Genomic DNA, 115343 nt, shown 5'->3' on the forward strand with positions numbered 1-115343 from the left:
TGGGGATCAGGGGGGGGGGGTTGGGGGGGTTGGGGGGGGGGGTCCTTATTTTTTTGGGGGGGGCCCGCCCCCCGGGCTGGGGGGCCGCGGGGGGGGGGGCCCCCCCACTTCTCGACACCCTCGGTGTGGGTCGGTCCGACTATCACCGAATTGACCGTAACGCCCGTCCCCGCAGCAGCTTTCGCAAATCCACGGGTCACTGCGAGTAGGGCGGTCTTCGTCATTCCGTAATGGATCATCTCCTCGGGAATGACGACCGCGGAATCGCTGCAGATGTTCTGAATTCGACCCCACCCCGCGTCGGTCATTGCCGGCAGATACGTGCGGATGAGCCGAATTGCCGAGAGTACGTTCACCTCGAAATAACGTCGCCATTCGTCGTCGTCGATGTCGAGAGCGGGTTTGGCTCCGAAGATTCCGAGGTTGTTCACCAGAATGTCGACCACCGGAACCTTTGCGACCAGCGTCTCTACCCCTTCGGCCGTCGCGAGATCAGCTGCCACGACGATCACTCGTGCACCGGGTACCTCGGTGAGCAGTTGTTCTTCGGCCGAATCGAGCGCGGATGCGCTGCGTCCGTTGAGTACGACGCGCGCACCGGCACGGGCCAATTCGGTGGCAATCGCCAGTCCGATGCCTTGGCTGGAGCCGGAGATCAATGCGGTGCGGCCGTCGAGATCGATGTTCATGAAGCCTCCCAGTGTTGTGGAACGACTCCAGTGTGCGCCTCCCGAACGGATGAATGTGGCATTCAGCTTCCCCAAGAAGCTGAATGCCACATTCATCCAAAAGAGGCGGGGGACTACTACGAATACGTGTAGAAACCCTTACCGGTTTTGCGGCCCAGCATGCCGGCGTCCACCATGCGCTGCAGCAGCGGCGGCGGGGCGTAGTGCGGCTCGCGGAACTCCGCGTACAGCGACTCGGCCACCGCGAGGGTGACGTCGAGGCCGACGGTGTCGGTCAGACGCAACGGGCCCATGGGGTGTGCGCAACCGTTGACCATGCCCTCGTCGATGTCCTCCGCGCTGGCGAAGCCGGACTCGAGCATGCGGATGGCCGAAACCATGTACGGGATGAGCAAGGCATTGACGATGAATCCGGCGCGATCGCCTGCGCGGATCGTCTTCTTGCCCAGCGTGTTTCCGGCGTAGTCCGTCACCGCTGCAACGGTTTCTTCGCTGGTGAGCAGGCTGACGACGATCTCCACCAACGGCAGCACCGGCACGGGGTTGAAGAAGTGCACTCCGACGACCTTGTCGGGACGCTTCGTCGCGTTGGCCATCTTGATGACCGGGATCGACGAGGTGTTGGTCGCCAGGATTCCCTCGGGTTTGACGATGGAATCGAGCTTGCCGAACAGATCCAGCTTCAGCGATTCGATCTCGGGTGCCGCTTCCACCACGAGGTCACGGTCTGCGAAGTCGTTGATGTCCAGAGTCAACGTGATTGCAGCACGGGACTTCTCGGCCGCGTCGGCTTCGATGCGGCCGGACTTGACGGCGCGGGCGAAGGACTTGTCGAGGCGGGCTTCGGCTGCGTCGGCGGTGGCCTGGCTCGTTTCCAGAATCAGCACCGAACTGCCGGAACGAGCACACATCTCGGCGATGCCGGCTCCCATGGTGCCGCCGCCGATGACACCTACGAGGTTGATGTCGCTCATTTGAGCAGCGCCCGCGACATGACGACACGCTGAATCTGGTTGGTGCCCTCGTAGATCTGGGTGATCTTGGCGTCGCGCATCATGCGCTCGACCGGGAAGTCGGTGGTGTAGCCGGCACCGCCGAAGAGCTGCACGGCGTCGGTGGTCACCTCCATGGCCACGTCGGAAGCGAAGCACTTCGCTGCCGCGGAGATGAATCCCAGGTTCTTCTCACCGCGCTCGGCGCGAGCCGCGGAGCTGTAGACCATCAGACGAGCGGCTTCGACCTTCATCGCCATGTCGGCGAGCATGAACTGCACGGCCTGGAAGCTCGAGATCGCGTTGCCGAACTGCTTGCGGTCCTTGGTGTATGCGATGGCTGCGTCGAGGGCACCCTGTGCCAGGCCGACGGCCTGTGCGCCGATGGTGGGGCGGGTGTGGTCGAGCGTTTCCAGCGCAGTCTTGAAGCCGGTACCGGGATCGCCGATGATGCGATCGCCGGGGATCTTGCAGTTCTCGAAGTACAGCTCGGTGGTGGGCGAGCCCTTGATGCCGAGCTTCTTCTCTTTCGGGCCGATACTGAAGCCCTCGTCGTCGATGTGCACGATGAACGACGAGATGCCGTTGGCACCCTTGTCGGGATCGGTCACGGCCATGACCGTGTACCACTCGGACTTGCCACCGTTGGTGATCCAACACTTGGCACCGTTGAGGATCCAGTCGTCACCGTCTGCTTTGGCGCGGGTTCGCATGGCGGCCGCGTCGGATCCTGCTTCGCGCTCGGACAGGGCGTACGACGCCATCGCGCCACCGGCCAGGGACGGCAGGACCTGCTTCTTGAGTTCCTCGGAACCCTTGAGGATCAGACCCATCGTGCCGAGCTTGTTGACCGCGGGGATCAGCGAGGACGAGCCGCAGACGCGTGCGACCTCTTCGATGACGATGCAGGCAGCGACAGAATCGGCACCCTGGCCGTCGTATTCCTCGGGAACGTGGATGGCGTTGAAGCCCGAGGCATTCAGCGCTTTGAGTGCTTCCTCGGGGAAGCGGGAGTCCTCGTCGACCTCTTTGGCGTACGGAGCGATCTCCTTCTCCGAGAGCGCCCGAATGGCCGCGCGCAGTTCGTCGTGCTCTTCGGGCGATTGATACAGATCGAAGTCGGGATTTCCGGCCATGTCGGCCACGCTCCTCGGTGTGTCGGGGTAGCACTGCCCACGCGGGGGCACTCAGTGCCAAGGATGCGCCCAGTGTACGACTGCACGTCGCATGATTCAAGACCGGATGTGCATCAGACGGCACTGAGTGCCACGTTGCGGCGTCGAGCTCACGTTGTTGTGTGATCTGCCAACGCGTCGACGACTTTGCTGACCGATGTGCCCCGAGGGAAGGACGCAACGACGATCTCGCCGACGAACTGTGCGCGCACTTGCGCCAACGCAGACCGAAGATCGCCGACGGAGGTGGGCAGGCCGTCGCGGATCATCCGCCGCAGGATGTAGTTGTGCGTCGCGGTCACCGAGGCGGAGAACTGCAGGATCTCCAAGTGGGAATGATCGGGCAGCACTCGCTGTAGGTGTTCGACGAAGAGTCGGTCGTAGCGGAACACGGTGACGATTTCTCGGTCGCGCAGTGCGGGGATCTTGTGGACCACCTGGTAGCGCAGCCGCGACATGTCCTGCCACTCGGAAAACCGCTCGTACACCAACTGCGCGGCATCGCATACTGCCCGCCAGGGATCGCCCTCGTTCGATTCGAGGAACGCGCCGGCCTGCTCGAGCAGTATTTCGTGATCGGCGAAGACGACGTCTTCCTTGGCGCGGAACTGACGAAAGAATGTCCGACGCGAGATTCCAGCGGCACCGGCGATGTCGTCCACCGTCGTCGACTCGTAGCCCTTGACGGAGAACAGGTCGAGGGCCGCGGTGGCCACGGTGAGCCTGAAGTCGGTGGATTCTTCGGGGTCTCCGCGCATGGGAGTGAACGTAGTCGAGTTTCGGGACAGGCAGGGAGGTCGTCCAGTTCCGTCTGTTGATTGCTAGTGTTCGCAAGTAGCCTGCTGCGCGGTGGCGGGTGCCAGGGGAGGACTTCATGGCCACGGATTCGAGCCGGCCGCTCTACAGAATGAAAGCCGACTTCTTCAAGACGTTGGCGCATCCCGCCCGTATTCGGGTGCTGGAATTGCTGAGCGAGCGCGAGCATGCCGTGTCCGAGATGCTTCCGGAAATCGGCATCGAGCCGGCCAATCTGTCCCAGCAGTTGTCCATCCTGCGGCGCGCCGGTCTCATCGAAGGCACTCGGGAAGGCCTGTCGGTGTCCTACACGTTGACGTCGCCGAAGGTGGCGGACCTGTTGGTCGTTGCGCGGGAAATACTCACGGGAGTGGTGGCCAACCAGGCCGAGCTGCTGGAAGGCGAGTCCGGAGCGCGCACCTGACCCGACGGCCTCGGATGGTCTGGCTCACGTCGCTGTTCACCTGATTCATTACTTGCTAAACTTAGCAATCAGATGGATCAGGATCGATGAGTTCTCAGAGAGCGTCACATGTCCGAACCGACGAAACCCGACCGTAAGACCGACGCCTCGAGGGCTGTCACAGCGCTCCTGCCCAGATGGAGCGAGTGGAAACCCGCCTTCCGCGCGCCCGGTGCGGATCTGCTCGCCGGTCTGATCGTGGCCCTTGTCGCGTTGCCGCTTGCGCTCGGCTTCGGCGTCAGTACCGGGCTGGGTGCAGCGGCCGGCCTGACCACGGCGATCATCGCGGGAGTCGTCGCCGCGGTGTTCGGCGGATCACGGTTCCAGGTGTCCGGTCCGACCGGTGCCATGACGGTGGTGCTCGTGCCGATCGTCGCCGAATACGGGCCGACCGGAGTGCTCGCCGTCGGGCTGATGGCCGGGGTCATCCTGCTCGCGCTCGCCGCTGCCGGCGTCGGTCGAGCCGTCCGGTACATGCCGGCACCCGTCATCGAAGGGTTCACTGCAGGCATCGCCGTCGTCATTGCGCTGCAACAGGTTCCGTCGGCCCTGGGTATCACCGACGCCGAGGGTGAGAAGGTGTGGCAATCCGCGTTCGACGCGGTGCGCTCGTTCGTCTCGCACGCGAGCGTTCTGACACCCACCGTGGCCGTCACGGTCGCGATCGTCATGCTCGTCGGTGGCCGCCTGGCTCCGAAAGTCCCGTTCTCTTTGGTTGCGGTCGCCGGAGCAACGGTGATCACCCAACTGTTCGACCTCGACATCGCCCGCATCGGCACCATTCCGTCGTCGTTGTCCGCCCCAAGCCTGAGCTTCTTCCACCTCGGTGACGTGACGGCGTTGTTGGCACCGGCATTCGCCGTCGCTGCGCTGGCGGCCCTGGAATCACTGCTGTCCGCGACCGCGGCGGACTCGATGGGCGTCGGCGCGCGGCACAACCCCGACCGTGAACTGTTCGGGCAAGGGCTGGCGAACATCGCCGCGCCGTTGTTCGGCGGGATCCCCGCCACCGGTGCCATCGCCCGCACTGCCGTCAACGTTCGATCCGGAGCACGCACCAGGCTCGCCGCGCTCACCCATGCCGTGATCCTCGCCGCGATCATGTACTCCGCCGCGGGCTTGGTGGCCGACATTCCACTCGCAGCCCTCGCCGGGGTGCTCCTGGCGACGACGGTACGCATGGTCGAAACGGCGTCCATCCGGGCAATTTCCCGCGCCGGTCGTGGAGATACCGTGGTGATGGTGTCGACCTTTCTCGTCACGGTCGTCTTCGACCTGGTGACGGCGGTGGCGGTCGGTGTCGGGTTCGCTGCGGTGCTGGCCCTGCGCGCCGTCGCGCGATCGGCCACGGTCGAGCAGGTTCCCCTGGATGCTCTCGACGCGGTCTCGAATGAAGAAGAAGACTTGCTGCGCGAGCACATCGTCGCCTACCGGATCGACGGCGCTCTGTTCTTCGGAGCCGCGCACAGCTTTCTGCTCGAGCTCGCCGACGTGTCGGACGTGAAAGTGGTGATCCTGCGCATGTCACGAGTGACCACCATCGATGCCACCGGAGCCATCGTCCTCAAGGACACGATCACCGCGCTCGAACACCGACACATCACCGTCCTCGTCTCCGCAGCCAAACCCGAACATGTGCGGCCGATGACGGCGCTGGGTGTGTTCACCACCAAGGACGACGAGGCGCGCCGTGTTTTCGAGACCACGCCGCAGGCCATCGCCTATGCGCGCACCGTCGTGACCGAGGCGGTCCAACCCCGCGGGTAGGGTCCAAGTCACACTTGCGTAGGAAAGGACCGGCTCATCGTGGCTCTCGTTGCAGGAATCGACTCCTCCACCCAATCGTGCAAAGTCTTCGTTCGCGATGCCGAATCGGGAGAGTTGGTGCGCCAGGGACGAGCCGCCCATCCCGACGGCACCGAGATCGACCCGCAGCGCTGGAAAGACGCGCTCGACGAGGCAGTCGCAGCAGCAGGCGGACTCGACGATGTGGACGCGGTGTCGGTCGGTGCGCAGCAGCACGGCATGGTCTGTCTCGACGAGCCAGGAGCAGTGGTCCGTAAAGCCCTGCTGTGGAACGACACTCGGTCGGCGCAGGCCGCGTCGGACTTGGTGTCCGAGCTGGGGAAGGAGACCGGCGTCGACGGAGGGCAGGCCTGGGCCGACGCCGTCGGAGTGGTCCCCCTGGCCTCGATCACCGTCGCCAAGTTGCGATGGCTTGCCGACCACGAGCCGGAGAACGCCGATCGCACTGCGGCTGTGTGTCTTCCGCACGATTGGCTCAGCTGGCAGCTCGGCGGCGCATCCGGGCTGGGTTCCCTGGCCACCGATCGAGGCGACGCCAGTGGCACCGGGTACTTTTCGGCGGCGTCCGGCGAGTATCGAACAGATCTGTTGCAGTTGGGTTTTCGTGATCGCAATCCGTTGTTGCCGCGAGTGGCCGCGCCGAACGAGGCCATCGGCCGCACGCAGGCCGGGGCGCTGATCGGGCCCGGGACCGGGGACAACGCCGCGGCCGCGCTGGCTCTCGATGCGCAGCCCGGTGACGTGATCGTGTCGGTGGGAACCTCCGGCGTCGTATCGGCGGTGACATCGGCTGCGGCAGCGGACGGTTCGGGTCTCGTCGCTGGATTCGCCGACGCCACCGGCCGGCAGTTGCCGTTGGTGTGCACCCTCAACGCGGCCCGGGTGCTCGATGCGACTGCGCGTCTACTGGGCGTCGACCATGACGAACTGTCTCGATTGGCGCTGTCGACGGTAAGCGAAGGCCTGGTGTTGGTACCCTACCTCGAGGGTGAGCGCACCCCCAACCGTCCCGATGCGTCCGGTGCGATTCACGGCCTGCGACTGAACAATTCGACGCCGGGCCACCTGGCGCGCGCGGCCGTCGAAGGGTTGCTGTGCGGTTTGGCCGACGGCATCGATCACCTGCGGGCACAGGGGGTGGAGACGAAACGGGTGCTTCTCATCGGCGGCGGCGCGAAATCTGCTGCGTTACGAGAGTTGGCCCCGGCGATCCTCGGCGTACCGGTGATCGTGCCCGAGCCGGGTGAATATGTCGCCGACGGTGCCGCGCGCCAGGCCGCGTGGACTCTCGCGGGGACCAGCGAGCCGCCGAAGTGGGCTCAGGGTCGGTCGCAGACGTACGAGGCCGACCCGACCCCGGCGGTCCGTGAGCGGTACGCCGAGGTGCGGGATCTGACCGAGGGCACCACCGCCATGTGAGTGGAACTTCGTAGCAGGGGTCGAAGTTCCGCGCACATGCGGCGAAGCCGCTCTAGGGAATCAGGCGCGCATCGCGGTAGCGCTGCATCACCGAGGCGATGGCGTCCGGGGTCGATCGGAAGCCCAGGAACCCGGCCTTCTTCGACTTGTTCATGTCGGTCAGGCATTCCATGTCGCGGCCGAGGTCACCGTCGGTGTGCCACCACGACGCGAGACGTGAGACGTCGCTTTCGACCAGATCGTGCTTCTCGGCGATGCGCTTCCACGTTGCGGCCGCGTCGGACATGCGGGGTTCGAGTGGTCGAGGCTCGCTGTCGTAGCCCTCGGGCTCGACGCCGAACATGTCGGCGAACTGCGGCCACAGCCAGCGCCAGCGGAAGACGTCACCGTTGGCGATGTTGAAGGCTTCGTTGTGTGCGTTGTCATCGGTTGCGGCCCAGAGCATCTGCTCGGCGAGCAGGTCCGCGTCGGTGAGGTCGGTGAGCCCGTTCCATTGCGTTTCGGAGCCGGGGAACACGAACTTCTCGCCGAGTTCCTTGCAGATCGACGCGTAGACGGACAGCGTCAGCATCATGTTCATCGCATTGCCGACCGCGAAGCCGGAGATGGTGTGGGCGCGGTGCACGCTCCAGCCGAATCCGAACTTCTCCGCACCGGCGAACAGTTCGTCTTCCTGGGCGTAGTAGAAGTTCGGGGTGTCGAGGCGGTCCTCGGTTTCGTGGAACGGCGTCTCGGCCATCACTGCCTCGCCGTAGGCATCGAAAGGTCCGAGGTAGTGCTTGAGGCCGGTCATCAGGGCGACGTGCTTCACCGAATCGAGGGGGCCGAGGACGTTGAGCACGTTGCGTAGCGTCGCCGAATTGACCTCGATGTTCTCCTGCTCCGAGTCCTTCTTCATCCAGGCGGTGAAGAACACGACCTCGGGGCGGACTTCGTTCAGAGCGTCTTCCAGCGAGTTCGGGTCGAGCAGATCGGCGGCCACGGGGATGACACCGTCGACGGGGACACTTCCGCTGCGGCTCAGTCCGTAGGTGGTCCAGCCGGCATCGAGTGCGGCGCGGCACAGGGCCTGCCCGGAGATACCGGTGGCACCGACGATCAGCGCGCGCGTGTTGTTCGTAGTCATTCGCACCGACTACCCACTGGAGCCGATGCGACACGTGACGCGTCGAGCCTCACAACAGAGAAAGAACCTGCTGGGTGACGAGCACGAGCGCGCCGACGGCGGAAACGGTGATCGCGACGATGCGCAGGCGTCGACGGTCGAGAACTCGATTGACCACCCGTGACAGCAGGAAGCCGAGAATCGTCGCCGGGGCCAGGAACACGAACAGCGTGGCCGTATGGGCATCCACAGCGCCGGCCACCGCCAGTACCGCCAGCGAGATGAGCGAGCCGACGAGAAAGAAGCAGCTCATGGTGCTGCGCAGCTCGGCACCGGTGTTGCGTTGCCACACCAGCGCCATCGGGGGTCCGCCGATGGAGGTCGCGGTTCCCAGAATTCCCGACGCGGCCCCGGCTACCACCAGATTGCGTCTGTGCGGCAACGGGACCCAGCCGAACGACGTCAGTGCGACGCCGCCCAACACCACCAGCGCCAGCAGAATCGCGAGTCCGCGTTCGGGCAACAGGACGAGCAGAAGTGCACCCACCATGGAACCGGGTAGGCGACCGGCGAGCGCCCACCCCGCACCCGAGAGGTCGAGGGCCGTGCGATCACGAAACAGCACAAGCACACTGACGACAACGGCGAGCATGATCAGCGTTGCCGGGATGAGGCCGGGGTCGACGATGGCGACGATCGGCGCGGCGAGCATGCCCATGCCGAATCCGATGGACGCCTGCATCGCCGATGCGAAGAAGATGGCCAGGGCGACGACGACGAATCCGGTGACGCTCAGGTGTGTCGCCATCACGTCCCGGCAGCGACGAGGCCGAGATTGCCTGCGACGAGTGGGTAGTGGCATTCGGCGATGTGATCGGCCTCGTCGGCGTCGAGCGCCACCGGGGGTGCTTCACTGGCGCACAGTTCGGTCGCTTTCCAGCAGCGCGTGCGGAACCGGCATCCCGACGGTGGATTCAGCGGTGACGGTACCTCACCCTTCAACAGGATCTTCGTTCCCCGGGTCGACGCGTCGAGTGTGGGTGCCGCCGACATCAATGCCGCGGTGTACGGATGGGCGGGACGCTCGAATACTGCTTCGGTGGCACCGGATTCGACGATACGGCCCAGGTACATCACCGCGACGCGATCGGCGACGTGGCGGACGACCGACAGATCGTGTGAGATGAACACGTAGGAGATGCCGAGTTGCTTCTGCAGGTCGTTGAGCAGGTTGAGGACCTGAGCCTGAACCGAGAGATCGAGTGCCGAGACCGGTTCGTCGCAGATGATCACGTCGGGGTTCAGCGCCAGGGCCCGCGCGATGCCGAGGCGTTGGCGTTGACCGCCGGAAAACTCTTGTGGGAATCGGTTCTCGTCACTCGGCCGAAGTCCCACCAGATGCAGCAGCTCACGCACGCGTGCGGAGCGATCGCGGCGAGTCTTGTAGAGGCTCTTGTGGGTTCGCCAGGGCTCGCCGATGATGTCCCCGGCCGTCATCCGCGAGTTCAGTGAACCGTACGGGTCCTGAAACACCATCTGTACTCGTCGACGCCACGCGAGGAGTTCCTTGCCGCGCAGAGCGAATGGATCGATGCCGTCGAAGGCGACGGTGCCCGAGTCGGGTCGTTCGAGCATCATCAGGGTGCGTGCGAGAGTGGACTTGCCGCAGCCGGATTCGCCCACGAGTCCGAGGGTCTCACCGCGCCGCAGATCCAGGTCGATGGCGTCGAGGGCGCGGAGCTTGCCTCGGCCGACGTCGAAGGTCTTGTTCAGGCCGCGGACGGTCAACAGTTGCTCAGACATGGCTGGATACCTCGTTCGGGAAGTGGCATGCCGACATCCGGCCGGTGCCGACGGATTCGAGCGGAGGGCGAGTACTGATGCAGATGTCGCGGGCGATCGGGCAGCGGGCCTGATACACGCATCCGTCGGGGATGGAATGGAGGTCCGGTGGGGTGCCGCCGATCGACTTCAGATCCTCACCGCGGACGGCGTGTACGGGTACCGAGTCGAGCAGCCCCTTGGTGTACGGGTGTCGCGGTGCGCCGAATACCTCGGACACCGGCCCGGTCTCGACGACGTTTCCCGCGTACATGATCGCGACCTGGTCGGCCTCCTCGGCCACGAGGGCGAGGTCGTGGGTGATGAGTACGACGGCCATATCGTGCTCGGTGCGGAGTTCTTTGAGCAGAGCCATGATCTGAGCCTGCACCGTCACGTCGAGGGCGGTGGTCGGTTCGTCGGCGAGCAGTACCGACGGACTCAGTGCCACGGCCATCGCGATCAGCAGGCGCTGACGCATGCCACCGGAGAACTGGTGCGGGTAGGAATCGGCGCGTGATTCGGGCTCGGGGATACCCACTCGGGCCATCAGCGCGATGGCCTCCGCCCGTGCTTGCTTGCCGGACATGCCGCGATGGATCCGAAACGGCTCGGCCAGTTGGGTTCCCACGGTGTAGACGGGATTGAGGGCGGTGAGCGCGTCCTGGAACACGATGGCCAGTTCGGTGGCCGCGATGGTTCGTCGAACCTTGGTCTTGGCGGTGACCAAGTCGACGTCGCCCATTTCCACCGAGCCGCCGGTGATGTCTGCGATCGGCTCGAGCAACCCGACGATGGCCTGTGCCGTCATCGACTTGCCGCAGCCCGATTCACCCAGCAGAGCAAGGGTTTCACCGCGGCGGGCGCTGAAGGTGACGTTGTCGACGGCGCGAATGACACCCGACGGCGTCCGCAGATCGACGGTCAGTCCGCGCACGTCCAGGGCGACGCTGCCGGAGTCGGGTCGCAGCGTTGCGGTTGCCGGTGCGCTCATGAGACGACCTTTCGTGCGGAGATCAGGCGAGACCGCTTGGAGCGGGGGACATTGAGTCGCCACCGCTGTGCCGGATCGGTGGCGATGCGGGCCCAGGCGGCGAGGACAGTGGCCGAGACGGTCGTCAACACGATAGCCAGGCCGGGGAAGAACGAGAGCCACCACGCAGTCTGCAGATAGGTGCGGCCCTGCGAAACCATCAGGCCCCAGGAGACATCCGGTGGCTGAATGCCTATGCCCAGGAAGCTCAACGACGACTCGGCGAGAATGACGAAGCAGAAGTCCAGAGTCGCAACGGTGAGCAGCGTCGGCAACAGAATCGGGGCAACATGCCGCCGGATCACCGACCCGCTCTTCGCACCGAACGTGCGTGCGGCGTCGACGAACAGCCGACTCTGCAACTCGGCCGACTCGGCGCGGGCGGTACGCAGGTAGATCGGGATACGCGTGACGGTCAGAACCAGAACGATGTTCGCGGCACTGGGGGAGAAGACGTAGAGCACCACCACGGCCATCAGCAACGACGGGAAGCTGAGGATGACATCGGCGACACGCATCGCTGCGGTCTCGCGCCATCCGCGGTGGAAACCGGCCCACATGCCGATGAACGAGCCGATGACCGCCGAGAGGATCACGGCTGGAATGGCCACCGAGAGTGTGGTTCTGCTCGCCACGACCAGTCGGGCGAACATGCTGCGCCCCAGTGGATCGGTACCGAGAATGTTCATCCAACCGGTGTCGAGGGTGAACGGTGGGAGGTTGGAGCGGTCCAGATCCTGATCGGTCGCGGAGTCGCCGACCAACATCGGGCCGAAGATCGCGGTGAGGAAGACCAGCACCAGGATCGCGGCGGCGACGGTGGCCACCCTGTCTCGCAGGAGCAGCTTCCACAGCGGAGCCGATGCCTTGCGGGCTTCCATCGGAACCGCAGGTGGAACATCCTCGGGCTCGGACGTTTTCGGTGCTTCGAAGTCGAGTGACATCAGTTTCTCCTAGACCTTCACCTTGTCGCGAACCCGGGCGTCGAGCAGTGCGTAGCAGGCGTCGATGACGATGTTGAGGATGAAGATGCTCACCGCCGTCAACAGAACAGCCGCCTGTAGGACGGCGAAATCGCGCTGCAGGATGGCGTCGATCATCAGCTTTCCGATGCCCGGCCAGCCGAAGATCGCCTCGACGACCACCGCGCCGTTGACGAGGCCGACCATCAGGTCGCCGGCCACGGTCAGGGCCGGTGCCGCGGCGTTGCGCAGCGCATGGTGTGTGACGACGCGGAGATCGCCCGCCCCCTTACTGCGGGCAAGTCGGACGTACGGTGCCGACAGGGCCGAAACCATGGCGCCGCGCACCACCTGAGTCAGCACACCGAGGGGGCGAATGAGCAGCGTGGCGATGGGGAGTACCCAGGAGAGCATTCCGCTGTCCACACCCGAGGTGGGCAACCACCCGAACAGGATGGCGAACACGTAGACGCCCATGATTGCGAACCAGAAGTCGGGGATGCTGGCGGCCGTCATCGACAGCAAGCTGGAGATGCGGTCGGCCAGCGAGTTGGGCCGGTATGCGGCCCAGCATCCGATGATCACGGCGCCGAGGATCGCGAGGAACATCGTCGCGAATGCCAGTTGCAGGGTGGCTGGGAAGGCCCGTAGAGCCATCGCCGCCGCGTCCTCGCCGGTGCGCAGCGACTGACCGAAGTCGAGCTGGACGACGCCTTTGAAGTAGTCCACCAGCTGGGTCAGGACCGGTTGGTCGAAGCCGTTGGTGGCGCGGAAGGCCTCGCGTTGGGCCGCGGTCGCGGACTCGGGTAGGTAGAGGCTGGTCGGGTCGCCGGTGAGACGGGCGAGGAAGAACACGCCAAGCAGGACGACGAACAGCGGGATCAGGCTGGTGTATATCCGTCGGCGCAGAAATCTGAACATGTCAGGGCCTCTCGGTATCGGCGCGGGTCATCGCGGCGAGGTGCATTTCGTCGACCGTGGCCGAGTTCGGGGCGTAGTCGACGGAGTCGGCCTTGGCGAGCACCCCGTTCATGTGTGCGATGAAGGCCATCTGCATGACCTCCTTCGGCTCGTCGGCAAATACTTGTGCGTAGGCATCCTGACGTTCGATGCCGGTCTTCGCCCCCGCCTCGGCTACGCGTGCATCGAATTCGGGAGTGCCACCGGCACTTTGGAATCCATCGCTGCGCAGGTACTGGTCGGCGGTGAACGCGGCGTCACCGGCCTGGTTTCCGTGCTGAATGACGAGCAGATACGGCCCGACCTTCGGGAACGGTCGCTCCTGGTACTCGGCTGTTCCTGCGGAGTCGGTCATCTCGATCGAGACGTTCATTCCGATCTTCGACAAGGCGTTCTGAATGACTTCCAGGGTCTCGTTCACTTTGGGGAACTGGCCTGTGCGTCCGATCATTCTGATCGGGGTGTCCACGGGAACTCCGTCGGCGCGGGCCTCGTCGAGGAGAGCTCTGGCCTTGTCGGGATCGTAGGGCCAGGGTGTCAGCTCGTCGTTGTAGCCGATGACGCCTTCCGAAATAAGCTGCGCAGCAGGCTCTCCGAGTCCACGGAACAGGGCCTTGACGATGCCGTCGCGGTTGACGGAGTAATTGATGGCCTGCCGAACACGGATGTCGTCGAGCGGGGTCTCTTCGAGTTGTATTCGCACGGCCGTGGTTTCGTTGTTCGGGTAGGCGACACCCAGCTCTCCGGCACCGTCCTCGGGTCCGAGTGACGTTGCGAGCTCGGCCTCACCGTTGAGGACCATGGAGGCCCGGACGCTTCCCTCACTTCGCCACTGGTAGTCGGCGCGTGCGTAGTCCGGTGCGTCGCCCCAGTAGGTCTCGTTTCTGACGAGGGACAGCTTTTGTCCGGCGTTCCAGTAGTCGATGACGTACGGTCCCGTGCCGATCGGCTGGCGGACTCGTTCGGTCATGCTGGTGGTCCGCGGCACCATCTCGATGAACGACACCCGGAGCGGGAGGATGGGGTCGGCCTCCGGCGCGGCGACGGTCAGAGTCAGTGGATCGACGACAGTCACCGTCAGGTCGGCGTCGCCGAAAACGTAGCCCTCCACATTGCAGGCGAGATCGGAGTTGACGGTCCGTTCGATCGAGTGGGCGGCGTCTGCTGCCTCGAACGGGCTGCCGTCGCTGAACGTGACGCCGGGGTGGAGCCGGAACGTCCATTCTCGGTCGGAGTTCTGTACCCAGGATTCGGCCAGCTTGGGTTCGAGCGCGCCGGTGCTCGGATTTCGTTCGGCGAGTGGCTCGGTGATGTTCGAGCGCGTCACGACGCCGATGGCCGTCATCGACACATCGCATGCCTCGAGTGTCGGCGGTTCCTCCTGAAGGACGATTCGGAGCGTGTCCGCGTTGCCGGCGTCGCCGTTGTTGGAATTGGCGACGGTGCATCCGCTGGCGACAAGTGAAAGTGACAGTGCGCCAACAGCTATTGCGGCGACGCGATGGGTCCGTCCCTGCTGCACGGAGAGTGCAGGGCTCATGATGGCCTCCAGTGGGAAAAGGATCCGCGTCTGCGAGTCGCAGCCGAATCTGTGACGGTAGACACACGGTAGGAGTGCGCGAAGTCCACCGTCAACCGGACATTTCCGGCTTTGTGGCAGTTCTGTGGGTCACATCGGCAGTCATTCCCTGCTTTGGATCACATAGGCAGTGGACTGACCAGGCCGGATGGCACGTCTGGTAAGGGCAGCCTGTGCCGATACGGCGTGGTCCATGCCGTTTGGGTATCGGTCCATGTTATTTACGTGTTGGACAGGTATTCCGGAAGCGGAATACCGTACAGGAAAAGCGCACGCTCCACCATCTCGCGAGGAGAACAATGGTTACCGTCAGCTCAACGAAACCGACTGCATCCAAGGAGGATTCGCGCCGAGCCGGTCGGGTACTCCGAGTCGGACCGCTCAAGCCTTCGCTGATGGACACCTTGAATTCAGACTACGACGCATTGGTCCTCCCCGACGGCGAGGACCGCGACGACTTTCTGACCGCACACGGTGACTCGATCACCGCGGTCGTCACCTCCGGTCGGACCGGCGTCGACGCCCCGCTGATGAAGCGGCTGCCGCAGCTGGGAGCAGTCGTCCACTTCGGCGTCGGGTACGACACCACCGACGTGGCGGCGGCGGACGAACGCGGCATCGCCGTCAGCAACACTCCGGATGTGTTGACCGACTGCGTCGCAGATCTGGCCGTCGGATTGGTGATCGACACCGTGCGCGGGCTCTCGTCCGCCGAGCGATTCGTTCGGGCGGGCCGCTGGCCGGCCGAGGGCAACAGTCCACTGACGCGTCAGGTCACCGGCAAGCGCGTCGGTATCATCGGCCTCGGCCGCATCGGTTCGGCAATTGCCGAACGGCTCAACGGTTTTCGATGCACCATCTCGTACCACAATCGCAACGAGATCGACGGCTCCCCGTACACGTACGCAGCCAGTCCTCAGGTGCTCGCCGGCAGCGTCGATGTGCTGATCGTCGCCGCGTCCGGTGGTTCGGGAACCGCCCATCTCGTGGACCGCTCGGTGCTCGAAGCGCTGGGGCCGCAGGGATACCTGATCAACGTGGCGCGCGGAAGCGTCGTCGACGAGGGGGCACTCATCGAGCTGCTCGCGGCGGGGCAGCTCGCCGGAGCCGGTCTGGACGTGTTCGCACACGAACCGAACGTGCCCGACGCCCTGCTGGCCATGGACAACGTGGTCTTGCTGCCGCACGTGGGCAGCGGAACGGTGGAGACCCGCGCCGCAATGGAAGCGCTCACGCTCGAAAACCTCGATCGATTCCTGGCCGACGGCACCCTCGTCACGCCGGTGACCCGATGACCGTCATTGTCGGCTACTCGCCGACCACCGAAGGAAAAAGCGCGCTGCCCTTCGCGTTTCGTGAGGCGCTCATGCGCGGAACCGATCTGATCATCGTCGCCGAGGACACCAGCGCGTCCGACGCCGAGTTCGGTGCCACTGTCGAATCGGCCCGAGACGAGGTGTCTGCCGTCGGTGTGACGACCAAGGTCCACGACAACGAGCCCGGCCGCTCACACGCCGACAACCTGATCGACCTGTCGTTCGATGAGCAGGTCCAGCTCGTGGTGATCGGCATCAGACGCCGATCGCCCGTCGGAAAACTGTTCATGGGCAGCATCTCTCAGCGCGTACTGCTGGAGGCCCACTGCCCGGTGACGGCCGTCAAGCCGCCGGTGGGATCGCCGCGCTGAGTAGGCTTCATCGGCGAGTCCTGCCGTGTCGAATCAACACCGCGATGCCAAGTCCGATCAGGGTCAGGATCAGTGGTGCGACTATCGCCATGTTCGAGCCGATCGCAGTGAACAGGACGAACGCTGCAAGGGCCGCGAGGAAGTACACAGCAGCGAAACGTGGTGTCCAGAAAACGGAATGCACGCGATCCTCCTGGGTCGGAACCTGGATGCGGCAGCCGGCGATCTTCCCGGCGGGCGCACCGGTAAATCATAAGGGTAAGTAACGACTGTCCGCTATCCATGTCACGTAGACGGGTGATCGTTGGCCGGGGACGACGTCGCGGTCGAAGTGGGCCGTCAGCGCGCTCAGGCAGACAGCAGCCGGTAGAAGCCCGCGGGTCTCGGTCCGGAGTCGCGGCTGGCTACATCTGGCAATCGCAGACCGCGACCTCACCAGCGACGCATCATGACCACTCACGCGTCGGCAGAACGTCGGACATGAAGCGGTGCAGTGCCGGGTTGTCGTTGTCCACGCGCCAGGCGGCGTCGAGTTCGACGGGCCGTTCCTTGACGGTCCGAACCGGGCGGAACACAACGCCTTCCGGACGCATGGTCGACGCGGACTCCGGCACCAACGCCAATCCGATGCCGGAGCGCACGAGCACCAGCATGGTGTGCACCTGGGTCACGTACTGCACATATCGCGGGGAGACCCCGACGATCGTGAAGGTGCTGATCAGCAATTCGTGGAAGTATCGAGCGTCGACGGGCGAATACATGATGGTCGGCTGCTCGTCGAAGTCCTCCACCGACAGTTCGTCCTTCTCGGCAAGAGGGTGGTCGTGGGGCATGGCTGCAATCAACGACTCGTGCAGCACCGGCCGCGATGCGATTCCCGGTCGCTTGAGCGGGGGTCTGGCCAACCCGAGATCGATATCGCCGACGGCCAAGGACTCCATCTGCACGGCCGAGACCATCTCGCGCAGAACGAGCTTCACATCCGGGAGCTTCTCGCGCGCGGCATCGAGCAACTGTGGCAGCACCGCATGCGCCGATGCGCCTGTGAATCCGACGACCACGGTCCCCAAGTCTCCGGTGGGAACGCGTCGCACAGTGAGTAGTGCGCCTTCGGCAAGGTCGAGGATGCGTCGGGCCTCGGGAAGGAAGGCCAATCCCGCGGCCGTCAGGGTCACCGATCGGCTCGTGCGGTCGATCAGCTGAACACCGACTTCGCTCTCGAGCTGTTGAATCTGCCTGCTCAGTGGCGGCTGCGTCATGTGCAGCCGCTCGGCAGCGCGGCCGAAGTGCAGCTCCTCGGCGACGGCGATGAAGCAGGACAATCTGTTGAGCGAGAACATCGATTCATTCCTTGCATCGCGGAGTGAAATTCGTTGTGCCTTTGTGTATCAATCTAGCGCACTGCTCGACGCCCCGATGATTGGTAACCTTCCCTCCGGTAAGAGTAGAGTTGCCGAGGAAGTGGACGCTGTACCTGTCGCAGTCCCTCGTACTCATCGAACGGAGTTGTCGTGTCTCGAGCTGCCCAGGTGCCTGTCACCGCCGTCGAAGATGTCTCGGTGTTGGGTGCGTTGCGCTCGCCGAGGCGACTCGAGACCGAAGTACTCGCAGGCCTGGTCGTGGCGCTGGCGTTGATTCCTGAAGCCATTTCGTTCTCGATCATCGCCGGGGTCGATCCGCGCGTCGGGCTGTTCGCGTCGTTCACCATGGCCGTCACCATCTCCATCGTCGGTGGCCGACCCGCGATGATCTCCGCGGCCACCGGAGCGATTGCCCTGGTAGTGGCCCCGTTGGCGCGGGAATACGGCCTCGACTACCTCATCGCGGCGGTGATTCTCGGCGGAGTCCTTCAGATCCTGCTCAGCGTGCTCGGCGTCGCCAAACTGATGCGGTTCATCCCGCGCAGCGTGATGATCGGTTTCGTCAACTCTCTCGCCATCCTCATCTTCAGCTCGCAGGTGCCGTACCTGATCGGTGTCCCGTGGCTGGTCTACCCGATGGTCGCCGTGGGTCTGGTCATCATGTTCTTTCTGCCCAAGCTCACCACCGTCGTGCCGGCTCCGTTGATCGCCATCGTGCTACTCACTGGCGTCACACTCGTGTTCGCACTCGCGGTTCCGGATGTGGGCGACGAAGGGGAGCTGCCGTCCTCGCTGCCGTCGTTCCTGATCCCGAATGTGCCGCTCACGTTCGACACACTGTCGATCATTGCGCCGTTCGCGCTGGCCATCGCGTTGGTGGGCCTGCTCGAATCCCTGATGACGGCCAAGCTCGTCGACGACATCACCGATTCGCATTCCAACAAGACTCGCGAGGGGTGGGGCCAGGGTGTGGCCAACCTCGTCACCGGGTTCACCGGCGGCATGGGCGGTTGCGCGATGATCGGCCAGACCATGATCAACGTCAAGGTCTCCGGTGCACGCACGCGGATCTCGACGTTCCTCGCTGGAGTCTTCCTGTTGATCCTCGTGGTCGGACTCGGCGACATCGTCGCGCTGATTCCGATGGCCGCGCTCGTCGCTGTCATGATCATGGTCTCCATCGGAACCTTCGACTGGCACAGCATCAACCCGAAGACGTTGCGGCGCATGCCCAAGAGCGAAACCCTCGTGATGGTCGCGACCGTGGCAGTCACCGTGATCACCCACAACCTCGCGTACGGCGTCGTCGTCGGCGTGGTCACCGCGATGGTGCTGTTCGCCAGGCGGGTTGCACACCTGACCGAGGTGATCGACGTGGCTCATCCCGACGAGGACACTCGCGTCTACGCGGTGAAGGGCGAACTGTTCTTCGCGTCGAGCAACGACCTGATCTATCAGTTCGACTACGTGGGAGATCCGAAGAACATCGTCATCGACATGTCCGAGTCGCACATCTGGGACGCATCGACAGTGGCGACCCTCGACGCCATCACCACCAAGTATGCGGCGAAGGGAAAGACGGTGGAGATAGTCGGCTTGAACGCGCCGTCGACCGAGCGGCACGATCGTCTCAGTGGAAACCTGGGCGGCGAGCACTGACTAGGGTGGTTGGTCGGGCGAAGAGAGGCGGCACATGGCAGACGACGGCATACACATGCAGATCGGGCAGGTAGCTCAGAAAACCGAGCTGTCCATCCGCACCGTTCGTCACTACGACGACGTAGGCCTGGTCACGCCCTCTGCCCGTTCCGCAGGCGGATTTCGGCTGTACACCGAGACCGACGTCGAACGCCTGCTCGTCATTCGCCGGATGAAGCCACTCGACTTCACGTTGGCCGAGATGAAGCAGCTATTGGAATCTCTCGACATTCTGGGCGACGAGGACGCGGCCGACGATGCTCGATCGTCGGCCGCGGCTTTCGTTCGCGAGTGCCACACCAAGGCCGAGGACAGCTGCCGCACGTTGCGTCGGCAGCTCGCCTACGCCGAGGAGCTGACCGAGGTGCTGTCGACTCGCGGGGCAGCGGCTCAGCTCTAGCCGTCGACGACAACCGGGACGATGAGGGGCTGACGGCCCAGGGTCTGCTTGGCCCACCGGGCCGATTCCTGCACGATGCGCTTCTCGATGTTTTCGCGAGAAGCAACCTTGACGTCGCTCTCGCGGGTCAGAGTCTTGCCGATCGCCTTGGCCAACGAGTCGAAAGCGTTGGCCTCGTGCGCGAATCCGCGTCCGATGAAGTCGACGTCGTCGACCAGCAGGCCGGTGTCGGGATCCACGATCGCAATGACGGTCAGCACGCCCTCGTTCGCGAGCAGGCGACGTTCGGCCAGCGAGTCCTCGGTAACCCCACCGACGGCACTGCCGTCGACGTAGATCAGTTCGATGGGGACGCTTCCGGTGATCTGCGCGACGCCGTCGAACAGGTCGATGACGCTTCCGTTCTCGGCGATCAGTACGCGATCGCGAGGAACGCCTGTCTTGATCGCGAGATCGGCGTTGGCGCGCAGGTGTCGCGATTCCCCGTGTACAGGAAGCACATTGGCGGGTTCGAGGATGTTGTAGCAGTAGACCAACTCGCCGGCGCTGGCGTGACCGGACACGTGCACCTTCGCATTTCCCTTGTGCACCACGCGCGCCCCCTTGTCGACGAGACCGTTGATCACGCGGTAGATCGCGTTCTCGTTTCCGGGGATCAGGCTGCTGGCCATCAGTACGGTGTCGCCGTCGCCGACCTTGATCTGATGCTCACCCGAGGCCATCCGTGACAGCGCGGCGAGGGGCTCGCCCTGCGATCCGGTGCAGATCAGCGTGATCTTGTTCGCGGGAAGCCGATTGAGCTTCGGCAGGTCCACGACGAGCCCGTCGGGTACATCGAGGTAGCTCAGATCAGTCGCAATTTTCATGTTGCGCACCATCGATCGCCCCACGAAAGCGACCTTGCGGCCTTGCGCATGCGCGGCGTCGAGGACCTGTTGGATTCGGTGTACGTGACTGGCGAAGCTCGAGACGATCACTCGTCCCGATGTTTCGCGGAATACCTTCTCGATGGCCGGGACCAGATCGCGTTCCGAGACCATGAACCCGGGAACCTCGGCGTTGGTCGAGTCGACGAGGAGTAGATCGAGCCCCTCCTCGCCGAGGCGCGCGAATCCGCGGAGGTCGGTGATCCGACCGTCCAGCGGGAACTGGTCCATCTTGAAGTCGCCGGTGTGCAGCACCAGGCCGGCGTCCGTGCGAATGGCGATGGCGAGACCGTCGGGGATCGAGTGGTTGACGGCGAGGAACTCGAGCTCGAACGGGCCTTCCTGACGGGTTTGCCCCGCCTCGACCTCGATCAGCGTGGTCGAGACCTTGAACTCCTCGAATTTGGCAGCCAGGAAGTGCAGTGTCAGCCTCGACGAGATGACGGGGATGTCGCCGCGCTCGCGCAGCAGATAGGGGACGCCGCCGATGTGATCCTCGTGTCCGTGGGTGAGGACGATCGCGACCACGTCGTCGAGACGATCGCGGATGCAACTCCAGTCCGGCAGGATGACGTCGACGCCGGGCTGGTGCTCCTCGGGAAACAGCACACCACAGTCGACGATGAGCAGTTTTCCGTCGAACTCGAACACGGTCATGTTCCGGCCGATCTCGCCGAGACCGCCGGTCGCGATCACGCGAAGGTGCCCTGCCGAAAGCGCGGAAGAGGATCGCTTTCTCGGTGCGGCGGGGGATCTGCGGTTGCGTGGTGATCTAGACATGCCACTTACGCTACGGGGGGCCTCCGACCTGGCCTCGACCCCGGTCCGAAGATTGCCGCATTGTTCCCTGTCGGGGGCGCGATGCCCTGCGTCGGCGCATCGATCGTCGGGCTGCCGGTCAGGTCAGCGACGTGCCCGATACCGCAGGTGAAGCACCCGGTCGCCCCGAGTGCCGCGCGCACCCAGGACAACTCATCAGGTCGGTAGGACGAACAGGAGCCAGGAGGCGACAGGGGCGAACACGATCATGGACATCCCCCAGATGAGGAGCCCTCGGAAAGTTCTGTCTCGCCCGTGCTCTTCGGTATTCGCAATGATCAGGGCTCCCCCGGTGGAGAACGGGCTTGAATCCACAGCTGAGGCGGCAATGCACAGCGCGACCACGAACCCGAGTGTGCTGACGTCGCCCGCCAGTACGAGAGGAGCCGCGAGGGGAACCAGTACGACGAACATTGCGTTGGTGGATGCGAAGGCGGATACCACTCCAGCGACGAAAAGTATGGTCAGGGCCGCAACGAGCGGCGCACCGATCGTTGCGACCGACGCTGCAATGTTGTCTACGACGCCGGCGCTCTGAAGCACCGAGATGTAGGTGACGATGCCTCCGATGAGAAGAATGACTCCCCAGCCGATCTGCTCGAAAGCTCGTTTCGAGTCCTGCGGATACAGGGCTGCCAACACGACCGCCGCCGTCAGAGCGAGAAACCCGACGTCGAGGGTGAATCCCAGGGCCAACGCAACGATTCCGACGAGGAGGGTCACGGTGAGAACATTTTTTGTGGTCCAGGTGACAGTTTTGACGGCGAGGGCGGTCCCGGATGTCGGACTCCCGCTGGTGTCGTCGTCCGGCGAGTCCACCAAGTGCTTGCCGCGACGGAGGAGCTCGGTCCCACCGAGCATGAAGAATGCTGCGAGATTCAGGACGAGGTTTGCAGCGAATGTGAAGAAGAAGATCGGAGCCGGGTCGAGGCTGATGCCGCTCTGTCCGAAGACTTCGTCGACGATGTTGAAGTAGACCGAAATCGGAGAGAAGCCTCCGGCGTTGGTTCCGTTGAGCACACTGAGGCCGACCAATAGAGGGCTGATCTTGTACCGATAGGCAAAGGCGAGTCCGACCGGGATCAAAATGGCGTTGGTGGCGGCACTGAGAGCTCCGGCACCGGTGATGATTGCCGCCAGAACGAAAAAGACCCAGGGAATCATCGCGACTCTGCCGCGGACGAGGTGTACCGCGCTTCCGACTATGGCGTCCACAGTTCCGTTCGCGCGTGCGATTCCGAACAAATATGTGACGCCCAGCAGCGTCACGAAGAGGCTGCCTGGGAATCCTTTGGCAATGTCGCCGACCTCGAGGTCGAAATAGCCGACGCCGAGAGCGAAAGCGGCAACCAGGGCCACGGCTCCCATGTTCAACGAGCGCCACATCGCGATCGCAAAGATTGCGACGAGGCCGGCGACAGCGATCAATTCGGGTGTGTTCATCGAAGTTCCAATCGGTAACGGAAGGCGGCGGCTACGCCGTGGGAAACGCGGTGTTCGACAACGTCGCCTGCGTGTGTGCGGGCCGTTCTCTCGATACGTACGAGTGCCTCGTCGGGTTGGCAGCCGAGCTCGGCTGCTATCTCGGGATCTGTGGCTCCGAACGAGAGATCCTCGGTCGCCGAACCGACGATGACACCGGAGTGCTGTTCGTATGCGGGGTATAGCAGAGGGCCGATGCCGGCGATATCGATGTCGGCGATCGCATCGAACCGAGGGAGGGGAAGCCAGATGTCCTCCACCAGAAACGGTGTCGCGTCGTGCTCGCGTATTCGGTGAAGATGTACGACGTCCCCGTCGTGGTTCAACGCGCGAGCTATGTCGTCCGATGCGGCATGTCTGACTCGCTCGAGAATTCGTGCATCCGGTACTCGGTTGCCGTCACCGCGGGCGCGAAAGAATCTGAAGAACGCATTGTCGAAGGTCGGGCGACGCACGAAAGTGCCGCGTCCTTGCCGTCGGTCGAGTAAACCGTCGGCGACGAAGTCGCCGAGAACTCGCCGCATCGTTCCAACGGAGACGTCGTACGCCGTGGCGAGCTCCGCTTCCGACGGCAATGCCACGTCCGGGCCCCACTCGTTTGCGACGATTCGCCTGTTCAGGTCGTCCCTGAGCCGCGCGTGCAGGGGCAGCCTGCTGTCCGCATTCTGTGTCATGACTCACACTCTGGCAGATATTTCTATAAACATCTAGTCCTTTACAGGTTTAGGTTCTTCTCGTATGTTCGCTCGTATGCGACCTCAACATCTGCCGCCTCTGGTCGACACTCATGCGCATGCCTTTCGCCGAGGTCTGGCGCTGTCGACCACGCGGCGATACGCACCCGACTACGACGCGACCGTCGAGGAGTACCTGCTCGAGCTCGACGCCAACGGGGTCGATCGCGGAGTTCTGATACAGCCCAGTTTCTTGGGATCCGACAACTCGTACCTCCTCGAATGCCTTGCGCAGAATCCAGACAGACTTCGAGGGGTTGTCGTTGTCGACGACTCTGAACAGGAGTTGGATTTCGATCAGCTTCACGAACAAGGTGTGCGTGGTGTCCGGCTGAACTTGATCGGGGCCGCCGTTCCCGAACTGGAGCGACCGTCATGGCAGGGCTTGGGTAGGAGAATGGAGCAGTTGGGCTGGCACCTGGAGGTGCAAGCCAGAGGAGGACAGTGGGCCGATCTCGCGCCACGGCTCGCGTCGTGGCCGTCGCACGTCGTCGTCGACCATCTTGGGCTCCCGAGTTCAGGAGATTCACGCGCAACCGCCCTGGTGGCCGAAGTTGGCCGCCTTGCGCACGTATGGACGAAAATGTCGGCGCCGTACCGAAGTGAAGACGCAGATGCGGCCGTCAGGAGATATCTCGAGACACGAGGAACCGAGAATCTGTTGTTCGGCACCGACTGGCCCTTCACCAAGCACGAAGATGGTCGCCGAATGAGTACTCAGGTCTCGTGGGCGAAAAACCTACTCGGCGATGACGCATTTGCCGACGCGCTGCCGAGGAATGCGCAGTGCCTGTTTGCCTGGAGCTGAGGGCAACGTCGTCGAGGGGTCTGCCACCATTGCGGAATCACGTGTCATCACTTTAAAGTGATGACGCGCATCATCGGATTGCGTCTCGTGCGGGAGGAGCTCGTCAGAATGCATATTCACACCGTGGTGATCATCGGCAGCGGCTTCGGTGGCCAGTGCGCAGCGAAGGCATTGCTCGATCGTGGCATCGACGACCTCGTCATTCTCGAGCGACGCCCGTTTCTCGGTGGCACGTGGAAGCAGAACCGCTACCCGGGCGCAGCCGTCGACGTGCAGAGTCCGCTGTACTCGATCGCGTCGGAGCCCTTCGAATGGTCGCGTATGTTCGCCGAACGCGAGGAGCTCGAGCGGTACACCGACCACGTGCTCGAATCGAACGGCCTGCCGTCTCGCACGCATGTCGATACCGACGTCCAGAAGATCGAATGGTCGGGAGACCACTGGACCATCACCACCTCGCGTGGCGACTACGCGGCGAAATTTGTCGTCAACGCGTCGGGACCACTCAGTACACCCGTCATACCGCCGTTCCCCGGCCGAGAGAAGTTCCAGGGCACCCAGTTCCACACCAACGACTGGCACACCGAGTACGACCACGCGGGTAAGCGGGTCGCCATCGTCGGCAGTGGTGCCAGTGCCGCGCAGGTGATCCCCGCGATCCAACCCGACGTGGCGCAGCTGCACGTCTTCCAGCGCACCCCGCACTGGGTGATGCCACGCCACGATCGCGAATTCACGCCGTTGCAGCGCAGGCTGCTGAAGTTGGAACCGATCCGCAGGCTGGTGCGCGCGGGCATCTACTGGAGTCTCGAAACTCGCATTCTCGGCTTCAAGTATTCACGGACGATGTTGAAGGCGGTGGCGCAGCGAACGGCTCTGAAGCACATCGAGTCTCAGGTTCCGGATTCCGAGCTTCGAGCGAAGGTCACCCCGGACTACGTCATCGGGTGCAAGCGAGTACTGCTGTCCAACACGCTCTATCCCGCGCTGGGGCAGGCGAACGTCACCCTGCACGACAAGAATGACGGCATCGCCGAAGTCACCGAAAACGGGATCGTCACGACCACAGGCGAACACGTCGATGTCGATCTGCTGGTGTGGTCCACCGGATACGACGCCACCGACGGCGTCATCTCGTACCCGGTGATCGGACGCGACGGCCGGGCCCTGTCCGACGTCTGGAATCCCTACCCGCGCGCCTACCTCGGCACCACAATTCCCGGTTTCCCGAACCTGTTCGTCGTCACCGGACCGAACACCGGAATCGGGCACACCTCCGCGATCTTCCTCATCGAGGCGCAGATGGAGTACATCGTGCGGGCCGTCGACGCCGTCCGGCAGGCGGGTGCAACGGCCATCGAGGTCACTGCCGCCGCCGAGCAGGAGTACACCGACACGATTCACAGCGAGATGGAGGGCACCGTCTGGAAAGACGGCGGCTGCCACAGCTGGTATCAATCCAAATCCGGGCACGTCGTCGCCATGTTCCCCGGCTTCAGCTTCACATTCCGCCGGTGGGCCAAGCGTTTTCGGCCGGAAGCCCATCACATCCACCGGTCATCCACCGAGGTGACTTCGAAGGACGAGGTATCGGCATGAAGGATCATTCGGGTCGGGTCGTCCTGATCACCGGGGCCGCCGGAGGAATCGGTGCCGCGGTTGCAACGGCGCTGCATCGTGGCGGTGCCTCGGTCGTTCTGGTGGACACGGAGTCGTCGGATCTCGACTCCGTGACTCGAAAGCTGGGCAGCGAGCGGGTCCTGGTTGCCCGCGCCGACGTGACCGAGCGGGAGCAGTTGGACGCCGCGGTGGCCGCCGCGGTCTCCACGTTCGGACGGCTCGACGTCGTCTTTGCGAATGCGGGAATATCCAGTGGAGCAACGGCATCGACCGTTCGTTCTGCCGAGGATGGGGTCTTCGAGAGAGTTATCGGGGTCAACCTCACGGGCGTGTGGAACACCGTGCGGGCCGCGCTGCCGTCCATCGTGGAGTCCGGTGGCTACGTACTGTTGACCTCCTCGACCTACGCGTACCTCAACGGTTTGGCGAACGCGCCGTACGCGGCATCGAAGGCGGCCGTGGAACAACTCGGCCGGGCGCTACGGCTGGAACTGGCAGGCACCGGTGCCACGGCCGGGGTGCTGTATCCGGGCTGGATCGCTACGCCGATTGTCGAGGTGGCGTTCGGCGGCGACGAGATCGCAACAGCGCTTGTAGCCAAAGGATTTCCGTCGCCGCTGCGCCGTCCGATCGCACCGGACAAGCTCGCGCGAGGTGTGGTGCGGGGCATCGAGCGACGAGCGCCGCGAATTCAGGTGCCGGGCCGGTGGATTCCTATGTCGCTCCTGCGCGGCGTGATCAATCCGGTGTACGACGCCATTCTCGAGCGAGATGCCGAAGTACGCAGACTCACCGCGCAACTCGATGCCCGCCGTCTGTGACAGAGGTCGAGAGCGCGGGCCGGTCCTACGGCGGCGAGAGCGCAATTGATCGGGACGATCGCAGGCGTAGGCAGCTGTTGGACGCAGGTCTGCGGGTGTTCGGCAGCGTCGGCTACCGAGCCGCGACCGTCCGCGGACTGTGCCGCGAGGCGAAGGTGGCCGACCGGCACTTCTACCGGCACTTCGACAAGACCGAGGACTTGCTGCTCGCGGTCTACGGCGAATGCATTGCCCGTCTGACGAATTCGGCCGTGGAAGCCATGGCCGAGGTAGACCCGCACAGTGATGTCGGAGCCGTCGCCAGGCAGGTTCTCGATTCCTTCTTCCAGGTCATCGAAGATCCGCACCTGGCCCGAGTGGTGTGGATGGAGGTGCTCGGTGTCAGTCCTCGCGTCGAGCAGACGTATCTGACGGTGATGCAGCAATTCGGTGCTCTGTTGCTCGGCTACCTCCGCACGTTCGCCGGCGACGTCCCGTCGGGACCGGACCTCGACGTCGACCTGCTCGCCACCGCTGCGATCGGCGGCATCAGCCACACCGCCATGACCTGGTATCTCAGCGGCTACGCTGCAGAGCGCCGAGCCGTCGTCGCCACCATCGCGACCATGCTCGCCAACATCGTCGCGCCGCTGCAGGCGTAGCAGTCGATCACCAGCGCGGGCAGGTGTTTTCGAAGCTCGGGTCTATGCTCTGCATGTATCCGGTGTCGTCGCGGTCGCGGATTCCGCAATCGAGGTACTGCTGATGCAGTGCCGCGAGCGCGTCCTCGTCGATCTCGACGCCCAGGCCCGGCCCGGTCGGAACGGCCACCGCACCGTCGACGAAGTTGAGCACCCCTGGCACGACGACGTCCTCGCTCTTCCACGGCCAGTGCGTGTCGCAGGCGTAGGTCAGGTTCGGTGTCGCTCCGGCGAGATGCACCATGGCGGCCAGGCTGATTCCGAGGTGGCTGTTCGAGTGCATCGACAGTCCCAGCTCGAAGGTCTCGCAGATTCCGGCGAGCAACCTCGATCGCTGCAGACCACCCCAGTAGTGATGGTCGGACAACACCACCTGCACCGAGTCCTTCACCACCGCGGGCTTCAGATGATCGAAGGCGACGACACACATGTTGGTCGCCAGTGGCATCTTCGCCTCGCGCGCAACCTCGGCCATACCGTCGAGCCCCGGTGTCGGATCCTCGAGATACTCCACGATCCCGTCGAGCTCGGCGGCGACCCGAATGGACGTGTCGACAGTCCACGCGGCGTTGGGGTCCAGCCGCAACGGCAGGTCCGGGAATGCCTCACGGAGCGCCTTGATTCCGGCTATCTCCTCGTCGGGTGGAAAGACGCCGCCTTTGACCTTGATGGCCTCGAAGCCGTACTCGTCGATCATCTTTCGGGCCTGCCGTACCAAACCGGCGGGATCGATTGCCTCGCCCCACTCGTCCGGCCGGCCGCCGGGATGTGCTACCCACTTGTAGAACAGATACGCACTGAACGGAACCGAGTCCCGAACCTTCCCGCCGAGCAGGTCCGACACCGGTCGACCCAGTACCTTGCCCTGCACGTCCAGGCACGCGATCTCGAACGGTGAGAACACGCGGTCGGTGGTGCTGGCCGTGGTGATCATTCCGGCCACTCCGTCGCCGCCGGTGATCGAGAGGGTGCCGAGCACGGCGTCGATGGCCTCGCGAATCATGTTGAGCGCGAACACGTCCAGGCCGGCGATGGCTGTGGCCGCAACGTCGAGACGAGCCAGATGCGCGGTGTCGGCGTAGGTTTCACCGAGTCCGACGACGCCGGCATCGGTGTCCAGCTGAATGATCGCGCGCAGTGCGTAGGGCTGGTGGACGCCGACGGTGTTGAGCAGCGGAGGGTCGACGAACGCGATGGGAGTGATCCGAGCGCCGGTGATCAGGACCGGATCTCGCATCAGTGCACCGCGAGCTCGTCGGCCAGCACGGCCCGACCCGCGGCGACGATTGCGGTCAGTTCCTCGAGGTGCGGCGCGCTGATGTCCACCAGCGGCGGGCGCACAGGACCGGCCTCGATGCCCTCCATCGTCACGCCTGCCTTGATGAGCGAGACGGCGTAGCCGGGAACCTTGTCGCGTAGGCGCACCAGGGGGTGGAAGAACTCGCGAAGCAGTGCGGCCGTGAGCTTGTCGTTGCCGCTGTCGAGCGAACGGTAGAACGCCAGGGCCAGCTCGGGCGCGAAGGCGAACGTCGCCGAGGAGTACAGCGTGACACCGATGGCCCGGTACGCCTGCTGCGAGACCTCCGCCGTAGGCAGACCGTTGAAGAACTGAAAGGGCTTGCCCGACGGTTCCAGGGCGTCCAGTACCGCACGGACGATACGGCCGACCTGATCGAGATCTCCTGTGCCGTCCTTGAATCCGACGACGGTGGGCAGCTGCGCAACCTCGACTGCCGAGTCCTCGGTGAAGCGGGCGTTGCCGCGGTTGTAGACGATCAACGGCAGATCCGATGCACCGGCAACGGCCTTGGTGTAGTTGACCAGACCGGCCTGCGGCATCGTCACCAGGTAGGGCGGGAGCAGGAGGATGCCGTCGGCTCCGTTGGTCTTCGCGCTCGCAGCGAATGCCTTTGCCTGGGCGACGGATCCGCCTGCACCGGCGTACACCGGCACGCGGCCCGCGACGACGTCGACCGCGGTGCGCACGATCTTGCCGAACTCCTCGCTTTCGAGAGCATGGAATTCGCCGGTACCGCAGGCGATGAACACACCGCCCGGTCCGGCGTCGACACCCTTCGCGATGTGGGCGGCCAATAGGTCGTAATCGACCTCACCGGCGGCGGTGAACGGGGTGACAGGGAAGAACAGGACTCCGTCGAGCATGGGGGTCTCCTTGTTGAACTAGGTGTGGGCGAATCAGTCTTGGGTGAGTCGGCCGTCGACACGACGGAAGATCCCGTCGGGATTTCCGTCGGCAATTGCGCTGGGCAGCAATGATGTCGGCACGTCCTGGTACGAAACAGGACGCAGGAAGCGCTCGATTGCGAGCGATCCGACCGAGGTGGTGCGGGAATTCGAGGTGGCGGGGAAGGGGCCGCCGTGGACCATCGCGTGGCCGACCTCGACGCCGGTGGGCCATCCGTCGAACAGAATGCGGCCGGCCTTGAGCTCGAGAACCGACAGGAGTTTGCCTGCGTCGGCATGATCGGACTCGTCGGCGTGAACCGTGGCGGTGAGCTGACCTTCCAGCAGTGCGGCAACGTCGCGCACCTGCTGAGCGTCGGTGCAGCGAACGATGAGACTCGATGCGCCGAACACCTCGGCCTGCGCTGCATCGGAGGTGAGGAATGTATCGGCATCGGTCTCGAACAACGCTGCGCGGCAGGCGTTCGGGGCGTCGGAATCCGATCCTCGCGCAACCATGGTCACCGCGTCGGACAGGGTCGTGACGCCGTCGGCGTAGCTGGACGCGATGTTCGGGGTCAGCATCGTGGTGGGGGTCGACTCCTGTACCGCGGTGGTCGCCGCCTCGGTGAAGGACTGCAGGCCTGGGCCGTCGACGGCGATGACGAGACCGGGGTTGGTGCAGAACTGGCCCGAGCCCATCGTCAGCGATGCGACGAAGGCGTGGCCGAGTTCGGCTCCGCGGGAGGCGAGTGCGCCGTCCATGACGAACACGGGGTTGATGGAACTCATCTCCGCATATACCGGGATCGGCTCACGACGACCGGCTGCGGCGGCGACGAGAGCCGTTCCACCCGAACGCGATCCGGTGAATCCGACGGCCTTGATGCGAGGGTCGGTCACCAGGGCGGTACCGAGTCCGCGACCCGAGCCGAACAGTAGAGAGAATGTGCCCGAGGGCATTCCGGTGGCCGCGACGGCGTCGGCGATGGCACGGCCGACCAATTCGGACGTTCCCGGGTGGGCGTCGTGCGCCTTGACGACTACGGGGCAACCGGCAGCGAGAGCGGAGGCGGTGTCGCCGCCGGCGACGGAGAATGCGAGCGGGAAGTTGCTGGCTCCGAACACCGCAACCGGGCCCAGAGGAATCTGCCGCTGGCGGATGTCGGCGCGAGGGAGAGGTGTGCGCTCGGGCTGCGCCGGATCGATGCGGGCACCGTTCCAACTACCCTCGCGCAGAACCGAAGCGAACAATCGGAGCTGGCCGGTGGTGCGGCCGACCTCGCCGGTGATACGTGCCAGCGGAAGGCCCGACTCGGCGACGGTGCGTTCGATGAGGGTGTCGCCGAGAGCGGCGATGTTGTCGGCGATGGTCTCGAGGAACTGAGCTCGGGTCTCCGAGGAAGTGGCGCGGTAGTCGGCGAATGCTTCTGCCGCTGCAGCACAGGCCTTCTCGACATCGGTGTTGTCGCCGTGCCCGTAGGCGGGTTCGAGATTCGCGCCGGTGCTGGGGTCGATTCCGTGAATGTGCGTGCCGGCACCGAAAACCGGGACGCCGGCGATGATCATCCGGCCGGTGAGGTTGGTGGACTGTGTCGTCGACGCTGTCATGGGGTGACTCCTAGGGCTGTATTGCGATACGTGCACTGACGCCAGGGCGTGATCTGGCTCATAGGTCACCACGCTAGAAGGCTGATCGATACATGTCCAAGTCTAAAAAAGTCGCATTTGATGCAGTCTCGGTATCGATCTCGCTGCCAGGCGCGATGGGGACGTACTGCGATTGCCGATACCTCTACTGCATCGGTCGATGCGTAGATGGTCTTGGACATGCATCGACCGCGCGACCTACTGTCCCATGTGAGCCGAGTCACCAGAAGTAAGTGAGAAAGGTCGGACATGAGCGTCCACACCAGCACGCCCGTCGTCGCCGAGATGCGCGTCATTCCCATCGCGGGGCACGACGACATGTTGCTGAACCTCAGCGGAGCCCACGCCCCGTACTTCACCCGCAATCTGGTGGTGCTGACCGACTCGGACGGGCGAACCGGCGTCGGTGAAGTGCCGGGAGGCGAGGCGATTCGGCAGACGCTGGAGGATGCGCGCGTGCTCGTCGAGGGCCAGGGCATCGGCCGATACAACGCAGTTCTGGCCGACATGCGTCGCGCGTTCGCAGATCGTGATGCCGGTGGCCGCGGCGCGCAGACGTTCGATCTGCGGATCGCCATCCATGCGGTGACCGCAGTGGAATCGGCGCTGCTGGATCTGTTGGGTCAGCACCTCGGCGTCAGCGTCGCCGCGCTGCTGGGCGACGGCCAGCAGCGCGAGAAGGTTCAGGCTCTGGGCTACCTGTTCTTCGTCGCCGATCGGACCGAGACCGACCTCGCGTATCGCAGTGCAGCCGACGAGGCCGCCGGAGCCGACGACTGGATGCGCATCAGGCACGAGGAGGCAATGGATCCCGAGGCAATCGTGCGCCTCGCCGAGGCTGCGCAGGCGCGCTACGGATTCCAGGACTTCAAACTCAAGGGCGGGGCGCTGCCTGCCGCCGAAGAGGCCGCCGCAGTACGCGCACTGGCCGAGCGATTCCCGGAGGCCCGAATAACGTTGGATCCCAACGGTGGTTGGCTGCTGAAGGACGCGATCGAGACGTGTCGTGGACTGCGCGACGTGTTGGCCTACGCCGAAGACCCGGTCGGGCCCGAGGGCGGTTTCTCCGGACGTGAGGTGATGACGGAGTTCAAGCGTGCCACCGGACTGCAGACCGCGACCAACATGATCGCCACCGACTGGCGCGAGATGGGTCACACCATTCGGTCCGGTGCGGTGGACATCCCACTCGCCGACCCGCATTTCTGGACGATGGCCGGGTCCGTACGCGTCGCGCAGCTGTGCGACGCGTGGGGCCTGACATGGGGATCGCACTCCAACAACCACTTCGACGTATCTCTGGCCATGTTCACCCACGTGGCCGCGGCTGCTCCTGGGACGATCACTGCCATCGACACTCACTGGATCTGGCAGGACGGTCAGCGAGTGACCAAGGAGCCTTTCGAGATCGAAGACGGCTACTTGACCGTGCCCGATAAGCCGGGCCTCGGCGTAGAACTCGATTTCGAGCAGATAGACGCGGCACACGAGCTGTATCAGAAGGAGGGGCTCGGTGCCCGGGACGACGCCATCGGAATGCAGTACCTGATCGAAGGATGGACGTTCGACAGCAAGCGGCCGGCCCTGGTTCGATGAGTTCTGGTGCGCTGATGAAGATCGTCGTCGGCGATCGTAATGTTCTCCCGCACCGTGAGCAGTTCGAGGCGGGCTTGCCTGCCGAGGCTCAGGTGATCTGGTGTGTTCCGTTCGACGAGAGTCGGGTCATCGAAGAACTTGCCGACGCCGACGTGTACGTCGGCGGCAAGTTCAGTGCGGCCATGGGTGCCGCAGCGCCGAAATTACGTATGGTGCACGTCGCGGGTGCCGGAACGGACAACGTCGATCGCTCCGGATTGGGCCCCGATGTACAGGTGTGCACCACTTTTCATCACGAGCAGTCGATTGCCGAGTATGTGGTGGCGGCGACGGTGATGCTGCGACGGAAGTTTCTGCAACAGGATCGGGCGCTGCGTGAGGGGCGGTTCGCGACCGCCGTCTACGACCCGACCATCGCGCAACCGTTGTCGCTGAGCGGTGCCCGCATCGGATTCGTCGGCTTCGGGCACATCGGCAGGCGAACGTGGCAGCTGTTCAGGGCGTACGGCGCGGTGGGTGCAGCGGTCACGGGGAGCGGTCATGCACCGGACGAGGGTCTGGAGTGGGTCTCGGGTACAGACGATCTGGGCATGTTGGTCGATTTCGCGGATGTTCTCGTGGTCTCCGCACCGCTGAACGAGCACACGCGCGGCATGATCGGTGCCGAGGAGCTGAGCAGGCTCGGCAGCGACGGGGTACTCGTCAACGTCGGTCGGGGGCCCTTGGTTCAGGAGCAACCGCTGTTCGACGCGTTGTCTCGCAACGAGATTGCCGCGGCCGCGATCGACGTCTGGTACCGCTACCCCGGGCCGGACGGCGTGGGAGAACCGAGTGTGCTGCCGTTTCGCGATCTCGACAATGTGCTGATGACGCCACACTCGTCGGGCGTCACGCATCATACGTTCGTGGGCCGGGTCGCGGATATCGCGTCGAATATCGATGCACTTGTTGCATCGATGAACCGTTGAATTGTGTTGGACGGGCATTGAATCTCGAAATAGGCTGTGAAGCAACATCATCGACAATCAAAAGGAGATAGAGATGACGACGTACATCGTCAAGCCCGCGAGCGGTCTCAGCGCACCTGATGCGGCAGTTCGGGCTCTCGCGTCCGGCGACGCGACCATCGACAGTATCGCCGAGGTGACGTTGTCGTCGATTGTGCTGCCGCTGAAGAACCCGATCAGCGACGCCAAGGTTCTGACCGGTCGGCAGAAGGCGATGACCGAGGTGGTCTTCCTGTTCGTCGAGATCCGCACCGAACAGGGCCATGAGGGAATAGGGTTCAGCTATTCCAAGAGGGCAGGCGGTCCCGCCCAGTTTGCGCATGCCCAGGAGATCGCCCCAGTTCTCATCGGCGAGGACCCCAATGACATCGGCAAGATCTGGACGAAACTGGTGTGGGCCGGAGCCTCGGTGGGGCGCAGTGGTGTTGCTACGCAGGCGATTGCTGCGATCGACATCGCGCTGTGGGATCTCAAAGCCAAGAGGGCAGGTTTGCCGCTGGCCAAGCTGATCGGCTCGTCACGCGATTCGGTGCAGACGTACAATACCTCCGGTGGTTTTCTGCACACTCCCATCGAGGAGGTCATGGAGAACGCCGCCATTTCACTGGCCAACGGCATCGGGGGCATCAAACTCAAGGTGGGACAGCCGGATTGGCGTACCGATATCGCCCGCGTCACCGCAGTCCGCGAGTTTCTCGGTGACGACGTCCCGTTGATGGTCGATGCCAATCAGCAGTGGGATCGGCCGACGGCGCAGCGCATGGGCCGAATTCTGGAGCAGTTCGACCTCGTGTGGATCGAAGAGCCGCTCGACGCCTACGACGCCGAGGGGCATGCGCAGCTCGCTCGCAGCCTCGATACCTCCATCGCGACGGGGGAGATGCTGGCCAGCGTCGGTGAGCACGTGCGCCTCATCGAGGCCGGCTCGGTCGACATCCTGCAGCCAGACGCTCCCCGCATCGGCGGGATCACGCAATTCCTGAAGTTGGCCACGTTGGCCGAGCACCACAATCTGCAGCTCGCCCCGCACTTCGCCATGGAGATCCATCTGCACCTCGCGGCGGTGTATCCACTGCAGACGTGGGTGGAGCACTTCGACTGGTTGGACCCGCTGTTCGACGAGCACCTCGAAACACGGGACGGACGGATGCACCTGTCCGCTCGCCCGGGGCTCGGATTCACGCTGAGCGAGCAGGGTCGCGCGTGGACGGTGGCGACGACGGTGGTGCGCTAGCTGGTATCAGCCCCAGTCACATGGGAATGATGCGGCGCATGAGCGATCTGGCTGCGGCGACGACGAGTTGCCGATTGTGCGTGTGCACGAACTCGAATCGTCGATCCGCGTCGGCGCAGTCTGTATCGCCCAGATCGCGGGCGATGAGCGCCGAGAAATAGTGCTGACCGACCGCGGTGATCGTCCACTCTCGGGTGAACTCCTCCGTGGGGTCGAGATCTGCTCCCCGCACACCCGGCGCAGGTTCCCCTCCCAGACCGACGCCCACGGCCGCGACAAATGCGTGCTTGGTGGCCAGCATGGCGTACTGCTCGGCGACAGGCGGGCTGAACCATCGGGAATGCTGGAAGGTGGACATGAGGGCCAGCGAATCGTTGGTATCGCGGGCGTGGTCCTCGATCTGGCGGGAGATGGCGCGGATGAAGGCTTTGGTTCCGATCGACGGAGCAACGAGCTCGAACAGATCCGATGGCAGGTTCGGCACCAGACCGGAGTTCGCAACGGGCTCGCTCAGAATCGACAGCGCACCCGGTGCGGTCCGCACCGACTCGGGCAGCGGACCGGGCCTTCCGAACAGCCATCCCTGGCCCAGTACCGCCCCGAGTGAGTGGGCGCGGGCGAGGTGTTCGTCGTTCTCGATGCCCTCCGCCAGAACAGTCGCCCCGGTCGCCTCGGAATGCGCTCGTACCGCGGCGATCACGCGTGCCTGCGCTCGATTCGGATCTCGCTGGACCAACGAACGGTCGAGCTTGATGATGTCCGGCGCGACGAACTCGAGCATGGTCACCGTGTCCGGATGCACGCTGATGTCGTCGAGAGCGATGCGGCATCCTGCCCGCCGACCGTCGGCAACCACGGCCAACAACACTGCGGGATCGGCCAGCAGCGACCTCTCTGTCAACTCGAGCACCACGGAGAATCGGCCTTGGGCTGCTGCGAACGCGCGCTTGGCGGCGTCGGTCGGTCCGGTCGCGGTGTGGGGTTCTACGTTGACGAACAAACACAGTTCCTGTGCCATCCCCGCAGCGAGTGCTGCGTCGACCGCCCCCGTGCGACACGCCCAATCGAGATCGTCCACCACACCCAGGTCTGCCGCCGTCGAGAACACGGAATCCAGGTCCAGTTGGGGCCACTCGGGCCACCGCGCCAGAGCCTCGTACCCGAGGACGGTGCCGGTGCCGAGTTCGATCACCGGTTGGAACACCGGGCGGACAGCGTTCACATCGGCGAGGGCAGAGGTAATCGCCTCGTGCGAGGAGCGCTCGCGCACAGCGTCGTCCGGCATGAAGGTGTCTTTCTTCGCGACAATAAGTTCTCAGCTCATTTCCGACGTTACCTGCCTGGTCGGCGTTCGGTAGACGTAGGACATGCATCTGGGTGCGCGTCAGCGAACACCCTCGGCCCGCAGTTCTCGTGCCCAGGCGACAGCGTGTTCGGTGAGCACCCCGGCGATGCGTTCCAGTTCGCCGGGGTAGGAGGCCACCTCGGCGGGCATCGAGACGCTCAGCGCATCGGTGGCAGGGATTCGGTAGGGCACGACGGTCGCGATGCACACGACGCCGACAGTGCCCTGCTCCTGCTCGAGCGACCAGCCGCGCCTGCGCACCTGAGCCAGTTCGGCGATGAGGGCATCGCGATCGACGATGGTGTTCTCGGTGTACCGCTCGAGCTTCTTCGGAAGTAACTTCGTCACCTCGTCGGTCGTCAGCTCGGCGAGCAGTGCCTGCCCGAGGGCGGTGACGTGGCATGGCAGTTTTCGTCCGACGCGGTGCATCCGTCGCACCTCGAGCTTGGAGCCGCGGCTGGCGAGGTAGATGACGCAGTCCTCGTCGCGTCGGGCGAAGTGGACGGTGTGCCGCACGTCCGACCGCAGTGTTTCGAGCACTGCCGCAGCTCGGCCGACGACCGAGTCCTTGTCGAGGTAGGACGTGCCGGTGAGCAGGGCGTGGGTGCCGATTCCGTACCGCGAGCCGGACTCGTCGGCCTCGATCCAGCGCAGGTCCTTGAGCGTCCGGAGCAGGGCGTGCAGACTCGACCGTGGATACCCGCAGGCCTCCTGGAGTTCGCCGAGACTCATGCGTGTGGGGGACGCGGCCAGGGTCTCGAGGATGTGGATCGTTCGTTCGGCCGACTTCACCGGCTGACTATCCGGCGCAGCTGTGGCCGTGACATCGTTCACCATGGAGACAGTGTCCCTCATGATGAACGATGTTTCATACGCGGACACAGATATTGTCGTCGGCCACTAGTACTCGGCGATCAGATTGTTCGAGATGTACTCGAGATCGATGTCCTCGCCCAGGCCAGGACGGGTCGGCATCTGCACCATCCCGTGCGCGTCGATCGGGTCGACGGTGGACTTCAGGTGCGGCGGCACCCAGTCGTAATCCACCAGCGGATGCAGGAGGCCGCGCTCGTACCACTGGATGTTCGGAGCGCCGCCGACGAGCGCGAGATTGGGAGCGCCGTTGCCGTGGATCTCGCACTCGAGACCGAAGCCGTCGGCCATGTGCACCGTCTTCAGTGCAGGCGTGATGCCGCCGCCGTTCATCGCGCCGACGCGCAGGATGTCGCACGCGTCGTCGGCGATCCAGTCCGCCCGCGAACGATGCCGACCGGGAGTGGTCTCCGGGCCGATCACCGGAGTGTCGATCTGATTCGCCAGCCATTTGTACGAGCGCATCGAGAACTCGTCCATCGGCTCCTCGAACCAGTCGAACTTCAGTGCGTCCAATTCGCGGCCCAGCTTGAGGGCGTCGGTACGTGAATACCAGTGATAGCCGTCGAGCATCAACGAGAACCCGGGTCCGACGGCATCTCGCACCGCAGCGCACGCCTCGATGTCCCGCGCGAGGCTCGGCGCCCCTTCGAGCGGCGGCATCCAGGTGTGCAATTTGATTCCCTGGTAGCCCCGATTCTTCAGCGCCACAGCGAAATCCGCGTACTCCTGCGGGCTCGACAGGCCGCCCTCGATGGTGTCTCCACACATGGTGCTCGCGTAGGCCTTGACCTCGCTGCGGGCCCCGCCGAGCAGCTTCCACACCGGGGTGTCGAACCGGTTGCCCGCGAGATCCCACAGTGCCTGATCGAGGTAGCTGCAGGTGTGCTCGGGGAGTTCGACGGCTCTGGTGCGCTGTCGGATCGCGAACTTGCGGTCCATCTCCTCGCGGTGCAACGGGTCGGTCCCGATCAGGACCGGCCGGAAGTGTTGCTCCACTTGGTCTTCGCGCAGGTAGTTTGTCTTGCCCAGGACGTAGCCGCTTACGCCGTCGGAATCGGTGATGCGCAACAGTGCCTGAGTGGTGGGTATCGACGGACCGGGGTGTCGATGCCCGTAGGAATCGACGGCGGTGCGGGCCTCGGTCTTGAAGACCTGGACGGCAACCTCGGTGATGACGCTGGACATGGCGGTGAATCCCCTATTTACCCTGTCGGGCATCGTATTTGGCCTTGGAGCGGTCGAGCTTCTCGGCGAAGTCGTCGGCAAAGTCCTGAGCGCTGAGCTGCCCGATGAGCACCTTCTGCCACTGGCCCAGCATCTGAACCTGCACGATCTTGCCGAAATCCGGAAGGTAGTCCGGTGGGGTGACCAGCACCGTCTCCGGATCGTCGAGGGCGGCCTGAGCAGCTTGCACCGACGGCATCGCCTGGAAGGCGGGAGCGGAGCGAGCGGCGGCGTTGACCGGGATCTGACCCACGTTCTCGTTCCAGTAGGCCTGCGATTCCGACGAGGTCATGAACTCGAGGAACTTCCAGGCCGCAGCCTGATGCTTGCTGCTCTTGAACACCGTGTAGGACGGGAACGGGTCCGTCATCACTGTACGGACGCCATTGTCTGCGCGGGGCAGTGCAACGGCACCGACGTTGTCGCCGAGCGCCTTACGGTGATTACTCAACGATCCGAGGTTGTGCTGCATCATCGCCACCGAGCCGCCGCCGAAGCTGGCGACCATCTGCGGGAAACCGTTGTTGACGTCGGCGGTGGGGGTGTCCACGTCGTACAGGGCGGCGAAACGTTCTATTGCCTGCACCATCTCGGGCCGGTTGACGGTGGATTCGCTGCCGTCGAAGAAGTTGTCGATGCCGGTGGTGGCGAACATGTGCTGCAGCAACGGGTAGATCGAACCGGCTCCGCCTCGGATGGTGAACCCGTAGCGGCCCTCGGACTTGTCGGTCAGTTCGTCTGCGGCGTCGTAGAATTCGTCCCACGTCTCCGGGGGCTCGATGCCGGCCTCGTCGAACCAGTCGGCCCGGTACCACAGCGTTGCGTTGTTGCTGGTGAACGGCAGACCGTACAGGTTCTCACCGCCACCGGACTCCATCGCCGACTCGATGATCTTCTGGTCGTACTGGTCCTTCTGCGGCGAGGCCGCCATGAAATCGTCGAGGGGAATGACCGCGTTCTGCGCGACCAGCGGTGCGAGGTACGCGGTGGAGACGATGCCCAGATCGGGAGCCGACCCACCGGCGAGAGCCGTCTGATATTTCTGCTGAGCGCTGTCCGACGGCAGGCCGACATAGTCGATGTCGATGCCGGGGTTGACTTCCTCGAAGCGTCGAATCAGTTCCTCGTACAACGGGGTTCGATCCGGTCCGGCATTGTTGTCCCAGAAGGTGAGGGTGCCGCTGTTCGGATCTCCGAGTGCACCGTCGGGCAGTGAGGTCTCGGAACTGCAGGATGCCAGCACGAGCGTCGCGACCGCGCCGACGAGGGTGGTGCGCAGCAGGGTGCGTCGATTCATGTCGATTCTCTTTCCGTACGTCATGATCAGCCCTTGACCGCGCCGGCGCTGAGGCCCTGGACGAGGTACTTCTGGATGACGGCGAACACAGCGACCACCGGTACCGCGGCGATCAGACCGCCGGCCGCGAGGACGCCGAAGTCGACGTTGTAGGAACCGATCGTGTAGCTCAATCCGACTGGGAGGGTGAACTTGTCCTGGCTGCTGATGAACATCAGGCCGAACAGGAAGTTGTTCCAACTGCCGATGAACGCGAAGGAACCGACGGCGATCAGGCCGGGGCGCAGCAGCGGCAGCATGATCATGCGGAAGGCCTTCAGGCGTGAGCAGCCGTCGACCATCGCGGCCTCCTCGAGCTCGACGGGAATCTGAGAGATGAAGCCGGCCATCAGCATTGCCGCCAGCGGCAGTTGGAAAACAGTGTCGGCGACGATGAGGCCGAACAGGTTGTTCACCAGTCCCATCTCGCGGAACACCTGGAACAGCGGGATGAGCAGCATCGCACCGGGCACGAATTGGCTGCACAGCAGGGCCATCACCAGGGGTATCTTGGCGCGGAACTTGAAGCGTGCCAACGCATAGCCGGTCGCCAGCGCGACGAACGTGGTGAGCACGAGAGACAGGCCGGCCACGATGAGGCTGTTCTTGAAGAAGAAGCTGAAACCGAGGGTGTTCCAGACCGTGTCGAAATGGTCGAGCGTAATGGGCCAGGGGAGCATCGAATTGGAACCGGCGGGCCGGAATGCGAAGACGATCATCCAATAGAACGGGACGAGGGTGAAGAGCAGGTAGACGGCCAACGGAAGGCCGACGCTGAACACGCGGGGCTTGGTGCGATGCACGCGCACCTTCTCGGTGTGGTCCTGCGGCGGAGTGGTCACGACGGGACGGTCTGCGGTAGTGGTCATGTGCGTCAGGCCTTATCGCTGTTGAATTTGCTGAGGCGCAAGTAGAGGATCGAGCAGAACAGCAGGATGACGAAGGCCACGGTGGTCAGAGCCGATCCGTATCCGAAGTCCTGCGCGGTGGTGGCGAGCTGAGAGACGTAGAGCGGCAACGTCGTCGTGACGTCGGCCGGTCCGCCTGCGGTGAGGGTGTACAGAAGATCGACGTTGTTGAACTCCCAAACCCCGCGCAGCAGGGTCGACAGGATGATCACGGCCTTCAGGTGCGGCAGTGTCACGAATCGGAAGCGCTGCCAGCGGTTCGCACCGTCCACGTTCGCTGCCTCGTACAGGTCCTTGGGCGCACTCTGCAGTTCGGCGAGGATCAGAATGGCGAAGAACGGCACACCGCGCCAGAGCTCGGCGACGCTGGTGGCCCAGAATGCAGTGTCCGGATCTGCGATCGGCGCGGCGGTGCCGTCGCCGATGCCCATGTCGCCGAGTAGTTTGAACAACCCGGTCGACGGGTTGTAGATCAGCAGCCAGATTCCGGTGGTGAGCACGCCGGAGACGGCCCAGGGAGAGAACACCAGGGCTCGGGCCAGGCCCCGCCCACGGAAGACCTCGTTGACCAGCAGGGCGAGTCCGAGGCCGAGAATCAGCTGGAACACGACCTGAACGCCGACCCACTTGGCCGTGACGAGCAGGCTGTTCCAGAACAGGTCGTCGGCGAACATCAGTTCGAAGTTCTCGAGGCCGGCGAAGCCGTTGTCCCACGGCGTCGTCGGGTTGTAGAACTGCAGGCTGTAGTAGAAGACGCTGCCGACCGGGTAGAAGATGAACACGGCGAGCAGGATGACGACCGGTGCGATCAGGATGTACGGGGCCGAGATGCGGCGCTTGCGTTTCGGCCGGGCGGGAGGGACGGCCGAGCTCTGCGCACGGGTGCCTCCCGACCGGGGTGGTGTGGTGGTGACCATGGGGGACGCTCCGAAGCGTTCGGGGCCGGATCGAGGAGCCGGCGAGTGGGTCTGGCGGGTTCTTCCGGCCCTGAGGAGCCGGGCTGTGGAAAGTCTGTGCGGTTCACATATCTGAACTGTCATCTTCTATGTGAATTTCTGGACCAACTATGACGGCAGTCACAAGCGCTGTCAAGCATGACCGGTCACACGTGCAGGCTCAACCAACTCGCTGCGGAGTCCTGCATCGCCGTCGTGAAGCGGTGTAGCTCCGGAAACCATTGGGTCAAAAGGTTTTTCGAGCTTCCGTAGTCGCGACGCAATGATGCTTCGGCGCCGCGCATGCCCGCCGTGCCGAAATGCGAGTCCTGCTCGGCGAATTGGACCAGCAGTGGAGTCGGGGCGGCCGAGCCCGCGATCTCCGGCCAGTCGCAGACCGCGGGCAAGCCCGGGGTGATCATCAACCAGCTGGTGTCGTCCGCACGACCGTCGGCGATGTCGGTGTACGTGCTCATCGAGGCGGTGATCACCCCGGCTCGCAGTCGGTCGCTGCAGGCCAGTAGATGTGCGACGCGGGCTCCGCCGCCGGAGAATCCGGCGGTGGCGATGCGATCGGGGTTCACCTCGGCGCAGGCGCGCAGCACGTGCAGCGCTGTCAGATCTTCGGTCAGTATCTGACCTGCCAGCGAGCTACTCTGCAGTGCAGCCACTTTCGCCAGACCGTGCTCGTGCTCGCGGGCGGCCGCCTCGTATCGCTGCAGTCCTTCCAGGTGCGCACCGGCCCGGCGAGCCCGGTCGGGGAGCTGCTCCCACGGCACTCGGCGCGAGCCCCACGGGAACACGTCGTGGACCAGTACTGCGAAACCTGCCGCCACCAGGCGGGAGGCCGGTGCGCTTCCGCCGTAGCCGTGCTCGCGGAGCGCGGCGATGCCGGGAGCGATGCCGTCGGGACCGTCGGCCACCTTCTCCTTGCCGTAGAACTTCACACCGTCGTGGCCGTGCATGAGCAGGATCGCGGGCAGTGGGTGCACTGCTTCCTGGGGCGTCAGCAGCCACGCAGACGTGTCGTTCCAGGTCAGTTCCACTCCGCGGACGCCGTCACGTGTCCACCTGCGACCGCGAGTCACCTGCCGGGGCAGTGTGGTTTCGGCGACTCCGAGGGCCTTCCCGATTGCCGCGCGACGGGCGAATCGTGGACAGCCGGGCTCGAATTGTGTTCCCATGTGTGAACTCAGTTCTCTCTATCGAACAAATCAGCCATCGAAGGATGACCCCTATGACCGTCGACCGCATCGTCGCGCACGCCTATCCCTGGGACGTACTCGGTGATCCACACTTCGTCGAGCGCGCCCGCAGGCTCGGGGTGCGCGAGATCTCGCTCGCCGCGACCTATCACTCCACCAGGGCGGCAACTCCGCTGCACCCGCAGCACAAGGTGGTCGACGCACACCATGCAGCGCTGTACCGGCCGGTGCGTCCCGAGGCCTGGGCCGGGCACACGATCACCGCCAGAACGGCCGACTGGGCCGGTGCCGAGGACGCATTCGGCGAGGCGGCGGCCATCCTGCTCGACGCCGGATTCCTGGTGAACGCCTGGATCGTGCTGACGCACAGCACAATTCTCGGCCACGCCCATCCCGACGCGAACGTCGTCAACTGTTTCGGAGACGCCTATCGCTATGCCCTCGCACCAGGGCATCCCGACATCGTTCGGTACTGCGCCACGCTCGCCGCCGAGGCGATACGAGGCGTCGAGGTGCACGGCGTGTCCATCGAGGCCTGCGGACAGCTCGGTTTCGCGCATGTCGGACCACACGAGAAGACGGACGGCGCGTTCCCTGGAATCGGCGACACGCTGATGTCGATCAGCTGCACGCAGCGCGAGCTCGATGCGTGGAGCCGCCGAGGCGTCGACTCGGCGAAGGTGACGCAGAAGCTGCGCGACGGCGTCGACGCCCTGTCGGCCGGAACCTTGCCTGCAGGTGCGGCGATCACGGACGTCTTGGACGCGGAGGAGATCGACGCGGTGGTGGGGGTCCGTCACGCCGACGCCGATCACCTTCGTGCCGAAGTGCTCGCGGCCGTGCGCGCGGAGGCACCCTCGGCGCGCGTGACGTTGCACGGCCATCCCGATCCGTGGAAGACGGGCCCCTCGCCTGCGCTGACCGCTGCCGCACCGGCCGATGTCGACGCGGTACTCGTGTCGGCGTGGCCTGCGACGGCCGAGACCGTGTCGGTGGTCGAGGCCACCCGCGCTGCCGTCGGCGACGGGGTGGATGTGGGTGCCTATGTATCGGTACTGCCCCCGAAGAAGCTCGACGAGGTGGCCGCGCATGTGGCTGCGACGGTCGACGCCGGGGCGAACGAGCTGCACCTCTATCACCTCGGTCTCGTCAATCGACCCCAGCTCGATGCGTTGGGGTCGATCGTCACAACGTATTCGTAGGGGTCTGCAACGGCTGCTCCACTCGACCGGCCCCGGCGCGGAATCCCGCAGTCGGGGTGGTCGAGTGGAGCAGAACGTGCATCACCGCATCCGTTGGCCGAGCGGGTGATCACAGAACGCGCCGCCGACTCGCTGCAGGATCGGGTCGGAGAACGTCCACTCGTGTTCGGCCAGGAACTGCTCGGCGAACTGTTCCGCGTCGTCGCGAGGCACATATCCGATCTCCGCACCCTCGTTGCCGGACCACCACGCGCGCGAGTTCTTCGAGATGCCCCACACGGTGTGAAAACCTTTGGCGCTGTCCGACAGTGACGCCTCGATCAGTCGGGCAGTGTCGGCGGGCGACATCCAGGTGGCAAGGCCGCGGTAGTTCGGCGGGGCGTCGAAGCTCGAGCCGATACGTAGATTGACGACGTCGATGCCGAAGCGGTCGTGGTACATCCGACCCAGCGCTTCGACCGCCGCCTTGCTCCACCCGTAGAAGCCGTCGGGTCGTGGAGCAGCGTCCCCCGGAAGCGGTGCGCCGCCCGCCTCGTCGTGCGTCCAGAAGCCGACTGCGTGATTGCTCGACGCCACCACAACGCGGGTGACTCCGTGTGTCACCGCGGCATCGAACACGGCCTGAGTGCCGTCGACGTTGACCGACAGGATGTTGGCCCACGAGTCCTCCGTGCTCAATCCGCCGAGGTGCAGAATCGCGTCGACACCGTCCACCGCAGCGGCCACGGCGGCTCGATCGGTGACCGATCCCTGCACGAATTCCTCGGTAGCAGAATCGATGTCGGTGATCTCGGCGATATCGAACAGTCGCAGCGTGCGGCCGGGAGCCGCCAGTAGCGGCCGGAGCATCGCACCCATGTTGCCTGCGGCTCCGGTGATGAGCACTCGTGAAACGGTGTCGGTCATTCTTCTCGAACTCCTTCGATGGAAACCTTGTAATGGGCATCACAGTAGTACATACTTCTAGATGAAGTCAGCATTCTGGCATCCATTCATATACGTGAACCCCACTCGGATCGTCCGGCACGTTCCTGCCGGTGAAGGGACCACCATCATGGCCACCGTTGCATTTCAGGGCGTCACCAAACTCTTTCCCGGCGGCGACAAAGCTGCCGTCGACCAGCTCGATCTCGACATCCAGGACGGTGAATTCCTCGTCCTCGTCGGCCCGTCCGGCTGCGGAAAGTCGACGTCGCTGCGGATGCTCGCCGGTCTGGAAGAAGTCGACAGGGGAGCCATCACCATCGGCGGCAAGGACGTCACCGACCATCAGCCCAAGGATCGCGACATCGCGATGGTCTTCCAGAACTACGCCCTGTATCCGCACATGACGGTCGGCGAAAACATGGGATTCGGCCTGCGTATCGCGGGTGAGGACAAGGCCGAGATCAAGCGTCGCGTCGAGGACGCTGCCAAGATTCTCGACCTCACCAAGTTCCTCGACCGCAAACCCAAGGCGCTCTCCGGTGGTCAGCGTCAGCGAGTTGCCATGGGCCGCGCCATCGTTCGCAAGCCCCAGGTGTTCCTGATGGACGAGCCGCTGTCCAACCTCGACGCCAAGCTCCGGGTACAGACCCGCGCGCAGATCTCCGCGCTGCAGCGTCGACTTGCCACGACGACCGTGTACGTCACCCACGATCAGGTCGAGGCCATGACCATGGGCGATCGCGTGGCCGTGCTCAAAGACGGTGTGCTGCAACAGTGCGACTCGCCGAGGCGCATGTACGAACACCCGAACAACGTGTTCGTCGCCGGCTTCATCGGATCGCCTGCAATGAATCTGCTCGAGCTGCCCCTCGTAGACGGCGGCGTCCGCTTCGGGGGCGAAGTGGTTCCGGTTCCCCGCTCCGCCATTGCCGGAATCGGCGAGAACACTGTGACACTCGGCGTCCGGCCCGAGGACCTGCAGATCACCACGGGGGCAGGCCTCGAAGTGACCATCGACGTCGTCGAAGAACTCGGAGCCGACGCCTACGTCTACGGCCAGGCCGACATCAACGGCACTCGTCAGCCCATCGTCGTCCGCGCCGACGGCCGCATCCCACCGGAACGAGGATCGAAGATCACGCTCTCCTACGCCGCCGAGCGCACTCACCTGTTCTCCACGGTGACCGGCGAGCGTCTGGTCGACTAGTGGAGCGCTGACGCGCATGTGCACGGAACTTCGTAGCCTGCTACGAAGTCTCACTCACATGGCGCGAAGCGCAGCGTACTGTCTGCCGAGTGACAGACGCTCACCAGGCATCGCGATTGTCCGCGATCTTCAGACCGACGCCGCTCCGGGTCATGGCGGCAGGTTTTGCACTTGCCATGGTCGTCGGTGCGGGCGTACTGATGATTCCGGCGGCCACCATGCCCGGGTACGACACCGATGTTCTGCAGGCGTTGTTCACGTCGACATCGGCCGTCAGCTTGACGGGCCTGATCGTGGTGGACACACCGGTGTACTGGTCGGGTTTTGGGCAGGGCGTCATTCTCGGCCTGATCCAGATCGGCGGATTCGGGATCATGACGATCGCGTCGTTGGTCGGATTGGTCCTGGCCGATCGAATCGGGCTGCGCGGCAGGCTCAATGCGGCCGCCGAGGTTCGCACATCCGGGCTGGGCGACGTTCGAAGCGTCGTCGTGGGCGTGTTCCGCACCAGTTTGATCATCGAGGGTGTCGTCGCCCTGTGTTTGGCTGCGCGCTTCCTCGTCGGATACGACGAGCCACCCGGTCGCGCACTCTGGCTGGGCGTCTTCCATGCCGTGTCGGCGTTCAACAACGCAGGATTCGCCCTCTTCAGCGACAACATGATCGGGTTCGCCACCGATCCGTGGATCTGCATCCCACTGTTGGTTGCGGTCGTATTGGGCGGCATCGGATTTCCGGTTCTCTTCGAGATCGCCCGTCATGTCCGATCGCGCGCCCGCGGCGTCAGGTCCAGCAAGCGGTGGTCGCTGCACACTCGCATGACGCTGTCCGTCACCGGTATTCTGTTGATCCTCGGACCGACTGCGGTGTTGCTCTTCGAGTGGTCGCGGACCCTGGGCGGATTCGGCTTCTGGGACAAGATGCTCGTTGCGACGTTCCAGGGCATCATGCCGCGCACCGCAGGATTCAACAGTGTCGACTATGCGGACGTGGACAACGCGACCCTGCTGATCACCGACGTACTGATGTTCATCGGTGGTGGCAGCGGCGGCACGGCCGGTGGCATCAAGGTCACGACGTTCGCATTGCTGCTGTTCGTCATAGTGGCCGAGATCCGCGGTGACCGTGAGGTGACGGTGTTCGGTCGTCGAATCGATGCGCGTGTGCAGCGTCAGGCGTTGACCGTCGCTCTCATCGGCGTCGCGTTGGTGCTGGCCCCGGTCGTGGCGTTGCTGGCTGGCACCAACTTCGACCTCGATGTGCTTCTCTTCGAGGTCGTCTCGGCATTCGCCACGGTGGGGCTGTCCACCGGCATCACCGCACAGCTGCCCGCCTGGGGCCAGCTGATTCTGATCGTCCTGATGTACCTGGGCCGCATCGGTTCCATCACGCTGGTCAGTGCCCTTGCCGCCCGCGACCGCGGTCGGCGTTACACGCTCCCCACGGAAAGGCCGTTCATTGGCTAGGAAACCGTCCTCCGATGTCGTCGTCGTCCTCGGTCTCGGCCGCTTCGGCAAGTCGCTGGCACTGGAACTGATGGACCAGGGAGTCGAGGTTCTGGGCATCGACACCGACGAGGCTGTGGTGCAACGTGTCTCGGATCGGCTGACTCACGCGGCCGTGGCCGATACCACCGACGAGGAGTCGCTGCGGCAACTGTCGGTGCACGAATACGACCGCGCCGTCGTGGGCATCGGATCCGATCTGGAGGCGAGCCTGCTGACTGCGTCCGCGCTGATCAACCTGTCCGTGTCCAACATCTGGGCCAAGGCGATCAGCAATGCGCACGCCAAGATCCTCACCCAGATCGGCGTCCACCACGTGGTGAGGCCTGAGCACGACATGGGTAAGCGGGTCGCTCACCTGGTGCGCGGCCGGATGATGGACTACATCGAGTTCGACGACGGTTTCGCCATGATCAAGACTTCTCCGCCCGCCTCCATCATCGGAAAGAAGCTGGGCGAGAGCGGGGTCCGCGCCAAACACCGTGTCACCGTCGTCGCGGTCAAACGCCGAGGCGAAGGATTCACCTACGCCACAGCAGACACGGTGATCGGCGCAGACGACACCGTCATCGTCTCGGGTCAGGTCCGAGACGCCGAACGGTTCAGTGAGTCGACCTGAGTGACTCGAGGGTTGCGCGCGCGCCGTTCTCATGCAGCGATGCAAGCTGTTCGGTGTATTCGGCCACGAATCGCTCGTTGTCGATGAGGTCTCCGAACACCGCGCGATTGGCGATGAACGCCGTAAGATCCTCGCGCTGACTCTGCGCGATCGGCACCAGTGAATCCTTCAGTTGGTCGACGATCTCGATCGGCTCGCCGGTTTCGTCGACGGCCTCGGCGTAGCGCGCCCAACTCGCGACGACAGCGGTGGACCGGACGATCTCGCCGCCGGTCTCGAGGTTCTTGCGAATCACGGGCAAGAGCCACTTGGGAATTCGGTCCGAGGACTCGGCACACAGGCGGGCGACGGTATCGCGGATTTCGGGGTTGGAGAACCGTTCGATCAGCGTCCGCTTGTAGTCGGCCAGGTCGATGCCGGGAACGGGTTGCAGCGTCGGGGTTGCCTCCTCGTCCATGTACGCGAGCAGGAATTCCGCGAACAGAGTGTCCTGGCAGACCTCGTGCACGAGGCGATAGCCGCTGAGGTAGCCGAAGTACGCCAGTGCCTGGTGACTGGCATTGAGCAGGCGAAGCTTCATCAGCTCGTACGGGGTGACGTCCTCGACCACCTGGACTCCGACGTTCTCGAACGGTGGTCGACCGAGCGTGAACGAATCCTCCAAGGCCCACTGCGTGAACGGTTCTGCCGCGACCGGCCATGCGTCCTCGATGAGGTAGCGATCCGACAGTTCCTGCATCACTTCGGGAGTGGTCACCGGGGTGATGCGGTCGACCATGGAGTTCGGGAACGTGGCCTCGGACTCGATCCAGTCGGCGAGCTCCGAATCCTTCAACCGGGCGAACGCGATGAACGTGGACTTCGCGATGTGGCCGTTACCCTCGATGTTGTCGCAGGACATGATCGTGAACGGCTTCATGCCACGATCCTTCCGACGCGCCAAGGCCTCGACGACGAGCCCGAAAGTCGTTGCGGGGACTGCGCCGTAGACGAGATCGGCTGCGATCGCCGGATTGTCGGCGTCGAACTCCCCGGTGTTCGCGGAAAAGTTGTAACCACCCTCGGTGATGGTGAGCGAGACTATCTTCACCGCCTCTGAGGCCATCTTCTCGATGACCGCCTCGGGATCCTCGGGAGCGAACAGGTATTCCACGATCGACCCGATGACTCGCGTCTCCCAGGTTCCGTCGGAGTGCTTGAGGGCGAGGGTGTAGAGGCAGTCCTGTTCGGCCATCACCTCTTTCATCTTCCGATCGTGCGGAAGCACGCCCACGCCGCAGATCCCCCAGTCCGACGCCTCGCCGCGCTCGAGTAGGCGATCGACGTACATGGCCTGGTGGGCGCGATGGAACCCGCCGACCCCGAAATGCACGATCCCCGTGGTGACCGCACCGCGGTCGTAGCTCGGTACCGAGACGTCGGCATGGATCTCCGACAGAGTATTCGACCGAAGCTTCATGCGTTCTCTCCATCTTCTCGAAAACCTGGTATCACAACAGCTTTGATGCTTCCGGGCTGCTTGTCCGCGTTCAATGCATCCTCGACGCCATCGAGTCCGAATCGCGCCGTCACCATCGCGTCCAGATCCACCATGCCCGACGCCACCAAGGCGCGTGCGATCGGCCATGTGTTGGCGTAGCGAAAGACGCCGGTGAGCAGCAACTCTCGGTTCTGGATGAGCGAGATCGGCAGTGGGTAGTCTGACCCGCCCATGCCGACGAGGACGACGGTACCTGCGGGTCGGACCGCGTGGATGCCGTCGACCACGGCTCGGGCCGCACCGGATGCGTCGATGAAAGCGTCGACCGTCAGTGCGCGCACGTCCTCGGCGGCGGGGTCGAGCACGCGAGTCGCGCCGAACCTCTCTGCGTTGGCGCGGCGGGACGCGTCGATGTCGGTGACGATCACCTCGGTGGCTCCGAATGCGCGCGCGACCTGCGCAGTGACGAGTCCGACGGGACCCGCTCCCGCGATGAGCACGCTCGATCCCGCGGAGATCCGGGCCTTCTGGGCCGAGGCGATGCCGACGGACAGGGGCTCGAAGAGGGCTGCGGCCTCGTCGGAAATGTTCTCGGGGACGTCGTGGGCGAAGGTCGATTGGATCAACACGTACTCCGCGAGCGCACCGTCGATGGGCGGAGTCGCGAAGAACTCCATGGCCGGGCACAGGTTGTAGCGGCCGGCGCGGGACTGGCTGCTGGTGGGATCGGGTCGCTGCGGCTCGATGGATACCCGCTGCCCGACGCGGGTGTCGGAGACGTCGGAGCCCACAGCCACGATCACGCCCGCAGCCTCGTGTCCGAGTACGAGGGGGCCGTCGACCACGAAGTCGCCGATGCGACCCTCGCGGTAGTAATGCGCATCGGACCCGCAGACTCCGACGGCGCTGACCTGGACCAGTACCTCGTCGCGGGCCGGGGTGGGCACCGGCCGGTCTTCCATTCGTATCTCGTGCACGCCGGTGAGCACGCTGGCCTGCATGGACTGTGGCACGGGCCGCTGGATACGAGAGGGTGTTGTGTAGATCACACCTTAATGTTAGCTTAGTGAGCAGATGAACACGAGCTGAGCATCTGCTCACAACTTGGGGAGGTGCAATGGACGGATCGACGTCCGATCCCGCGGGGGCGAAGTCTTCGCGGTCCGGAGAGGATCTGCGTCTGGCTCTGCGCGCCGCCACCATGTACCACCTCGAAGGTGCGACGCAGGCCGAGATCGCCGTGAAACTGGGCGTCTCGCGCCCGACTGCAGGGCGGCTGGTCGCACGGGCCCGTTCCCAAGGGCTCGTGACGATCGAGATCAACGTCCCCGACGATTTGCAGGGCACCGTGCACGCCGACATCGAACGTGAACTCGAAGCCCGATACGGGCTGACCGAGGTACTCGTCGTCTCGGACGTCATCGACGGCACGGATGCCGGCTACGGGTCGCTCGGTCGCGCCGCGGCGACGTTGCTCTCGCGTCGCCTCAAGGAACAGGATGTTCTGGGCTTCACCTGGGGACCCGAGACGGTGTCGGTCGCGAGCTCTTTGAAGACTCGATCCACCAAATGTGCTGCGGTGGTGCAACTCGACGGTTCCATCACCTCGGCGGACTACCAGACCGGTGTCGAGTACACACTCGGACGGTGCGCTGCGTACCTGCAGGCGACACCCATCAGGCTCAATGCACCGCTGTATGCCGATCAGGCGACTGTCGTTGCATTGGAGCAGGATTCCGTGATCTCTCGCGCCCTCAAGTCCGGGACCGATGCCGATGTGATGATGTACGGCATCGGTCCCGTTTCCACGTCCACCACGTTGTTCGAGGGCAGCTTCATCGACCTCGAAGTGCTCGACGAACTGCGCCGACTCGGCGCGGTCGGTGAGATCGGCGGCCGGTTCTACGACGCCGACGGCCAGGACACCGGGGGATCGCTCCCCGGCCGAACCGTGTCGGTGGGACTCGACGCCATCAGGGCCTGCGATCGGGCCGTGCTCGTCACCGGCGGAAAACGAAAACACGAAGCGCTGCTCGGTGCGCTGCGCGGTGGGCTGGCATCGATCTTGGTCACCGACATCGAAAGTGCGCGTTGGCTTGTGGATCGATCCACATCAGCGTCGGATGGAAAGGTATCTCAGTGAAAGTTCTACCGAAAGCGGTTGTCGCGACCTCACTCGCGACGACCTTGGTGCTGTCCGGATGTGCCGGTGCCGGCTCGTTCGGTGGTGACGGTGACGGGACGACGATCACCGTCGCGATCGTCTCGAATTCGCAGATGTCCGACGCCATTTCGCTTGCTCCGGAGTTCGAGGCGGAGAACCCGGGCATCAATCTGAAGTTCGTGTCACTGTCGGAGAACGAGGCCCGTGCCAAGATCACGGCCTCGGTCGCGACCGGCGGCGGCGAATTCGACGTGGTGATGATCAGTAACTTCGAGACACCGCAGTGGGCCGAGAACGGTTGGCTGACCAACCTTTCCGAGTATGCCGACGCTACGCCGGGGTACGACGAGGACGATTTCATTCCGACGTTGAAAGAGTCACTGTCGTACGAGGGCAGCATGTACTCGGTTCCGTTCTACGGCGAGTCCTCGTTCCTGATGTACCGCAAGGATCTGATGGACGCCGCAGGCATCACGATGCCGGAGGAGCCGACATGGCAGCAGGTGGCCGATGCCGCCGCTGCACTCGACAGCCCCGGTCTCTCCGGAATCTGCCTACGCGGCAAGCCCGGCTGGGGTGAGGTGCTCGCGCCGCTCAACACGGTCATCAACGCGTTCGGCGGCCGCTGGTACGACGAGAACTGGAACGCTCAGCTCAGCAGTCCCGAGGTACGCGAAGCCGTGCAGTTCTACGTCGACACCGTGCGTGAACACGGTCAGGCCGGCGCGGCCACCAGTGGCTTCAGTGAGTGCGGAACGCAACTCTCGCAGGGCAACACGGCAATGTGGTACGACGCCACCTCGGCTGTCTCGGTACTCGAGGACCCGTCGTCGAGCAACGTCGTCGGGCAGATCGGTTATGCCAAGGCCCCGTCGGCGGCCAAGGGCGACAACGGTTGGCTGTACTCCTGGGCCCTGGGCATTCCCCAGACCAGCGAGGCCCCCGACGAGGCGTGGAAGTTCGTCTCGTGGATGACCAGCAAGGAGTACCTGAACAAGGTCGGTAGCGAACTCGGTTGGGAGCGTGTGCCTCCCGGAAGTCGTCTCTCGACCTACGAGATTCCCGAGTACGCGGAGGCGTCCGCCGCCTACGGTCAGCTGACTCTCGACTCCATCGACGGTGCCGACCCGAACAACCCCACCGTGGACCCGGTTCCGTACACCGGAGTCCAATTCCTGACCATTCCGGAGTTCCAGGACCTCGGTACCCGTGTCAGCCAACAGATCAGCGCCGCGATCGCCGGACAGATCAGCGTCGACGACGCGCTCGACCAAGCGCAGCAATACGCCGAAGTGGTCGGCAGGACGTATCAGGAGGACCAGGGATGACCACCACCGAAGAACGGACGGCTCCGGCCGAACCGGAGAAGTTCGTACCGCGACCGAGAACGATCTCCAAGGCCGAGGGGTGGCGTCGACGCGGACCGCTGTTGCCGGCGTTGGTGTTCGCCATCATCGTCACCCAGATTCCGTTCCTGTTCACGCTGTACTACTCGACGCAGTCCTGGAATCTCGTTCGTCCGGGTTCGCGTGAGTTCAATGGCCTGAACAACTACATCGACGTTTTCCGCGACAGTCAGTTCCGCGAGGTCGCGATGAACACCGTGATCATGATCGTCGGAACGGTGATCATCTCGGTGGTCCTGGGTCTGGCGCTCGCGCTGCTGCTCGATCGAAAGTTCATCGGTCGCAGCCTGATCCGTACGTTGTTGATCACCCCGTTCCTCGTCACCCCGGTGGCCGGTGCGCTGATCTGGAAGACGACGATGTTCGATCCCGTCTTCGGTCTGATCAACTTCGCGCTGAGTCCGTTCGGAGTCGGTGAGATCGACTGGGTCTCCCGGTTCCCGCTGGCCGCGGTCATGACGAACCTGGTGTGGCAGTGGACGCCGTTCATGATGCTGCTGATCCTCGCCGGGCTGCAGTCCATGCCCAAGGACATCGCCGAGGCCGCACGCGTCGACGGGGCAGGCCCGTTCAAACTCTTCCGCGAGTTGACCTTGCCGCACCTGCGCCGGTTCATCGAACTGGGCACCGTCCTCGGTGCGATCTACCTCGTCAACACCTTCGACGCCGTCTACATGATGACCTCCGGTGGACCGGGAGTCGCGTCGGCCAACCTGCCGTTCTACATCTACCAACGTGCCTTCCTCGGCTTCGACATCGGTCAGGCCGCGGCCATGGGCGTCGTCACCGTGGTGGCAACCATCGTCCTCAGCACTCTGGCGCTGAGATTGATCTTCAAGAGCTTCAGCGCAAACGAGGAGGCGGCGTGATGAGCACGGCAACCACGAGCAAGAAGAAGGCCGTCGCGCAGACCTCCGACGGCCAGGAGATTCGCAAGAAGAGCAAGTGGGGCCCGGGCACGGTCTGGTCGTTCGTCGCCTGGGTGGCCGGTATCGCCTTCTTCTTCCCGGTGCTCTGGATGGTGATCACGGGCTTCAAGCAGGAGGCCGACGCCTACTCCAATCCGCCGAAGCTGATCTTCACCCCCACCCTCGATCAGTACCGAGGTGTCCTCGAAAGTGGTATCGGTACGACCCTGCTGAACTCGGCGTTCGCGACGGTAGTCTCGACGATTCTCGTTCTGCTACTGGGTGTTCCGGCGGCCTTCGCGCTGTCACTGCGGCCGGTCAAGAAGACCCAGGACGTGCTGTTCTTCTTCATCTCCACCAAGATGCTGCCGGTCGTGGCCGTTATCGTTCCGCTGTACGTCATCGTCGGTGACATCGGCATGCTCGACAACATCTGGGCATTGGTGATCCTCTACACCGCGATGAATCTTCCGATCGCCGTATGGATGATGCGCTCGTTCTTCATGGAGGTGCCGGCGGAACTGCTCGAAGCCGCCAGTATGGACGGTGCGTCGCTGTGGACGTCGGTCCGCGAGGTGATCCTGCCGCTCGTCTCTCCCGGCATCGCGGCGACGTCGTTGATCTGCGTTATCTTCTCGTGGAACGAGTTCTTCTTCGCCGTCAACCTCACTGCCGTTCAGGCCCAGACGATTCCGGTGTACCTCGTCGGATTCATCACCGGCCAGGGCCTGTACTGGGCCCAGCTGTCCGCCGCTGCGACGTTCGCAGCACTCCCCGTCGTCCTTGCCGGATGGTTCGCGCAGAACAAGCTCGTGCGCGGTCTGTCCTTCGGCGCCATCAAATAGGAGAAAGTCTCATGGCTGCAATCACGTACAAGAAGGCATCCTGCGTCTACGAAGGTGCCGATTCGCTCGCCGTCGATTCCCTCGACCTCGACATCAAGGACGGCGAGTTCGTCGTCCTGGTCGGACCGTCCGGCTCCGGCAAGTCCACCGCCCTTCGTATGCTCGCCGGTCTGGAGGAGATCGACGGTGGCGCAATCGAAATCGGCGGTAAGAACATGGTGGGCGTTCCGTCCAAGGACCGCGATATCGCCATGGTCTTCCAGAACTACGCGCTCTACCCCAACAAGACCGTCGGGGAGAACATGGGCTTCGCGCTCAAGATGCGCGGAGTGAGCCTCGAGAAGCGTCAGGCACGCGTTGCGGAAGCGGCCCGTCTGCTCGATCTCACCGAGTACCTCGACCGCAAGCCCGGCAAGCTCTCGGGCGGCCAGCGTCAGCGAGTTGCCATGGGTCGCGCCATCGTTCGTGAGCCGCAGGTGTTCTGCATGGACGAGCCGCTGTCCAACCTCGACGCCAAACTACGGGTGCAGACACGTACTCAGATCGCGGCGTTGCAGCGCAGGCTCGGCACCACGACGGTCTACGTCACCCACGATCAGGTCGAGGCCATGACGATGGGCGATCGTGTCGCCGTCCTGCGCGGCGGCAAACTGCAGCAGTTCGCTTCTCCCACAGACCTCTACGACCATCCCGTGAATGCGTTCGTCGCCGGATTCATCGGCTCACCTGCAATGAACCTGATGACGGTCCCCATCGGATCCGGTGGCGTCCAGATCGGTAAGTTCCTGCTTCCGCTCGAGCGCGACGAGCTGACCAAGCTCGCGAGCCTGGGTATCGACGAGGTCACCATCGGACTGCGGCCCGAGAACCTCGGCATCGTCCACGGCGGTGGCGAGGGCTTCGAGGGCAAGGTCGATCTCATCGAGGAGCTGGGCAGCGAGTCCTACGTCTACGCACACCTCGACGACCCCAAGGTCAAGGGACTCGACGGGGGATCGGTGTCGTTGGTTGCGCGTTCGGCAGTGCGTGCTCCGGCGAAGATCGGCGAGAGCATCGGCCTGACGCGCCTCGACGGTGCAATCCACCTCTTCCACCCGGAAACAGGGGAGCGCATCTAGCGCGGTCGGTACTCGGTTCTTCGGGCGAGGATCAGTGCCGTCAGAAGCGCGGCACCCCAGAGCAGGAAGATGCCGTCGAAGAACAGGTGTCCGTACTTGACGCGTCGATTCTCGTCCGAGGCGATCAAGCCGATCACTGCACCGACGAACGACGCTCCGCCCCAGAGGATCAGCAGCACAGAGCCGGGCCAGGATATGCCGAGGATCAACGACGGCACCCTGGTCCGGTTCTGTGCAGCCAAGCGTGGTCGGTTCATGTATGCGAGGGCCGGAAGAATTGCCGCTGCGAGTTTGACCAGCGTGAGCACCAGCAGTGCCGTTCGCGCTGTTTCGGGTTCGCTGTCGACCCACTCCGTGGCGAAGGAACCGACGGTATCGAGCATCCACCGTCCACCTGCGGCCCAATAGCCGGAAAATGCTGCGTGAACTATCCCCAGTGCACATGCTTTTCCGAAGTACCTGACGGCCATGATGAGCAAGGGTAACGGATAGTGCACCCCCGTTCAGGGGTAGCGGGAGTTCGGGGGATTCCCTAGCGTTGTGGTGATGGGAATCACACGCGCAGGAGGAAACATGGTCGAATCGGCACACACGGCATTCAGGAACGCACGCGATCTACTACTCGACGCCTACGGCGAGTACGACCGCGCAGTAGCAACTTTCGAATGGCCGTCGTTCGGTGAGACGTTCAACTGGGCGATCGATTGGTTCGATGCGTTCGCGCGAGGCAACGACGGCACAGCGCTGTGGATAGTCGAGGAGGACGGCAGCGAGGCCAAGTACAGCTTCGACGACATCGCGCGTCGCTCCGACCAGGTTGCCAGGTGGCTCGAGCACCAGGGAATCGGACGCGGCGACTCGGTGATCCTGATGCTCGGCAACCAGGTGGAGCTGTGGGAAGCGATGCTCGCGGTGATGAAACTGGGCGCGGTGTTGATGCCGACCACCACTGCCATCGGACCCGCAGACCTGACCGACCGCGTGGTACGCGGCAATGCGCGCGCAGTGATCGTGAACCCCTCGGACACCGGCAAATTCGACGAGGTCCCCGGTGACTACCTGCGTATCTCCACCTCCGCCTGTGATGGTTGGGTCGACTATGCCGAGGCGCATGGCGTCGAGGCCGTACCGTTCGAGTCCGTGACGGCTCCCACCGACCGTCTGCTGATGTACTTCACCTCCGGCACCACCAGCAAGCCCAAGCTCGTCGAGCACACTCAGATCTCCTACCCCGTAGGGCATCTGAGCACCATGTACTTCCTCGGGCTGCGTCCGGGCGACGTGCACCTGAACATCAGCTCCCCGGGGTGGGCCAAGCATGCGTGGAGTTGCTTCTTCGCGCCGTGGATCGCCGAGGCGACGATCTTCATCTACAACTACGGCAAATTCGACGCGACAGCACTGCTCGCGCAGATCCGCCGCGCCGAGGTGACGACGTTCTGCGCACCACCGACTGTGTGGCGCATGCTGATTCAAGCGGATCTCGCCGGTGGCGGTGGTTCGCTTCGCGAGGCCATCGGAGCAGGTGAACCGCTCAACCCCGAGGTGATCTCGCGAGTTCAGCAGGAGTGGGGCCTCAATATCCGCGACGGGTTCGGCCAGACGGAAACCACTGCACTGGTGGCGAACACGCCCGGTGCGGTACTGAAGTCCGGCTCCATGGGGAGACCGCTGCCGGGCGTCCCGGTGGTGATCGTCGACCCCACCACCGGTGAACTCGCCGACGAGGGCGAGATATGCCTCGACCTGGCCCAGAATCCGTTCAACCTGATGACCGGCTACCTCGGCGACGCCGAACGCAACGCCGCAGTCATGGCCGACGGCTACTACCACACCGGCGACGTCGCATCGCGGGACTCCGAGGGCTACATCACCTACGTCGGCCGCACCGACGACGTGTTCAAGGCCTCGGATTACAAGATCTCCCCGTTCGAGCTCGAAAGCGTACTCATCGAACACCCCGCCGTTGCCGAGGCGGCGGTGGTGCCTGCCCCCGACGAGACGCGACTGGCCGTTCCCAAGGCATACGTGGCATTGGCGTCGGGTTGGGAACCCAACGAGGACACAGCATTCGAGATCTTGAAGTACGCACGCGAGCACCTGGCACCGTTCCTTCGCGTTCGGCGTATCGAGTTCTTCGAGCTACCGAAAACGATCTCCGGCAAGATCCGCCGCGTGGAACTGCGCGCTCGCGAGGACGCAGCCGTCGGACCACTGGCGACGGAGTGGCGTGACGACCAGTTTCCTGCCCTGAAGAGGTGACGTGAGCGCCCACTATTCGCTGTGGGAGGCGGGATTCCGATTCTCGAGGCGAATTGTGGACGCTCAGGTCACCTGTCCCAGAACCGTTCGAGAAGCCCGAGAACCTCCTCGGAGGCCGCCATCGTTGTCGCGTGGTCGAATCCGCGGATGACATGCAACTCGGAGTTCGGCACCAGCGCTGCGGCAGCTCGGGTGTCGTCGAGCCTGGTACCGTCCTGACTGCCGACGTAGAACAGCGACGGCTGGGTGAACCGCTGCAACGCCTCGTCCGGTAGGCCGGGATCGGTGTCGGACGCTCGAATGTACGCGGCCATCGCCTGGGCGTCGTTGGCGGAGAACACCGCTCGGGTACCAGCATCGATCGGAAACATGCGGTGGGTGCTCCATGTCTCGAGAAAGCCGTCCATGCCGCGCCTCTCCAACACGTCCGCGCACCCGGGGAAGAAGAGCCGATCGAACGCGCCGGCCTGAGCGCCGTGACTACCGCCGCCGACGGCCAGTGATCGCACTCGCTCGGGCCTCGCCGCGGTCAACGCCAAGCCCGCCCGGGCCCCGAACGAATACCCCAGATAGTCGACGGTGTCGACACCCACCGCATCGAGCACTGCAGTCAGATCGCCGACGATAGTGCTCATCGCATAGGCGTCGGGAGTATGGGGCTTCTCGCTGCGGCCGTGCCCGCGACTGTCGATCAGAATCAACCGCCGACTGCCGCGCAGCGCCTTCACATAGCCGAACGTCCGCCAGATCGTATGCGTGAGAAAACTGCCGTGCACGATCAACAACGGCGGCCCGGACCCCACCACCGTGTACGCGATCTGGGTTCCATCGTCTGCATTCGAGGCGTACTCCACCCCGCGATTCTGAACTGCCGAGTCCACTCAACGTGACATTGACCCCCCAACGGTGCTCACGGGTCGTTCCGCAGGCTCCACTCCGGGCCACTGAACGTCACATCGACTCCTCCCCGGCGGGCGCTTCTGCGCTGGGCTGGACACCGAGGTCGATGGTGCGGGTGGGGGCGATGGCGTCGAGGAACGGTCGATCGTGGCTGGCGATGATCAGCGAACCCTCGAATTTCCCGAGCGCGTCGATGAGGTGTTGTCGGCTGGTGATGTCGAGGTTGTTGGTGGGCTCGTCGAGCATCAGTAGTTTCGGGGCAGGCTCTGCCAGCAGAATTCGCGCAAGTGCGGCCCGCAGTCGCTCTCCACCGGAGAGGCTCGCGACGATGGAGTCGGCGTCGGATCCGCGGAACAGGAAGCGGGCGAGTTGGCTCCGGATCTGTTCGGCGGTGGCGTGTGGGGCGACGTCGGATACGTTCTCGGCGACGGTGCGGGATTCGTCGAAGACGTCGAGTCGCTGCGGCAGATACTGCCACGGCACCTGTGCTCCGGCAGCATTCAGACTGCGCAACAAGGTGGTTTTGCCACTCCCGTTCGGTCCGATCAGTGCGATGCGCTCAGGGCCCGCGATGTGCACGTCCTCGTGCGCCAGAACCACCTGCCCCGCATGGACTTTCGTTGCCGGCAAGTCGACGCGTATCTCGCGGTCGTCGCGCAGGAGATCCTCGGCGGCCGACAGTGATGATCGGGCGTCGTCGACGCGGTCGCTGTGGGTCCCGCGGAGTTTGCCGGCCGATTCCTGGGCAGCCCGCTTGCGTCGGCCCGCGAGGATCGGAGGCACGCGCTTCTGCTCTTCCATCTTGTTGCCGAAGCGCAGGCGTCGGTCGAGTTTGATTCGGGTGTCGATCAATTCGCGTTCCTGCTTGCGGACGTCGTTCTTGGCATCGCGGACCGTCGCCCGTGCCGCCTCCTGTTCCGCGTCGACGACCGAGCGATAGTGCTGATAGTTGCCACCGAACATGCGCAACCGCGAGACTCCGCTGCGCTCGGCCCGCACCTCGGCGATGGAGTCGACGCGTTCGAGCAGCTCGAGATCGTGAGTACACACGATCAGCACACCCGCGTAGCCGTCGACCGCCGTGTACAAGCGTTCTCGCGCAACGTGATCGAGGTTGTTGGTCGGCTCGTCGAGCAGCAGTACGTCGGGTTGGGCGAGCAGTTGTGCGGTGAGAGCCAGCAGTATCGTCTCGCCGCCCGACAGGGTGCCGACTCGGCGATCCAGATCTTCGAGGGAGCCGACGATGCTGCCGAGGCCGAGCTTGTCCAGCAATGCCAGAGCGCGCTCCTCGACGTCCCACGCCGACCCGACGATCGCGAAGTCGTCCTCGGTGGAGGAGCCGGATTCTATGCTGTGCAATGCTTTCCGCACCGAATCGATGGCCAGCACCCGATCCAGGGGTAGATCGGGGTCCAGTGCGACGTCCTGGCGCAGGTACCCCAAGACGCCCGGCATCGAGATGGAACCTCGTTGCGGCGTCAATTCCCCGGCGAGCAATCGCAGGAGTGTCGACTTCCCCGCGCCGTTTGAACCGATGAGACCTGTTGTGCCGCTGAGGAAGATGGCTGAAATGGCGTCGAACACGGGGTCGCCGTCCGGCCACGTGAAGGTCAGGTTCGAGACAGACAGTGATGACGAATGAGGCATGGTTGCTCCCAAGGTGTGCGTGCGATGGATCTGCAGGCGTCTAGAACCTTTGGAAGAGCAATGGCCTCTCCGAATCTGTGGGCAACAATGCGAACGCCACGCTAGCCCCGAACCCGACGTACACGCAAGCGAATTACACCGACGGGCCCTTCTTGCGTAGCTCGTCGACCGTCGTCATGGCGCCCCGCAGTTCGTCCAGCCACTCCTGGGTGTGTTCGCCGACCAGCTTCACGGCCCAGGCCAGAGCGTCGGCCCTGGAGCGAGCGACGCCGGCGTCGACGAGGGTGTCCAGGACGCGACGCTCGGGCTGGCGCAGGCGTGTCATGACCGGTGCCGCGAGGTGGGTGAACAGGACCACGTCGGATCCGGTTCTCACTCCCCAGGCGACCTTTCGTCCGTATCGCTTCTCGGCCTCGTCGGCGATCTGCATGCGGTCGCCGCGGGTCGTTTCCCGGAATCGCGCGATGCGGCCCTCGTTGGCGGCGGGTGAACTGTCCTGCTCTGCAGTCAATGTCCCGACGACGACGATCTCCTCTCGGTCGACCTCGACCGACGCGGCACCGTCGAACCAGGTGTCCGGGAGTCGGCCACCGAACCAATCGGCTGCGTCGGTGGCGTCCGGAATGTCTGCGTGCTGCCAGCCGCCGGGGCGACCGAACGAGCGTCCATTGGGTTTCATGTGGGCTCCCGAGGTAGTGTTGTAAGACTGATTACATAATTACACCTCATCTCTAGATCGCGCCACCGGTGTTTCGCGGACGCACTGGGGCATGATCGATTCCGTGCTCACTTCGACAAGACCGACGACTCTGGCCGCAATCGTGTCCGTACTGGCATTGGTGCTCGCCGCCTGTGGTCAGAGTGGGCCCGATCAGCCGCAGACTGTCGCCGAGCAGTTCGCGGCCGCGGTCAACAGCGCGAATATCGATCAGGCAGCCGCGTTGACCACCGATCCGGCCGGCGCGGCGGCGGCGCTCACCGCGCTGTACGACGGGCTTTCGGCCGGCGGAACGGTGACGGCCACTCCCGATTTCGAGGCCGCCGACGCCAACGAGGATGCAGGCACGTTCACGTTGAATGCCGGCTGGCGCTTCTCGACGACCACCGACGGCACCGCCGAACCCGACGGCGAGCCGAAGGAATGGAACTACACGACCTCTGCGACAGCGGCGGAGACCGAGCAGGGCTGGAAGATCACCTGGGATCCAGCGATGTTGGTGCCGGGCCTGACGGCCGACTCGTCGGTGCGTTTCACTCCGACCGACGCGCTCGTCGCGCCGCGCATCTTCGACGGCAACGGCGTCGAGCTGATGTCGCAGCAGGTGGTCACCCTCGTCAACGTCGATGCGACGGCCGACCCCGTGGCTGTCGCGAACCTCGTCGGATCCGTGGTCCCGGGTGTCACGGCCGAGTACGTCACATCGACTGTCGCTGCAGCGCAGGGTAACTCGGCAACCATCGTGTTGCTTCGTCAGGCGGACATCGACCCCATCGGTGCTCAGCTCGCGACCGTCCCCGGAGTCACCCTGGCTCCGCAGACGCGGTTGCTCGCCGCCGACCGAAACCTCGTTTCGCCGGTCCTCAACGACCTCACGACGCTGTGGGAGCAGGAGCAGGCGGCCAATCGTGGATGGGCTGTGCAGGCCGTTGCAGCGGACGGCACCATCACCCCGCTTGCCGGACGCGATGCCGGAACCGGAGACGATATTGCGACCACCCTGGATTCGGCACTGCAGCTGAAAGCCGAGAATGCCCTCGCGTCGCTGCCACAGCAGGCGGCCATCGTTGCGCTTCGGCCGTCGACGGGGGCGGTTCTCGCCGTGGCGCAGAATGCCGCCGCGGATGCCGAGGGCCCGATCGCCCTCACCGGTCTGTACCCGCCGGGGTCGACGTTCAAGACGGTGACCACCTCGGCTGCACTGCAGTCCGGTGCCGTCACCCCCGATACCGTGCTGCCGTGCCCGGCGACGGAGAACATCGAGGGCAGGCAGATCCCGAACGACGACAACTTCGATCTCGGCGACGTGCCGCTGCACACCGCCTTCGCCAAGTCCTGCAACACGACGATGGGCCGCCTCGGCGTGGCACTCCCGCCGAACGGACTGACCGACGCGGCCGCGCAGTACGGCCTCGGCGTCGACTACGTCACCCCCGGTCTGACGACCGTCACCGGTTCGGTGCCGTCGGCAGACACCCCGGCGCAGCGGGTCGAATCCGCCATCGGTCAGGGACAGGTGACCGCGTCGCCGTTCGGAATGGCGCTGGTCGCGTCGTCGATCGCGAACAACGGATTGCTCCCACCGACGGTGGTCCCCGGTGAGTCCGGAGTGGGAGACATGCAGCTGGCAGCGGTGAATCCCCAGGTCACCGAGCAGATCAAGACCATGATGCGCGAGACGATCACCGGTGGCACCGCGACGTCGCTGAACGACATCCCCGGGTTGCTCGGCAAGACCGGCACCGCCGAATTCGGTGCCAACAACGAAGGAGCTCACGGCTGGTTCGTCGGTATTTCCGGCGATCTCGCGTTCGCGGTCTTCGTGAACGACGCGGGTAGTTCGACGCCTGCCGTCGAGGCTGCGGGTCGTTTTCTGCGGTAGTCCAGGCCGAAACCGACCGGGGCGTATCCCAATCGTGACCGGCTCGTATGAATCCCGTGCTTGTTACTCGTGTGACTACAGTGAATATTGTGACTCATGAGTTCTATGAGTCGTGCCCGTCGTGGCCCGCGCAAGGTCCGCGGTCGCTACCTCGTAGCCGTTGCAGCTTCGGCGACGTTGACGGTCTCGGCAGTGTTCTGGATGGTCGATCGCCCGCCGAGCGAGGCCGAGGTACTGGTCTCGAAGTTCGTCGATGCCCTGGACAATCGAGACGTTGCTGCCGCTGCCGCGATGACGACCTACCCGAATGCCGCGACGGCTGCGCTGAACCAGATGTTCGACGGCTTGTCGGCCGAGGGCACGTCCACCGGCGACTTCGATCTGACCCAGTACATGGACCTCTCGGACGAGAGTGGCTTCTTCACTCTCGCGTCGGCGTGGAATTTCGGTGAGGGAAAGGACTGGAAGTACAGCGCTCAGGGCTCGACCAAGAAGCTCAGCGTGGGCTGGCGCATCGCGTGGGATCCGGCCACCCTCGTCCCCGACCTCACCTCGGGAGGATCGGTTCGATACACCCGAACCGACGCCGCCCCGCCGCGGATCTTCGACGCCGCGAACAACGTGCTGATGAGCGAGCGAACCATCAACGCCATCTCCCTCGACCCGGCGCAGATGAGCGATCCGGCGGCGTCCACCGCGCAACTCGCGGACGTCATCGACGTCGTCGCACCGCTCATCACCTCCGAATCGCTGCTGGCAGAGCTGAATTCGTCCGGCGGTGCACCGATCACCGCAGTGACCTTGCGCGACGACGATTTCGCCGTCCTCGAAGACGACCTGCGCGCCGTGCCGGGAGTGGTGGTTTCTCCGCAACCCAAGCTGATCGTCGACGACCGTCGGATCACCTCACCCGTGCTCGACTCGTTGCGAAGTGCATGGCAGGAAGGACGCGACGCCACCGCGGGCTGGGCCGTCGACACCTACACCGTCGACGGAACCGGCGAACGCCGTGTCGGCTTCCAGGGGCCGGGTGGACCGGATCTGCATGCGACGCTCGATCCGCGCGTTCAACTCGCAGCAGAGAATGCGGTTGTGATAGCGGGGTCGTCGGCGTCGATCGTCGCCCTGTCCACCTCGACCGGTGCGATTCTCGCTGCGGCACAGAACAGTTACGCGAACGAGCAGGGCGACGTCGTGTTCGGGGGCTCCTACCCGGCCGGCACCGCGTCGGATCTGGTCCGGGCCGTGCAGTCCGATCGCGGTGACGACAGCGCCGAAGATGCAGCTGCCAGGTTGGGTCTCGGTATCAACTACTCGATGCCCGGACTCGATGCTTACACAGGAACTCCCGCCGACAGTCGCAGCGCGATCGACGGCATCAGAACCGTGTCCACCGCCTCCGGGGACGAGGCGACGGTGACTCCGTTCGGACTCGCGCAGATGGCAGCCGCGATCTCTCGGGGCAGCGCTCCCGTTCCGACGATCGTCGCCGGGCAGACCGCCGTCGCGAATCGTGAGTCCGAGGCAATCGGGTCGGATGCGGCAAACCGGTTGCGCGGCATACTCGCCGACTCGTCGAGCAGTAGCGGTCTCGATACGTTCGACGGTGTGCAGGGATTCGCCGGGGAAAGTGGCGACGATCGTTTTGTGCTCGCCACCAGTGGTGACGTCGCGTTCGCGGTGTACATCGAGGACGCGGACGGCGGAGATCAGGCGGTGCGGATGACGAGCCGGTTGCTGCAGGAGATGGCGAACCCCGTCGAGTGAGCAGGAGTGGAGCCTGCGGAATGACTCATGAAGCAGGAGTGGAGCCTGCGGAATGACTCATGAAGCAGGAGTGGAGCCTGCGGAATGACTCGTGAAGCAGGAGTGGAGCCTGCGGAACGACCAGAGAGTCGTAGGATCGTTAGGCACGGTAGTTTTATCTGGTGACTGTGCTCGATTTCGGACTCCTGGTGGTGGCCGGGTTCTTCGCCGGGCTCATCGGGTTCGTCACCGGGCTCGCGTCGCTGGTGTCTTATCCTGCTCTGCTCGCGGTGGGTTTGCCTGCGGTGTCTGCGAACGTGACGAACACGGTCGCGTTGGTCGCGGCCGGTGTGGGGGCGACGGCGAGTTCCTCTGCCGAGCTCGCCAAGGACGGCAAGCAGCTGGTTCGCTACGCGATCTACTCTGCTCTGGGCGGTACCACCGGTGCGATTCTGTTGCTCAATACCCCGGACGGTTCGTTCGAGGTGGTCGTACCGTTTCTGGTAGCGATGGCAGCCATTGCGCTACTGCTGCAGCCGAGCATCCGAAAGCTGTCCGGCGGCAGACAGTTTCCGACGCTCTATCCGTTGGCGCTGTTCGCGGTCGCGATCTACGGTGGCTACTTCGGTGCCGGGGCCGGAGTCATCTTCCTTGCGCTGGCGTTGATCTGCACGTCGGATACCTTCTGGCGCGCAAGCGTTCTGAAAAGCTTCTTTCTCGGTATCGCGAATCTCATTGCTGCGATCATCTTTTCGTTCTTCGGCCAGGTGCATTGGCTGGCTGCACTCGCGTTGGCCATCGGCTGCTTCGCCGGCGGAGCCTGCGGGCCACCGACGGTCAAGTTGATCTCGCCGATCATTCTGCGCATCGGCGTCGGGATTCTGGGACTCGGGCTCGCCGGATGGCTGGGGTATCAGGCCTTCGGCTGAGTGACTCCTTCGCCGCGGTACAACGGTAAGTCGGACGCAGAATGAGTCACCGTCGCGCTGATGCCCCCCTCGGCGAAGCGCAGCAACGCTCGGTGCCGTTCGTTCATGTCGCGTGCCTGCATGCGGCCCTCGGTGAGACTGTCGAGCCGGAGATTGTTGGAGTAGGTGTGCATCGCGGCGGCGACCAGATGCAGGTACGCGTCGTGAATTGCCACCTCGTTCGCTTCTGGGAACAGCGCGCGCATCTGGGTCATGAAATCGGTTGCGATGGAGTTGAAGTCGTCGACGATCAGACGACCGATCGGGTTGCCGGAATTGGAGAGTTGGGCGATGAGCCGAAAGTAGTTGTCCCATCCGGGATCACCGGCACGGCGGCGCATCGGTTCGGTGAACGCGTCGATCAGTGCGCGAAGACGTTCGGGCCGGGTTCCATGCGTCGGTAGCGCCGACAGGTGGGCGCGCCGATCGTCGTTGAGAGGGCGGATGCGTCGAGCCAGCACGGCCTGGAACAGTGCTTCTTTGCCGCCGAATTGCTCACTGATCGAGGCCAATCGGGTGTGTGCGCAGTCGGTGATATCGCGGACACCGACACCGAAGTAGCCGCGGTCGGCGAAGAGTTTCTCGGCTGTGTCGAGCAACCGGGTCTGCAATTCGGCGCGGTTGGCGTCCCGTCTCGAACGAGCAGGCGGGTGTTCGGGCGCGGGGAACGTCACGAACCGAGTATGATGTGGTTGATACTGCCGATCCCGTCGATGCTGAGTTCGAGGGTGGCCCCGGGTGTCAGCCAGTTCCCGGTTTCCATCCCGCTGCCGCCGGGCAGGGTGCCGGTGGCGAACAATTCACCGGGCCGGAGTATCTCGCTGCGGGAGGCATGCGCCAGGACTTCCCCGATGCTGTGCTGCATCCCGGCACTCGAGACGGTGGACACGGTGGTGCCATCGATACTCACGATGCCCTGCAGAGAGTCGATCCGGGGCAGGATCTCGTCGGCGGTGACGGCGATTTCCGAGAGCGAGGTTGCGAAGTGCTTGGACTTCTGCGGTCCGAATCCGCTGTCCATCTCGGAGCGCTGGACATCACGAGCACTGAAGTCGTTCAGGACGACGAACGCCCCAATCGCATCCAGAGCCTCATCGGGAGTGGCATCGAACAACCCGCGTGCCAAGACGAACCCGATCTCGAGTTCGTAGTCCAGTGCTTTCGCATAGGAGGGGGCAGCGAGCGCAGTCCCCGAGGGGACGAAGGTGAGCGCATTGGACATGTAGTAGATGGGTTGGGTGTAGAACAACGGCTTGGGGCGCAGCAGCGGAAAGGTGCGTCGGGTGAGCGCTTCGACGGCAGCCACTGCCCGGCTCTGCTTCGGATGGAAACGCCGGAGCAATCCTCGACTGGCGTCGAGAACATGTTGTTCGTAGAGCATGAAGTCCCGGAACGAGGCCGGCTGGAACGGCAGCACCAGCGCACTGTGCTCGAGGTGCTCATCGGCGCGGGCCAGTTCCCACTCGGGATCGAAAACGCGCCCGCCCAAGGCCGACCGGTCGAGTGTCGGTTGCCAGGACTCACCTGTGGTCGAGGTCTGCAACTGCAGTCCGTCCGCGGTCCGTATCCGTCGCAGTTTCACCGCACGATTCCTTTCGATAACGGAACGAGTGTTCCGTGTAGCGTGGTTCGATGTTAGCGTCGGAACGATCGTTCCGAAAGGGCGGAGAGGTCCGCATGCCGAGGCCATCGCGATGACGATCGGCGCAGACATGATGCCGATGAGATGTCCGTACTGACGTGGACCCCAACGATCGGTGATGGCCGTGGCCTGCACCAGCGTGAACGGCGTCGCCCAGGATGTGAGGCCTCCGAGGACAACGCCGAATTCACTGTTGCAGAATCAGTCACGCGACGGTGCGCCGAGAGTGATCAGCTCTGGAGCCGCCGGAGCTCCGCAGCAACCGCCGGTCGACGGAGCGTCGGGTTCGTCGAACAAGCCTGCGCCGCCGCATACTCCCGTGTCGGGCAATGTCAGCTCGACCTTCCGTGCGCCCTCGTGGTCGCCGGCGAGTTCGGCAGCGATGCTGCGCACCTGCTCGTATCCGGTCATTGCCAGGAATGTCGGCGCGCGGCCGTAGCTCTTCATGCCCACCAGGTAGAAGCCGGGCTCGGGTTGAGTGAGTTCTTCGACGCCGTGCGGTGACACCGATCCACACGAATGCATGTTGGGGTCGACCAATTCGGCTACGAATTTCGGTGCCTGCAGGGTGGGGTCGAGATCGAGCCGAACCTCGGACAGCCATGACAGATCCGGGCGGAACCCGGTCAACGCCACGACGCGGTCGATGTTCTCGATGCGAGCACCGGTGTCGCCCATGAGTGTCAGCCGATCACCCTCGACTGCAACGGTTTCGGTGCGGAATCCGGACTGCACGGTGAGGAAGCCGTCGTCGACGGCCTTCTTGGCGCGCTGACCGAGTGCACCGCGAGCAGCGAGTTCGTCCGCTTCCCCGCCGCCGAACACGTCTGCGGTGACGCCTCGGCGCACGGCCCAGGTGAGCGTCGTTCCTGGTTCCTCAGCAGCGAGTTCGGCGAAGGTGATGATGGCGGTCAGGGCGGAGTGGCCGCTGCCTGCGATGACGGTGTGCTTGCCCGCGAACTGGGCGCGAATCGCCGGATCGGTCAGATCGGGGACCCGGTAGTCGATCCGGTCTGCGGCAGTCTTTTCGCCGACGGCCGAAAGTCCTTCGCTGCCCAGTGGATTCGGTGATCCCCAGGTGCCGGAAGCGTCGACGACAGCGCGGGCGAGGATGCGTTCCTCGCTGCCGTCGGAGTGGCGGATGTGCACCGACAGCGGTTCGGTGTCGCGGCCGGCGTCGACCACGAGGTCGCGTCCGCGGCGGGCGACGCCGACTACCTCGGAGTCGACTCGGACGGCGTCGCCGAGAACGGCGGCGAGGGGTGCGAGGTACTGCTCCACCCATTCGCGTCCGGTGGCGTAGGTGTCGCCGTCCGGCGTGGTCCAGCCGGTGGGTTCGAGCAGCCGGGCGGCTGCGGGGTCGACGACCTCGGACCACGGGGAGAACAGCCGAACGTGATTCCACTCGGACACTGCCGATCCGGCCAACGGTCCGCGTTCGAGAACGATTACGTCGGAACCGGTTTCGGTCAGATGCGCCGCCGCGGCGAGACCGATGGGCCCTGCGCCGACCACTAATACGGGGTATGAGTTCATGACTGATCTACCTTTCCTCTTCTGATGACAGTGTCCACGGCTGCACGCGCTGTGCGGCCGACACCGATGAGCGTTGCCGAGGCCGGGCCGGTCCAGTCGCCGTAGCCGAGAAGAATCAGGGTCGGTTCGTCTCGAACATGGTTGCCGTCCAATACAATTCCCGACCCGTCGGCGTGCAGGTGAAGTGGTCGCAGGTGATGGAGCGCAGGGCGAAAACCGGTGCACCACACGATCGCATCCAGCGGCTCGGTCGTGAGCCCGTCGGTGACGCCCTCGGAGGTGAGCGCGGTGAACATCGGCCGAGCCCGCAGCACTCCGCGATCGCGGGCGTCTCGCACCGGCGGTACCATCACGATGTCTCCCAAACCGGCGACCCCGCCGGAGTCCGCTTCGCCCTCGGCAAGAGCGCGAGCCCGATCGCTGGCGACATCGAACAGCACTCGGCCGTCGACATCGTCGGGCAGAAACCTGGGCTCGCGGCTGGTGAACCACGTGGTGTCGGCGACGGTGGAGATCTCGGCCAGAATCTGCGCAGCCGAGTTCCCTCCACCGACGATGCCCACGCGCTTGCCAGCGAACGAATCGGGCATCCGGTAGTCGACGGCATGCAGTTGCGTGCCCGCGAACTGCCGCATACCGGGGTAGCTGGGCCAGAACGGTCGCGACCACGTCCCGGTGGCATTGATTACCGTTGTGGCGCAATACGAGTCACCGTCGGTATCGACTCGATAGCCTTCGGTCGTACGATGCACCGACTTCACGTCGACGGGCCTGTGCACCGGCAACTCGTACTTCTTCTCGTATGCCCGCAGGTAGTCCACGACGTGCGATGCCGGAGGAAACCCGCTCGGCCACCGAGGCATCGGCCAACCGGGTAGTCGGGAGTACTCGGCGGGCGAGAACAGGTGCAGCGACGGCCAGTAGTCCTGCCAGGAGCCTCCGGCATGCGTCTGGTTGTCGAGAATGACGAAATCCAGTCCGGCTCGTCGCAGGTAGTAGCCGGCGGCCAGTCCTGCCTGACCGCCGCCGATCACCACTACCTCGGACTTCATGCGAATCAGCTGCTCGCGCTGCGCATTCGGGATGCAAGTTCCTCGACGCGAGAGGCGATGTCGTCGCGTACCAGGCGCATCCGTTCGATTCCGTCGATACCGCGTTCGGACGGTTCGTCGGTGTTCCAGTTCTCGAACGTCGGACCGTGCACTGGTTCCACGCTCGCCTCGCTACCGAGGGTGACGACGTAGTCCATGCGGGCGAGCAGAGCGGGGTCGATCGGCTTGGGTGCTTCGCCCGACACGTCGACGCCGACTTCGAGGAGGGCCTCGGCCGAGAGTGCATTGACCGTTCCACTCGGCTTCGTTCCCGCCGAGTGCACCTCCACCGAATCGCCGACGGCTTTGCGCATCAGACCGGCCGCCATCTGTGATTTGCCGCCGTTCTTGACACACACGAACAGCACTGCGGGCACGGTCATGACGGTGATACCTGCTGCGCTGGAACCAGTTCGGCGATCAAGTCTTCGATTCGACCTTTGATCTCGTCGCGAATCGGACGGACCGCGTCGACGCCTTTGCCTGCCGGATCGGCCAGCGCCCAATCGCGGTAACTCACACCAGGAAACACCGGGCAGGCGTCCCCACACCCCATGGTGATCACGACGTCGGATGTCTCCACGGCCTCGGAGGTCAGAATCTTCGGGGACTGCGACGAGATGTCGATACCGAGTTCCGCCATGGCCTCTACCGCCGCGGAGTTGATGGTCTCTGCGGGCGCGCTACCGGCAGAACGCACTTCGACGGTGTCGCCGGCGAGGTGGGTCAGAAAACCGGCGGCCATCTGAGATCGACCGGCGTTGTGGACGCAGACGAAGAGAACGCTGGGTGTGTCGGACATCAGGACTCCTTTGTCGCTGTGGTCGCGGACGAACTCGGGGCGAAGCGTTTACGTAATGCGAGTGAGACGTACACGAGGCCGACCAGTACCGGCACCTCGATGAGTGGTCCGACGACTCCGGCGAGTGCCTGCCCGGATGTCGCGCCGTAGGTCGCGATGGCGACGGCGATCGCGAGCTCGAAATTGTTGCCTGCAGCGGTGAACGCCAGGGTGGTGGTGCGCTCGTAGCCCAGACCCATCGCGGCACCGAGGGCGTAGCCGCCGCCCCACATCACCGCGAAGTACACCAGCAGTGGCAGCGCGATACGCACCACGTCGAACGGCTGTGACGTGATCTGATCACCCTGCAGCGCAAAGAGAATCACGATGGTGAACAGCAGGCCGTAGAGCGCCCACGGGGCAATCCTGGGGATGAACTTCTCCTCGTACCACTCCCGGCCCTTGGCGCGTTCACCGAAGAAGCGCGAAGCGAATCCCGCTATCAGCGGGATTCCGAGGAAGATCAGCACCGATTTCGCGATCTGCCAGGGCGAGGCTTCGATGGTCGTCTGCTCGAGTCCGAGCCAGCCGGGCAGCACCGACAGGTAGAACCATCCGAGAACGGCGAACATGAACACCTGGAACACCGAGTTGATCGCCACCAGAACCGCGGCGGCTTCTCGGTCGCCGCAGGCGAGGTCGTTCCAGATGATGACCATCGCGATGCATCGAGCGAGACCGACGATGATGAGCCCGGTTCGGTACTCGGGCAGATCCGGCAGGAAAAGCCATGCGAGAGCGAACATCAGGGCCGGACCGAGGATCCAGTTGAGGACCAACGACCCGATCAGTAGGCGCTTGTCGCCGGTGACGGTGTCGAGGCGGTCGTAACGCACCTTGGCCAGCACCGGGTACATCATGATCAGCAGGCCGATAGCGATAGGGAGTGACACGCCGTCGATGGAGATGGACGACAACGCGTCGTTCAGCCCGGGGATCATGCGTCCCAGGAGTAGACCCAGGACCATGGCCACGCCGATCCACACGGGCAGGAACCGGTCGAGGGTGGATAGCTTGCCGACTACGGCAGTATCGGTTGTCGTACTCATGCCATGACCTCCGTTGACTCTGCAGCGTTCAGCACAGCCGACAGTTGCTGCAGTGCAGCGGGAATCACCGAGTAGTAGACCCAGGTGCCGCGGCGTTCGCAGTCGAGCAGCCCCGCCTCGCGCAACACCTTGAGGTGGTGGGAGATGGTGGGCTGCGACAGGTCGAACGCGGGGGAGATATCGCAGACACACGCTTCGCCGCCTGCGTGGCTGGCGACGAGGCTGAGCAGCCGCAGTCTGACGGGATCTCCCAGCGCTTTGAACATGCGGGCCAGATCTCCGGCCCAGTCCACGGTGAGGGGTTCGCGGATCAGCGGCGAGCAGCACTCGCCGTCGACGGGCGGCAGGTCTTGATTCGACATTCGTCTATATTGACGTCTACCGAATCAGGCGTCAAGTGAACAGTTGTCGAGCCCGAAGAAGGCGGTACACAACACCGAGCACGACCACGACGGTTCCGACGGCAATGGAGGTGGCGGGCAGCGTGGCAATCAGGACGACGCACCCGATACTGCCGACGATCTGTAGAACCTTGGGATACCGCCGGTTCTCGGTGTCCTGGGTATAGGCGCTCAAGTTCGCAACCAGGTAGTACAGCAACACCCCGAACGACGAGAATCCGATGGCATTCCGCAGATCGATGACGAGAACGAGGATGCAGACGATCACTGCGAGAGTGATCTCGGCGCGATGCGGAACCGAGTAGCGGGGGTGGACCTCGGCCAGGTACGACGGCAGATCGTCGTGGCGGGCCATTGCCAGTGACGTGCGGCCGATGCCGGCGATCAGCGCGAGGAGGGCTCCCAGTGCGGCCAACGCCGCGCCGATGCGCATCAGCGGTGACGCCCACGAATGTCCCGATGCCACCACCAGATCGACCAGAGGAGCCGACGACGACGCCAGTGAGTCGGGGCCCAGTACCGACAACAGGGTCAGTGCAATCACTGCATAGACCAGTAGTGCGATACCCAGGGCGGAGACGATGGCGCGCGGAATGGTGCGCTCGGGCCGGACGACCTCCTCACCCAGGGTGGCAATGCGCGCGTAGCCGGCGAAGGCGAAGAACAACAGGCCGGCGGACTGCAGAAGTCCGTACCACCCACTGTCGGTGAACGCGCCGAGCCCGGCGACGTTCGGCTCGATCGAGCCCGTCAGTCCCAGGACGACACCCACGACGAGCACGGTGAGCACGGCGGCGACCAGAATCTTCGTCAGCACGGCCGTGCGGGTGATGCCGAAGTAGTTCACTGCCGTCAACGCAACGATGGCAAGAACAGCAACGACTTTCGTGTACCCGACAGGTGCGACGTACGCCGCGAACACCAGCGCCATGGCTGCGGAACTGGCGGTTTTGCCTATGACGAAGCTCCACCCGGCCAGAAAGCCGGGCCACTCGCCGAGCCGCTCCCGGCCGTAGACGTAGGTTCCGCCCGACGTCGGATACTGCGCGGCGAGCTGAGCGGACGAGGTGGCGTTGCAGAACGCGACGACCGCGGCGATGGCCAGACCGATCAGCAGACCCGCGCCCGCGACAGCCGATGCGGGGGCGAACGCCGCGAACACCCCTGCCCCGACCATCGAACCGACCCCGATGGCGATGGCGTCGAACAGCCCGAGTCGACGGGCCAGCGGCTGCGTCACGCCCGAAACCGGTTCTCGATCACGGCGACCACTGTAGGTGCTGCGATCGAATCAGCGTAGGTCCTGTCAGCGCAGTTCCTGGAACTCCGACAGCAGCGCGAAGGTGGCCTCACACAATTCGGTCTGCGTCAGCAAGATGCCGACCGTCCCGTTCGGGTCGACGAAGAAGTCGGTGCCCTGGCCGCCGGACCAGCCGTACCGACCGAGGTGATCTCCTTCGGTGACGACCGAGACGCCGAATCCCCACCCCGTTCCCGGCCAGAAGCCCGGGTAGAAACTCTCGTCGGTCTTGATCGACGCGGGCACCTGGTCTTGTGTCATCAGCTCCAGGTGCTCGGTCGATACCGACGTCGCGATCGCGAGAAGGAAGCGGTGAAAATCGGTCACCGTCGACACCAACTCGCCGTGACTGACGTCGACTGGGGGCGGTCCCGCGTAGGGCCCGCCTGCGGCGGGTTCGGTCTCGATCGACGACCCGTCCTCCAACCGGTAGGCCGCTGTCAGGCGATGGCACCGGTCGGTCGGCACCCACAGTCCGGTGTCGAGCATGTCGAGTGGCCCGAACAGGTCGTCGCGGAGGTGATCCTGCAGAGACCGGCCGACGATGCGAGAGACGAGGATGCCGAGGATCGCGAAGCCGTGGTGGTAGCGCCACCCGGCACCGGGCTGAAAAGCCAGAGGAAGGTCCGCCATGCGTGCCAACCATTCGTCCGCGCCGAGCGGAGACGGCGCGGGGCCGGCTTCCGTGTCGTTGTCCCTCATCGCCCGGGCCAGCGGGGTGTCTTTCATCTGAATTCCGTACCCACTGGTGTTGGTGAGCAAGTGCCGCAACGTGATCGGTCTGTCCCGAGGAACAGTGTCATCGAGTGCAGCGTCGGGGCGGGTGAGCACGGGGCGGCCGGCGAGTTCGGGGAGCCAGGGCACGACGTCGTCGTCCAGCGTCAGTCGGCCGGCCTCCACGAGGCGCAGGGCGGCCACGCTGGTGACGATCTTGGTCATCGACTGAATCCGGACGATGGCGTCGACTGCCATCGCTGGACCGCCGACAGCCGATGATCCCACCGCGATGGGTTCCGCGTCAGGGCCGCCCAGGAGCGCTACCGCCCCCGGCATCAGTCCGGCGTCGATGTGCCGGGTCAACAGTTCGCGCACGGTTCCGCTCACGGACTCATCGTGTCATCCGAGCGGTCCGGATTCCAGCGATCGCGGTGTGTGCCTATTTCTGATAAACGTCCGGGATGCCGTCGTGATCGTCGTCGCGTGTTTCTTCGATGTAGAAGTCCCGGTACGCCTTGTTGCGGCTGCGCAAAATGATCGAGGCGATGGTCGCCGCGATGATCGAACCGGCGAGCACGCCGACCTTCACGTGGTCGTCGCGCTGGGTTCCCTCACCGAAGGCCAGGTCTCCGATCAGCAGCGACACCGTGAATCCGATACCCGCGAGCATCGAGACACCGAGAACGTCGAGCCATTTCAGTCCGGCGTCGAGTGTGGCTCGGGTGAAGCGCGAGACGAGGTAGGTGGTGCCGAAGATGCCGACGGCCTTACCGACCACCAGTCCGCCGATGATGCCGAGGGCGATGGGATCGCTCAGTGCACTGGCCAGGCCGGAGAATCCGCCGACGGTCACGCCGGCTGCGCAGAAAGCGAAGAGCGGCACGGCGACACCAGCGGAGATGGGTCGGATCTTGTGCTCGAAGTGTTCGGCGAGACCAGGACCTGCGTCCGGACCACCGGCTGCTGTGCTGCGCATGACCGGGACGGCGAAGCCGAGCAGGACGCCTGCGACCGTGGCGTGGATGCCGGACTCGTGCATCAGCACCCAGGTCACCACAGCCAGGGGAATGAGGATCCACCAGGACCGGACGCGCATCTGCACGGCGACCGCGAAGAGCGCGAGCGGAACGAGCGTCAGGCCGAGGGCGACGAAGTTGATGTCGTCGGTGTAGAAGATTGCGATGACGGTGACGGCCAGGAGGTCGTCGACCACGGCCAGAGTCAGCAGGAAGGTCCGTAGCGCGGTCGGGAGATGAGTGCTGATGACGGCGAGAACCGCGACCGCGAATGCGATGTCGGTTGCTGTCGGGATTGCCCAGCCGGACAGAGCGCCGTCGCCGGTGCCGAGGTTGACGAGCACGAAAATGATTGCCGGAACTGCCATTCCGCCGATGGCGGCGGCGACCGGTAGGGCTGCGCGGGCCGGATCGCGAAGATCGCCTGCGACGAATTCTCGCTTGAGCTCGAGTCCGACGACGAAGAAGAAGATGGCCAGTAGCCCGTCGGCGGCCCACGTCGACAGGGTCAGGTCGAGATGCAGTGCCGAGGGGCCGACGCGGGTGCTCATCAGTGAGTCGTACGCGGCGGACCAGGGTGAGTTGGCCCAGATCAAGGCGACGAGGGTGGCGACGAGAAGCAAAGCGCCGCCGACGGTTTCCTTGCGAAGGATCTGCGCGACGCGGTCGGCCTCGGACCAGGAACCGCGAGAAAACAGTGGCAATCGTGTTGTCGGACTTGGTGAATCAGACACAGTGACAAAGCCTTTCGGTAGCAACGTCGTGCTGTACGAACCCGTCGAATGGAAGGGCACGTGCGCAGCACAGAACAGTTGCCGACCAGACTTCCCGGCGCACCGGGGATGATCCTATCGCGTCGAGCCCCTCTTCGGCGAACTCGGAGTCAACGAACGCTGGGCACGAATTTCGCCAACGCTCGCCAACCCAGCAACAGAACTGCGGTGGACAACGTTGCCACGATGATGAACGACCCGGCTGTTCCCTGGCCGGTCAGTGCACGCAGCACCATGCCCACCGCGACCGTCATCACCCACACCACGACGCCCGTCGGGACGATGAGGAACGCGTCGAACTTGTTGCGGTACAAGGCGAACGCGATGACCCAGCCGATGGCGGCACCGACGACGAACGGCCACGCGGTGCTGACGAGGCCGGACAATGCCGTGGCCTCGGCATGACTGCGACGGCCGATCGCGGCGAACAGCACGATCATCAGCAGGTCGAGGACGGCAGCAACTGCGGGAGAGCGAAACTTCACGCGCACCACTGTAGACACCGACGGCGAAAGGCCCGCACCGGCGAATGCGGTGCGGGCCTTTCGGTGGACCTCCCGGGCTGGATCAATGTGGGTTTCAGTCGCTTGGACTGCAACAAAGCCGCATTGATCCGACGGGGGAAGGCGGGTGCTGACGAATTACGCCTGCAGGCCGGCTTCGATTTCGAGGTTCAGCGTGATCTTGTCGCCGACCACTGCGCCGCCGCCTTCGAGGGGCATGTCGATGCTGATGCCGAAGTCCTTGCGGTTGATGACGGTGCTGGCCTCGAAGCCGGCGACCGGTCCGTTGCCCATGCCGGCGTTGACGCCGTTGAACTCGAGCTTCAGATCGATGGAGTTGGTGACGCCGTGGAGGGTGAAGTCGCCGGTGACGATGAAGTCTCCGCCGTCGGCCTTGACCGAGGTGGACTTGAACGTCGCGGTGGGGAACTTCTCGACCTCGAAGAAGTCTGCAGTCTTGAGGTGGCCGTCGCGCTGGGCGTTGTCGGTGGTGATGGACGCGACATCGATCTCGGCGTCGACGGACGGGGTGCCGTCGGCGTCGACGGTGACGGTGCCGGTGAAGGTCTGGAAGCGGCCACGGACCTTGCTGACCACCAGGTGGCGGACGGTGAATCCGACGGTGGAGTGGGTGGCGTCGATAGCCCAGGTGCCTGCGGTGAGCTCGGGAAGTGCGATGGCGGTGGTCATGGGGGCTCCTTGTGGGTTGAAGTTTCAATGGTCATAGTACACAAGCGGACCGGGGTCCGTATATATTCCGGATGAACAGAAAGTGACGGACGCCATACCGCGCAGGGTATGGCTACGCGGGTTCCGGATCGCCCTTGGCGTCGCGGATGTCCTCGGTACGCCGCAGCTCAGCGGTCTCCTGCTGCTCGAGCGCGATGTCGAATTCGAGATCGGCGTGCTGATGCTTGCGGAACAGCACGAGGAACACGATCCACCCGACGATGGCGACGAGGATGAAACTCACGCCGCGGTACACCAGCGCGGAGGCGACGGCCTGCGATGCGCTGATCGAGGCAGCGCTGGTGAGAAACGCGATGAGGGTCGCGTCGACCACCACCAGGCCGCCGGGCGCGAGAGGAACGGATCCCACGGCCTTGCCCGCCGCGAACGCGATCAGCAATCCCGACAGCCGGGGATCCGCACCGACGGCGAAGCATGCGAACGCCAGGCAAGCGACGTCCGCGAGTCGATGCACGGCGGACCACGACAGAGTGAGTGCGCCGTCGCGTTTGCCGAGCTGAACGGATTGAATCTGGCCGATGATCTTGTCGATGCCCTCGGCGCCCGCGTCGAGCTCGTGATTGCGGAACGCGTTGTATCTGCGCAATCCCCAGCGCGCGATGCTCTTGATCGCCTCTGGGTGATTGGAGATGTAGCGGACGGCGGCGACGATGGCGATGACGCCTGCGATCGGGAGCACCACGGTGAACGTGTTTAACGAACTGCCGACCACCAGTCCGCCTGCCAGGCCGAGCACGGCCAGTCCTGCCGCGGCGATCACGCCCGAGATGGCCAGCTGCCAGGACGCGACGACCGGGCTCGCTCCCCAGCGGCGTGTCTCGCGATAGGTGAACGCCGTGGAGAACACCTGGCCTGCGGGGAGGGTGAGCGCCATTGCGGTGCTGCCGTAGATGACGGCCACGGACTTTCGCTGACGTACTTTCACGCCGCCTGCGTCGAGCAATTGCTTCTGCACTCGGCCGAACGCGCTCAGTGACACCGCTTGAGCGAAGACGCAGGCCGCCAGCCAACCCCAGTGGATTTCGCGGACGGCGGTCCAGGATTCGTGCAGCCGCGGCCACAGGTAGATCGCCTCGCCCACCAGCAGCGCCAGCAGAGCGATTCCGGCGATCCACTTGACCCACCGGAGTCGGTTTCGCGGACGCCGCACCGCGGGTCCGCGGGTGGAGCTGGGGTCGGGCACCTTGTCAGACTAACCGTCGCTCGAGGAGGAATCGGGAAACTCCACCGGCCAGGCCAGATGGGTGGCCCGTCGTCGACCACGCAGTTGCACCTGGTCTCCCAGCTCCCACTGTTCCTGCTCCTCGTCGTCTGCGAAGTACAAGGCCGAGGTCGACGCCAGGACGCGTCCGGGACGCAGTTTCGCCAACTCGGTGAGCCGCGAGGCCTCGTTGACCGGGTCTCCGATGACCGTGTACTCGAAGCGTTCCGCCGCACCGATGTTGCCGGCGACGGCCAGGCCTGCGGAGATGCCGATACCGATGTCGAGGCCGGTGATCTCGTTCAGCTCGAATCTCAGTTCTCGTGCGGCAGCGAGCGCGGCGGTGGGGGCGTCGGGACGATCCAGTGGGGCACCGAAGATCGCGAGGGCTGCGTCGCCCATGAACTTGTTGACGAACCCGTGATGACGCCCGACGACGTCGACGACCACCCGGAAGAACTCGTTGAGCAACACCACGACCTCGCTCGGTGGGCGCTCGGAGGCGGTGGCGGTCGAGCCGACCATGTCGACGAACAGCACTGCGACGAATCGTGTCTCGCCGCCGAGCTCGGTTCCGAACTGCAATGCCCGACGCGCGACGTCCTCACCGACGTGTTGGCCGAACAACTCTCGCAGGACGCGTCGTTCGGCCGATTCCTCCATCATTCGGTTGAATCCGACCTGCAAGCGCCCGATCTCGCTGCCGTCGAACACATCCACCTCGACGTCCGTCTCGCCGCGCTGCACGCGTTCGATGGCGCTGTGCAGCTGGCTGATCGGGTCCGAGATCTGGCTCGCGGTGAGCATCGACAGCACGAACGCCTGCACGATGGCCAGCACGCTGAGCAGGATGATGGCCACGGCGAGCGCGTTGGGGGAGAACACCAGATCGGTGGTCAGCTGCGTGGCGCACAGCAGGATGATGCCGATGACGGGCATCAAGGTGCCCAGGCCCCACGTCATGGCCATGCGGGTACCGACGCCGGGCGTCATCGTGCGGTCGAATCGGCCCTCGCTCAACGCCAGTGCCGCGACCGGTCGCAGGATTCGCTCGCCGAGCATGTACGTGAATCCGAACGTCACGGTGGCCGCCATTCCGACGGTGACGATGACGGCGATGGACAGCGACGGCATCTCCGCAATGGTCAGCAGCACGAAGATGATGCCGCCGATGATCCACAGGATGAGGTGCACGATCGCCTGACGCAACGGCGCGTGCAGCGTCGTCATCTGTTCCTTGCGGGTGGGTGGGCCACCGCGGAGCTGCCACCTGATCACCGAGCGCAGGAGGAAGTACGCGTAGATCAGGCTGACGACCAGGGCCACCAGCAAGTAGGCCCCGAAGATGTAGACGTTGCGGACGCGGTCGGCGACGATCGATTCCGATTCGGGGATGGGCAGGCCGTATCGCACGAAGGCGAACACGAGGACCGCACCGAAGACATTGGCGATGAGCATGGAGAGCATATAGAGCGGCCAGCGACTCTTCAGGGTGAGCGAGACCGCTCGGAAAGATGCCAGCACGGGTTAAATTTAGCGGGTGAGCACCGACGAGTTGCGGGCGCAAGGTACGGGGGCGTCCCCGGGCCCCGCTTCGGCCGCCGATTCGGTGCACCCGCTGGTGCGGGTCGGGGCTGAATGGACGTGGCGACTGCTTGTCCTGTTCGCCGGATTCATCACTTTTGCCTACGTTGTGGCGAAGCTCAGCACGGTCGTGATTCCGTTGGGCCTCGCGCTGCTGGCATCGGCGATGCTCGTGCCGGTCGTCGACTGGATGCACCGGCGCGGCGTGCCGCGGGCCGTCGCGGTGATCATCGTCATCATCGCCAGTATCGGCGTCGTCGCCGGGATCATGACCTTCATCGTCGAGCAGTTCATCGAAGGTCTGCCGCAGGTGGGTGATCAATTCACCCAATCCATCAACAGCGTCGAGGAATGGCTCAGCAACGGACCGCTGCACATCAGTGAAGACCAGATTCGCCAAGCCACCGACAACCTCGTCAAGGTCATCCAGGACAACCAGGAAGCGGTCACCAGTGGAGCGCTGACCACCGCCACGGTGATCGGTGAAATCCTCACCGGCGCAGCGCTCACCCTGTTCATCCTCATCTTCTTCCTGTACGGCGGTGATCAGGTCTGGCAGTTCGTCACCCGGCTGGCACCGACTGCGGCCCGCAGGAGAATCCGTACGGCGGGCATCCAAGGCTTCGGTTCTCTGGTGGGATACGTCAGGGCGACGGTTGCCGTCGCGGCCGCCGATGCCATCGGCATCGGTGCCGGGCTGGGCATTCTCGGTGTGCCACTGGCACTCCCACTGGCCTCGTTGGTGTTCATCGGAGCGTTCATCCCGATCATCGGTGCGGTGTTGACCGGATTCGTCGCGGTGTTCATCGCACTGGTCACCAAGGGCCTGATCACCGCGGTGATCACGCTCGGCATCGTGGTGGCCGTCATGCAGCTCGAAGGCCATGTGCTGCAACCGCTCCTGCTGGGCCGCGCCGTGCGACTGCACCCGTTGGCGGTGGTCCTGTCCATCACCGTCGGCATTCTGCTCGCGGGCATCGTCGGAGGTCTGCTGGCGGTGCCGATCGTCGCCGTCCTCAACACCGCCGTGCGGTCGCTGCTCGCCGACGACCCGGACGAGGTCTACGAGGAACTCGAGGTGCCCGACCCGCTGTATTCCGCCGAGCCGAGCGACCCGGACACTCCACCCGGGAGCGACGAGCCGGATCGGCTCGCCAAGGGATTGCTGAAGACCCCGGATACCGAGACAGCAGATACCGAGTCAGCGGATACCGAGACAGCAGGTCCGAAGACCGATGCGGACGGCTGACCGGGTACGGGCCACGCTCACCTCGTCCGATCCCGACACCCCGCTCTGGCGGGCCTCGCAGGCTTTTCGGCTGATCACACTCGTCTACGCGATCAGTTATCAGGCCGCGACCGTGGACAACTACTCCAACCCACGGTTGAGCTGGGTCTTCGTTGCCCTGATGGCCGTGTGGTCCGGGGCCTCGGCGTTGATGCTCGCGCGCGCCTCACTTCCGCGCTGGCAGGTGGTGCTCGCCGATCAGGTCATCGTGATCGCGCTGATGGCATCGACGCGGTTGGTTGCCGACTACGACTGGTACAGCACCCGCCAAACTCTGCCGACCACACTGTGGGCCACCAACGCCGTCATCTCCGCGGCAATCCTGTTGGGCCCGAAGGGCGGAATCGCATCCGGGGTGGCGATGTCGGTGGTCAGCGCACTCGTCCGCGATCGCTTCGACTCCGACCTCTGGTCCGACGCCACCGCCCCGGTGCTGCTCTCGGCCGGACTGGCACTGGGATTGGCGTCGAACACCGCCCGGCACGCCCACGAAGAATTACGTCGCGCAGCACGATCGGCCGCGATCACCGAAGAGCGAGAACGGCTGGCCCGGCAGGTGCACGACGGAGTGCTGCAGGTACTGGCCCTGGTGCGACGGCGTGGTCTCGAAATAGGCGGGCCTGCAGCCGAACTCGCCGAGCTGGCCGGCGAGCAGGAAGTCGCGCTGCGCGTGCTGATCTCGGAACAGGCGGCTCCGCGCGGGGATCACACCGGCTCGATCGTCGACGTCAGGGCACTGCTGCGAACTCAGGCAGGCACATCGATCTCCGTCTCGACGCCCGCCGATCCGGTGCTGGTCGAATCCGACGTCGCCGAGGAACTCGCCGCTGTCGTGGCAACCGCACTGTCCAACGTCGAGCTCCACGCGGGAGCCGATGCGAAGGCCTACGTGTTGCTCGAGGACGTCGACGGGGAGTTGATCGTCAGTATCCGCGACGACGGCCGCGGAATTCCTGCCGGACGGCTCGCCGCCGCCGAAGCCGAGGGTCGGATGGGCGTCTCGAAATCGATACTCGGCCGCGTCGAATCTCTCGGCGGTACTGCGATACTCGACACCGACGAGGGCGAGGGAACCGAATGGGAGATCCGCATTCCGCGAGCGAAGGGACCGGGATGACAGAGGAAGCGAATGCCGAGATCGCGGTGATGGTCGTCGACGATCATCCGATGTGGCGGGACGGCGTCGCCCGGGATCTCGAGGCCGCCGGATTCAGGGTCGTCGCCACCGCGGACGGCGTCGCCGCTGCCGGACGCCGCGCCCGAGCAACCACTCCCGACGTCGTGCTGATGGACATGCATCTGCCCGACGGCAACGGAGCCGATGCCACCGTCGTCGTCCTCGAGGCGTCGCCGCAGACGAAGATTCTCGTGCTCTCGGCGTCCGCGGAACGCAACGACGTGCTCGACGCCATCAAGGCGGGCGCGACGGGTTACCTGGTCAAGAGCGCATCGGCCGAGGAACTGTTCGACGCCGTCCGCGCCACGTCGGCCGGGCAGGCGGTGTTCACTCCCGGCCTCGCGGGCCTCGTACTCGGAGAGTTTCGGCGGATGTCGTCGTCGCCGCAACCGGAATCCGACACTCGCCCGACGCTGACCGACCGCGAAACCGAAGTGCTGCGCCTGGTGGCAAAGGGCCTGAGCGCCAAGCAGATTGCGACCCGACTGACGCTCAGCCATCGCACCGTCGAGAATCACGTCCAGGCGACCCTGCGGAAACTGCAGCTGGCCAACCGCGTCGAACTGACCCGCTACGCCATCGAAAAAGGGCTGTAGGGGTTTGTGTCGGGTGCCGAGGGGCACTCTGCATCCCATGACCGACAACGAAAAAGCAGTGGACACCACCGTCGACCCGGCGAAGCACTCGAAGGGGGTCGACGCCGATCTCGATCAGACCGGCGACGAGCGCGCCGAGGCGATCGACGAGTTCGACGGCCATCTGGACGGATCGGGCGAGGAGTCCTCGCTACCGACGCCTGAGCCGACCGACGTGGCCGACAAGTCCGAGGAGAAGACGGTCACGCGGTCCGAGTAGCGCTACGGACTGCACAACCTGCCGAGCGCGAATTTGGCGACCGGCACGTACGGCAGCACCAGTGGCAGCGGACCGTCGATCGTCAGCCAGGTTCTGGTTCCGCCCGGCCTGGATACGACGCCGTGGGTGAGGTCGATCCCGATGGCCTGGTTCTGGAACCAGGCCGACCAGGCCCACGTCCACGACTGCTCGTCGACCGCACGGACGTGGAAGTCGATCGGCAATCCGAGTGGGCCCAGTACCCGGCCGGTGGTGTCGGCGGTGAGCCGCTCTCCGCGGTACTCGACGCCGATGATCTGTGGAGCCCAGGTCTTCCAGGCCGTCGGTTCCATATAGCGCTCCCAGACCTCGGGTGCGGAGGCGTTCCCGGTGGATTGCAGTGTCACTCGCATCTGTCTCATCTACCCGTTGGTAGCGATCCCCACACAGAATTCCGTGAGGGTTCGGCCACCATCCATCGCCGCGCCGTCGGGCGGACTTGTCGCTGGGAAGACTGATCGAGTGCGCATCGTCCAACTCGCCAACTTCTACGGACCACGGTCCGGGGGATTGCGGACGGCCGTCGACCAGCTCGGATCGGGGTACGTCGCCGGGGGCCACGAGGTGACACTGATCGTGCCGGGAGATCGGTCGAGCGAGACGCTCCTGCCGTCGGGGGTGGTGCGCATCGAGGTGCCGGCACCGCAGATCCCGCTCACCGGCGGTTATCGGGTGGCCGACCCCCGCCGAGTCTCCTCGGTGGCGGCCGGACTGAGGCCCGACGTGATCGAGGTGTCGGACCGACTTACGCTGCGCGGCATGGGTGCCTGGGCCGCGCGCCGAGACGTGCGCAGCGTGATGATCTCCCACGAACGCCTGGACCGGCTGCTCGCGCAGACGATGCCGATGCGCTGCGCCCGCCCCATCGCGGATCTTGCCAACCGGCGCACCGCCGACTCGTACGACGCCGTCGTGTGCACCACGGAGTTCGCGCAACAGGAGTTCGACCGCATCGGTGTTCGCAACGTGCACCGAGTTCCGCTCGGCGTGGATCTCGATCTCTTCCATCCGCGTCGCCGGCTTGTAGGCGAGCGATCCGCATGGCTGGGCAGCGCCGATCGGCTGCTCGTGCACTGCGGCCGGCTGTCGGTGGAGAAGCACGTCGAGAGAAGTATCGATTCGCTTGCTGCGCTGTGCGATTCGGGGATGCGGGCGCGGCTGATCATCGCCGGCGACGGCCCCCGCCGAGCCAGCCTCGAACGACGCGCCCGCGGTCTACCCGTCGACTTCCTCGGTTTCGTCGACGGCAGAGCGGCCGTCGCAGCCCTGCTGGCCTCGGCGGACATCGCTCTCGCACCGGGACCACACGAGACCTTCGGGCTCGCTGCGTTGGAATCGCTCGCCGCGGGCACCCCCGTCGTCGTCTCCGAGACCTCGGCGCTGGCGCAGATCGTCACCCCACACTGCGGCGGATCCTCCGAGAACACCGCAGACGGATTCGCCGCCGAGATAGAACGAGTACTCGAACTACCGGTCGACGGCCGCCGCATCGCCGCCAGGTTGCGCGCCGAACAGTTCGGATGGCCCGCGTCGGTGTCCGGAATGCTCTCCGTACTGGGCGGTCGCGCAGCCTGAGATCTTCGCTACCCTGAACACATGGAGGCAAGGGATCTGCGAGTGTCCGATGCCGAACGCGAACACGTCGGAGAGCTGCTGCAGCGCGCCGTGGGCCAGGGCATGTTGTCGCTCGGCGAGTTCACCGAGCGAATGGACACCGCATTGGCGTCGAAGACCCGCGGTGAACTGAACTCGGTACTCGCCGACCTGCCCGGGATGCAGATCGCCGAGGAGCATCGCCCGGCACCGAAACCCTTCGCCGCGCCCACCCCGCAACCGGCCCCGCGCCGCGTCGTTCAGGAGCATTGGGGGCATGGCAGCGGCGCGTCGGACACACTGCGCGGCACGATGTCCACGGTCACCCGTAAGGGACCGTGGAACGTACCTGCGAATCTGCGTGTCGCCACCCGCATGTCGACGGTGACGCTCGACTTCACTCAGGCGGTCATGTCCACCCAGGTGGTCGAAATACACGTCGACGACTACTGCAGCACCGTGACGCTGATCGTGCCGACCGAGGCGACCGTCGACCTCAACGGTGTCGACACGGTCGCGGGCAGCGCCACCAACAAGGTCCGCACCGGTCCGCCGTACGGGCCGCTGCATCTCGTGGTCTCCGGCAAGGTCCGCCTGGGCTCGGTGACCGCCAAGCATCCTTTCGGTAGCTCGATCCGTCGCATGTTCGGCTAGCGAGGCTGTTCTACTCGAGGGATCCGAGTAGCACTACTCACGCTTTTCGGCCGCGGCGGTCGCAGGATCTAACCCATGACTTCTTCCCAGAACTCCGGGCTGGATCCGCAACTCGTCGCGAGACTGTCCAGCCGCTTCGATTCCCTGGGCGACCACATGCGCCAGGTGGCCGTCGATCTGCAGACCTTGCAGTCACAGCTCGGTGCCGCAACGGCTCCCGCTCCCACGCGGCAGCCGTCGGCACCGGCAGCTCCTGCCGTTCCGCCGCCGGTAGCGTCACCACCGTTGCCTCCGCAGCCCTACGGTCAGCCGTTCGGCCACACCGTCCGTCAGCCGATGGGGCAGCAGATGGTTCGACCCCAGCCCGCCATGCAGCCCGCCATGACCTACCCCGCACCACCCAGGGGGCCGGTCGTCGCGCCTCGACCGCCGGCTCCGCCGCGGGAACCGTGGTGGCAGCGTGACGGTGTCATCAGCCGTCTGCTGGCTGTCGCCGGCGCAGGCGTCACCCTCGTCGGTGTGGTGATGCTGCTCGTTCTCGCCGCACAGGCGGGGTGGTTCGGCCCTCCGCTGCGGGTCGCTGCGGGCGCAGTGTTCTCACTCGCGCTGATCGGTGCAGGCGTCCGAGTGTTCGGCCGCTCGGGCGGCCGCATCGGCGGAATCGCTCTCGCCGCCACCGGCATCGCGGGCCTCTACCTCGATGTACTCGCGACGTCAGTCCTGTACGGCTGGCTCGATCCCGTGATCGGGCTGATCACCGCATTCGGAATTGCCGCAGCCGGAACGGCACTCGCAGTGCAGTGGAAGTCGCAGCCGATGGCGGTGCTGATTCTCGCCGGAGTCGCAGTCTGTGGTCCGGTGCTGACCGACGGCCTCACCCTGACCCTGATCGCGTTCCTCATCGCCACCTATGTGGCAAGTTTCCCGGCTCAGATCGGCCGGAATTGGCAGCTCCTGCAGGTCGTTCGGACCGTACCCCTCGTCGGCGCCGTGTTGGCTGCCATCGCGAGCGCTGACATGTCCGGATCCACCGGCGATCTCTGGCTACTCCTGGTCGTCGTGTCGGTGGCGGTCTTCGGTATCGGCACGTCACTGGAGTTGTTGCGCCGCAACGTCTCCGATGTGGTCGCCACCGTGATGATCGCTCTCACGTCTCTGCCGGTGCTGGTCTCCGCGGACGTCTTCGATCGCGCCGCGACCGTTGCTGTCCAACTGGTTCTTGCTGCTGCAGCTCTGGCGATCGTGACTCTGGTGAGCTGGTTGCCGGGGCACGCTCGTATCACCGTCGCGGTGATCGGAGCCCTGGCGACGCTGCAGGCCGCAGTCGAGTCGACGACCCTCGAGATTCGCCCTGTCGTGCTCTTCGCCGTTGCCTTGGCTCTGATCGCGGTGGCTCACAGCACCCGCTCGACACTTGCATACTCGATCGGCAGCGGATTCGGCGTGATCGGCGCACTGATGTTCGTCTCGGTCAGCCCGCCACGGGCGCTGTTGGACTCCGATCACGCAGTGGGCAGCGTCGGTATCGCCCTCGGCGGAATCCTGCTCGCTGCAACGGCATTCGCCTTCGCCTACGTACTGGCAGAACTGAAACTGGTCGACGACGGACTGCAGACCCTCGGTGTCGTCTCCGGCGTACTCGCGCTGTACGGCCTGACGGCGGCAACCGTGACCCTCGGCATCGGAATCGGCGGCCAAACAACAGGATTCACCGCAGGTCACACCGCGGCAACCATCGAGTGGATGATCGCAGCCTTCGCACTCCTGGCGTTCGGGCTGCGCAGCGTCACCCACGCTCACCTGGCCTTGCTGGCCGGACTGTCCTTGACCGCCGCGTCCATCGCAAAACTGTTCCTGTTCGACCTCGTCGCCCTGGATGGACTCTTCCGAGTCATCGCCTTCATCGCAGTGGGACTACTGCTCCTCATCGCCGGTACCCGATACGCCAAGGTGTTCGCGGACCGAGAGAGTGCGGCAGTTTCCTCCTGACCCCCTGCTGCGTCAATGGACCATTGCATACGTCTCGACGGTGCAGTGGTCCATTCACGCGTTGTGGGGGGCGGGGAGCGAGAGAGCGAGAGAGCGGGGGATCAGGAGTCTTCGGGAGTCGTTTCGCCGAGTCCGAGCTTGCGCTGCATGCGCTTCATGCCGGCCGGTGCCCACCAGCTCGCGTCGCCGAGCAGTTTCATCGTCGCGGGCACCAGGAACATGCGAATGACGGTTGCATCGATGATGAGGGCAGCGATCATGCCGTAGGCGATGTACTTCATCATCACCAGATCGGAGAACGCGAATGCTCCGGTGACGACGATGAGAATCAAGGCCGCAGCGGTGATGATGCGTCCGGTATGCGAGGTTCCGATGTGAATGGCTTCGCTTGTGCTGGAACCATTTTCGCGAGCTTCGACCATGCGGGAGAGCAGGAACACCTCGTAGTCGGTGGACAGTCCGAACACGATCGCGGCGATCAGCAGCAGAATCATCGCCATGATCGGTCCGGGCGTGAAATTCAACCACGCCGCGCCGTGGCCGTCGATGAAGATCCACGTCAGGATGCCCATCGTGGCACCGAGCCCGAGGGTCGTCATCAGCACCGCTTTGATCGGCAGCATTAAGGATCCGAACGTCAGGAACATCAGTACGGTCACGATGAGGACGACCAGTACCGCCATCAGGGGTAGACGGTCTACCAGCGCATCGATCGAATCCCGTTCGATTGCAGGCGTTCCCGTCACTTCCATCGAGGTGCCCTCGGGAGTATCGATGCTGCGCAGGAACTCGATCGCAGGCGCTGCGTCGTTGCGATCGATCAGTCCGGCCTTGAAGACGATGATGCCGTCCTTGCTGGCACCGACCGGGGTGAACTGCTCGACCAGACCCGGTGCGTTGTTGGCCTGGGTGGTGATGGCGGCGAGGTTCGCCCCCTGGGCGTTCTGGATGACCAATTCGATCGGCTCGGTGCGCTGGCCGGGGAACAGTTCGTCGAACTGTTCCTGCGCCACCCGCGTCGGATTGTCCGGTGGCAGATACGTTTCGTTGATGCCGCCGAACGCGAGGTTCCCGATCGGAAGCGTCAGCGCCAGCAGCCCGAGCACGATGGTGACGACCACCTTGATGGGGTTGCGCATCACCCAGGTGGTGAGCTTGCCCCACATCCCGTTCTCGATCTCCTCTGAGGACTTGGTCTTGCGCATGAATGCCAGACCGAGCGCGTCGACGCGTGGGCCAAGAATGGACAGCATGGCCGGCAGCACGGTGATCGCGGTCAGCGCCGCGAGTGCGACCGTCGCAATCGAACCCAGGGCCACCGACCGCAGGAACCCGTGCGGAAACAGCAAGAGACCGCCGAGACACGCGACGATGATCGTCGCCGAGAACGCCACCGTGCGACCGGCCGTCATGACCGATCGACGGACGGCATCTGGCGTCGACCGGCCGTCGCCCAGTTCCTCTCGGAAACGCGACACGATGAACAGTCCGTAATCGATCGCCAAGCCGAGTCCCACCAGAGACACCACCGGCGCAACGAAGGTGTTGACCTCGGTGACGTGGGTGAACAGCTTCACGATGCCGTTGGCTCCGACGACGGTCAGCGCGCCGACGATGAGCGGCAGCGCAGCGGCCACGACGCCGCCGAACACGAAGAACAGCAGCACGGCCACCGCCGGGATGGCGAGGATCTCCATGCGGTGGATGTCGTCGGTCATCGTCGACTGGAGGGCGGCCGCCACGGCCTGTTGGCCGGCGACCTGTACATCGACGCCGTCGATGTAGAAGGCGTCCTGGACGGCCTGGAAGTTATCGGTCAGCTCGGTGTCGTTGGTGCCGACGATCGCAATGCTCGCGATGGCGTGCTGCTTGTCCGTGGTACCGAGCGCCGCCAGCACTGGGGCTTCCGCAGTCCGGAAGTAGCTGCCGTTGATCTTCGCGATGCGGTCCGGGTGATCGGCCACCAGCGAATCGAGATTGCCGACGACCGCAGCGTCGAACGCCGGGTCGTCGATGGTCGACCCCTCGGGCGCGGTGTAGAGAACGATCACATCGCCCTCGGTATTGCGGCCGAACGTCTCCTCGGCAAGATTGTTCGCGGCAGCAGATTGCGACGTCGGATCGTCGAAGCCGCTCTGGCTCAGGTGGTCCGTGAGATCCCAGCCGTACGCCGCCAGGATCGACAGCCCGGCCACCATGACACCGAGAACGGTGTAGCGGAGTCGGTGGACGAAATTTCCCCATCGAACGAACACGTGTGTGTAACTCCCCCTGGATCCACGCGACTACCGCCGCCTCGCCGACGAACATTTCGGCCGACGAGGCTAGCCAATCACATCGGCGTCAGCGTGAACGGTTCCGCTCGCGCGCGAGCAATTCGCTGACGCTGAGCACGTGTCCGTTTTCGCCGCCGCGATGACGACCGCTGTCGCCGCCCTCGGTGGTCGGTGCGGCCCGGCGGCCCGACGGCTTCTCGGACGGGGATTCGCTCGACGCGGATCCGTTGCTGCCGTTGCGTTCGGTACCGGTCTGCTCCGTGCCGTTGCGCTCGGACCCGTTGCTGCCGTTGCTGCCGTTGCGCTCCGACCCGTTGCTGCCGTTTCGTTCGGACCCGTTGTTGCTGTGGCCGTTGCGTTCGGAACCGTTCTGCGGCGAGCTGTTCTCGTCGTGACCGCTGTGGTTCGAGCCGTTGGCGGTCGAACCGTTGCGCGGTGTGTTCGGGGGTGGCGATGCGCTGGGTGCTCGCAGGTCGGCGAGCCAGCTCTCGATGGAACGAGAATCCGGTTCCTCGGCGCGAGGTGCGCGTGCGGCTCGGGTTCGGCTCGGCGGTGCGACGGGCGGACGCGGTGCGCTCGGTGCGCGAGGCGGCTCCGCCGATGGGGGAGCAGCCACCGGGTTGACCGGCGGGGCGGGCCGGACGACGTCTGCTGCCTGGGTCGGTTCCGGTTCGACGGTCGGGCGCGGCGCCACCGGCCGGCTCGGGGCAGGTCGAGGAGCCGGTCGTTCCTGCGGAGCAGCCTGGACCTGGGGAGGAGTCGGGGTGGGTCGAGCAGCCGGTGCCGGAGGTGTGGCGGGAGCACGGGTCGGCTCGGGTGGGGTTGCCGGACGCCCCGTCACACTGCGTCGCGATTCTTCCTTCGCGGCGTGGGTCGCCCGAATGGGGCCCCCGCCGTGCGGTGCGACCACAGGAATGGGTTCGGTGAGCGGCTCGTTGCGGCGTGGTGCCGGACGCATCGGCGGCGCGACCGTACTCGACGGTGCACCGCCTGCGAGCGCGAGCTCGGGCACGTCTGCGATGGGGAGCAGCTCGTCCTCGAGAATGGTCTCGCCGAGTCCGAGTTTCTGCTGGATTCGCTTCATCCACTGCGGGGCCCACCAGCAGTCGTCGCCGAGCAGTTTCATCGTGGCAGGCACGAGGAACATGCGGATGAGGGTGGCGTCGATGATGAGCGCGGCGATCATGCCGTAGGCGATGTATTTCATCATCACCAGATCGGAGAACGCGAACGCTCCGGTGACGACGATCAGGATCAGAGCCGCGGCGGTGATGATACGTCCGGTATGTGAGGTTCCGATACGGATGGCTTCGCTTGTGCTGGCACCCTTTTCGCGAGCCTCGACCATGCGGGAGAGCAGGAACACCTCGTAGTCGGTGGACAAGCCGAACACAATCGAGATGATCAGCACCAACACCGGAGCCATGATCGGACCAGGGGTGAAGTTCATCAGCCCCGCCCCGTTGCCGTCGATGAATATCCACGTCAGGATGCCCATGGTGGCACCGAGACCGAGCACGGTCATGAGCACCGCCTTGATCGGCAGCACCAACGATCCGAACGTCAGGAACATCAGCAGCGTCACGATGAACATCACGAGCACGGCCATCAGCGGCAATTTGTCGATGAGTGCACTGATGGAGTCCTGCTCGATGGCCGGCGTGCCACCGACGAGCACCGACGCCCCGTCGGGCACGTCGATACTGCGCAGGAAGTCGATGGCCGGTTTGGAATCGTTGCGGTCGATCAGGCCGGCCTTGAAGACGATGATCCCGTCCTTGCTGGCACCGACCGGGGTGAACTGCTCGACCAACCCAGGCGCGTTGTTCGCCTGAGTCGTGATTGCCGCGAGGTTGGGACCCTGCGCGTTCGCGATGACCAATTTGATCGGCTCGGTGCGCTGGCCGGGGAAGAGCGAATCGAACTCGCCCTGCGCTTCGCGGGTGACGTTGTCGGGCGGCAGATAGGTCTCGTTGATGCCGCCGAATTTGATGTTGCCGACGGGCAGCGTCAGGAGCACCAGGCCGAGCACGATGGGCACCGTGACCTTGACGGGGTTGCGCATCACCCAGCGAGTGAGCCGGCCCCACATGCCGTTCTCGATCTCCTCGCTCGACTTGGTCTTGCGCATGAACTTCAGACCGAGTGCGTCGACACGGGGGCCGAGGATCGCGAGCATCGCGGGCAGGATCGTGATTGCAGTCAGGGCGGCGAGTGCAACGGTGGCGATCGAGCCGTAGGCCACGGACTTGAGGAAGCCCTGCGGGAACAGCAACAAGCCACCGAGGGACGCGACGATCATCGTCGCGGAGAACACCACGGTGCGACCGGCCGTCATGACGGTCCTGCGCACGGCCTGGGGCGTCGAGTAGCCGTCGCCGAGTTCTTCTCGGAATCTCGAGACGATGAACAATCCGTAGTCGATGGCCAAGCCGAGGCCGACGAGCGAGACCACGGGGGCGACGAACGAGTTGACCTCGGTGAAGTTGGTGAACACCTTCACGATGCCGTTGGCTCCGACGACCGTCAGGCCACCGATGATCAACGGGAGGGCGGCCGCGACGACGCCACCGAAGATGAAGAACAGCAACACCGCGACGGCCGGGATGGCGAGGATCTCCATCCGCTGGATGTCGCCGGCCATCGTCGACTGCAATGCGCCTGCGACGGCCTGCAGGCCGGTCACCTGCACGTCTACGCCGTCGATGTAGAAGACGTCCTTGACGGCCTGGAAGTTGTTGGTCAGTTCGGTGTCGTTGTCGCCCTTGATGGCGATGCTGGCGATGGCGTGCTGTTTGTCGGTGGTGCCGAGGGCCGCGAGATTGGGCGCACCGGCCGTCCTGAAGTAACTGCCGTTGACCTTGTCGATCTGATCGGGATGATCGGCGACGAGGGAGTCGAGATTGGCGACGATCTCGGACGAGAACTCCGGATCGTCGATGGTCGAGCCCTGCGGCGCGGTGTAGAGGACGATGACGTCACCCTGCTTGTCGCGACCGAATGTGGTGTCTGCCAGACGGGCAGCCTGGGCCGATTCCGACGTCGGATCGTCCCAACCGCTCTGACTGAGATGGCTGTTGAGATCGAGACCGTAGGCAGCGAAGCCCAGCAGTCCGGCCACCATGACACCGATAACGGTGTACCGCAGGCGGTAGACGATGTCTCCCCATCTGGCGAACACTTAAGAAACTCCTTGGCGCCCGACGAGCAGGGCGGACAGCGGTCGGAAGGGCTGCAGCCACGCACCTTCGTCGGGAAGCGAATCCAGACTCACCCGTGGCAGTGGCTCACGGAAGACGCCCGGGATGTCCTCGAGGTCGAGGAATTCCAGGATGTCCGACGTGACAGCCCAGCTTGCGTGCTCCCGGAAGCCCAGCACCTGTACTGGCACTCCGGTTGCTGCGATGGCCTCCAGTGGACCCTTGAATGCCTGACCGTCGGCGGACGCGACCATGACCCCGGCGAGGCCGCTGTCACGGTTGCGGAAGTCGATGTGGTCGAGCATGTCCGCGTCGACGTCACTGTCTTCGTCGACCTTGGGCTTGGCGAACACCGCGAAACCCACGTTACGCAATGCTTCGACCCAGGGTCGGACCACATCTGCGCTGCCGGGGGCGATGTTGGTGAACACCGTGGCCTCGGGTTCGAGCGTGGCGGTGCCGGAGGTGGAGAGTTCGGCGGTGCGGCTGAGCAGCCATCGGCCCAGGGCATCGAAGCGCGGACGGTAGGCAGCGGTGGGTCGGCCACCCAGAATTGCGCCGAGTCCCATGTCCAGATTCGGGGCGTCCCAGACCAGCAGGACGCGCTTGCTGTGGCGCGTTTCACCGATCGCGCCGAGTTCGGAGGGGTCGACCACGGTGTCGGGCATGTCCGTACTGACGCTCATGCTGTCTTCTTTCCCCAGATCAATTCCGTCACCGAGCTACCGACCAGCTGTGCCTTGCCCTCGAACTTGGTCACGGGTCGCTCGTGTGTCATGGGCGATTCCCAATCGAGAACGGTCAGACCGGGCTCGGCGTTCCCGGCCTCGGCAATCCACTCAGCGTATTCGGCATGATCGGTTGCCACGTGCAGAACGCCACCGGGCTTCAACCGATCCGCGATCATCGCGAACGTCGGACCCTGTAGAAGCCGACGCTTGTGGTGGCGAACCTTGGGCCACGGGTCGGGGAAGAAGACGCGGACACCGGTCAACGACTCCGAGGACAGCATGTTCTCGAGCACGTCCATCGCGTCACCGCGCAGCAGTCGAACGTTCTCGATGCCTTCTCGTTCGATCTGCTGCAGTGTCTGGGCCAGGCCGGGCCGATAGACCTCGACGGCCATCAGGTTGACGTGCGGCTCGGCCGAGGCCATCGCCGTGGTGGCCGTGCCCGTACCCGAGCCGATCTCGAGAATTGCCGGGCCGCTGCGCCCGAACCAGGCGTCGATGTCGATCTGCTCGTCGGCGACGTCACGACCGATACGCGGCCACAGGTTGTCCCAGGTGGTCTGCTGCGCTTCGGTCAGCGCTCCGCGCCGAGAGCGGAAACTCGTCACGCGGGGGTACAGCCGTGAGCCCCGTTCCTGGGTGCGCACGGTGTTCTCCGCGCTGTCGACAGAGGTGTCCTGAGGCTCGTTCACAGAACCATTGTCGCCCATCGGCGGGGCGTGTGACAGGTGGGTCTCGAGTTGAAGTTGAGACTTGCTGTCCTACCGCTGATCAGGGGCAGGACGAGCCCGACTAATTACAACGGTGCAATTCCTTTCGGGCGGCTCGTGAGCGCCCGCGTGTGTCAGAATCGGTGCCGCAGCAGGGGGCTGTGCGTCGCCTCTGAAAAGCGGGCGGCGGGTCGTTCTGGGGGAATCGATCATGGACGTCGCTGAGGCCGGTCTGGGCCTGTTGCGTGACCGCGCTGCGTCGAGCGACGCACGTGAGGCCGTCGAGACTGCCGTCCACGACCGCCTGCGGCCGATGACCGCACGGGTGACCGGCCGCGCCGGCGTCGGGAAATCCGCGGTTCTCGCCGTTCTCGAGTCGGTGCCGCTCGACGCCGACGGCCTCGATGTCCGATGGCACGAGGGCAGAACGGACAGCAGCGAGGGCGAGGTGCTCGTCCACGTGATCGCGGGTGCGGTGTCGCCGGTCGACACCGCATTGCTGAGTTCCAGGCCGAGGGATGCCCTGGACGGGACCGTCGTGGTGCTGACGAAGGCGGACACACTCGACGATCCCGTAGCGGCGGCCGCAGCGGCCTCGGAGCAGCTGGGACGGACGGTGCTGCCGGTGATGGGCACGACCGCGGCGGGATTGCGGGGAGTGGGCCGAGCCGGTGCGCCTCTGGACATGGCCGACGTGCGAGCCGTCGCAGCGGCCGATCTGCGCCCGACCGACCTGATGACCGTCGATCGGTTTCGCGCCGCCGACGTCGCGGTGTCGACGCGTCGCAGAGAAGCGCTGATCGAATGCATCGAACTGCGTGGTCTCGCCCTGCTCGTCGACGTGCTGCGGCAGCGGACTGTGTCCGACGGCGATGCGATGCGCATGCTGGCCGACGCCACCGGTGCCGACGCCCTGATCGCCGCTGTCTCCGCGGCGGTGTCGGCGGCCGCGGCGGCTCGGGACGCCGAGCTGCATCGCAGAGTGCAACAGATCTCTGCCGGCCACCGGCGGGTTCGTGACGCCGTCGAGGCGTACTTGGCCTCGGACGAGGCGGTGGCTGCCGAGATGCGCCACGCGGCCCTACGACTGGGGGTGCCGATCGAGACCGGTTCGGAACAGGTCGCGCTGGAGCAGGCGGTGCAGTGGAAGCAGCGGGCGGCCGCTGCCGGGGACCCCGAGGTGCGTCGCGCGGCACTCGCACTGTGCCGAGGCCACGTACGAATGCTGCGCCGATGACCCCGCTGTCGGAAGACATGAAAAGCGTTCTACGACGCTGGAATTCGGGTGCACTCGACGAGATCGAACGAGCGAGGGTCAGTCGACCTGCCGGGGTTCACCTCACCGGTACTGCAGGGTCGGGCAAGTCCGAACTGCGCCGCGAGCTGTCCCGTCTCGGTGGTTCCGCTGTTCACTTCACGGACTCGATGGCCGATGCAGCCGTCGTGATGATCGGCGTCGACGCGTCGGCTCCGGTGGGCCGCGTCGAGGTCGAGCAGTGGCGAGCAGCCCTCGAATCCACGCCGGTCGTGTTCGTGGTGAACAAGATCGACGCGCATCGGCACTGGCGTGAGGTGGTCACGGCCGACAGTGACAGCGTTGCCGAGTGTGTCCCACGGGCAGTGGAGTGCACGTTCCATCCGATCTCGGTTCGGTTGGCGCGGACGGGCCGGGAGAGCGGTGACGCCGCGATGTCCGCGGAGTCGGGTATCGGAGCAGTGGCGGACCGGCTCGGCGCACTGCTGCTGCAGGCCACAGCTCTCGGATCCCAGCGCAAATATGCTGCGGCAGTCCAGGACTGCGCAACCGGAGCCAGAGCGTCGATCGTGGCGAGAGCGCGCGCGGTGACCGGGGGCAGTGATACTGCCGAACTCCGTGCGCGGCGAGCTCAGCTCGTCGGCGAACGGGACAATCTCGGTGGCGACCGACGGGCGCTGCTGCACAATCGAATTCAACGGGTACGCGTGGAGTCTCTCCATGCCGCCGCCGAAGACTTTCGCGCCCTGGTTGCCGAGGTCAAGCGCACGATCGACGGGTCAGGACGTGCAGAACTCACTCACCTTCCTGTGCATGTCGCCGAGTCCGCGCGCGGAGCCCGGAATCGAGCCGACGCGGCGCTGACGGCCCGATTGCGGGCAGTGGAGACCGATCTCGGGCTCACGCCGCTGCAAGAGGAATCGAGTGTCGCGGACGACCCGCTCGACATCGGGGAGCCGTCCCGGCGCCGGGGGATCGAGGATGTGGTCATGATCGTTGTCGGCGCGTCGGCGGGGGTAGGACTCGGGCGGTTGGTGGTGTCGCCGATGGCGCTGGTGCCGGCCTGGGCGGTCGCCAACACCGTCATCACCCTCGTCCTCGGTGGTGCGCTCGCCTGGTGGATCACGCGATCGCGGGCGCTGGTGGCCGACCGCGCCCACCTGCGCGGCTGGACGCAGGAAAGCCTGGCCCGGGTGAAATCGTCGGTGGAGCAGCGATTGCTCTCGCGGATTCTCGATGCCGAGTCGATGCTCGCGTCCGCCGTCGCGACCGCGGACCGGGACGCAGTGGCCGGCATCGACGTCGCACTCGCCGAGGTGGACGCCGAGCTGCGTCGGCTTGCCGACCACCGATCGGCGCTGCTGTCTGCCTGCGATCGCGATCTGTCGGCACTCGAGCGGGGGCTCGAGCGATTCCGCGGACCCGATCGCGGTGTGTTCGTTCCCCGCGAACCCGTCCATTTCTCTCCTGCACGGGTGGAACCGTTGGACGAGCCGGTGCGTCGGAGTCAGTAGGTGCAGTGTCGGTTGGCCAGGTTCGTTGGTCGAGGTGAGGAGCGTCGATGATCGCGGTGGATGGCTTCGGAGCAGGGGGCTTCCTCACCGAGGAGGTCGAACCCCACGACGTCGACGAGCCGGGTGCGCCCATTGTCTCGACGGAGCTGTTCGATCTCGACGGGGACGGCCACTACGAGACCGCCGTACGACGTACCGACGCCGGGATGACCGTGGCGACCGACGTCGACGGTGATGGTGTGACGGACAAGTTCACGGCGTTCGGACGTGACGGGCAGTACCGATCCTGGGAAATTTTTCGGGAAGCGAACGGTATCGGCCGGGGCGAATTGACCGAATCGGGTGAGCTGTAGTCCGTCTGTTCTGACTGGACGTCGCCCCTGGTAGACGCCTTCTTGCGAGGATCTTTCCCTATCTGAATCGGTCCTGTGACTAATCGGACAACACCCTGTTTCCGGATTCACGTCGCTCGGCGTTAACCTGAATACCAGGACACCCGGCGCTCGACCCTCGGCTTGCTGTACCCGTTACGATGGTGTACTGCTGCTCGAACGGTCGAGCAGCGCCCCGCCGAGAGGGGAAAACCGAGATCTGCTCGCGCATGTTTGCCCACAGTGATCGTGCGAGTACTTCCGGTTCCGGCTCACCCCAGGAGAGTTAGATGACCTCAGCCACCATTCCCGGTTTGAGCGGCACCGACAACGTGCCGACTCGACACAAAGAACTGCTCGCCTGGGTTGCCCAGGTAGCCGAACTGACAGAACCGGATTCCGTGGTGTTCGCTGACGGATCCGACGCCGAATGGGAGCGCCTCACCGGCAAGCTGGTGGAAGCAGGCACCTTCACTCGTCTCAACGACGAGAAGAAGCCCAACTCGTTCCTCGGCAACTCCGACCCGTCGGACGTCGCTCGCGTCGAGTCGCGTACATACATCTGTTCCAAGGAAGAGATCGACGCCGGTCCCACCAACAACTGGATGGAACCGTCCGAGATGCGGACGCTCATGTCCGATCTCTACCGCGGCTGCATGCGCGGACGCACCATGTACGTCGTCCCGTTCTGCATGGGCCCGCTCGACGCGGCCGACCCCAAGCTGGGCGTCGAGCTCACCGACTCGGAGTACGTCGTCGTCTCGATGCGCGTGATGACCCGCATGGGCCAGGCCGCACTCGACAAGATCGGTGACGACGGGTTCTACGTCAAGGCGCTGCACTCGCTCGGCGCTCCGCTCGCCGAGGGCCAGGCCGACGTCGCGTGGCCGTGCAACGACACCAAATACATCACGCACTTCCCCGAGGATCGCGAGATCTGGAGCTACGGATCCGGCTACGGCGGCAACGCCCTGCTCGGTAAGAAGTGCTACTCGCTTCGTATCGCCTCGGCGATGGCTCACGACGAGGGCTGGCTCGCCGAGCACATGCTGATCCTCAAGCTGATCTCGCCCGAGGACAAGGCGTACTACATCGCCGCGGCGTTCCCGTCCGCGTGCGGCAAGACCAACCTCGCGATGATCCAGCCGACCATTCCGGGCTGGCGCGCCGAGACCATCGGTGACGACATCGCATGGATGCGTTTCGGTGAGGACGGCCGTCTCTACGCCGTCAACCCGGAGTACGGCTTCTTCGGCGTCGCACCGGGCACCAACTGGGACTCGAACCCCAACGCGATGAAGACCATCGACCAGGGCAACTCGGTGTTCACCAACGTCGGCATGACCGACGACGGCGACGTGTGGTGGGAGGGCCTCGAAGGCAAGCCCGAGCACCTGATCGACTGGAAGGGCAACGACTGGACCCCCGAGTCCGGAACCGATGCCGCGCACCCGAACTCGCGCTACTGCGTGCCGATGGCTCAGTGCCCGTCGATGGCTCCCGAGTGGGACGACCCGAAGGGTGTGCCGATCTCGGCGATCCTGTTCGGTGGACGTCGCAAGACCACCGTTCCGCTGGTGACCGAGGCTCGTGACTGGCAGCACGGAGTGTTCATGGGAGCCACCGTCGGCTCCGAGCAGACCGCCGCCGCCGAGGGCACCGTCGGAACCGTCCGACGCGACCCGATGGCCATGCTGCCGTTCCTCGGCTACAACGTGGGCGACTACTTCCAGCACTGGATCGATCTCGGCAAGAACGCCGACGAGTCGAAGTTGCCGAAGGTGTTCTACGTCAACTGGTTCCGTCGCGGCGACGACAAGCGCTTCCTGTGGCCCGGATTCGGTGAGAACTCGCGCGTGCTCAAGTGGATCGTCGAGCGCATCGAGCACAAGGCCGCAGGCATCGAGACGCCGATCGGTGTGGTCCCCACCGCCGAGGCACTCGACATCGACGGACTCGACACCACCGTCGAGGACGTGGCCGAGGCACTCGCGGTGAACTCCGACGAGTGGAAGGCCGAAATCCCGTTGATCCAGGAGTGGTTCGACTTCGTCGGCGAGAAACTGCCCACCGGAATTCAGGACGAATTCGACGCCCTCAAGCAGCGCCTGGGCGCGTAGTATTCACGAGACAGAACGGGGCTCACCGAGGGGTGGGCCCCGTTCTGGCTGTGTGGGTATGCCCGGTCAGGCAGTGAGCGCGGCTGCCCCGGCCAAGGTGCCGAGTCCACCCAGTGCAGCGGGTACCACCTGCAGGCCGTCGAGGAATTTCAGACGCGCGTGCAACGCGATCGACTCCTGGATCGGATTCCACAGCGGCGGGCCGGCTTGGGCGAAGCCACCACCGATCACCACCATACGTACGTCCACCAGGGCGACGGCCGATGCGATCGCCTGACCCAGTGACACTCCGGCGCGTTGCAACGAGGTGATGGCGACCGGCTCCCCGGCGGCGGCATCGGCGGCCAGTTCGGTTCCGGTACTGCCGGGCCAGCCCTGCTCACGCGCCCACCGCACCGCCGACGGCCCACTCGAGACCGTTTCCACGCACCCGATTCCGCCGCACGCGCAGGGCGTCGTCGAACCGGGAACGACGATGTGGCCGATGTGGCCCGCGTTGCCGCTGGCACCGGCGACGATGTGCCCGCCCAACACCAACCCACCGCCGATACCGGTGGATACCACCAGACTCAGCACGTCCGGCACCCCGACGGCGGCACCGAAGCGGTGCTCACCGAGTGCCGCTGCGCTGCCGTCCATCGCGAGGCGGATATCGGCGTCGGGGAAGACCTCGGCGAGGTGATCGCGCAGACCGAAGCCGTTCTTCCACTCGTCGATGTTGATCGGTGCGACCGACCCGGTCTCGAGATTCACCGGACCGGAGCAGGCGACGCCGATCCGGGTGACAGTGGCGGGGTCGGTCGTGTTCCGAAGCAGCTCGGCACAGGCGTCCCAGACATCGGACTCGGGCGTCGGCACCGTCACCGGATTACCCGGCCGCCCGTCGTCACCGACGAGTGCCGCCGTCATCTTGGTGCCGCCGATGTCGAGCGCGAGTGCCGTCATCGATCCAGGCTAAGCGTTGGGCCGCATGACGAGCACGAGGTTGCTGCCCAGGAATTCGCGGAGGATCGGCACGCGCATCATCCACCATGCCCAGCGTGGGTGATAGCGCGGAAATGCCGCCAGCAGCGTTGCGTTGGGAGTGTTTCGCGCCCAACGTAATCCGTCTGCTGCGCTGATGTCGAACAGTGATTCGCCGAATCGATTCTTCGGTTCGTGGCCGGTGGTGCGGGCGTAGCGGCGGGCTGCGTATTCGCCACCGAGGTAATGCCAGGGCCGGGTCTCGTGGCCGCCGAACGGACCGAACCAGATGGTGTACGAAAGCACGGTCAACCCGCCGGGCTTGGTGACACGCAGCATTTCCTCGGCCATGGTCCACGGCTCGCGGACGTGCTCGGCGACGTTCGACGAGAAGCAGATGTCGACACTGTCGTCACGAAACGGTAGTGCCATCCCGGAACCGCGCACCGAACCCGGTATTTGCAGTCCCGCCGCGTGCATCTCGGACGCGTCGGGCTCGACGGGCAGGTAGCGCACGCAGCTTGCACCGAAGACCTCGGCGAAGTATCCGGGTCCGCCGCCCACGTCCAGCACGGTCGCCGCGGACATGTCGGTACCGGTCAGGCCCCGATACAGATCGCCGATCAGCTCCACGGAATCGCGGGCCAGTGCGCCGTAGAAGATGTCGGGAGCGCTCTGTTCGTGCCCGAAGTCCTTCAGCAGACCCACCGAGCGGCGCAGTGTCGCGCGAGAGGCGAACAGACGTGTCACGGCGGAAGTCACGAAGACGAACCCTAGCGGTTACTGTGGCAACGGTAATCGACGGCGGTCGAGAAACGAACATGCGGAAATTGGGGTGAAGCGGGCTGTGCGCGAGGTTCTGTTGCTGTGCTGGCGCGATACCGGGCACCCGCAGGGCGGCGGCAGCGAGCGATACCTCGAGCAGGTGGGCGCAGGTCTGGCACGACGCGGCGTCCGCGTCACGCTGAGGACGGCGTCGTACCCCGGAGCTCCCGCCGAGGAGATCGTCGATGGCATTCGCATCAGTCGCGGTGGTGGACGCCTGTCGGTGTACCCCCGCGCACTGGCCGCCATCGCAGCCGGACGGCTCGGTTTCGGCCCGCTCAAGGGCATCGCACCCGACGCGGTGATCGACACCCAGAACGGCATTCCCTTCTTCTCACGTGCCGCGCTCGGCGTTCCGGTGACATTGCTGGTGCACCACTGCCATCGCGAGCAGTGGCCGGTGGCGGGGCCGATGATGGCCAAGCTCGGCTGGTGGCTCGAATCGACGGTGTCGCCGAGGGTCCACCGCCGCAATCAGTACCTGACGGTGTCGTTGCCGTCCGCGGACGAGTTGGTCGCGCTGGGCGTCGACCGCGACCGCATCGCCGTGGTGCGCAACGGAGCCGACGAGATTCCCCGGTCGGTGCCCGAGGGTGACGAGAGCACCCGCACTGCGCACCCGTCACTGACCGTGTTGTCCCGGTTGGTTCCGCACAAGCAGATCGAGGACGCCCTCGATGTCGTCGCCGCGCTGCGGGGTCGGATCCCCGATATTCACCTCGACGTCATCGGTGGCGGTTGGTGGGAACAGAACCTCCGCGACTACGTCGGCGAGCTGGGCATCGAGCAGTACGTCACTTTCCACGGGCACGTCGACGAGGACCGCAAGCACGCCCTGCTCGGCCGGTCCTGGGTGCACGTCATGCCCTCCCGCAAGGAGGGATGGGGCCTCGCGGTCGTCGAGGCAGCTCAGCACGGCGTGCCGACCGTCGGCTACCGAAGTTCCAAGGGCCTCACCGATTCCATCATCGACGGCGTCACCGGTGTTCTGGTGGGTCGGCTTTCGGATGGTGAAGAGGGCCGTGACGTCTCCGGTCTGACCATCGCCGTCTCGGAACTGCTGCAGGACGCCGAAGCTCGAACTCGCCTGGGCGAGAAGGCACGAGTGCGCGCGGCGGAATTCTCCTGGGAGCAGTGCGCCGAAGGTGTCTACTCGGTGCTCGACGCGACGACGCGTGGCACGTGGTCGTCAGGTCTGGTCGGGTCTGCTGGCGATGTGCCGCAACCTGATTCGGCTCGCCAATCCTACCGCTAGACCGCAGAGGAGCAGCACCGCCCAGGCGAGGTGGGCGACGACGACGGCTGTTGCCTGGCGCTTGTCGACGATCATCGGATTCGGTACGCGGTAGAGCGTGAGCTGGTCGTCGGAGTACGCGATGTCCAGTGGATTCAGTGTTTGCGCAGATTCGCCGAGTTCGCCCGGGGTGGTGTTCTCCACCAGTACCCATCCGACGCCCAGCTCTGCGATCACGTCCATGGGTTCGCCTGCGAGCAGGGCATTCTGGACCTCCGTCGCGCGCGCCCCCTCACCCCGCACCGTGCCGCCCGCGACGATGAGCTCGCCGGTCTGCAACACGTCCAGTGGCAGCATGCGCGGCGCGGGATCGAGAACGGGAGCACTGCCGCTGTAGGGAAAGCGGCGGAACATCCCGGCCGGTAGTACCGCGACATCGCCGTCGCCGCCCTGCACTTCGGCTGCGACCGCTTGCCAGGACGCCGGGTACGACACGGGCCGTATCGAGTTCCCGACGCCCCAGGCCAGGTCGGGAAGTGCGATCAGCAGGGCCGCTATCGCAACGGCGCTGCCGAATCGGGTGCGTTGGACCGCGCTCAGCGCGGTTGGTTGCACCGGATTCGGTCGACGCTGGGGAGAAAACGCAGCCGCGGCGGCCAACGCGTAGATCGGCATCGCCAGCGCCACCCATTTCTGGGAGTCGCGCAGCAGGCCGGCACCGGGAACGCTTTCACCCAGCGCTCGCGCCATCGCCAGACCGGGCCCCGTCGCTGCGAGTGCAGGGGCTGCGACGGCAACGAGTGCAAGAACACCGAGGCCGACGATCACCGGATTTCGTCGACGCCTGATCAACGGCCGCACCCCGAACGCGACGACGGCCAGCAGCAGCGCCGTGCCCGCGAACGCGAAAATGCTTGTGCGAGAGGCAGGTACAGCATCGGAATTCCAGATTCCGCCGAGACCGGCCACGCTGCCGAGGGTGCCGAGGCCTGGCTCGGCCCGCGCCGCGAACGCCGCCCAACCCGCCGGATCCGCCTGCTCGACGCCACCGCCGGACACCGCCGTGGCCACCAGCCACGGCGCCGACGCCACCGCCGCCAGCCCGAGGGCACCGACCACGCGCAGGCCGCGTCGGGCACCCCCGGGGAGGGCGAGGACCACCAAGGCGATGGTTGCGGCGAGCAGCGCGCCGGTGGGGGTGAGTCCGGCAGCGGCGAGACAGACTGCGAGCGCCCACCAGGAACGGCCCTCTCTGACCGCGAGTGCAGCGACCACCGTCCACGGGAGGGCGGCGTATCCGACGAGCAGGCTCCAATGTCCCTGCAGCAGTCGCTCGGCGACGTACGGGTTCCACACGGCCACCGTCGATGCCACGAGCAGCGCGGGTAGTGGAGCTGTCGGAAGCACTGTTCGTGCCATGACCGCTGCACCCCACCCGGTCAGCCACAGGGCCAGCAGCAGAATGGTCTTGACCACCAGGCCACCGTCGAACACCGTCGACAGCGCGGCGATAGCGGCGTCCTGCGGTACTGCCCTCGCGGCCGCGTCGGCGATTCCCCAGGCGGAGTCGGTGAAGTAGGAACGGGGGGTGCTGACGGCGTCGCGCAGCAGGAGATAGCCGGGGCCGAGCAGTGGGCCGAGAATGACCACCGCGAGCAGCAGGCTGTAGAGCGGCGGTGTCCACCTCGACCTCGACCACGCCATGATCGGCACCCTATACCGTGGGCTCATGTCTTTCCGCGCCTCGTCCGAGGCAGACCACACCGCGGGTGCGTCGGTCGCCGGGATGGGGATGGTGACGGCCGGTTCGATGTTCGCGAACGTTGCGGCATACCTGCTGCAGGTTCTCGCGAGCCGGATGCTCGGCGTCGAGGGCTACGGAGAATTCGCGAGTCTGCTTGCTGCGCAATTGGTTCTCGCGGTTCCGGCGTTGGCGTTGCAGTCCGTCGTTGCGCGTGAAGTGGTGCGCGGGCGTAGTTCTCGTGAACTGCGAACAGTGGGGTATCGGTGCGCGGCGGTGGTGGGGGTGCTCGCCCTGGCGCTGGCTCCCGCACTGTCCGCGGCCATGGACATCTCGATGGCGGCGACCGTGTCGGCGGTCATCGCTGCGCCGGTGCTGGTGCTGTTGGCCGCCGAACAGGGCTTGCTGCAGGGACGTGGGCGATTCGGAGCCTTGAGCGTCGTGTTGGCCGCAGCCGGCTTCGGCAAGGTGGCTCCGGCCGTGCTGGTGTTGGTGCTCGGCGGTGGTCCTGGTTCGGTTCTGTTGGCCACGGCCGCAGGCATCGGCGTGGTGGCGCTCGGTGCGCGATGGACGGCCGGGGTGCCGGTGAACTCGGTGTCGGAAACCAAGGTCACCGTTCTGGCCGTGCTGCAGGCCTCGCAGGTGCAATTGGTGTTGATCGCGATGTCCGCGCTGGATCTGGTGCTGGCGCGCACCTTGCTCAGCTCCAACGAGGCCGGGCTGTACGCCGTCGGGGCCGTTGCGTCCAAGGCGGCATTCTGGTTGCCGCAGGCGGTCGGTGTCGTTCTGTATCCGCGGATGGCGAACCCGTTGCATTCTGCCTCCGCGGTGCGATCGGCGCTGGCCGTCGTCGCGGGGCTCGGTACGGTTCTGGTGATCGGCGGCGCGGTGGCATCTCCGCTGTTGCCGTTGGTGGTGGGCGATACGTATTCCGGTGTGCAGGAGTATGTCTGGCTGTTCGTGCTGCAGGGTGCGTGTCTGGCCGTGCTGCAGAGCGCGTTGCTGTGGGCCATTGCGGGCGAGCGCACCCACCTCGCCTTCGTCGCCTGGTTCGCCCTCGGCGTCGAGGTGTTGCTGTTGCTGTTCGTGGCGTCGACACTCGCGCAATTCGTCGTCGTCGCCGCAGTCACCGCCGCGGTGACGATGGTGGTGGTGTGTGGGCTGGTGCTGTGGGGGAACCGCGTAGATCGCCCGTCGACCTGACCGACCTGTTCGCAGATCCTGCTTCCAGCGCGAAAGACATTCGGCCACAACGGGTATTCAACGGTGAAGGTCAAAGTGGCGCTGCACCGGTGAAGCTCTGCACCAATGACCTGGCGTAATCGTGTTCGGGTATCCAACACGTGGCGATCTCCCACGCCAGATTCGCTCGGAGTTCGGCGGGACCGACCGGTAGATCGTAATGGGGCTGGTCCACCCGCGCTTCGTCCCAATCGATCAACACATACCGGCCGTGCTCGTCGATGATCGCATTGCGCGCATGTGCATCGCCATGAACCACGCATGTGGGGGACGACGTTCGTGCCCTTCGCCACGCATCGACTATCTCGTCGGCCAAACCGGTTGGCAGTGCGGTCAAGTCGACGTCGCCACCGACGAGAAGTTCCGGGAGATCGATCGAACTCGCCGACCCGGGGCGCTGTGGCCAGCGCTCGGTTACGGCGTGGACCTCGGCCAGGGCGTCCGCGACCCGAGGGTCTTTCGGTTCGGGGTGTGAACCTTCCACGTACTCGTAGACGTGCCAGCCATCGACGTCCAGGTCGCCCGCCGACGACGGTACGAGCACAGGCACGTGGATGCCACGTTCGTGAAGGTGTCGCAGAAGGTGCCACTCCCAGGATCGAGAATCGGGAGTGCGAGATGAGCGACGGATGACAACGCGGACTCCGTCGAGGTGTCCGGACAAGATGTCGTTTCGCGCACTACCGGACAACGGGCCGTCGACTCCGAGACCCGGCCAACACGACCGCATCGATTCGAGGAGCATCGCTGACATTCTGCTCGATACGCCGGACCCGCACAGACGAGTGGCGTGGTTAAGTGCCCTCACGGGCACTCAACCACGCCACTGCCGCAGGCACTTACTCCTTGGAGAGGTTCGTCCTCGGGATTTCCTCGGTGCGATCGGTCGTCCAGTCGCGGTTCGTCGCGGTTCCGCCGCCGGGGGTCGGTCGCGGAGCGTTCTCCGTTCGGGCCGGCTGACGATGTCCGCCGTTTCCGCCGCCGCGCAGGAGCAGGAACACTCCGGCGATCAGCGAGATGACACCGAGAATTCCGGCGATGATCGGGACGGTGCGGCCGAAGAGCGAGAGCTGATCCTGGCCGTCCTTGGCCTGCTGGATCTGGTACTCGACCGTGTTCTCGTCGAACGTGATCGGAGCATTGAGGACGTCGACCTCGGGCTGGCCGGCCTCACGTCCGTAGTACTGGTGAATCTGCTCTTCGCCCTTGACGACGACGCCGGTCTCGGGCTCGACCCACAGGGTGCGGGTGTTCTCGTACCAGCGAGTCATCGTCACCGGCGCGGCTCCACCCTCGACACCCCAGGTGTCGGCGGGCAGGGTGACCTTGTTGGTCGGCAGGTTCACCACGGTCGACAGGTCGACCGGGCCGACGGTCTGCTGGTACTGGTACACCGGCGTGCCGTTGATCTCGGTTGCCTCGACGAAATCGATGTCCTTGGTCGCACGCGCATTGACGTCGAAGTACGGGTAGCTCTTCTGCTCCGAGTTGAACGGGAACTTGTACTGCAGTCCGGTGTGGGCCACCTCTTCGGCGGGCGCGTTGCCTGCCACCTGGATGGTGCCGATCGGGTTCTCGACTGGCATCGACGTCTTGCGGTCGATGGTCACGCGGTCGACGCTGGCGGTCAGCAGCCCGGTATCGGCCTGCTTGTCGCTGCGGCGCAGAGTCTGGCCTGCTTGCAGCGTCATGATGTCGGCGTCGGAGGGATCCTCGACGGTGACGAATCGCTGCGAGACGAGGGGAACGTTCTGGTCGACGACTGCGCGACCGGCTGCGAGGGAACTCGCATTCAGCACACTGCCCTCACCGGTGGAGACGGTGGTGACTTCGAGGTCCAACGGCGTCTTCTCGAGCGCCGAAATGGTGTACGTGGGAATGAGGATGGCGGCGACCACCAGAAACGCGCCCAAGCCGATGAGTACGAGGGCAAGTATCCGGCTCGGCCCTGAGCGCTCCGCCATGCTGAATCTCCTTAGTTGACCGCTTCATGGAAGACACCGCGAGCGGGAAACGCGTTCTCCCCGACCCGATGCCCGATTTATTACGACACGTCGCAGGTGACAGTAACAGTCGACAGTGGCACCGGTCTCGTCTGCGCCGGTTCGACACGGCACACTTGAGGCCACCATGAGCACACAGACCCGTTCGGCAAGCGTTGTCCCGCTTCGTGGGTTCGTACCGTCACTCGAGGGGATGCGTGCCGTCGCGTGTATCGGAATCGTCGTCACCCACGTGGCCTTTCAGACGGGTGGCGCGACGTCGCCGATCTTCGGTCATATCTGGGGAAGGTTCGACCTGACCGTGGCGATCTTCTTCTCGCTGTCGGGATTCCTGTTGTGGCGTCCGCACGCGGCGGCAGCCCGCGGTCATCGGAGTGCTCAGCCGCTGGGCCGCTATTTCCGTTCGCGGTTCGCGAGGATTCTGCCCGGTTACTGGGTCGGCGTGATGCTGATCCTGCTGTTTCTTCCCGATGCCGGCGGTGACTACCGCGTGTGGCTGGCGAACCTGTCGTTCACTCAGGTGTTCGTGCCGCTGACCCTGACCCAGGGCTTGACTCAGATGTGGTCGTTGTCGGTCGAGATCGTCTTCTATCTCCTGCTGCCGGTGTTCGCTTGGCTGATGGTGCGCCTGCGCGGTGCGGCCGCCGCCCGCCGTATCCCAGTCATTCTGGGTGCCGCGGTGCTGACACTGTCGTGGGCATTCGTTCCGGTGTCGACCCCCGACGGCATTCATCATGACAACTGGCTCCCCGGCTATTTCCCGTGGTTTGCGGCTGGGATGCTGCTCGCCGAGGTCTCGGTGGGGCCACCGACCTGGGTGCATCGGTTGGCTCGTCGCCGATTTGTCATGTCGTCCATCGCGGTTGCCGCGTTCGCGTTGTCGGCGACTCCTCTGGCGGGTCCGCAGGGCTTGGTGCGTCCGGCGGCCTGGCAGTTCGAGATCAAGATCCTGCTCGGCGCGATACTGGCCTTCGCGATGCTCGCCCCGCTGATTCTCGCCGAGGACGGTCGCCGGCATCGCTTCCTCGAGCATCCTGTGATGCTGACGCTGGGCCGCTGGTCGTACGGATTGTTCATCTGGCATCTGGCTGTGCTCGCCGTCGTGTTCCCGGTGTTCGGCATCATCCCGTTCTCGGGCGGGATGTGGTTCGTGTTGCCGGTGACTCTCGCACTGTCGATTCCGGTGGCAGCGGCGAGCTATGCGCTGGTGGAAGTCCCTGCTCGACGACGGTTCGGACCCCGCGAGAAAGCGGTCACGGCTTCCGTATCGCCGTGACCGCCAACGCGACGATTCCGATCAGGGACGCCAGCTGCACCCAGTAGGACCCGCCGACGTACCCATCGGGAGATCGCCACGGTCCGAGCGAGAGCAGCGCTGGAGCCAGCAGCGTGAATCCGCCTGCAACGCAGACCGATACACGCGAGGACGCCGTGCGTCCGTAACGGCGATCCACGAGCGCTGCGCCGATGCCGATCACGGCCACAGTGACCACACCTGCGATCCCGGCCAACACGATCGTTGCTCCGAGCAGCGCCACGAGGGCGGCCGAAGTGCTCTGCCACGGGCGCGGCGACGGTCCGAGGTTCGGCGCAGTGCGCGGCCGACGCAGCGCCGCGAACAGCAGCGGGATCAGCAGGAGCAGGCCACCGAAGATGCCGAGTCGGTACCAGCGATCGGTGGCGAAATCCAACGAGATCGTGCCCGACGCCCCGGCCGGAACGATCCAGGCCTGTTGCCACCCGTCGACCACCACCGGGGACAGTTCGACGCCACCGGGAGTGGTTGCACGCCAACCACTGTTGTTGCTTTCCGGGATGACCAGCAAGCGATCCTCCGTCGCGGAGGTGAGCGTCACCTCGCGGTGATCGGGGCTCCAGGCGGTGGTCCTGGCGGCCTGCGGTGCCGATCCCGTCGGCCAGTCGGCCGGAATGGGCATGGTGCGCAACCGAATACCGTCGACGAAGAACGATGCTCCCGGCTCGACCACCACATCCTGTCGACCTTCGGGAAGCGATACGGGGTTGACGAAGTTCCCGTTCACCGGGGCATCGGCATCGCACACCGACGCCTTCAGCGGCTCGCCGGAACGGAACTGGTCCGCTGTGGCCGTCACCGACGTGCGCACCGTTTGCCCGGCGATGGAGAGGATGGGGCCGGCGAAGCAGTCCACGGTGATCTCGCGATCGCCGTCGTAGGGTGCGCCGATCGGTTCACCGGACGCCAGCGGGGTGATCTCGGCGAATCCGGGGGGCTGAGACTGAATGAAGCCCAACGAGTTTCGATCCAGCACCCCGTCCCAGTCCACGATCGACAGCACTATCCTGTCGGTGACGTACGGGGCCAGCTCGAGCGTCGTGGAACCGTCGGTCTCGACATCGCGCACCATGGGTCCGTTACCCAGATTCACCGCAACGTGGGTGGGATGGGCCGGGAGCGCACCCAGGCTGGGGCTGAGCTCGAGCCCGTCCACCATTGTGGGAGCAGGCAATTCGATGGTCAGGGTGGGATTGGTCCCGGCTCGATCGGTGATCGACTTCTCCGGCGCGGCCCAGGACGTACGCGGATCGCCGTCGGTCGCGGCGAACGCCGAGCCGTGCAGGTCCGCGACGTCCGAGGCCCCGCTGGCCAACGGCCGCCCCGGTTGCGCCAGTAGCGCTTCGAGTTCGGGAGACTGACGCGTGCGCACCGTCAGGTCGGGGATCACCGCGGTACCCATCGGCACGTCGATCGTGCGCGAGAAGCGCCCCAGTTCCTCGGGTGACTTGGACAGTCCACTGCTGCACCGGATTCGATCCTCGGTGTCGAGGCACCCGGAGCGGCCGGGGAATTCCTGGCCCAGTTCCCAGGCATCGACGCTTGCTCCGGCAGGAGTCTCGGGCAGCACCGCACGGTGCACGATCGGTACCTGCTTCGGGTTGTCCCGGTCGGAGTAGTCGTCCACCGACACCTCGCTGATGCCGAACTGGCTGCCCCGGGTTCCGTCCACCGTCGACTTCGCGGTGATGCGCAGCCATGGCGTCTCACCGCCCGGCAGTGACACCGTCATCGGTTCACCCGGCTCGTCGACGCGCGCCGCCGTCGAGCCGTTCGGGGTGGTGATCTCCACCCACTTCACCGGGTCGCCGATCGTCCCCGGGCTGGTGCGCATACGCAACAGCCCGCCGCGCACCGGAGTGTCGAAGTCGAGTTGAAGCCATTGCCCCACAGCACGTTCGATGCCGTTGCTGATCCAGCTGGTGGCCAGATCGCCGTCCACCGCAGCGGCGACACCGCTGCCGGGGGCGCTGCCGCCGATCTGCGTGGCGTCCGACGCCGAGCTCGACGCCGTCAGGGTCGCGCCCTCCCACTCGGCGTCCACGGTCTTCGCCCCGTACACCGGGTAGTCGGACACCTCGTTGAGCGAACGTCGCGGCTCGGCGGCGGCCCGCAGGGCCGAACTGTGATTGTCGACCTGGCCGAAGTCCGTCTCGCGATTCATCGGGGTGTCGGTCACCGTCACCGAGTTCACAGCGATGCCCGCCGCGGCTGCATCCGAGGCCAGTAGAGTGGGGCCCGACGGCACTGGATTGCGAATCCCGTTGTTCCGCAACTTGTTCGAGCGAAGAATGGACTCCGGACCGCCCTGGACCACCGGGACACGATCGAGATCGACGGTGTAGGGACCGGACGCGGGAATGCTTGCCGAATCGCCAACCGAATAGATCTCCACAGCCGGATACGGCGGTCGCAGATCACCGTCGAGTACGACGCCGTCGACCTGACCGGGAGCCACGTCCTCACCGAATTCGGCCACCTTCTCGAGTCCCGGCGAACCGTCGAGCACCTGATGCACCGATGCCGGACGGGTGGATCGGGAGTTCTCGGGATCGAGGTCGTTGCGCACGACGACGTAGCTGATGCCCTGGCCCTCGAGGGTATCGGCCAACCCGGCCGACGGCCGACCGTCGGCGAAGAGTCGTTGCACGGAGTCCAGTGCGCGGATGGCACCGGGCGGGGTGAGCGGTACGGCGTCGCGCACGGCCCAGGGCGTGGTGGCCAGAGCCTGCAGTGGTTCGTCGCGGGTCAATCCCCAGGTCTGCAGGGCGAACGGTGCGCCGGGCACGATCAGGGCTCGCTGCGCGTCGGAACCGTCGGGGCTCGATCCCGAGGCATGCGCGGTGAGCCAGTCCGCGGCGTCGTGCCAGTACTGCGGAACGGCCTCGTACGCTCCCCGGGGCGCGAGCTTGCCCGTCCACGCCAGCGAGGTGGACAGCGTCAAGGCCACGAGGATCAGTGCGGTCACCGCCATCATCGGATGCTTCTCGGGATGCGCGACGGCCGATCGCCACTGCGTCCGCGGCGCGGAACCCGGCAGCGGAACTCGGGCCAACAGGTGAGCCAGGCCCAGCACCAACGGAATCCGAATGACCGGCTCGAGTTTGTGGATGTTTCGCAGCGGTGCGCCTGCAGAATCGAGGAACACCCGAACGGCAGCCGCGAACGGACCGTCCAGATCGCCGACGAACCCGGCACCGAGGCCGACGAGACCGATGAACAGCATGATCGTCAACCGGCCGCGGGCGGGCATCGAGCGCATCGCCAGGCCCGCGATTCCAGCAGCCGCGATCAAGCCCGTCGCGATGACGGCCGCGGGCTGAGTCACCAGAACGGCACCGGCCACTCGCTCGGGAGAGACGAACGGCGTCCAACTGCCGGTGCCGCGCAGCACCTCCGTCAGCGACGTCCACTGCGTGGTGGTGCCGGACGATTCGATGTAGTCGAGAAACGGTGGAGAGACCTTGCCCAGCAACAGCAGTGGAACGATCCACCACAGCGTCGCGAGCACCAGAAAGCCCGACCACCAGGCACCGAAGACGAACCAACGCTTGTTCGGCCGATGCGTCAGCATCCAGATCACGGCCACCAGAACTGCAGCGGCGGTGGCGACGGCATTGACCGCGCCCATCGAGGCCACCGCCAGTGCAGACTGTGCGGCGGTGCGCCGAACTGTCTGTTTCGCATTGTCGCCCGCGACCTTGTGGGGTCGTTCCGCAGGCTCCACTCCCAGATACCGCACCATCGGAATCAGCACCCACGGTGCCAGCATCATCGGCATCGTCTCGGAGGAGATCGACGCGAGGGTGGTGATCACTCGCGGAGAGAGGACGAAGGCCGTCGCCGCGATCAGACGGGAACTGCGGCTGCCGATACCGAGAGCTTCGGCGAGCCGGACGATTCCCCAGAACCCGGCGATGAGCAGCAGCGCCCACCAGATGCGTTGGGTGATCCACGGCGGGATCGACAGCAGATCGCCGCCGGCGAAGAACGCACCGTGCGGGAAGAAGTAGCCGTAGGCCTGGTTCTGCACCTGGCCGAGCGGAGCCGCGCTGTTCCACTGATGGGAGGCGCGTTCGAGAAATCCGAGTGGGTTCTGAGCCAGGTCGTACTTGGTATCGGCGACGGTGAAGCCGGGGACCTGAAGAAAGGTGAGGAGGAACGCCAGAATCGAGACGCCGAAAAGCCATGTACGGCCGAGCGGCTCGGCCGAGATCATCGATTCACGAAAGCGACCAGCGTCAGCGGCTGCCGTACTCAACCTGGTTCAGCAAGGACGAGTCGGCGTTTCCGGAGCGATCGATATCCGGACGAGAGTTGTCGGCTGCAGCTGCGGTGACTCCGAAGACGACGCCCGCACCCAGTACGGCTCCGACGACGGCGGCAATGACACCCGGGACAGCAAACTTCATCTCGGTTCTCCAGTCAGTCGGCTCAGGAAAGAAGCGGGCGAGGTGGACCCCCACGCGGGCATCACGGTATCACTCGCACCGTGCGATCCGGCCGGTGGACGCGTTACTTGCCGGGCGGAACGATCAGGACGGGTCGATGGCTGTGTCGGAGTACATGCTCGGCCACCGAACTCTGGAGCAGCGCACGTAGACCGGTGGTGCCTCTCGTGCCGGTGACAATGATGTCGGCGTTCATCTCGTCGGCTTTCTCCACGATCGCGCTCCAGATGGCGGTGGTGCATTCGGTGCACTGGCCCTCCACCTTCAGGCCTGCGGCCTCGGCCAGCGCGACGCCCTCACTGTTGGTCACTTTCGCGTCGGTGAGCGCTACGTCCTCGGCCTCGTCGTCGGGCACCCATTCGGGCTGCATGACGCCGGACAGTCCGGACATTCGAGCGGCCTGCCGCACCATGGGCTCCCACGCGGTCACGACGATTGCGCGTGAGGTGGTGAGAAATCGGCCTGCGTAGTCGATCGCACGCTTGGCGTTGTCGGAGCCGTCGTAGGCAATCAGAATGAGGTCAGCGGTCATGGTCGAACTCCTCCTCATGTCG

The 115343-nt window shown here is 64.9% G+C and carries 102 protein-coding genes; 41 read left to right on the forward strand and 61 right to left on the reverse strand.

Annotated features, from left to right (window positions below; translation table 11 throughout):
* From R4P57_RS23130 to R4P57_RS23145, 4 genes are all read right to left on the reverse strand, one after another.
* On the reverse strand, window positions 1-689 hold a 689-nt coding region (locus R4P57_RS23130), incomplete at its 3' end, for an SDR family oxidoreductase (RefSeq protein WP_317805205.1).
* 116 nt (window positions 690-805) lie between these two features.
* Window positions 806-1654, reverse strand: a complete 849-nt coding sequence (locus tag R4P57_RS23135) for a 3-hydroxybutyryl-CoA dehydrogenase (protein ID WP_317805329.1) — start codon at window positions 1652-1654, stop codon at window positions 806-808.
* 5 nt (window positions 1655-1659) lie between these two features.
* The gene (locus tag R4P57_RS23140; RefSeq protein ID WP_121871344.1) at window positions 1660-2826 is read right to left on the reverse strand and encodes an acyl-CoA dehydrogenase; all 1167 of its coding nucleotides are present in this window, start codon (window positions 2824-2826) and stop codon (window positions 1660-1662) included.
* Window positions 2827-2966: 140 nt separating this feature from the next.
* Window positions 2967-3614: a TetR family transcriptional regulator gene (locus R4P57_RS23145; protein ID WP_317805206.1), complete on the reverse strand. Its 648-nt coding sequence runs from the start codon at window positions 3612-3614 to the stop codon at window positions 2967-2969.
* Window positions 3615-3730: 116 nt separating this feature from the next.
* Here R4P57_RS23145 and R4P57_RS23150 point away from each other — a divergent pair, with 116 nt between their 5' ends.
* The 3 genes from R4P57_RS23150 (at window position 3731) to R4P57_RS23160 (ending at window position 7339) form a co-directional block, all read left to right on the forward strand.
* The gene (locus R4P57_RS23150; RefSeq protein WP_068048960.1) at window positions 3731-4075 is read left to right on the forward strand and encodes an ArsR/SmtB family transcription factor; all 345 of its coding nucleotides are present in this window, start codon (window positions 3731-3733) and stop codon (window positions 4073-4075) included.
* Between the two features lie 108 nt (window positions 4076-4183).
* Window positions 4184-5881, forward strand: a complete 1698-nt coding sequence (locus R4P57_RS23155) for a SulP family inorganic anion transporter (protein ID WP_317805207.1) — start codon at window positions 4184-4186, stop codon at window positions 5879-5881.
* Between the two features lie 39 nt (window positions 5882-5920).
* On the forward strand, window positions 5921-7339 hold the full coding sequence (locus R4P57_RS23160; RefSeq protein WP_317805208.1) for a xylulokinase: 1419 nt from the start codon (window positions 5921-5923) through the stop codon (window positions 7337-7339).
* Between the two features lie 52 nt (window positions 7340-7391).
* On the opposite strand, the gene R4P57_RS23165 is transcribed toward R4P57_RS23160, so the two are convergent.
* The 7 genes from R4P57_RS23165 to R4P57_RS23195 form a co-directional block, all read right to left on the reverse strand.
* Entirely contained in the window at window positions 7392-8465 is a 1074-nt protein-coding gene (locus R4P57_RS23165; RefSeq protein WP_317805209.1) for an SDR family oxidoreductase, read from the reverse strand.
* 49 nt (window positions 8466-8514) lie between these two features.
* Complete coding sequence (locus tag R4P57_RS23170) at window positions 8515-9252, reverse strand: sulfite exporter TauE/SafE family protein (protein ID WP_411742421.1); 738 nt, start codon at window positions 9250-9252, stop codon at window positions 8515-8517.
* Window positions 9252-10247 (reverse strand): oligopeptide/dipeptide ABC transporter ATP-binding protein, encoded by a 996-nt coding sequence (locus tag R4P57_RS23175; RefSeq protein ID WP_317805210.1) that lies wholly within the window; start codon window positions 10245-10247, stop codon window positions 9252-9254. Before R4P57_RS23175 ends, R4P57_RS23170 begins: the two co-directional genes overlap by 1 nt.
* Window positions 10240-11259 (reverse strand): ABC transporter ATP-binding protein, encoded by a 1020-nt coding sequence (locus tag R4P57_RS23180; protein WP_317805211.1) that lies wholly within the window; start codon window positions 11257-11259, stop codon window positions 10240-10242. The genes R4P57_RS23175 and R4P57_RS23180 overlap by 8 nt, the downstream gene beginning before the upstream one ends.
* A complete protein-coding gene (locus tag R4P57_RS23185) occupies window positions 11256-12179 on the reverse strand; it encodes an ABC transporter permease (protein ID WP_317805332.1) in 924 nt (307 codons plus the stop codon). Before R4P57_RS23185 ends, R4P57_RS23180 begins: the two co-directional genes overlap by 4 nt.
* 72 nt (window positions 12180-12251) lie before the next feature.
* Window positions 12252-13181, reverse strand: coding sequence for an ABC transporter permease (locus R4P57_RS23190; RefSeq protein ID WP_317805212.1), 930 nt, complete (start codon window positions 13179-13181; stop codon window positions 12252-12254).
* 1 nt (window position 13182) lies between these two features.
* Window positions 13183-14760 carry an ABC transporter substrate-binding protein gene (locus tag R4P57_RS23195; protein ID WP_317805213.1) on the reverse strand — a complete coding sequence of 526 codons (1578 nt, stop codon included), beginning with the start codon at window positions 14758-14760 and terminating at the stop codon, window positions 13183-13185.
* A 338-nt stretch (window positions 14761-15098) separates the two neighbouring features.
* Between R4P57_RS23195 and R4P57_RS23200 the strand changes: the two genes are divergently transcribed.
* Together R4P57_RS23200 and R4P57_RS23205 are read left to right on the forward strand one after the other, a co-directional pair.
* Window positions 15099-16094 carry a 2-hydroxyacid dehydrogenase gene (locus tag R4P57_RS23200; RefSeq protein ID WP_317805214.1) on the forward strand — a complete coding sequence of 332 codons (996 nt, stop codon included), beginning with the start codon at window positions 15099-15101 and terminating at the stop codon, window positions 16092-16094.
* Window positions 16091-16486: a universal stress protein gene (locus tag R4P57_RS23205; RefSeq protein ID WP_317805216.1), complete on the forward strand. Its 396-nt coding sequence runs from the start codon at window positions 16091-16093 to the stop codon at window positions 16484-16486. The genes R4P57_RS23200 and R4P57_RS23205 overlap by 4 nt, the downstream gene beginning before the upstream one ends.
* Before the next feature lie 7 nt (window positions 16487-16493).
* On the opposite strand, the gene R4P57_RS23210 is transcribed toward R4P57_RS23205, so the two are convergent.
* Window positions 16494-16670, reverse strand: coding sequence for a hypothetical protein (locus R4P57_RS23210; protein WP_317805217.1), 177 nt, complete (start codon window positions 16668-16670; stop codon window positions 16494-16496).
* Between the two features lie 262 nt (window positions 16671-16932).
* Window positions 16933-17826 carry a LysR substrate-binding domain-containing protein gene (locus tag R4P57_RS23215; RefSeq protein WP_317805218.1) on the reverse strand — a complete coding sequence of 298 codons (894 nt, stop codon included), beginning with the start codon at window positions 17824-17826 and terminating at the stop codon, window positions 16933-16935.
* A 171-nt stretch (window positions 17827-17997) separates the two neighbouring features.
* Between R4P57_RS23215 and R4P57_RS23220 the strand changes: the two genes are divergently transcribed.
* Both R4P57_RS23220 and R4P57_RS23225 read left to right on the forward strand, forming a co-directional pair.
* A complete protein-coding gene (locus R4P57_RS23220) occupies window positions 17998-19506 on the forward strand; it encodes a SulP family inorganic anion transporter (protein ID WP_317805219.1) in 1509 nt (502 codons plus the stop codon).
* 34 nt (window positions 19507-19540) lie between these two features.
* A complete protein-coding gene (locus tag R4P57_RS23225; protein WP_317805220.1) occupies window positions 19541-19945 on the forward strand; it encodes a MerR family transcriptional regulator in 405 nt (134 codons plus the stop codon).
* Here R4P57_RS23225 and R4P57_RS23230 read toward each other — a convergent pair.
* The 3 genes from R4P57_RS23230 to R4P57_RS23240 all read right to left on the reverse strand — a co-directional run bounded on the left by R4P57_RS23230 (window position 19942) and on the right by R4P57_RS23240 (window position 23846).
* Entirely contained in the window at window positions 19942-21651 is a 1710-nt protein-coding gene (locus R4P57_RS23230) for a ribonuclease J (RefSeq protein WP_317805221.1), read from the reverse strand. The genes R4P57_RS23225 and R4P57_RS23230 overlap by 4 nt on opposite strands.
* A gap of 195 nt (window positions 21652-21846) precedes the next feature.
* Window positions 21847-23133, reverse strand: a complete 1287-nt coding sequence (locus tag R4P57_RS23235; RefSeq protein WP_317805222.1) for an SLC13 family permease — start codon at window positions 23131-23133, stop codon at window positions 21847-21849.
* A complete protein-coding gene (locus R4P57_RS23240) occupies window positions 23130-23846 on the reverse strand; it encodes a GntR family transcriptional regulator (RefSeq protein WP_317805223.1) in 717 nt (238 codons plus the stop codon). Before R4P57_RS23240 ends, R4P57_RS23235 begins: the two co-directional genes overlap by 4 nt.
* Before the next feature lie 76 nt (window positions 23847-23922).
* On the opposite strand from R4P57_RS23240, the gene R4P57_RS23245 reads away from it, so the two are divergent.
* The 4 genes from R4P57_RS23245 to R4P57_RS23260 are packed head-to-tail and all read left to right on the forward strand — an operon-like array spanning window position 23923 to window position 27796.
* Window positions 23923-24714: an amidohydrolase family protein gene (locus tag R4P57_RS23245; RefSeq protein ID WP_317805224.1), complete on the forward strand. Its 792-nt coding sequence runs from the start codon at window positions 23923-23925 to the stop codon at window positions 24712-24714.
* Window positions 24715-24774: 60 nt separating this feature from the next.
* Complete coding sequence (locus tag R4P57_RS23250; RefSeq protein WP_317805225.1) at window positions 24775-26313, forward strand: NAD(P)/FAD-dependent oxidoreductase; 1539 nt, start codon at window positions 24775-24777, stop codon at window positions 26311-26313.
* Entirely contained in the window at window positions 26310-27155 is an 846-nt protein-coding gene (locus R4P57_RS23255) for an SDR family NAD(P)-dependent oxidoreductase (RefSeq protein ID WP_317805226.1), read from the forward strand. The genes R4P57_RS23250 and R4P57_RS23255 overlap by 4 nt, the downstream gene beginning before the upstream one ends.
* Entirely contained in the window at window positions 27152-27796 is a 645-nt protein-coding gene (locus tag R4P57_RS23260; protein ID WP_317805227.1) for a TetR/AcrR family transcriptional regulator, read from the forward strand. The genes R4P57_RS23255 and R4P57_RS23260 overlap by 4 nt, the downstream gene beginning before the upstream one ends.
* Window positions 27797-27803: 7 nt before the next feature.
* On the opposite strand, the gene R4P57_RS23265 is transcribed toward R4P57_RS23260, so the two are convergent.
* From R4P57_RS23265 to R4P57_RS23275, 3 genes are read right to left on the reverse strand one after another with little or no spacing between them, the layout of a single operon-like run.
* On the reverse strand, window positions 27804-29072 hold the full coding sequence (locus R4P57_RS23265; protein WP_411742422.1) for a glucarate dehydratase family protein: 1269 nt from the start codon (window positions 29070-29072) through the stop codon (window positions 27804-27806).
* Window positions 29072-29998 carry a 5-dehydro-4-deoxyglucarate dehydratase gene (locus R4P57_RS23270; protein WP_317805228.1) on the reverse strand — a complete coding sequence of 309 codons (927 nt, stop codon included), beginning with the start codon at window positions 29996-29998 and terminating at the stop codon, window positions 29072-29074. Before R4P57_RS23270 ends, R4P57_RS23265 begins: the two co-directional genes overlap by 1 nt.
* A gap of 33 nt (window positions 29999-30031) precedes the next feature.
* Window positions 30032-31630, reverse strand: a complete 1599-nt coding sequence (locus R4P57_RS23275; RefSeq protein WP_317805229.1) for an aldehyde dehydrogenase (NADP(+)) — start codon at window positions 31628-31630, stop codon at window positions 30032-30034.
* Between the two features lie 288 nt (window positions 31631-31918).
* Here R4P57_RS23275 and R4P57_RS23280 point away from each other — a divergent pair, with 288 nt between their 5' ends.
* From R4P57_RS23280 to R4P57_RS23290, 3 genes are all read left to right on the forward strand, one after another.
* Window positions 31919-33265, forward strand: coding sequence for an enolase C-terminal domain-like protein (locus R4P57_RS23280; RefSeq protein ID WP_317805230.1), 1347 nt, complete (start codon window positions 31919-31921; stop codon window positions 33263-33265).
* Between the two features lie 14 nt (window positions 33266-33279).
* Window positions 33280-34233, forward strand: coding sequence for a 2-hydroxyacid dehydrogenase (locus R4P57_RS23285; RefSeq protein ID WP_317805334.1), 954 nt, complete (start codon window positions 33280-33282; stop codon window positions 34231-34233).
* A gap of 73 nt (window positions 34234-34306) precedes the next feature.
* The gene (locus R4P57_RS23290; protein ID WP_317805231.1) at window positions 34307-35506 is read left to right on the forward strand and encodes an L-talarate/galactarate dehydratase; all 1200 of its coding nucleotides are present in this window, start codon (window positions 34307-34309) and stop codon (window positions 35504-35506) included.
* A 16-nt stretch (window positions 35507-35522) separates the two neighbouring features.
* Here the strand turns inward: R4P57_RS23290 and R4P57_RS23295 are convergent, their stop codons facing one another.
* The 7 genes from R4P57_RS23295 to R4P57_RS23325 form a co-directional block, all read right to left on the reverse strand.
* Window positions 35523-36791 carry an EAL domain-containing protein gene (locus R4P57_RS23295; protein ID WP_317805232.1) on the reverse strand — a complete coding sequence of 423 codons (1269 nt, stop codon included), beginning with the start codon at window positions 36789-36791 and terminating at the stop codon, window positions 35523-35525.
* A gap of 99 nt (window positions 36792-36890) precedes the next feature.
* Complete coding sequence (locus tag R4P57_RS23300) at window positions 36891-37688, reverse strand: IclR family transcriptional regulator (RefSeq protein ID WP_317805233.1); 798 nt, start codon at window positions 37686-37688, stop codon at window positions 36891-36893.
* A gap of 63 nt (window positions 37689-37751) precedes the next feature.
* On the reverse strand, window positions 37752-38912 hold the full coding sequence (locus tag R4P57_RS23305; RefSeq protein ID WP_317805234.1) for an enolase C-terminal domain-like protein: 1161 nt from the start codon (window positions 38910-38912) through the stop codon (window positions 37752-37754).
* A gap of 13 nt (window positions 38913-38925) precedes the next feature.
* Window positions 38926-40248, reverse strand: coding sequence for a sugar ABC transporter substrate-binding protein (locus tag R4P57_RS23310; protein ID WP_317805235.1), 1323 nt, complete (start codon window positions 40246-40248; stop codon window positions 38926-38928).
* A 26-nt stretch (window positions 40249-40274) separates the two neighbouring features.
* Complete coding sequence (locus tag R4P57_RS23315) at window positions 40275-41156, reverse strand: carbohydrate ABC transporter permease (RefSeq protein ID WP_317805236.1); 882 nt, start codon at window positions 41154-41156, stop codon at window positions 40275-40277.
* A 5-nt stretch (window positions 41157-41161) separates the two neighbouring features.
* Window positions 41162-42112 (reverse strand): sugar ABC transporter permease, encoded by a 951-nt coding sequence (locus tag R4P57_RS23320; RefSeq protein WP_317805237.1) that lies wholly within the window; start codon window positions 42110-42112, stop codon window positions 41162-41164.
* A 185-nt stretch (window positions 42113-42297) separates the two neighbouring features.
* Window positions 42298-43314, reverse strand: a complete 1017-nt coding sequence (locus R4P57_RS23325; RefSeq protein ID WP_317805238.1) for a hypothetical protein — start codon at window positions 43312-43314, stop codon at window positions 42298-42300.
* A 53-nt stretch (window positions 43315-43367) separates the two neighbouring features.
* Between R4P57_RS23325 and R4P57_RS23330 the strand changes: the two genes are divergently transcribed.
* Complete coding sequence (locus R4P57_RS23330) at window positions 43368-44537, forward strand: hypothetical protein (RefSeq protein ID WP_317805239.1); 1170 nt, start codon at window positions 43368-43370, stop codon at window positions 44535-44537.
* A gap of 81 nt (window positions 44538-44618) precedes the next feature.
* On the opposite strand, the gene R4P57_RS23335 is transcribed toward R4P57_RS23330, so the two are convergent.
* On the reverse strand, window positions 44619-45443 hold the full coding sequence (locus R4P57_RS23335; RefSeq protein WP_317805240.1) for an NAD(P)-dependent oxidoreductase: 825 nt from the start codon (window positions 45441-45443) through the stop codon (window positions 44619-44621).
* A gap of 148 nt (window positions 45444-45591) precedes the next feature.
* Between R4P57_RS23335 and R4P57_RS23340 the strand changes: the two genes are divergently transcribed.
* The 3 genes from R4P57_RS23340 to R4P57_RS23350 all read left to right on the forward strand — a co-directional run bounded on the left by R4P57_RS23340 (window position 45592) and on the right by R4P57_RS23350 (window position 48795).
* Window positions 45592-46671, forward strand: a complete 1080-nt coding sequence (locus R4P57_RS23340) for a sn-glycerol-3-phosphate ABC transporter ATP-binding protein UgpC (RefSeq protein WP_317805241.1) — start codon at window positions 45592-45594, stop codon at window positions 46669-46671.
* 152 nt (window positions 46672-46823) lie between these two features.
* On the forward strand, window positions 46824-48137 hold the full coding sequence (locus tag R4P57_RS23345) for a TrkH family potassium uptake protein (protein ID WP_317805335.1): 1314 nt from the start codon (window positions 46824-46826) through the stop codon (window positions 48135-48137).
* Window positions 48130-48795 (forward strand): TrkA family potassium uptake protein, encoded by a 666-nt coding sequence (locus R4P57_RS23350; protein ID WP_317805242.1) that lies wholly within the window; start codon window positions 48130-48132, stop codon window positions 48793-48795. The genes R4P57_RS23345 and R4P57_RS23350 overlap by 8 nt, the downstream gene beginning before the upstream one ends.
* Here the strand turns inward: R4P57_RS23350 and R4P57_RS23355 are convergent.
* Window positions 48779-50254 carry a mannitol dehydrogenase family protein gene (locus R4P57_RS23355; RefSeq protein WP_317805243.1) on the reverse strand — a complete coding sequence of 492 codons (1476 nt, stop codon included), beginning with the start codon at window positions 50252-50254 and terminating at the stop codon, window positions 48779-48781. The genes R4P57_RS23350 and R4P57_RS23355 overlap by 17 nt on opposite strands.
* Window positions 50251-51276, reverse strand: coding sequence for an NAD(P)-dependent alcohol dehydrogenase (locus R4P57_RS23360; protein ID WP_317805336.1), 1026 nt, complete (start codon window positions 51274-51276; stop codon window positions 50251-50253). Before R4P57_RS23360 ends, R4P57_RS23355 begins: the two co-directional genes overlap by 4 nt.
* Before the next feature lie 116 nt (window positions 51277-51392).
* Between R4P57_RS23360 and R4P57_RS23365 the strand changes: the two genes are divergently transcribed.
* The 5 genes from R4P57_RS23365 to R4P57_RS23385 are packed head-to-tail and all read left to right on the forward strand — an operon-like array spanning window position 51393 to window position 56716.
* Complete coding sequence (locus R4P57_RS23365; RefSeq protein WP_317805244.1) at window positions 51393-52418, forward strand: sugar-binding transcriptional regulator; 1026 nt, start codon at window positions 51393-51395, stop codon at window positions 52416-52418.
* The gene (locus R4P57_RS23370) at window positions 52415-53767 is read left to right on the forward strand and encodes a sugar ABC transporter substrate-binding protein (protein ID WP_317805245.1); all 1353 of its coding nucleotides are present in this window, start codon (window positions 52415-52417) and stop codon (window positions 53765-53767) included. The genes R4P57_RS23365 and R4P57_RS23370 overlap by 4 nt, the downstream gene beginning before the upstream one ends.
* On the forward strand, window positions 53764-54714 hold the full coding sequence (locus R4P57_RS23375) for a carbohydrate ABC transporter permease (protein ID WP_037196012.1): 951 nt from the start codon (window positions 53764-53766) through the stop codon (window positions 54712-54714). Before R4P57_RS23370 ends, R4P57_RS23375 begins: the two co-directional genes overlap by 4 nt.
* Complete coding sequence (locus R4P57_RS23380; protein ID WP_317805246.1) at window positions 54714-55598, forward strand: carbohydrate ABC transporter permease; 885 nt, start codon at window positions 54714-54716, stop codon at window positions 55596-55598. Before R4P57_RS23375 ends, R4P57_RS23380 begins: the two co-directional genes overlap by 1 nt.
* Window positions 55599-55609: 11 nt before the next feature.
* On the forward strand, window positions 55610-56716 hold the full coding sequence (locus R4P57_RS23385) for an ABC transporter ATP-binding protein (RefSeq protein WP_317805247.1): 1107 nt from the start codon (window positions 55610-55612) through the stop codon (window positions 56714-56716).
* On the opposite strand, the gene R4P57_RS23390 is transcribed toward R4P57_RS23385, so the two are convergent.
* Window positions 56713-57186 (reverse strand): DUF3995 domain-containing protein, encoded by a 474-nt coding sequence (locus R4P57_RS23390; RefSeq protein ID WP_317805248.1) that lies wholly within the window; start codon window positions 57184-57186, stop codon window positions 56713-56715. The genes R4P57_RS23385 and R4P57_RS23390 overlap by 4 nt on opposite strands.
* Window positions 57187-57262: 76 nt before the next feature.
* On the opposite strand from R4P57_RS23390, the gene R4P57_RS23395 reads away from it, so the two are divergent.
* Window positions 57263-58978 (forward strand): AMP-binding protein, encoded by a 1716-nt coding sequence (locus R4P57_RS23395; RefSeq protein ID WP_411742423.1) that lies wholly within the window; start codon window positions 57263-57265, stop codon window positions 58976-58978.
* Between the two features lie 68 nt (window positions 58979-59046).
* On the opposite strand, the gene R4P57_RS23400 is transcribed toward R4P57_RS23395, so the two are convergent.
* The 3 genes from R4P57_RS23400 to R4P57_RS23410 form a co-directional block, all read right to left on the reverse strand.
* A complete protein-coding gene (locus R4P57_RS23400) occupies window positions 59047-59859 on the reverse strand; it encodes an alpha/beta fold hydrolase (protein WP_411742424.1) in 813 nt (270 codons plus the stop codon).
* 70 nt (window positions 59860-59929) lie between these two features.
* Window positions 59930-61525, reverse strand: a complete 1596-nt coding sequence (locus tag R4P57_RS23405) for an ABC-F family ATP-binding cassette domain-containing protein (RefSeq protein WP_317805249.1) — start codon at window positions 61523-61525, stop codon at window positions 59930-59932.
* Window positions 61526-61658: 133 nt separating this feature from the next.
* Complete coding sequence (locus tag R4P57_RS23410; protein ID WP_317805250.1) at window positions 61659-62204, reverse strand: hypothetical protein; 546 nt, start codon at window positions 62202-62204, stop codon at window positions 61659-61661.
* A 91-nt stretch (window positions 62205-62295) separates the two neighbouring features.
* On the opposite strand from R4P57_RS23410, the gene R4P57_RS23415 reads away from it, so the two are divergent.
* The 3 genes from R4P57_RS23415 (at window position 62296) to R4P57_RS23425 (ending at window position 66800) form a co-directional block, all read left to right on the forward strand.
* Window positions 62296-64125, forward strand: coding sequence for a penicillin-binding transpeptidase domain-containing protein (locus tag R4P57_RS23415; RefSeq protein WP_317805252.1), 1830 nt, complete (start codon window positions 62296-62298; stop codon window positions 64123-64125).
* A gap of 105 nt (window positions 64126-64230) precedes the next feature.
* A complete protein-coding gene (locus tag R4P57_RS23420; RefSeq protein WP_317805339.1) occupies window positions 64231-65892 on the forward strand; it encodes an NTF2-like N-terminal transpeptidase domain-containing protein in 1662 nt (553 codons plus the stop codon).
* A gap of 161 nt (window positions 65893-66053) precedes the next feature.
* The gene (locus R4P57_RS23425; RefSeq protein WP_317805253.1) at window positions 66054-66800 is read left to right on the forward strand and encodes a sulfite exporter TauE/SafE family protein; all 747 of its coding nucleotides are present in this window, start codon (window positions 66054-66056) and stop codon (window positions 66798-66800) included.
* Here R4P57_RS23425 and R4P57_RS23430 read toward each other — a convergent pair.
* The 15 genes from R4P57_RS23430 to R4P57_RS23500 form a co-directional block, all read right to left on the reverse strand.
* The gene (locus R4P57_RS23430) at window positions 66785-67513 is read right to left on the reverse strand and encodes a TetR/AcrR family transcriptional regulator (RefSeq protein ID WP_317805254.1); all 729 of its coding nucleotides are present in this window, start codon (window positions 67511-67513) and stop codon (window positions 66785-66787) included. The two genes, R4P57_RS23425 and R4P57_RS23430, sit on opposite strands and share 16 nt — an antisense overlap.
* The gene (locus R4P57_RS23435; RefSeq protein WP_317805255.1) at window positions 67510-68421 is read right to left on the reverse strand and encodes a fumarylacetoacetate hydrolase family protein; all 912 of its coding nucleotides are present in this window, start codon (window positions 68419-68421) and stop codon (window positions 67510-67512) included. The genes R4P57_RS23430 and R4P57_RS23435 overlap by 4 nt, the downstream gene beginning before the upstream one ends.
* 261 nt (window positions 68422-68682) lie before the next feature.
* Window positions 68683-70017, reverse strand: a complete 1335-nt coding sequence (locus tag R4P57_RS23440; protein ID WP_317805256.1) for an FAD-dependent oxidoreductase — start codon at window positions 70015-70017, stop codon at window positions 68683-68685.
* Window positions 70014-71069, reverse strand: coding sequence for an ArsO family NAD(P)H-dependent flavin-containing monooxygenase (locus R4P57_RS23445; RefSeq protein WP_317805257.1), 1056 nt, complete (start codon window positions 71067-71069; stop codon window positions 70014-70016). The genes R4P57_RS23440 and R4P57_RS23445 overlap by 4 nt, the downstream gene beginning before the upstream one ends.
* Window positions 71070-71074: 5 nt before the next feature.
* The gene (locus R4P57_RS23450) at window positions 71075-71491 is read right to left on the reverse strand and encodes a low molecular weight phosphatase family protein (protein WP_317805258.1); all 417 of its coding nucleotides are present in this window, start codon (window positions 71489-71491) and stop codon (window positions 71075-71077) included.
* Entirely contained in the window at window positions 71488-71910 is a 423-nt protein-coding gene (locus R4P57_RS23455; RefSeq protein WP_317805259.1) for an arsenate reductase ArsC, read from the reverse strand. The genes R4P57_RS23450 and R4P57_RS23455 overlap by 4 nt, the downstream gene beginning before the upstream one ends.
* A complete protein-coding gene (gene arsB / locus R4P57_RS23460; RefSeq protein WP_317805260.1) occupies window positions 71910-72998 on the reverse strand; it encodes an ACR3 family arsenite efflux transporter in 1089 nt (362 codons plus the stop codon). The genes R4P57_RS23455 and arsB overlap by 1 nt, the downstream gene beginning before the upstream one ends.
* Window positions 72995-73360 carry a metalloregulator ArsR/SmtB family transcription factor gene (locus tag R4P57_RS23465; protein WP_317805261.1) on the reverse strand — a complete coding sequence of 122 codons (366 nt, stop codon included), beginning with the start codon at window positions 73358-73360 and terminating at the stop codon, window positions 72995-72997. The genes arsB and R4P57_RS23465 overlap by 4 nt, the downstream gene beginning before the upstream one ends.
* Window positions 73361-73391: 31 nt before the next feature.
* Window positions 73392-74639 carry an APC family permease gene (locus tag R4P57_RS23470; protein WP_317805262.1) on the reverse strand — a complete coding sequence of 416 codons (1248 nt, stop codon included), beginning with the start codon at window positions 74637-74639 and terminating at the stop codon, window positions 73392-73394.
* A 66-nt stretch (window positions 74640-74705) separates the two neighbouring features.
* The gene (locus R4P57_RS23475; protein WP_317805263.1) at window positions 74706-75803 is read right to left on the reverse strand and encodes a serine hydrolase domain-containing protein; all 1098 of its coding nucleotides are present in this window, start codon (window positions 75801-75803) and stop codon (window positions 74706-74708) included.
* Window positions 75804-75855: 52 nt separating this feature from the next.
* Window positions 75856-77166, reverse strand: a complete 1311-nt coding sequence (gene nhaA, locus R4P57_RS23480) for a Na+/H+ antiporter NhaA (protein WP_317805264.1) — start codon at window positions 77164-77166, stop codon at window positions 75856-75858.
* A gap of 149 nt (window positions 77167-77315) precedes the next feature.
* On the reverse strand, window positions 77316-77690 hold the full coding sequence (locus tag R4P57_RS23485; RefSeq protein ID WP_411742425.1) for a DUF3054 domain-containing protein: 375 nt from the start codon (window positions 77688-77690) through the stop codon (window positions 77316-77318).
* Between the two features lie 156 nt (window positions 77691-77846).
* On the reverse strand, window positions 77847-78398 hold the full coding sequence (locus R4P57_RS23490) for a YceI family protein (protein WP_317805266.1): 552 nt from the start codon (window positions 78396-78398) through the stop codon (window positions 77847-77849).
* Window positions 78399-78510: 112 nt separating this feature from the next.
* A complete protein-coding gene (locus tag R4P57_RS23495; RefSeq protein ID WP_317805267.1) occupies window positions 78511-79641 on the reverse strand; it encodes a YbhN family protein in 1131 nt (376 codons plus the stop codon).
* A gap of 9 nt (window positions 79642-79650) precedes the next feature.
* A complete protein-coding gene (locus R4P57_RS23500) occupies window positions 79651-81126 on the reverse strand; it encodes an adenylate/guanylate cyclase domain-containing protein (RefSeq protein ID WP_317805340.1) in 1476 nt (491 codons plus the stop codon).
* 142 nt (window positions 81127-81268) lie between these two features.
* Between R4P57_RS23500 and R4P57_RS23505 the strand changes: the two genes are divergently transcribed.
* From R4P57_RS23505 to R4P57_RS23520, 4 genes are read left to right on the forward strand one after another with little or no spacing between them, the layout of a single operon-like run.
* Window positions 81269-82492 carry an AI-2E family transporter gene (locus tag R4P57_RS23505; protein WP_317805341.1) on the forward strand — a complete coding sequence of 408 codons (1224 nt, stop codon included), beginning with the start codon at window positions 81269-81271 and terminating at the stop codon, window positions 82490-82492.
* Entirely contained in the window at window positions 82479-83648 is a 1170-nt protein-coding gene (gene macS / locus R4P57_RS23510; RefSeq protein ID WP_317805268.1) for a MacS family sensor histidine kinase, read from the forward strand. Before R4P57_RS23505 ends, macS begins: the two co-directional genes overlap by 14 nt.
* 29 nt (window positions 83649-83677) lie before the next feature.
* On the forward strand, window positions 83678-84304 hold the full coding sequence (locus R4P57_RS23515; protein ID WP_317805342.1) for a response regulator transcription factor: 627 nt from the start codon (window positions 83678-83680) through the stop codon (window positions 84302-84304).
* A gap of 37 nt (window positions 84305-84341) precedes the next feature.
* Complete coding sequence (locus tag R4P57_RS23520) at window positions 84342-84563, forward strand: autophagy-related protein 2 (RefSeq protein ID WP_317805269.1); 222 nt, start codon at window positions 84342-84344, stop codon at window positions 84561-84563.
* A 2-nt stretch (window positions 84564-84565) separates the two neighbouring features.
* Here R4P57_RS23520 and R4P57_RS23525 read toward each other — a convergent pair whose 3' ends face one another.
* A complete protein-coding gene (locus tag R4P57_RS23525; RefSeq protein ID WP_317805270.1) occupies window positions 84566-84964 on the reverse strand; it encodes a MarR family transcriptional regulator in 399 nt (132 codons plus the stop codon).
* 100 nt (window positions 84965-85064) lie between these two features.
* Between R4P57_RS23525 and R4P57_RS23530 the strand changes: the two genes are divergently transcribed.
* From R4P57_RS23530 to R4P57_RS23540, 3 genes are all read left to right on the forward strand, one after another.
* Window positions 85065-86177, forward strand: coding sequence for a glycosyltransferase (locus tag R4P57_RS23530; protein ID WP_317805271.1), 1113 nt, complete (start codon window positions 85065-85067; stop codon window positions 86175-86177).
* A gap of 21 nt (window positions 86178-86198) precedes the next feature.
* Complete coding sequence (locus R4P57_RS23535) at window positions 86199-86849, forward strand: DUF1707 domain-containing protein (RefSeq protein ID WP_317805272.1); 651 nt, start codon at window positions 86199-86201, stop codon at window positions 86847-86849.
* A 75-nt stretch (window positions 86850-86924) separates the two neighbouring features.
* Window positions 86925-88838 (forward strand): DUF2339 domain-containing protein, encoded by a 1914-nt coding sequence (locus R4P57_RS23540; protein ID WP_317805273.1) that lies wholly within the window; start codon window positions 86925-86927, stop codon window positions 88836-88838.
* 101 nt (window positions 88839-88939) lie between these two features.
* On the opposite strand, the gene R4P57_RS23545 is transcribed toward R4P57_RS23540, so the two are convergent.
* The 4 genes from R4P57_RS23545 to trmB form a co-directional block, all read right to left on the reverse strand.
* Window positions 88940-91093 carry an MMPL family transporter gene (locus R4P57_RS23545; RefSeq protein ID WP_317805274.1) on the reverse strand — a complete coding sequence of 718 codons (2154 nt, stop codon included), beginning with the start codon at window positions 91091-91093 and terminating at the stop codon, window positions 88940-88942.
* 88 nt (window positions 91094-91181) lie between these two features.
* Window positions 91182-94295: an MMPL family transporter gene (locus tag R4P57_RS23550; RefSeq protein ID WP_317805275.1), complete on the reverse strand. Its 3114-nt coding sequence runs from the start codon at window positions 94293-94295 to the stop codon at window positions 91182-91184.
* Complete coding sequence (locus tag R4P57_RS23555; RefSeq protein WP_411742426.1) at window positions 94296-95000, reverse strand: NYN domain-containing protein; 705 nt, start codon at window positions 94998-95000, stop codon at window positions 94296-94298.
* Window positions 94997-95755 (reverse strand): tRNA (guanosine(46)-N7)-methyltransferase TrmB, encoded by a 759-nt coding sequence (gene trmB / locus R4P57_RS23560; RefSeq protein WP_317805276.1) that lies wholly within the window; start codon window positions 95753-95755, stop codon window positions 94997-94999. Before trmB ends, R4P57_RS23555 begins: the two co-directional genes overlap by 4 nt.
* Before the next feature lie 211 nt (window positions 95756-95966).
* On the opposite strand from trmB, the gene R4P57_RS23565 reads away from it, so the two are divergent.
* The 4 genes from R4P57_RS23565 to R4P57_RS23580 all read left to right on the forward strand — a co-directional run bounded on the left by R4P57_RS23565 (window position 95967) and on the right by R4P57_RS23580 (window position 101015).
* A complete protein-coding gene (locus R4P57_RS23565) occupies window positions 95967-96992 on the forward strand; it encodes a hypothetical protein (RefSeq protein WP_317805277.1) in 1026 nt (341 codons plus the stop codon).
* Entirely contained in the window at window positions 96989-98524 is a 1536-nt protein-coding gene (locus R4P57_RS23570; protein WP_317805278.1) for a hypothetical protein, read from the forward strand. Before R4P57_RS23565 ends, R4P57_RS23570 begins: the two co-directional genes overlap by 4 nt.
* A gap of 47 nt (window positions 98525-98571) precedes the next feature.
* Window positions 98572-98877, forward strand: a complete 306-nt coding sequence (locus tag R4P57_RS23575; RefSeq protein ID WP_317805279.1) for a DUF6802 family protein — start codon at window positions 98572-98574, stop codon at window positions 98875-98877.
* A gap of 308 nt (window positions 98878-99185) precedes the next feature.
* Entirely contained in the window at window positions 99186-101015 is a 1830-nt protein-coding gene (locus R4P57_RS23580) for a phosphoenolpyruvate carboxykinase (GTP) (protein ID WP_317805280.1), read from the forward strand.
* 66 nt (window positions 101016-101081) lie between these two features.
* On the opposite strand, the gene R4P57_RS23585 is transcribed toward R4P57_RS23580, so the two are convergent.
* Window positions 101082-101960 (reverse strand): ROK family protein, encoded by an 879-nt coding sequence (locus R4P57_RS23585; protein ID WP_317805281.1) that lies wholly within the window; start codon window positions 101958-101960, stop codon window positions 101082-101084.
* A 9-nt stretch (window positions 101961-101969) separates the two neighbouring features.
* On the reverse strand, window positions 101970-102740 hold the full coding sequence (locus R4P57_RS23590; RefSeq protein WP_317805282.1) for a class I SAM-dependent methyltransferase: 771 nt from the start codon (window positions 102738-102740) through the stop codon (window positions 101970-101972).
* Between the two features lie 85 nt (window positions 102741-102825).
* Between R4P57_RS23590 and R4P57_RS23595 the strand changes: the two genes are divergently transcribed.
* A complete protein-coding gene (locus R4P57_RS23595) occupies window positions 102826-104058 on the forward strand; it encodes a glycosyltransferase family 4 protein (RefSeq protein ID WP_317805344.1) in 1233 nt (410 codons plus the stop codon).
* Here the strand turns inward: R4P57_RS23595 and R4P57_RS23600 are convergent.
* Window positions 103993-105741: a hypothetical protein gene (locus R4P57_RS23600; protein WP_411742427.1), complete on the reverse strand. Its 1749-nt coding sequence runs from the start codon at window positions 105739-105741 to the stop codon at window positions 103993-103995. The two genes, R4P57_RS23595 and R4P57_RS23600, sit on opposite strands and share 66 nt — an antisense overlap.
* Window positions 105742-105766: 25 nt before the next feature.
* Here R4P57_RS23600 and R4P57_RS23605 point away from each other — a divergent pair, with 25 nt between their 5' ends.
* Complete coding sequence (locus R4P57_RS23605; protein WP_317805284.1) at window positions 105767-106981, forward strand: polysaccharide biosynthesis protein; 1215 nt, start codon at window positions 105767-105769, stop codon at window positions 106979-106981.
* Between the two features lie 70 nt (window positions 106982-107051).
* Here the strand turns inward: R4P57_RS23605 and R4P57_RS23610 are convergent, their stop codons facing one another.
* Together R4P57_RS23610 and R4P57_RS23615 are read right to left on the reverse strand one after the other, a co-directional pair.
* Complete coding sequence (locus tag R4P57_RS23610; protein WP_317805285.1) at window positions 107052-107774, reverse strand: aminoglycoside phosphotransferase family protein; 723 nt, start codon at window positions 107772-107774, stop codon at window positions 107052-107054.
* An 85-nt stretch (window positions 107775-107859) separates the two neighbouring features.
* The gene (locus R4P57_RS23615) at window positions 107860-108984 is read right to left on the reverse strand and encodes a DUF3068 domain-containing protein (protein ID WP_317805286.1); all 1125 of its coding nucleotides are present in this window, start codon (window positions 108982-108984) and stop codon (window positions 107860-107862) included.
* A gap of 166 nt (window positions 108985-109150) precedes the next feature.
* Here R4P57_RS23615 and R4P57_RS23620 point away from each other — a divergent pair, with 166 nt between their 5' ends.
* A complete protein-coding gene (locus tag R4P57_RS23620) occupies window positions 109151-110299 on the forward strand; it encodes an acyltransferase (protein WP_317805287.1) in 1149 nt (382 codons plus the stop codon).
* Here the strand turns inward: R4P57_RS23620 and R4P57_RS23625 are convergent.
* The 3 genes from R4P57_RS23625 to R4P57_RS23635 form a co-directional block, all read right to left on the reverse strand.
* Window positions 110277-114557 carry an alpha-(1->3)-arabinofuranosyltransferase gene (locus tag R4P57_RS23625; RefSeq protein WP_317805288.1) on the reverse strand — a complete coding sequence of 1427 codons (4281 nt, stop codon included), beginning with the start codon at window positions 114555-114557 and terminating at the stop codon, window positions 110277-110279. The genes R4P57_RS23620 and R4P57_RS23625 overlap by 23 nt on opposite strands.
* A 22-nt stretch (window positions 114558-114579) precedes the next feature.
* On the reverse strand, window positions 114580-114750 hold the full coding sequence (locus R4P57_RS23630; protein WP_082073827.1) for a DUF2613 domain-containing protein: 171 nt from the start codon (window positions 114748-114750) through the stop codon (window positions 114580-114582).
* 103 nt (window positions 114751-114853) lie between these two features.
* Window positions 114854-115321: a universal stress protein gene (locus R4P57_RS23635; protein ID WP_317805289.1), complete on the reverse strand. Its 468-nt coding sequence runs from the start codon at window positions 115319-115321 to the stop codon at window positions 114854-114856.
* Between the last annotated feature and the right edge of the window lie 22 nt (window positions 115322-115343).

The sequence above is a fragment of the Rhodococcus sp. IEGM 1330 genome (genome assembly GCF_033142445.1).
Classification (GTDB): domain Bacteria; phylum Actinomycetota; class Actinomycetes; order Mycobacteriales; family Mycobacteriaceae; genus Rhodococcoides.

Coding starts and splice junctions, on each gene's coding strand:
- R4P57_RS23145 (WP_317805206.1), bottom strand. CDS start 3,614: ATGCGCGGAGACCCCGAAGAATCCACCGACTTCAGGCTCACCGTGGCC.
- R4P57_RS23150 (WP_068048960.1), top strand. CDS start 3,731: ATGGCCACGGATTCGAGCCGGCCGCTCTACAGAATGAAAGCCGACTTC.
- R4P57_RS23155 (WP_317805207.1), top strand. CDS start 4,184: ATGTCCGAACCGACGAAACCCGACCGTAAGACCGACGCCTCGAGGGCT.
- R4P57_RS23165 (WP_317805209.1), bottom strand. CDS start 8,465: ATGACTACGAACAACACGCGCGCGCTGATCGTCGGTGCCACCGGTATC.
- R4P57_RS23170 (WP_411742421.1), bottom strand. CDS start 9,252: ATGGCGACACACCTGAGCGTCACCGGATTCGTCGTCGTCGCCCTGGCC.
- R4P57_RS23175 (WP_317805210.1), bottom strand. CDS start 10,247: ATGTCTGAGCAACTGTTGACCGTCCGCGGCCTGAACAAGACCTTCGAC.
- R4P57_RS23180 (WP_317805211.1), bottom strand. CDS start 11,259: ATGAGCGCACCGGCAACCGCAACGCTGCGACCCGACTCCGGCAGCGTC.
- R4P57_RS23185 (WP_317805332.1), bottom strand. CDS start 12,179: ATGGAAGCCCGCAAGGCATCGGCTCCGCTGTGGAAGCTGCTCCTGCGA.
- R4P57_RS23190 (WP_317805212.1), bottom strand. CDS start 13,181: ATGTTCAGATTTCTGCGCCGACGGATATACACCAGCCTGATCCCGCTG.
- R4P57_RS23195 (WP_317805213.1), bottom strand. CDS start 14,760: ATGAGCCCTGCACTCTCCGTGCAGCAGGGACGGACCCATCGCGTCGCC.
- R4P57_RS23200 (WP_317805214.1), top strand. CDS start 15,099: ATGGTTACCGTCAGCTCAACGAAACCGACTGCATCCAAGGAGGATTCG.
- R4P57_RS23205 (WP_317805216.1), top strand. CDS start 16,091: ATGACCGTCATTGTCGGCTACTCGCCGACCACCGAAGGAAAAAGCGCG.
- R4P57_RS23215 (WP_317805218.1), bottom strand. CDS start 17,826: ATGTTCTCGCTCAACAGATTGTCCTGCTTCATCGCCGTCGCCGAGGAG.
- R4P57_RS23225 (WP_317805220.1), top strand. CDS start 19,541: ATGGCAGACGACGGCATACACATGCAGATCGGGCAGGTAGCTCAGAAA.
- R4P57_RS23230 (WP_317805221.1), bottom strand. CDS start 21,651: ATGTCTAGATCACCACGCAACCGCAGATCCCCCGCCGCACCGAGAAAG.
- R4P57_RS23235 (WP_317805222.1), bottom strand. CDS start 23,133: ATGAACACACCCGAATTGATCGCTGTCGCCGGCCTCGTCGCAATCTTT.
- R4P57_RS23240 (WP_317805223.1), bottom strand. CDS start 23,846: ATGACACAGAATGCGGACAGCAGGCTGCCCCTGCACGCGCGGCTCAGG.
- R4P57_RS23245 (WP_317805224.1), top strand. CDS start 23,923: ATGCGACCTCAACATCTGCCGCCTCTGGTCGACACTCATGCGCATGCC.
- R4P57_RS23250 (WP_317805225.1), top strand. CDS start 24,775: ATGACGCGCATCATCGGATTGCGTCTCGTGCGGGAGGAGCTCGTCAGA.
- R4P57_RS23255 (WP_317805226.1), top strand. CDS start 26,310: ATGAAGGATCATTCGGGTCGGGTCGTCCTGATCACCGGGGCCGCCGGA.
- R4P57_RS23265 (WP_411742422.1), bottom strand. CDS start 29,072: ATGCGAGATCCGGTCCTGATCACCGGCGCTCGGATCACTCCCATCGCG.
- R4P57_RS23270 (WP_317805228.1), bottom strand. CDS start 29,998: ATGCTCGACGGAGTCCTGTTCTTCCCTGTCACCCCGTTCACCGCCGCC.
- R4P57_RS23275 (WP_317805229.1), bottom strand. CDS start 31,630: ATGACAGCGTCGACGACACAGTCCACCAACCTCACCGGCCGGATGATC.
- R4P57_RS23280 (WP_317805230.1), top strand. CDS start 31,919: ATGAGCGTCCACACCAGCACGCCCGTCGTCGCCGAGATGCGCGTCATT.
- R4P57_RS23285 (WP_317805334.1), top strand. CDS start 33,280: ATGAAGATCGTCGTCGGCGATCGTAATGTTCTCCCGCACCGTGAGCAG.
- R4P57_RS23290 (WP_317805231.1), top strand. CDS start 34,307: ATGACGACGTACATCGTCAAGCCCGCGAGCGGTCTCAGCGCACCTGAT.
- R4P57_RS23295 (WP_317805232.1), bottom strand. CDS start 36,791: ATGCCGGACGACGCTGTGCGCGAGCGCTCCTCGCACGAGGCGATTACC.
- R4P57_RS23300 (WP_317805233.1), bottom strand. CDS start 37,688: ATGGTGAACGATGTCACGGCCACAGCTGCGCCGGATAGTCAGCCGGTG.
- R4P57_RS23305 (WP_317805234.1), bottom strand. CDS start 38,912: ATGTCCAGCGTCATCACCGAGGTTGCCGTCCAGGTCTTCAAGACCGAG.
- R4P57_RS23310 (WP_317805235.1), bottom strand. CDS start 40,248: ATGAATCGACGCACCCTGCTGCGCACCACCCTCGTCGGCGCGGTCGCG.
- R4P57_RS23315 (WP_317805236.1), bottom strand. CDS start 41,156: ATGACCACTACCGCAGACCGTCCCGTCGTGACCACTCCGCCGCAGGAC.
- R4P57_RS23320 (WP_317805237.1), bottom strand. CDS start 42,112: ATGGTCACCACCACACCACCCCGGTCGGGAGGCACCCGTGCGCAGAGC.
- R4P57_RS23325 (WP_317805238.1), bottom strand. CDS start 43,314: ATGGGAACACAATTCGAGCCCGGCTGTCCACGATTCGCCCGTCGCGCG.
- R4P57_RS23330 (WP_317805239.1), top strand. CDS start 43,368: ATGACCGTCGACCGCATCGTCGCGCACGCCTATCCCTGGGACGTACTC.
- R4P57_RS23335 (WP_317805240.1), bottom strand. CDS start 45,443: ATGACCGACACCGTTTCACGAGTGCTCATCACCGGAGCCGCAGGCAAC.
- R4P57_RS23340 (WP_317805241.1), top strand. CDS start 45,592: ATGGCCACCGTTGCATTTCAGGGCGTCACCAAACTCTTTCCCGGCGGC.
- R4P57_RS23345 (WP_317805335.1), top strand. CDS start 46,824: ATGGCGGCAGGTTTTGCACTTGCCATGGTCGTCGGTGCGGGCGTACTG.
- R4P57_RS23355 (WP_317805243.1), bottom strand. CDS start 50,254: ATGAAGCTTCGGTCGAATACTCTGTCGGAGATCCATGCCGACGTCTCG.
- R4P57_RS23360 (WP_317805336.1), bottom strand. CDS start 51,276: ATGCAGGCCAGCGTGCTCACCGGCGTGCACGAGATACGAATGGAAGAC.
- R4P57_RS23365 (WP_317805244.1), top strand. CDS start 51,393: ATGGACGGATCGACGTCCGATCCCGCGGGGGCGAAGTCTTCGCGGTCC.
- R4P57_RS23375 (WP_037196012.1), top strand. CDS start 53,764: ATGACCACCACCGAAGAACGGACGGCTCCGGCCGAACCGGAGAAGTTC.
- R4P57_RS23380 (WP_317805246.1), top strand. CDS start 54,714: ATGAGCACGGCAACCACGAGCAAGAAGAAGGCCGTCGCGCAGACCTCC.
- R4P57_RS23385 (WP_317805247.1), top strand. CDS start 55,610: ATGGCTGCAATCACGTACAAGAAGGCATCCTGCGTCTACGAAGGTGCC.
- R4P57_RS23390 (WP_317805248.1), bottom strand. CDS start 57,186: ATGGCCGTCAGGTACTTCGGAAAAGCATGTGCACTGGGGATAGTTCAC.
- R4P57_RS23395 (WP_411742423.1), top strand. CDS start 57,263: ATGGGAATCACACGCGCAGGAGGAAACATGGTCGAATCGGCACACACG.
- R4P57_RS23405 (WP_317805249.1), bottom strand. CDS start 61,525: ATGCCTCATTCGTCATCACTGTCTGTCTCGAACCTGACCTTCACGTGG.
- R4P57_RS23410 (WP_317805250.1), bottom strand. CDS start 62,204: ATGAAACCCAATGGACGCTCGTTCGGTCGCCCCGGCGGCTGGCAGCAC.
- R4P57_RS23415 (WP_317805252.1), top strand. CDS start 62,296: ATGATCGATTCCGTGCTCACTTCGACAAGACCGACGACTCTGGCCGCA.
- R4P57_RS23420 (WP_317805339.1), top strand. CDS start 64,231: ATGAGTCGTGCCCGTCGTGGCCCGCGCAAGGTCCGCGGTCGCTACCTC.
- R4P57_RS23440 (WP_317805256.1), bottom strand. CDS start 70,017: ATGAACTCATACCCCGTATTAGTGGTCGGCGCAGGGCCCATCGGTCTC.
- R4P57_RS23445 (WP_317805257.1), bottom strand. CDS start 71,069: ATGAAGTCCGAGGTAGTGGTGATCGGCGGCGGTCAGGCAGGACTGGCC.
- R4P57_RS23450 (WP_317805258.1), bottom strand. CDS start 71,491: ATGACCGTGCCCGCAGTGCTGTTCGTGTGTGTCAAGAACGGCGGCAAA.
- R4P57_RS23455 (WP_317805259.1), bottom strand. CDS start 71,910: ATGTCCGACACACCCAGCGTTCTCTTCGTCTGCGTCCACAACGCCGGT.
- arsB (WP_317805260.1), bottom strand. CDS start 72,998: ATGAGTACGACAACCGATACTGCCGTAGTCGGCAAGCTATCCACCCTC.
- R4P57_RS23465 (WP_317805261.1), bottom strand. CDS start 73,360: ATGTCGAATCAAGACCTGCCGCCCGTCGACGGCGAGTGCTGCTCGCCG.
- R4P57_RS23490 (WP_317805266.1), bottom strand. CDS start 78,398: ATGACCACCGCCATCGCACTTCCCGAGCTCACCGCAGGCACCTGGGCT.
- R4P57_RS23500 (WP_317805340.1), bottom strand. CDS start 81,126: ATGCTCTCCATGCTCATCGCCAATGTCTTCGGTGCGGTCCTCGTGTTC.
- macS (WP_317805268.1), top strand. CDS start 82,479: ATGCGGACGGCTGACCGGGTACGGGCCACGCTCACCTCGTCCGATCCC.
- R4P57_RS23515 (WP_317805342.1), top strand. CDS start 83,678: ATGGTCGTCGACGATCATCCGATGTGGCGGGACGGCGTCGCCCGGGAT.
- R4P57_RS23520 (WP_317805269.1), top strand. CDS start 84,342: ATGACCGACAACGAAAAAGCAGTGGACACCACCGTCGACCCGGCGAAG.
- R4P57_RS23525 (WP_317805270.1), bottom strand. CDS start 84,964: ATGAGACAGATGCGAGTGACACTGCAATCCACCGGGAACGCCTCCGCA.
- R4P57_RS23535 (WP_317805272.1), top strand. CDS start 86,199: ATGGAGGCAAGGGATCTGCGAGTGTCCGATGCCGAACGCGAACACGTC.
- R4P57_RS23540 (WP_317805273.1), top strand. CDS start 86,925: ATGACTTCTTCCCAGAACTCCGGGCTGGATCCGCAACTCGTCGCGAGA.
- R4P57_RS23555 (WP_411742426.1), bottom strand. CDS start 95,000: ATGAGCGTCAGTACGGACATGCCCGACACCGTGGTCGACCCCTCCGAA.
- trmB (WP_317805276.1), bottom strand. CDS start 95,755: ATGGGCGACAATGGTTCTGTGAACGAGCCTCAGGACACCTCTGTCGAC.
- R4P57_RS23565 (WP_317805277.1), top strand. CDS start 95,967: ATGGACGTCGCTGAGGCCGGTCTGGGCCTGTTGCGTGACCGCGCTGCG.
- R4P57_RS23570 (WP_317805278.1), top strand. CDS start 96,989: ATGACCCCGCTGTCGGAAGACATGAAAAGCGTTCTACGACGCTGGAAT.
- R4P57_RS23575 (WP_317805279.1), top strand. CDS start 98,572: ATGATCGCGGTGGATGGCTTCGGAGCAGGGGGCTTCCTCACCGAGGAG.
- R4P57_RS23580 (WP_317805280.1), top strand. CDS start 99,186: ATGACCTCAGCCACCATTCCCGGTTTGAGCGGCACCGACAACGTGCCG.
- R4P57_RS23585 (WP_317805281.1), bottom strand. CDS start 101,960: ATGACGGCACTCGCGCTCGACATCGGCGGCACCAAGATGACGGCGGCA.
- R4P57_RS23600 (WP_411742427.1), bottom strand. CDS start 105,741: ATGGCGTGGTCGAGGTCGAGGTGGACACCGCCGCTCTACAGCCTGCTG.
- R4P57_RS23605 (WP_317805284.1), top strand. CDS start 105,767: ATGTCTTTCCGCGCCTCGTCCGAGGCAGACCACACCGCGGGTGCGTCG.
- R4P57_RS23610 (WP_317805285.1), bottom strand. CDS start 107,774: ATGTCAGCGATGCTCCTCGAATCGATGCGGTCGTGTTGGCCGGGTCTC.
- R4P57_RS23615 (WP_317805286.1), bottom strand. CDS start 108,984: ATGGCGGAGCGCTCAGGGCCGAGCCGGATACTTGCCCTCGTACTCATC.
- R4P57_RS23620 (WP_317805287.1), top strand. CDS start 109,151: ATGAGCACACAGACCCGTTCGGCAAGCGTTGTCCCGCTTCGTGGGTTC.
- R4P57_RS23625 (WP_317805288.1), bottom strand. CDS start 114,557: ATGATCTCGGCCGAGCCGCTCGGCCGTACATGGCTTTTCGGCGTCTCG.
- R4P57_RS23630 (WP_082073827.1), bottom strand. CDS start 114,750: ATGAAGTTTGCTGTCCCGGGTGTCATTGCCGCCGTCGTCGGAGCCGTA.
- R4P57_RS23635 (WP_317805289.1), bottom strand. CDS start 115,321: ATGACCGCTGACCTCATTCTGATTGCCTACGACGGCTCCGACAACGCC.